95 protein-coding genes, 4 tRNA genes and 1 riboswitch (2 of these 100 only partly in view) are annotated in these 115,343 nt (G+C 39.7%); of the genes, 34 read left to right on the forward strand and 65 right to left on the reverse strand.

All coding sequences use genetic code 11. The features are described from left to right. The 4 genes from lysS to PYS60_RS03200 all read left to right on the forward strand — a co-directional run. Positions 1-1,645: the 3' portion of a lysine--tRNA ligase gene (gene lysS / locus PYS60_RS03185; protein WP_315570789.1), read on the forward strand. The gene continues 281 nt to the left of window position 1, outside the view; 1,645 of the gene's 1,926 nt are visible here — the last part of the coding sequence; its start codon lies off the left edge, out of view; its stop codon occupies positions 1,643-1,645. A 223-nt stretch (positions 1,646-1,868) separates the two neighbouring features. Then, positions 1,869-2,309 carry a hypothetical protein gene (locus PYS60_RS03190; RefSeq protein ID WP_315570790.1) on the forward strand — a complete coding sequence of 147 codons (441 nt, stop codon included), beginning with the start codon at positions 1,869-1,871 and terminating at the stop codon, positions 2,307-2,309. 283 nt (positions 2,310-2,592) lie between these two features. Further along, a complete protein-coding gene (locus tag PYS60_RS03195; RefSeq protein ID WP_315570791.1) occupies positions 2,593-4,152 on the forward strand; it encodes a hypothetical protein in 1,560 nt (519 codons plus the stop codon). Between the two features lie 144 nt (positions 4,153-4,296). After that, positions 4,297-4,647, forward strand: coding sequence for a hypothetical protein (locus tag PYS60_RS03200; protein WP_315570793.1), 351 nt, complete (start codon positions 4,297-4,299; stop codon positions 4,645-4,647). Between the two features lie 127 nt (positions 4,648-4,774). Here PYS60_RS03200 and PYS60_RS03205 read toward each other — a convergent pair whose 3' ends face one another. Together PYS60_RS03205 and PYS60_RS03210 are read right to left on the reverse strand one after the other, a co-directional pair. After that, positions 4,775-5,956: an alpha/beta fold hydrolase gene (locus PYS60_RS03205; RefSeq protein ID WP_060776567.1), complete on the reverse strand. Its 1,182-nt coding sequence runs from the start codon at positions 5,954-5,956 to the stop codon at positions 4,775-4,777. A 38-nt stretch (positions 5,957-5,994) separates the two neighbouring features. Next, on the reverse strand, positions 5,995-6,516 hold the full coding sequence (locus tag PYS60_RS03210) for an HXXEE domain-containing protein (protein ID WP_004111736.1): 522 nt from the start codon (positions 6,514-6,516) through the stop codon (positions 5,995-5,997). Positions 6,517-6,645: 129 nt separating this feature from the next. Here PYS60_RS03210 and PYS60_RS03215 point away from each other — a divergent pair, with 129 nt between their 5' ends. From PYS60_RS03215 to PYS60_RS03335, 25 genes are all read left to right on the forward strand, one after another. Then, positions 6,646-7,203 carry a TetR/AcrR family transcriptional regulator gene (locus PYS60_RS03215; RefSeq protein WP_004111734.1) on the forward strand — a complete coding sequence of 186 codons (558 nt, stop codon included), beginning with the start codon at positions 6,646-6,648 and terminating at the stop codon, positions 7,201-7,203. Between the two features lie 188 nt (positions 7,204-7,391). Continuing rightward, positions 7,392-8,297 carry an exonuclease domain-containing protein gene (locus PYS60_RS03220; protein ID WP_315570795.1) on the forward strand — a complete coding sequence of 302 codons (906 nt, stop codon included), beginning with the start codon at positions 7,392-7,394 and terminating at the stop codon, positions 8,295-8,297. A 268-nt stretch (positions 8,298-8,565) separates the two neighbouring features. Continuing rightward, positions 8,566-10,008, forward strand: coding sequence for a leucine-rich repeat domain-containing protein (locus PYS60_RS03225; RefSeq protein ID WP_315570796.1), 1,443 nt, complete (start codon positions 8,566-8,568; stop codon positions 10,006-10,008). Between the two features lie 298 nt (positions 10,009-10,306). Next, complete coding sequence (rpsB, locus tag PYS60_RS03230) at positions 10,307-11,131, forward strand: 30S ribosomal protein S2 (protein WP_315570798.1); 825 nt, start codon at positions 10,307-10,309, stop codon at positions 11,129-11,131. 15 nt (positions 11,132-11,146) lie between these two features. Then, a complete protein-coding gene (gene tsf, locus PYS60_RS03235) occupies positions 11,147-11,797 on the forward strand; it encodes a translation elongation factor Ts (RefSeq protein WP_315570801.1) in 651 nt (216 codons plus the stop codon). Positions 11,798-11,862: 65 nt separating this feature from the next. Next, positions 11,863-12,570, forward strand: a complete 708-nt coding sequence (pyrH, locus tag PYS60_RS03240; protein ID WP_315570803.1) for a UMP kinase — start codon at positions 11,863-11,865, stop codon at positions 12,568-12,570. Positions 12,571-12,630: 60 nt separating this feature from the next. Beyond that, entirely contained in the window at positions 12,631-13,200 is a 570-nt protein-coding gene (gene frr, locus PYS60_RS03245; protein ID WP_315570805.1) for a ribosome recycling factor, read from the forward strand. Between the two features lies 1 nt (position 13,201). Beyond that, positions 13,202-13,960: a polyprenyl diphosphate synthase gene (gene uppS, locus PYS60_RS03250; RefSeq protein ID WP_315570808.1), complete on the forward strand. Its 759-nt coding sequence runs from the start codon at positions 13,202-13,204 to the stop codon at positions 13,958-13,960. 39 nt (positions 13,961-13,999) lie between these two features. Beyond that, positions 14,000-14,953: a phosphatidate cytidylyltransferase gene (locus PYS60_RS03255; protein WP_315570809.1), complete on the forward strand. Its 954-nt coding sequence runs from the start codon at positions 14,000-14,002 to the stop codon at positions 14,951-14,953. 7 nt (positions 14,954-14,960) lie between these two features. Continuing rightward, a complete protein-coding gene (dxr, locus tag PYS60_RS03260; protein ID WP_315570811.1) occupies positions 14,961-16,163 on the forward strand; it encodes a 1-deoxy-D-xylulose-5-phosphate reductoisomerase in 1,203 nt (400 codons plus the stop codon). Next, positions 16,156-17,544, forward strand: coding sequence for a M50 family metallopeptidase (locus PYS60_RS03265; protein WP_315567647.1), 1,389 nt, complete (start codon positions 16,156-16,158; stop codon positions 17,542-17,544). Before dxr ends, PYS60_RS03265 begins: the two co-directional genes overlap by 8 nt. Before the next feature lie 47 nt (positions 17,545-17,591). Then, positions 17,592-18,662 carry a flavodoxin-dependent (E)-4-hydroxy-3-methylbut-2-enyl-diphosphate synthase gene (gene ispG / locus PYS60_RS03270; RefSeq protein WP_315570829.1) on the forward strand — a complete coding sequence of 357 codons (1,071 nt, stop codon included), beginning with the start codon at positions 17,592-17,594 and terminating at the stop codon, positions 18,660-18,662. A gap of 9 nt (positions 18,663-18,671) precedes the next feature. Beyond that, positions 18,672-23,243: a PolC-type DNA polymerase III gene (locus tag PYS60_RS03275; protein ID WP_315567649.1), complete on the forward strand. Its 4,572-nt coding sequence runs from the start codon at positions 18,672-18,674 to the stop codon at positions 23,241-23,243. A 12-nt stretch (positions 23,244-23,255) separates the two neighbouring features. Beyond that, on the forward strand, positions 23,256-25,358 hold the full coding sequence (gene priA, locus PYS60_RS03280; RefSeq protein ID WP_315567650.1) for a replication restart helicase PriA: 2,103 nt from the start codon (positions 23,256-23,258) through the stop codon (positions 25,356-25,358). 65 nt (positions 25,359-25,423) lie between these two features. Further along, complete coding sequence (gene def, locus PYS60_RS03285; RefSeq protein WP_315567651.1) at positions 25,424-25,894, forward strand: peptide deformylase; 471 nt, start codon at positions 25,424-25,426, stop codon at positions 25,892-25,894. Between the two features lie 10 nt (positions 25,895-25,904). After that, on the forward strand, positions 25,905-26,900 hold the full coding sequence (fmt, locus tag PYS60_RS03290) for a methionyl-tRNA formyltransferase (RefSeq protein ID WP_315567653.1): 996 nt from the start codon (positions 25,905-25,907) through the stop codon (positions 26,898-26,900). Positions 26,901-26,914: 14 nt separating this feature from the next. Then, the gene (rlmN, locus tag PYS60_RS03295) at positions 26,915-28,042 is read left to right on the forward strand and encodes a 23S rRNA (adenine(2503)-C(2))-methyltransferase RlmN (RefSeq protein WP_315567654.1); all 1,128 of its coding nucleotides are present in this window, start codon (positions 26,915-26,917) and stop codon (positions 28,040-28,042) included. Continuing rightward, entirely contained in the window at positions 28,039-28,782 is a 744-nt protein-coding gene (locus PYS60_RS03300; protein WP_315567656.1) for a PP2C family protein-serine/threonine phosphatase, read from the forward strand. Before rlmN ends, PYS60_RS03300 begins: the two co-directional genes overlap by 4 nt. 43 nt (positions 28,783-28,825) lie before the next feature. After that, the gene (pknB, locus tag PYS60_RS03305; protein WP_315567658.1) at positions 28,826-30,622 is read left to right on the forward strand and encodes a Stk1 family PASTA domain-containing Ser/Thr kinase; all 1,797 of its coding nucleotides are present in this window, start codon (positions 28,826-28,828) and stop codon (positions 30,620-30,622) included. Further along, complete coding sequence (gene rsgA / locus PYS60_RS03310) at positions 30,612-31,523, forward strand: ribosome small subunit-dependent GTPase A (RefSeq protein WP_315567659.1); 912 nt, start codon at positions 30,612-30,614, stop codon at positions 31,521-31,523. The genes pknB and rsgA overlap by 11 nt, the downstream gene beginning before the upstream one ends. Beyond that, entirely contained in the window at positions 31,513-32,697 is a 1,185-nt protein-coding gene (locus PYS60_RS03315) for a cysteine desulfurase family protein (RefSeq protein WP_315567661.1), read from the forward strand. Before rsgA ends, PYS60_RS03315 begins: the two co-directional genes overlap by 11 nt. A 7-nt stretch (positions 32,698-32,704) precedes the next feature. Continuing rightward, on the forward strand, positions 32,705-33,961 hold the full coding sequence (gene thiI, locus PYS60_RS03320) for a tRNA uracil 4-sulfurtransferase ThiI (RefSeq protein WP_315567663.1): 1,257 nt from the start codon (positions 32,705-32,707) through the stop codon (positions 33,959-33,961). A gap of 16 nt (positions 33,962-33,977) precedes the next feature. Further along, on the forward strand, positions 33,978-35,339 hold the full coding sequence (locus tag PYS60_RS03325; protein ID WP_315567664.1) for a replication-associated recombination protein A: 1,362 nt from the start codon (positions 33,978-33,980) through the stop codon (positions 35,337-35,339). A 23-nt stretch (positions 35,340-35,362) separates the two neighbouring features. Continuing rightward, positions 35,363-36,775: an aminopeptidase gene (locus PYS60_RS03330; RefSeq protein ID WP_315567667.1), complete on the forward strand. Its 1,413-nt coding sequence runs from the start codon at positions 35,363-35,365 to the stop codon at positions 36,773-36,775. A 657-nt stretch (positions 36,776-37,432) separates the two neighbouring features. Continuing rightward, complete coding sequence (locus tag PYS60_RS03335; RefSeq protein WP_315567669.1) at positions 37,433-38,509, forward strand: tyrosine recombinase XerC; 1,077 nt, start codon at positions 37,433-37,435, stop codon at positions 38,507-38,509. 66 nt (positions 38,510-38,575) lie between these two features. Here the strand turns inward: PYS60_RS03335 and PYS60_RS03340 are convergent, their stop codons facing one another. The 15 genes from PYS60_RS03340 to PYS60_RS03410 all read right to left on the reverse strand — a co-directional run bounded on the left by PYS60_RS03340 (position 38,576) and on the right by PYS60_RS03410 (position 54,430). Continuing rightward, on the reverse strand, positions 38,576-38,800 hold the full coding sequence (locus PYS60_RS03340; RefSeq protein WP_315567671.1) for a hypothetical protein: 225 nt from the start codon (positions 38,798-38,800) through the stop codon (positions 38,576-38,578). A gap of 56 nt (positions 38,801-38,856) precedes the next feature. After that, positions 38,857-39,264 carry an RNA chaperone Hfq gene (locus PYS60_RS03345; RefSeq protein ID WP_315567674.1) on the reverse strand — a complete coding sequence of 136 codons (408 nt, stop codon included), beginning with the start codon at positions 39,262-39,264 and terminating at the stop codon, positions 38,857-38,859. Between the two features lie 113 nt (positions 39,265-39,377). Beyond that, complete coding sequence (gene miaA, locus PYS60_RS03350) at positions 39,378-40,319, reverse strand: tRNA (adenosine(37)-N6)-dimethylallyltransferase MiaA (RefSeq protein WP_315567676.1); 942 nt, start codon at positions 40,317-40,319, stop codon at positions 39,378-39,380. Positions 40,320-40,340: 21 nt separating this feature from the next. Next, a complete protein-coding gene (gene mutL / locus PYS60_RS03355) occupies positions 40,341-42,317 on the reverse strand; it encodes a DNA mismatch repair endonuclease MutL (protein ID WP_315567684.1) in 1,977 nt (658 codons plus the stop codon). Between the two features lie 14 nt (positions 42,318-42,331). Further along, entirely contained in the window at positions 42,332-44,977 is a 2,646-nt protein-coding gene (gene mutS / locus PYS60_RS03360; RefSeq protein WP_315567686.1) for a DNA mismatch repair protein MutS, read from the reverse strand. 25 nt (positions 44,978-45,002) lie between these two features. Continuing rightward, a complete protein-coding gene (gene miaB, locus PYS60_RS03365) occupies positions 45,003-46,487 on the reverse strand; it encodes a tRNA (N6-isopentenyl adenosine(37)-C2)-methylthiotransferase MiaB (RefSeq protein ID WP_315567688.1) in 1,485 nt (494 codons plus the stop codon). 33 nt (positions 46,488-46,520) lie between these two features. Further along, positions 46,521-47,291, reverse strand: coding sequence for an SDR family NAD(P)-dependent oxidoreductase (locus PYS60_RS03370; RefSeq protein ID WP_315567692.1), 771 nt, complete (start codon positions 47,289-47,291; stop codon positions 46,521-46,523). 65 nt (positions 47,292-47,356) lie between these two features. Next, positions 47,357-47,429: transfer RNA gene (locus PYS60_RS03375), tRNA-Thr, on the reverse strand. A 61-nt stretch (positions 47,430-47,490) separates the two neighbouring features. Next, positions 47,491-47,865: a DUF1858 domain-containing protein gene (locus tag PYS60_RS03380; protein WP_315567694.1), complete on the reverse strand. Its 375-nt coding sequence runs from the start codon at positions 47,863-47,865 to the stop codon at positions 47,491-47,493. Between the two features lie 93 nt (positions 47,866-47,958). Continuing rightward, positions 47,959-48,234, reverse strand: coding sequence for an HU family DNA-binding protein (locus PYS60_RS03385; RefSeq protein WP_315567697.1), 276 nt, complete (start codon positions 48,232-48,234; stop codon positions 47,959-47,961). A 111-nt stretch (positions 48,235-48,345) separates the two neighbouring features. After that, on the reverse strand, positions 48,346-49,056 hold the full coding sequence (locus PYS60_RS03390) for a hypothetical protein (RefSeq protein ID WP_315567699.1): 711 nt from the start codon (positions 49,054-49,056) through the stop codon (positions 48,346-48,348). Positions 49,057-49,145: 89 nt separating this feature from the next. Further along, positions 49,146-49,982, reverse strand: a complete 837-nt coding sequence (locus PYS60_RS03395; RefSeq protein WP_315567701.1) for an HAD-IIB family hydrolase — start codon at positions 49,980-49,982, stop codon at positions 49,146-49,148. After that, the gene (locus tag PYS60_RS03400; RefSeq protein ID WP_315567703.1) at positions 49,982-51,748 is read right to left on the reverse strand and encodes a DUF5050 domain-containing protein; all 1,767 of its coding nucleotides are present in this window, start codon (positions 51,746-51,748) and stop codon (positions 49,982-49,984) included. Before PYS60_RS03400 ends, PYS60_RS03395 begins: the two co-directional genes overlap by 1 nt. Before the next feature lie 46 nt (positions 51,749-51,794). After that, positions 51,795-54,149: an NAD-dependent DNA ligase LigA gene (ligA, locus tag PYS60_RS03405; RefSeq protein ID WP_315567704.1), complete on the reverse strand. Its 2,355-nt coding sequence runs from the start codon at positions 54,147-54,149 to the stop codon at positions 51,795-51,797. 2 nt (positions 54,150-54,151) lie between these two features. Further along, positions 54,152-54,430 (reverse strand): YdbC family protein, encoded by a 279-nt coding sequence (locus PYS60_RS03410; RefSeq protein WP_315567706.1) that lies wholly within the window; start codon positions 54,428-54,430, stop codon positions 54,152-54,154. A gap of 135 nt (positions 54,431-54,565) precedes the next feature. Between PYS60_RS03410 and nagA the strand changes: the two genes are divergently transcribed. Then, complete coding sequence (nagA, locus tag PYS60_RS03415; RefSeq protein WP_315567708.1) at positions 54,566-55,696, forward strand: N-acetylglucosamine-6-phosphate deacetylase; 1,131 nt, start codon at positions 54,566-54,568, stop codon at positions 55,694-55,696. 38 nt (positions 55,697-55,734) lie between these two features. Here nagA and PYS60_RS03420 read toward each other — a convergent pair whose 3' ends face one another. The 23 genes from PYS60_RS03420 to PYS60_RS03530 all read right to left on the reverse strand — a co-directional run bounded on the left by PYS60_RS03420 (position 55,735) and on the right by PYS60_RS03530 (position 80,924). Continuing rightward, entirely contained in the window at positions 55,735-56,316 is a 582-nt protein-coding gene (locus tag PYS60_RS03420) for a DNA-3-methyladenine glycosylase I (protein WP_315567712.1), read from the reverse strand. Positions 56,317-56,394: 78 nt separating this feature from the next. Then, positions 56,395-59,097: a valine--tRNA ligase gene (locus PYS60_RS03425; RefSeq protein ID WP_315567717.1), complete on the reverse strand. Its 2,703-nt coding sequence runs from the start codon at positions 59,095-59,097 to the stop codon at positions 56,395-56,397. 1 nt (position 59,098) lies between these two features. After that, complete coding sequence (locus tag PYS60_RS03430) at positions 59,099-59,386, reverse strand: hypothetical protein (protein WP_315567720.1); 288 nt, start codon at positions 59,384-59,386, stop codon at positions 59,099-59,101. A gap of 58 nt (positions 59,387-59,444) precedes the next feature. Continuing rightward, positions 59,445-59,515 (reverse strand) — tRNA-Gln (locus tag PYS60_RS03435). 103 nt (positions 59,516-59,618) lie between these two features. Beyond that, positions 59,619-60,056 (reverse strand): flavodoxin, encoded by a 438-nt coding sequence (locus PYS60_RS03440; RefSeq protein WP_315567722.1) that lies wholly within the window; start codon positions 60,054-60,056, stop codon positions 59,619-59,621. An 86-nt stretch (positions 60,057-60,142) separates the two neighbouring features. Then, a tRNA-Pro gene (locus PYS60_RS03445) sits at positions 60,143-60,216 on the reverse strand. Positions 60,217-60,271: 55 nt separating this feature from the next. Then, positions 60,272-60,982, reverse strand: coding sequence for a 6-phosphogluconolactonase (locus PYS60_RS03450; RefSeq protein ID WP_315567724.1), 711 nt, complete (start codon positions 60,980-60,982; stop codon positions 60,272-60,274). Between the two features lie 8 nt (positions 60,983-60,990). Further along, positions 60,991-63,564 (reverse strand): endonuclease MutS2, encoded by a 2,574-nt coding sequence (locus tag PYS60_RS03455; protein ID WP_315567730.1) that lies wholly within the window; start codon positions 63,562-63,564, stop codon positions 60,991-60,993. Between the two features lie 14 nt (positions 63,565-63,578). Further along, positions 63,579-64,709 carry a 6-phosphofructokinase gene (gene pfkA, locus PYS60_RS03460; RefSeq protein WP_315567731.1) on the reverse strand — a complete coding sequence of 377 codons (1,131 nt, stop codon included), beginning with the start codon at positions 64,707-64,709 and terminating at the stop codon, positions 63,579-63,581. 43 nt (positions 64,710-64,752) lie between these two features. Next, on the reverse strand, positions 64,753-66,252 hold the full coding sequence (locus PYS60_RS03465; protein WP_315567733.1) for an SLC13 family permease: 1,500 nt from the start codon (positions 66,250-66,252) through the stop codon (positions 64,753-64,755). Between the two features lies 1 nt (position 66,253). Continuing rightward, positions 66,254-69,772: a DNA polymerase III subunit alpha gene (locus tag PYS60_RS03470; protein ID WP_315567735.1), complete on the reverse strand. Its 3,519-nt coding sequence runs from the start codon at positions 69,770-69,772 to the stop codon at positions 66,254-66,256. Between the two features lie 12 nt (positions 69,773-69,784). After that, positions 69,785-71,545, reverse strand: a complete 1,761-nt coding sequence (locus PYS60_RS03475; RefSeq protein ID WP_315567740.1) for a phospho-sugar mutase — start codon at positions 71,543-71,545, stop codon at positions 69,785-69,787. A 57-nt stretch (positions 71,546-71,602) separates the two neighbouring features. Beyond that, positions 71,603-73,708 (reverse strand): excinuclease ABC subunit UvrB, encoded by a 2,106-nt coding sequence (uvrB, locus tag PYS60_RS03480; RefSeq protein WP_390866553.1) that lies wholly within the window; start codon positions 73,706-73,708, stop codon positions 71,603-71,605. Between the two features lie 112 nt (positions 73,709-73,820). Next, positions 73,821-73,892 (reverse strand) — tRNA-Trp (locus tag PYS60_RS03485). A 225-nt stretch (positions 73,893-74,117) separates the two neighbouring features. Continuing rightward, positions 74,118-74,429 (reverse strand): helix-turn-helix transcriptional regulator, encoded by a 312-nt coding sequence (locus PYS60_RS03490; RefSeq protein ID WP_315567744.1) that lies wholly within the window; start codon positions 74,427-74,429, stop codon positions 74,118-74,120. Between the two features lie 178 nt (positions 74,430-74,607). Further along, complete coding sequence (gene rpe / locus PYS60_RS03495) at positions 74,608-75,291, reverse strand: ribulose-phosphate 3-epimerase (protein WP_315567746.1); 684 nt, start codon at positions 75,289-75,291, stop codon at positions 74,608-74,610. 20 nt (positions 75,292-75,311) lie between these two features. Then, positions 75,312-75,767 (reverse strand): YraN family protein, encoded by a 456-nt coding sequence (locus tag PYS60_RS03500; RefSeq protein ID WP_315567747.1) that lies wholly within the window; start codon positions 75,765-75,767, stop codon positions 75,312-75,314. A 79-nt stretch (positions 75,768-75,846) separates the two neighbouring features. Next, positions 75,847-76,614: a ribonuclease HII gene (locus tag PYS60_RS03505; RefSeq protein WP_315567748.1), complete on the reverse strand. Its 768-nt coding sequence runs from the start codon at positions 76,612-76,614 to the stop codon at positions 75,847-75,849. Positions 76,615-76,616: 2 nt separating this feature from the next. Continuing rightward, positions 76,617-77,474, reverse strand: a complete 858-nt coding sequence (gene ylqF, locus PYS60_RS03510; protein WP_315567753.1) for a ribosome biogenesis GTPase YlqF — start codon at positions 77,472-77,474, stop codon at positions 76,617-76,619. A gap of 67 nt (positions 77,475-77,541) precedes the next feature. Further along, on the reverse strand, positions 77,542-77,898 hold the full coding sequence (gene rplS / locus PYS60_RS03515; protein WP_315567754.1) for a 50S ribosomal protein L19: 357 nt from the start codon (positions 77,896-77,898) through the stop codon (positions 77,542-77,544). Between the two features lie 156 nt (positions 77,899-78,054). Continuing rightward, positions 78,055-78,738: an ECF transporter S component gene (locus tag PYS60_RS03520; protein WP_315567755.1), complete on the reverse strand. Its 684-nt coding sequence runs from the start codon at positions 78,736-78,738 to the stop codon at positions 78,055-78,057. Positions 78,739-78,793: 55 nt separating this feature from the next. After that, positions 78,794-78,911: riboswitch (FMN riboswitch) on the reverse strand. A 99-nt stretch (positions 78,912-79,010) separates the two neighbouring features. Beyond that, on the reverse strand, positions 79,011-80,384 hold the full coding sequence (locus PYS60_RS03525) for an N-acetylmuramoyl-L-alanine amidase family protein (RefSeq protein WP_315567756.1): 1,374 nt from the start codon (positions 80,382-80,384) through the stop codon (positions 79,011-79,013). Between the two features lie 96 nt (positions 80,385-80,480). Next, positions 80,481-80,924 carry a Dps family protein gene (locus tag PYS60_RS03530; protein ID WP_315567757.1) on the reverse strand — a complete coding sequence of 148 codons (444 nt, stop codon included), beginning with the start codon at positions 80,922-80,924 and terminating at the stop codon, positions 80,481-80,483. Between the two features lie 175 nt (positions 80,925-81,099). Between PYS60_RS03530 and PYS60_RS03535 the strand changes: the two genes are divergently transcribed. Both PYS60_RS03535 and PYS60_RS03540 read left to right on the forward strand, forming a co-directional pair. Further along, complete coding sequence (locus PYS60_RS03535) at positions 81,100-82,929, forward strand: ABC transporter transmembrane domain-containing protein (protein WP_315567758.1); 1,830 nt, start codon at positions 81,100-81,102, stop codon at positions 82,927-82,929. Next, positions 82,922-84,721: an ABC transporter ATP-binding protein gene (locus PYS60_RS03540; RefSeq protein ID WP_315567759.1), complete on the forward strand. Its 1,800-nt coding sequence runs from the start codon at positions 82,922-82,924 to the stop codon at positions 84,719-84,721. Before PYS60_RS03535 ends, PYS60_RS03540 begins: the two co-directional genes overlap by 8 nt. Before the next feature lie 34 nt (positions 84,722-84,755). Here PYS60_RS03540 and PYS60_RS03545 read toward each other — a convergent pair whose 3' ends face one another. From PYS60_RS03545 to PYS60_RS03635, 19 genes are all read right to left on the reverse strand, one after another. Next, entirely contained in the window at positions 84,756-86,951 is a 2,196-nt protein-coding gene (locus PYS60_RS03545) for a HelD family protein (RefSeq protein WP_315567761.1), read from the reverse strand. Positions 86,952-87,009: 58 nt separating this feature from the next. Next, positions 87,010-87,813, reverse strand: coding sequence for a tRNA (guanosine(37)-N1)-methyltransferase TrmD (gene trmD, locus PYS60_RS03550; RefSeq protein WP_315567763.1), 804 nt, complete (start codon positions 87,811-87,813; stop codon positions 87,010-87,012). A 7-nt stretch (positions 87,814-87,820) separates the two neighbouring features. Further along, a complete protein-coding gene (rimM, locus tag PYS60_RS03555; protein WP_315567765.1) occupies positions 87,821-88,369 on the reverse strand; it encodes a ribosome maturation factor RimM in 549 nt (182 codons plus the stop codon). Positions 88,370-88,427: 58 nt separating this feature from the next. Beyond that, positions 88,428-88,733, reverse strand: coding sequence for a KH domain-containing protein (locus PYS60_RS03560; RefSeq protein WP_315567767.1), 306 nt, complete (start codon positions 88,731-88,733; stop codon positions 88,428-88,430). A gap of 11 nt (positions 88,734-88,744) precedes the next feature. Continuing rightward, positions 88,745-88,990: a 30S ribosomal protein S16 gene (gene rpsP, locus PYS60_RS03565; protein ID WP_315567768.1), complete on the reverse strand. Its 246-nt coding sequence runs from the start codon at positions 88,988-88,990 to the stop codon at positions 88,745-88,747. Positions 88,991-89,045: 55 nt separating this feature from the next. Further along, entirely contained in the window at positions 89,046-90,521 is a 1,476-nt protein-coding gene (gene ffh, locus PYS60_RS03570) for a signal recognition particle protein (RefSeq protein ID WP_315567770.1), read from the reverse strand. Between the two features lie 17 nt (positions 90,522-90,538). Beyond that, complete coding sequence (locus PYS60_RS03575; RefSeq protein ID WP_315567773.1) at positions 90,539-90,871, reverse strand: sigma factor-like helix-turn-helix DNA-binding protein; 333 nt, start codon at positions 90,869-90,871, stop codon at positions 90,539-90,541. A gap of 74 nt (positions 90,872-90,945) precedes the next feature. After that, a complete protein-coding gene (gene ftsY / locus PYS60_RS03580) occupies positions 90,946-91,863 on the reverse strand; it encodes a signal recognition particle-docking protein FtsY (RefSeq protein ID WP_315567775.1) in 918 nt (305 codons plus the stop codon). Between the two features lie 26 nt (positions 91,864-91,889). Further along, the gene (smc, locus tag PYS60_RS03585; RefSeq protein WP_315567777.1) at positions 91,890-95,492 is read right to left on the reverse strand and encodes a chromosome segregation protein SMC; all 3,603 of its coding nucleotides are present in this window, start codon (positions 95,490-95,492) and stop codon (positions 91,890-91,892) included. Then, positions 95,489-96,292 (reverse strand): ribonuclease III, encoded by an 804-nt coding sequence (gene rnc, locus PYS60_RS03590; protein WP_315567779.1) that lies wholly within the window; start codon positions 96,290-96,292, stop codon positions 95,489-95,491. The genes smc and rnc overlap by 4 nt, the downstream gene beginning before the upstream one ends. A gap of 12 nt (positions 96,293-96,304) precedes the next feature. Continuing rightward, complete coding sequence (locus PYS60_RS03595) at positions 96,305-97,819, reverse strand: hypothetical protein (RefSeq protein ID WP_315567780.1); 1,515 nt, start codon at positions 97,817-97,819, stop codon at positions 96,305-96,307. A 45-nt stretch (positions 97,820-97,864) separates the two neighbouring features. Next, positions 97,865-98,104: an acyl carrier protein gene (gene acpP, locus PYS60_RS03600; protein WP_315567782.1), complete on the reverse strand. Its 240-nt coding sequence runs from the start codon at positions 98,102-98,104 to the stop codon at positions 97,865-97,867. Positions 98,105-98,183: 79 nt separating this feature from the next. Beyond that, the gene (pgsA, locus tag PYS60_RS03605; protein WP_315567783.1) at positions 98,184-98,846 is read right to left on the reverse strand and encodes a CDP-diacylglycerol--glycerol-3-phosphate 3-phosphatidyltransferase; all 663 of its coding nucleotides are present in this window, start codon (positions 98,844-98,846) and stop codon (positions 98,184-98,186) included. Between the two features lie 50 nt (positions 98,847-98,896). Beyond that, entirely contained in the window at positions 98,897-99,367 is a 471-nt protein-coding gene (locus PYS60_RS03610; RefSeq protein ID WP_315567784.1) for a regulatory protein RecX, read from the reverse strand. A 29-nt stretch (positions 99,368-99,396) separates the two neighbouring features. Continuing rightward, positions 99,397-100,575 carry a recombinase RecA gene (gene recA / locus PYS60_RS03615; protein ID WP_315567785.1) on the reverse strand — a complete coding sequence of 393 codons (1,179 nt, stop codon included), beginning with the start codon at positions 100,573-100,575 and terminating at the stop codon, positions 99,397-99,399. 234 nt (positions 100,576-100,809) lie between these two features. Continuing rightward, positions 100,810-101,832 carry a hypothetical protein gene (locus PYS60_RS03620; RefSeq protein WP_315567787.1) on the reverse strand — a complete coding sequence of 341 codons (1,023 nt, stop codon included), beginning with the start codon at positions 101,830-101,832 and terminating at the stop codon, positions 100,810-100,812. Positions 101,833-101,978: 146 nt separating this feature from the next. Then, positions 101,979-103,295: a class I SAM-dependent rRNA methyltransferase gene (locus PYS60_RS03625; RefSeq protein ID WP_315567788.1), complete on the reverse strand. Its 1,317-nt coding sequence runs from the start codon at positions 103,293-103,295 to the stop codon at positions 101,979-101,981. A gap of 309 nt (positions 103,296-103,604) precedes the next feature. Continuing rightward, positions 103,605-104,591, reverse strand: a complete 987-nt coding sequence (locus tag PYS60_RS03630) for a 2-oxo acid dehydrogenase subunit E2 (RefSeq protein ID WP_315567789.1) — start codon at positions 104,589-104,591, stop codon at positions 103,605-103,607. Position 104,592: 1 nt separating this feature from the next. Continuing rightward, entirely contained in the window at positions 104,593-105,945 is a 1,353-nt protein-coding gene (locus PYS60_RS03635; RefSeq protein ID WP_315567790.1) for a hexokinase family protein, read from the reverse strand. Positions 105,946-106,091: 146 nt separating this feature from the next. Between PYS60_RS03635 and PYS60_RS03640 the strand changes: the two genes are divergently transcribed. Further along, entirely contained in the window at positions 106,092-107,240 is a 1,149-nt protein-coding gene (locus PYS60_RS03640) for a Gfo/Idh/MocA family protein (protein ID WP_315567792.1), read from the forward strand. Between the two features lie 5 nt (positions 107,241-107,245). Beyond that, positions 107,246-107,716 (forward strand): prepilin peptidase, encoded by a 471-nt coding sequence (locus PYS60_RS06605; RefSeq protein WP_390866509.1) that lies wholly within the window; start codon positions 107,246-107,248, stop codon positions 107,714-107,716. Here the strand turns inward: PYS60_RS06605 and lepA are convergent. The 6 genes from lepA to PYS60_RS03670 all read right to left on the reverse strand — a co-directional run. After that, a complete protein-coding gene (gene lepA, locus PYS60_RS03645; protein WP_315567794.1) occupies positions 107,696-109,510 on the reverse strand; it encodes a translation elongation factor 4 in 1,815 nt (604 codons plus the stop codon). The two genes, PYS60_RS06605 and lepA, sit on opposite strands and share 21 nt — an antisense overlap. A gap of 15 nt (positions 109,511-109,525) precedes the next feature. Beyond that, positions 109,526-110,650 carry a signal peptidase I gene (gene lepB / locus PYS60_RS03650; protein WP_315567796.1) on the reverse strand — a complete coding sequence of 375 codons (1,125 nt, stop codon included), beginning with the start codon at positions 110,648-110,650 and terminating at the stop codon, positions 109,526-109,528. Next, positions 110,637-112,439: an aspartate--tRNA ligase gene (aspS, locus tag PYS60_RS03655; protein ID WP_315567798.1), complete on the reverse strand. Its 1,803-nt coding sequence runs from the start codon at positions 112,437-112,439 to the stop codon at positions 110,637-110,639. Before aspS ends, lepB begins: the two co-directional genes overlap by 14 nt. A 1-nt stretch (position 112,440) precedes the next feature. After that, positions 112,441-113,742 carry a histidine--tRNA ligase gene (gene hisS / locus PYS60_RS03660; RefSeq protein WP_315567800.1) on the reverse strand — a complete coding sequence of 434 codons (1,302 nt, stop codon included), beginning with the start codon at positions 113,740-113,742 and terminating at the stop codon, positions 112,441-112,443. A gap of 100 nt (positions 113,743-113,842) precedes the next feature. After that, positions 113,843-114,838 (reverse strand): tRNA dihydrouridine synthase, encoded by a 996-nt coding sequence (locus PYS60_RS03665; RefSeq protein WP_315567801.1) that lies wholly within the window; start codon positions 114,836-114,838, stop codon positions 113,843-113,845. 11 nt (positions 114,839-114,849) lie between these two features. After that, positions 114,850-115,343 carry the final stretch of a beta-galactosidase small subunit-related protein gene (locus PYS60_RS03670; protein ID WP_315567802.1) on the reverse strand. Its footprint extends 2,518 nt past the window's final position, so only the last 494 of its 3,012 coding nucleotides appear in the window; its start codon lies off the right edge, out of view — the gene reads right to left on this strand; the stop codon is at positions 114,850-114,852.

The raw sequence follows: 115,343 nt of genomic DNA on the forward strand, positions 1-115,343 counted from the left end.
CGATGACGCTTACGAAGATTGGAAGAAATTGGATATCGGCGATATTGTCGGAGTCAGCGGTGAAGTTATGTTGACTGAGGCGGGAGAAATTACTTTACGTAATATGGAGTATGTGCTCTTAGCCAAAGCTTTACGTCCGTTGCCTGATAAATTTCACGGCCTGCAGGATGTGGAATTGCGTTGCCGTCAACGTTACGTTGATTTGATTGCCAATCAGGATGTTAAAGATACTTTTGTCAAACGTTCGCTTCTCATTCGGGAAATTCGTCGTTTTATGGACGGCAGAAATTTCCTGGAAGTTGAAACTCCGATTTTGAATGTTATCGCCGGCGGAGCAAGCGCACGTCCTTTCGTTACCCATCATAATGCGTTGGATATTGATATGTATTTGCGAATTGCGCCGGAATTGTATTTGAAGCGTTTGATTATCGGCGGCTTTGATCGTGTCTATGAAATCGGACGTAATTTTCGCAATGAAGGTATTGATAATCGACATAATCCTGAATTTACAATGATGGAATTATATCAATCTTATACCGATTTGTTCGGCATGATGGAATTGGCGGAATCCTTGATCTCTCATCTGGCGTTGAAATTGTATAATTCAACTAAAGTTATGTGGGAAAATAAGGAAGTTGATTTAACTCCGCCTTTCAGACGCTTAACCATGCTCGATGCTATTAAGCAATTCTCAGGTGAAGATTTTCATGATGTTAAGGATTTTGCCGTGGCGAAAGAGATTGCGGCCAAGCATCAGATTGAAGTTTTGCCTTCACACGGTTTAGGCGATATTATCAATTCTTTCTTCGAGAAATATGTGGAAGAAAATTTGGAACAGCCGACGTTCATTTATGATTATCCTTTGGAAATTTCTCCGTTAACCAAGAAAAAGCCGGGACAACCTAATTTGACTGAACGTTTCGAATTGTTTATTCACGGTAAAGAATTCGGTAATGCTTATTCGGAATTGAACGATCCGGAAGATCAGAGAGAACGTTTTGCTTTACAAGCTAAAAAAAGAGAAGCCGGTGACGATGAAGCTAATATTATTGACGAGGATTTCTGCGAGGCGCTGGAATATGGTATGCCTCCTACAGGTGGTCTGGGTATCGGCATTGATCGTTTGTGCATGCTTTTAACGAATAAAGATTCGATCAGAGAAGTGTTGCTCTTCCCGACAATGAAGATTTTGAATAACACATCTAAGGCGGAAACGGCTGAGCAGACGACTGCAGTTGCACAAACGCCGGTTAAATTACCTGAAACTATTGATTTTTCCAAAGTGAAAATCGAGCCTTTATTTGCCGATTTCGTTGATTTTGATACTTTCAGTAAATCGGATTTGCGTGCTGTTAAAGTTAAAGCCTGTGTTGCCGTACCGAAATCGAAAAAATTATTGCAATTTACACTTGATGACGGCACGGAAACGGATCGGACCATATTAAGCGGTATCCACGCTTTCTATGAACCGGAAGAGCTGGTAGGTAAAACTTTGTTGGCGATTGTCAATTTGCCTGCTCGGGCGATGATGGGTATCGAGTCATGCGGTATGTTGCTTTCGGCTATTCATACGGAAGACGAAAAAGAGAAGCTGCAGTTGATTATGCTTGATGACCATATTCCGGCCGGAGCGAAGTTGTATTAAAGAACACTCTAATTATTAAACTGGGGTTTGTAATGAATCCCGGTTTAATTTTTATAATTTGTAAGTAAGAACACGATGTAAAAAGAATTAGCACGGTATATCGATTATTCAGTGGCTATGACCGAAGAGAATCTGGCAGTGTAATCACAAGTTTGAAGAACACTGCACCACTCCACACTTAAAAGAAGATGAGATTCAAACGCTGTTTATTAAAGGCGTAAACATGCTGGTTAAAGATAAACAGGAAATCATCGCAACGCATAAAGAGATGGTAAAAACTGTTTTTGATACCTCAAGTCTTGAAAACGAGCAAGTGAAACTTGAAGAAGAACTCAACATCGTAGCTGACAAGGTCAATAACTGCATCAATGAGAATGCGCGGAAATTGCAGGACCAGGATGAGTATGAGAAAAAATATGCGAGTTTAGTGAACAGGTTTAATACTGTAGAGTCGAGGCTTAAGGAAGTTAAAGCTCGTATTGTTGAAAAGCAAGCGAGGCGTGATGAGGTTGAATATTTTATTGATGGCTTGAAAAAGCAGGACTTGTTAACAGCGTTCGATGAAAACGTCTGGCTTAGCATGGTTGACTATCTATGCGTGCATAAAGATGGAAAGGTTGAGTTTACTTTCCTTGATGGGAGTGTAATAAAAATAGACGGGTAAACAACGAATATAGAATAAATAAAGGCTAGTCAACACTGAATTTATCTTGTATAATCAGCGTATTAAAAGTTACGTATAAAAGGTTGACAAGGCTATGGGAAATCTGACAAAATCCTTGACAGACAGACAGACAGACAGACAGACAGACAGACAGACAGCATAACTCTGTCTCTTTTCACATAGAATTTTTTAATAGGCAGAAGCATATACCTAATGGATAGGTACGTGTTTCTGCCTATTTTTATGCATTTTTTCAAAACGATAATATAAATAACTTGAATATGTGAAAGATATAAAAATAAAAAATAAAGGTGAAATGAGAATGAAAAGGATAAAGGATAGCACTATGAGAATAAAAAGAAAGATTTTAAGTTTGATTTTGACAAGCTTCCTTGTGGTAGGCATGATGCCGACGGTTGCGCTCGCAGCAAACGGTGCGGCATTTCCTTATGTTGATGCCAAAGGTGTTGCGCAGACACCGGTTAATGCAACTGTATTATCCGGCACCATTAGTGAAAATATTGGTGTGAGCGGTCAAGAAACATGGTATATCGTAACGAAATCCGCAACCATTGCACCATACAAAAAATTTGTTGGAACGGTTAATCTGATTCTCGCAGACGGCGCAACTTTGACATCCAAAATGACAGGCACATCGGGTGCTGAGGATACATTGATCATATGGGGTCAGGAACAGGGCACGGGAACCTTTAACGCCACGGCCGGAGATTTTGAGGCAGGAATTCAACTGTCCGGTGGTAGTCTGGTTATCAACGGCGGTACTGTCAACGCCATCGGTTGTACAGGTCCTGACTGGGCAGAAAACGGTGCGATTGGTGAAAATTTTAAAAGCATTACAATCAACGGCGGTACAGTAAATGCGACTGCAACAAAAGGACCGGCAATCGGTAGTGACAGTGATTCTCCTATCACCATTACCGGCGGTAACATTACTTTGAACAGTCCTATTAGCGGTATTCAGACGGGAAACAGTGGCAGTGTTACTGTTTCCGGCGGTAAGATAGCTAACCGAAACGGTGGGAAAGTAGTAATTAAGAGTGGTCTTGTCTCTGTAGATGAACATTGTTTTACAGATGGCATAGATATAGTCAAGGATACACCAACTGTTGACACAAAGCCCACAGCATCCGAAATCATTATCGGCGATGCACTTTCCGCTTCGACCTTAACAGGTGGTGTTGTAAAGGATGCTGACGGTGCAGAGCTCAAAGGCACATTTACTTGGAAAGATGGCACAGAAGTTATGAACACAGTCGGAACCGTTGCCAAAAAGGTTGTTTTTACTCCCGATAATACTCATTACAATACAGTAGAAATTGATGTGAACGTCACCGTAAAGTATGCGACCTATGTTATTAAAACAGGGGCAAAGCAGGAAGTAACTATGGGTAACGCCGCAACATTTGTATCGGATGCAGATTTTGCCAAGTTTATTAAGGTTCAGGTTGATGGCAAGGATGTTGACAGTAAATACTACACCGCAGAGGCCGGTTCAACGAAGATTACCTTGAAGAAAGAGTTTATTGATACACTTTCTGTTGGTGAGCATATATTGAGCATTGCTTCCACAGACGGTACAGCAACAACAACATTTACTGTTAAAGTAAAATCTGTAGTGTCTGAGACATCAGCGCCTACGCCGAATCCAACTTCAAATCCGCCTACACTGGATTCTAAGCCGCAGCCTGAAAAGCGTATTGGTATGATTGCTAAGACAGGCGAATCAGCATCGTTTGCAGGCTTGCTCGCAGCGTTAGGTTTCTCGATTGTCGGACTTGAAATTCTTCGTAAGAAGAAAATGTTGGAAGAAAACAATAAGTAGGCACTGTCTGTTTTAAGTAACGAGCATTGCTTATTGGAAGGTGGCTCTAGCTATATGTTAGAGCCATTTTTTGTATGTTAGATTTTAAGTGCGATTTGAGATGAGCTTTCTTATTTTGATACCTTAAGTCTTGAAAATGAGCAAGTGAAGCTGGAAGAAGAACTCAATATCGTGGCTGATAAGGTTAACAACTGTATCAATGAAAATGCACGGAAATTGCAGGATCAGGATGAGTATGAGAAAAAATATGCGAGTTTAGTGAACAGGTTTAATACGGTAGAGTCAAGGCTTAAGAAAGTCAAAGCCGGTATTGTTGAAAAGCAAGCGAGGCGCGATGAGGTTGAATATTTTATCGAGGACTTGAAAAAGCAGGACTTGTTAACAGCGTTCGATGAAAACGTCTGGCTGAGCATGGTTGACTATCTAACCGTGCATCAAGATGGAAAGGTTGAGTTTATCTTCCTTGATGGGAGCAAAACAGAATTAAAGCGTTAAGCTTATAGGAAATGTTAGAAGGCAAAATAAAAGCATATCAGCAAGCTGCTGACGTGCTTTTTTGCTGTTAAAAGAGTTACACGTTGAGTATAATAGGATAGATGTACATGAGATTCTTGAAATGAATTCAATTCTTCCTAACTTCTAAATCACGCTGTTTTAAAAATGTCAACCATTGCAGTATCACATCTAAAGCCAGTTTGGCGTTTCCTAAATTGCAATGATTTCCCGCATTTTCTTTTTCAGTAAAAAGGCGAAATGTGAGAGAGTTCGCATTGGTAAGTGCGTTGATTTCTTTGCCGATCATTCGGTAATCAACGAGGTGGTCTTGGTTGGCACCAAGAATCAATACATCTTGTTCAATCATGGAGGCCACATCCATAATCTGATATTTACTCACTTTCTTCAGATAATCATAAATGCTGTCAGCTCCATAGGCGTACATTCCATGATTGACACCCCATTGAAATAATGGGTCATTCTTCCGTATCAATTTCATCATGCAAAGAATAGGGCTGAGAACGATGCGAAGATTATGTTTCAACATAAACCGAACGATACCGGCTACCTTTTTTGGTATTTGGTCGAGAACCACGTCAAGAAAGTCCGGAAAAACAGACCAAGATACAGCCCTTGTAATTCTCTTGTCAAGTGCAGCAGCACGCAGGGCCAGCATAGCTCCCAAAGAAACACCAATAATAATGACGTCATTCAAGTGAAAGAAATCTAATATTGCTTTGACCGGACGTTCCCAAGCATATGTAAAGTGTTTACCTTGAACACGAAGAACGTTGCCTTGTCCAGGACCTTCAAATAGATATACATCATACCCGTGTTCAGAAAGATATAACATCGGCAAAAACATTTCCTCAAAGCATGAATCGTTACCACCGTGTAAAAGAATGGTGCCCTTACATTGTTTTTGAGTTTTTGCAACCATGATTGGCAGCATAACATCTTCATATGGAACTTGAATTTTCTGGACACGTCTCTCATCGAAATAAGAATGGTAATACTCATAAAACAGTCCTGTGGCTTTTATATAGTATTCCTTGTTGCCAGGATTTCCATCAAAAAATTCGCTCATCTGGTAATATGCAATTGCCTGAGGGATTCTGTTTTGAGAGAGTGCATGATCCCCAAGGTAAATCATTTCCTGTTTCCAGCTTGTGCTGTCTGTAATCCTTTTGGCAGCCTGCATCACATCGTTTAAATTCCCTCCATCCCAAAGAATGACACGGTTAAGCTGAAAGTTAAAATTAGGATCAGGATTTAGGTGATACATACCTTGTTTAAATTCCAACTCCATGCAAAAGATCTCCTTAAAAATTTGCTATTTGTGGGTAATTAAACTTCCCACTTCTTGATAAAAGTTTCAAACGATTTCATACATCTATGCAAAACAGCCACCATTAAGAGCATCAAAATAGCGCCTACTACACAACTGATCCATAATTGAGCTGTGGTAAAAGAAAGGAATTCATTTGAGACCCAAAGGATATAAAAGCAAAACGGAAGTAACGGGACTGCGGTGACCACTCCGGGTACATAGCCTTTAAATTGCGACGCCAACATACAATGCACAATCAGGTGAATGGTAAATCCAAAAAATAATCCCAGCCACAAAAAGTACCAATCAAAGATACAAGCAGAGAGCGATAAAGCTGAAATAATGAAAAATTCAATCAATACACCAATGGAAAATGACGGGGTGCTTCCCAAATCGGCAAATGGAATCTTCTTCATTTTTGTTGTTTGTATTTTTCTTTTATATTTCCGTTTCCATGCCTCCACAAAAATAATCTCCTCGAAGTCATGCAGCATAAAAATAACCGGGAACAGCCAAACAATCGTATTTATTGTATTCATAAAATTGAGCCTCCTTTATCTGTCTCACTTGTGTCACTTTCTAATTTATATTATATTCAAAAAGACATGATTGTTAATGGAAGAAGTTCAAGTGCTACAATCCCGAAAAAGTGTGACAGGAGGACCAAAATGAGTTTGGTAGAAAAGGAAAAGAATCCCATCGCTGAGCAATCCCGTCAATGGTTGATGCAGTCCTTGTTGGATCTTATGAGCCAAAAAGACTACGCTCGTATTACCGTAACAGAAATCGCCGAACATGCGCTTTTATCAAGGAGAACTTTTTATCGGATCTTTGATTCGAAGGAGCAGGTATTACAGCAATGCTTCTTAGAAAGATGTGAGGACTACATTACTTATTTTCAAAAAGACAGGCACTATACACTGGAGCAGATTGTGGAAGTGTTTTTTACCTTTTGGGAGAAACAGATCAACTTTTTGCGTCTTTTGCAGCGGAATCATCTGTTCTATTATCTGCTGGAAGAATTCAATCGGGCCTTACCTGTGATTTATGACACCGTTCGTGGAAATCAAAATTTGTACGATAGCATCTTTGAAAAGAAAGCTGCACTGCTTGTCAGTGCCGGTGCACTTTGGAATCTTCTTTCCGAATGGATGCAAATGGAAAATCGCCCGTCTCCAAAAGAAATATCTAAAATGATGCTACAAATAATTGCATCTAATTCTTGAGTTTTTTAATAGTTAATCTGATACACTAACGGTAGTAATTGCGCGAAAAAGGCTGACAAAATCTTTATAAAAAATAGTTAAAACAGCCGGTCAATTATTACAATCGACCTGTTTTTATGCTTAAGGCACTTAGCTTTCAAGATATAATGAGTACGAGCTGATTTCAATAGATGAAGGAGATGCTTTTTATGTCCAATTCAAACTCAAATTACACTAAGCAACTCATTGATGATTACTGTGTGCTGGATACCGAAACGACCGGCTTATCTGCGTATTACGATGAAATTATTGAAATTGGTATTTTAAGGGTCAGGAACAATGAAATTGTAGATCGTTATGACCAGTTGATTAAACCAAACTTTGACATAGGCGATTTTATTACAGCATTAACAGGAATAACTAATGACATGCTGGAAGGTATGCCATCTATAGACAGTGTTAAAACGGATGTACTCTCGTTCATAGGTGATGACATTATCCTTGGTCATAACACCTCTTTTGATATGCGCTTTTTGAATGAAGGCTTTAAGGAACAACTTACTAACCGGTATATGGATACGATGCAATTTGCACGAAAACTGTATCCTGAGCTGAAACATCACAGACTCTCCGATTTAACTGACTACTTAGGCTTACACAATAATGAACACCGTGCTTTATCGGACTGCGTATCAACAAAAGAATTATACGATGCCGTAAAAGCTAGTATGGCGGAGAAGAATCTCGCTATTGAAGATTTATGGATCAGCAGCGAAAGCCACGGCGGCAAAAGAATAGATATCAAAGCCATTAAGCCTACTGAAGCGGTCATTGATGAAGATGGATTTTTCTATAATCGACATGTGGTTTTCACCGGTAAGCTTGAGAAAATGCTTCGAAAAGATGCGATGCAGCTTGTAGTGAATCTTGGCGGTATCTTAGATAATAGCGTGAATAAGCAGACTAACTATCTGATACTTGGTGACAATGACTACAATGCAATTCTTAAAGGTGAGAAGTCTTCAAAGCATAAGAAAGCAGAAAAGTTAAAACTTGAGGGGCAAGATATAGAAATTATTGATGAGCGGACTTTCTATGATTTGCTGGAAGTATAGTCTCAGATATAAGCTGTAAATAGTAAAAGGAATATTAAGCATTAGATTTAAAAGTGTTAGGTTAAAACTCAGAATGGAAAGTTAAAGTTTCAGGATTCCTATAAATAGTTTCAGAGTTCAAAGGCAAGGTTTCATTGTATCCAACACGTGATGAAACTAGAGATAACTTTTGAGACAGAGTGGATTGTCAACACCTATTTTAACACTTAAATGTGGATAACATTTAAGTGTTTTTTGTTGTATAATATTTTGCCGTTGGAGGCGTAAAATGAAATCGTTAAAACAAATTAAAAGAAAAATATTTTCTTTGACCCTGACTGTATTGCTTCTTTGCAGTAGTGCGGCCTGTATTAAGGTTAAGGCGGCTGAAGGCATCGAAATTAACCGGAAAAATTTCGCATCTGAGGGCTTCGCCGATTATTTAAGGCGAGCTTATGATGAAAATAAAGATGGTTATTTAAGTAAGGAAGAGTGTGAAAAGGTTGAATTAATTAATATCGGCAAAAGCGGCATGCATGAAGTTGATGTTAATTCCGACACGATGACAGCAGTTAAAGGCTTGGAGAATTTTCCTAATTTAAGAGAATTTAATTGCAGTTATACGCCGATAAGCACTTTGGATCTCAGCAAAAATCCGCAATTACAGGTTTTAAATTGCCGTAAAAGTAAGATTAAATCTTTGGACTTGAGACAGAATCACAAGTTGGAAGAATTGAATTGTACATTTAACGATATTGAAAAGTTGGATCTTTCGCAAAATCCTAATTTGGAAACATTAACCTGCTATCGGACAAAATTAACTCAATTGGATTTGAAAAATAATAGCAAACTTTCAACTTTAAGTTGCGGCAATACACCGTTGAAAGCTCTGGATATCAGTCACAATAAAGAGTTGGTGGTGTTGTTTTGCTACAATACGGAAATCAGTAAATTGGATACGAGCAATAACCCGAAACTGGCGAAATTGATTATGCACGATTGCAAAGTTGCCGATCTGTCTTTGAACAAAAATCCTAAATTAAGATTTTTTAATTGCTTTAATACCGGAATAAGCAAGCTGGATTTGAGCAATAATAAAGACTTGGAAGAGATGGTTTGCAGTGAAATGCCTCTTAAAAATCTTGATTTGAGCCAAAATGAAAAACTGTCGGCATTGGATTGCTCCGGTACGAATATTAAGCAATTGGATTTATCTGCCAATAAAAAATTACAGCAATTAACTTGTTCCGCTTCACTTGTGGGAAATATTAAATTCGACCATAAAATTCCCCGCTTTGCTGTTGCTGTTTATGCTAAAAAACAAGGTAATAATTATTTGTTCAATTTAGCTGATACGGGAATTGCCGCAGATAAAATCAAGGACGTAAAAGATATAAGCAACACTAAAATCGGCGAAACAGCCAATTTGCCTGCAGGAGTAAAATTTTCTGCTGCTAAGGCCCAATTGCAGGTACCCGGTGAGAAAATGGAAAGCTTTGATCTTGTAAGTCTGCAACAACCTGAAATCCAAGAAAATCGTCCTAATTCGGCAAAATTGGTTTATCAAGTTGCACAGCATAAAACTGCGGCTGCTGCCGAGCGGGGAAATAGTGGAAAAGCACCGGCCGGCGGTAAAAAACTGCTGATCTATATAATCGCTTTCCTGCTTGTTGTCGTCATTGTCGGGGCTTACTTTATTTCCTCGTCAGTGATAAAGAGAAACAGAAAATAACTGTTTAATCAAATTACATCTGTCGATTATTCGCAGATAATAAGCCTTGCCCGGAAAGATGCCGGCGCAGGGCTTTTTATATGGGGTAAAACAGCCGCAGACGAGAAAATGTAAACAAATTGCAAAAACAGAGCCGGAAATACTCTTTTTTCTCTCTACTTTTCCTGTAATTCAATCGGGCGGCTTGACACGGGAATCAGTATTTTATACACTTTCTATGGCTAAAAATCACACAAACTATCGCCTGTTGATTTTTATAATATTGCTTAGTTTGTGGAAGTTAAAACAGGAGGAAATTATGGCCGTTATTTCAATGAAACAGCTTTTAGAAGCAGGTGTCCATTTTGGTCACCAGACACGCAGATGGAACCCTAAAATGGCTCCTTACATTTTTACCGAGCGCAACGGTATTTACATTATCGATTTGCAAAAGACGGTGAAGTTAATCGAAGCAGCTTATGATTTTGTCAGAGAGACTGCTGCCAATGACGGAACTATTCTGTTTGTCGGCACTAAGAAGCAGGCACAGGATTCAATCAAAGAAGAAGCTTTACGTTGCGGTATGTACTATATCAACAACCGTTGGTTGGGCGGAACTTTAACGAACTTCACAACAATTAAGAAACGTGTGCAACGCTTGGAACAATTAGGCAAGATGGAAGAGAACGGCCAGTTCGACGTTTTGACCAAGAAGGAAGTTGCCAAGTTAAGACTGGAAAAAGAAAAGTTGGAAAAGAACTTGGGCGGTATTCGCGAAATGAAGCAATTGCCTTCAGCTTTGTTCGTTGTCGATCCGAGAAAGGAACACATCGCTGTTTCTGAAGCTAAGCGTTTGGGTATTCCGGTTGTAGCAATTGTTGATACAAACTGTGATCCTGATGATGCCGATTACGTTATTCCGGGCAATGATGATGCTATTCGTGCCGTCAAACTGATTGCCGAAACTTTGTCGAACGCCGTTATTGAAGGCCGTCAGGGCGAAGATGCTTTGGCTATTTTAACGCAAAAGACTGAAGAGCCGGCTGAGAGCGAAGAACAAGCTGAAGTTAAAGAAGAAAGCACAGCTGCAGTCGAGGAGCAGGAAACAACTGAAACAGCTCCGGAAACTGTTACTGAAGCTTAATAAGAGAGGTTTAGCATGGAAATTACTGCTGCATTAGTTAAACAATTACGTGATATGAGCGGTTCAGGCATGATGGACTGCAAGAAAGCTTTACAAGCTAACGACGGTGACATCAAAAAAGCGATGGATTGGTTGCGTGAGCAGGGAATGGGCAAGGCTGACAAAAAAGCTGCCCGTGTAGCTGCAGAAGGTGTCGTGGCATCTTATATTCACGGCAATGGTCGTATCGGTGTTTTAATCGAGGTTAACATTGAAACGGACTTTGCTGCCAAAAACGAAGATTTCCAAGCCTTTGCGCGGGAGATGGCGATGCAAGTTGCCGCTATGAATCCGAAATACGTTCAACCTTCCGAAATTCCGGCTGAAGTTCTGGAACATGAGAAAGAAGTTGTGCGTAATCAGGCTTTGAACGAAGGCAAACCGGCCAAAGTGGTTGATGAGCGCATTGTTCCCGGCCGTTTGGAGAAGTTCTATAATGAAGTTTGCCTGATGAATCAAAACTTTATTCGTGATGACAGCAAGACCTGTGATCAGGTGAGACGCGAGTTGATCGCCAAGATCGGTGAAAATGTCGTCGTCCGGCGCTTTGTTCGTTACGAGTTGGGCGAAGGTATTGAGAAAAAAGAAGAGAACTTCGCTGAAGAAGTTATGAAACAAATTAAGTAATCTATTTTATAAGCGGCAACGGCGTTGCCGCTTTTTTTTTAGCCATTTAACAATAAGAGGGTGGAATGATGCTTTATAAACGTGTTTTGTTAAAATTATCAGGTGAGTGTCTGGCGGGTAATAAAGTCGGTGGCGGTATTGATGAAAATACTTTGGCCAATACAGCTAAAGTACTGAAAGAGGCGCATGATCTGGGCGTACAGTTGGCAATTGTCGTCGGCGGCGGTAATTTTTGGCGCGGACGTTCAAGTAAAAATATGGATCGGGTAACAGCGGACCAAATAGGGATGTTGGCTACCTGTATGAATGCTTTGGCTTTATCTGATGCTTTGGAACAAGCGGGCTTGGATGTTCGGGTTATGAGTTCGATTGAAATGCGTCAGATTGCAGAGCTGTATATTAGAAAGCGTGCTTTAAGACATTTGGAAAAAGGGCGTGTTATTGTTTTTGCCTGCGGTCTGGGTAATCCTTATTTATCAACAGATACAACTGCAGCATTGCGCGCAGCTGAAATTAAAGCTGAATTATTTCTTAAAGCGACTAATATTGACGGCGTATATGATAAAGACCCGAAAACGGATAAGAATGCTCAAAGATTCAGTATTATTACCCATGATGAAGTACTGAGAAGAAATTTGAAAGTTATGGATGCGACCGCCGCAGCTTTGTGCCGGGATAATAAAACTGATATTTTTGTTTTTGATGTACGTGACCCGAGAAATATTTTGCGGGCTTTGGAGACGACTGATTGCGGTACGTTGGTTCACAGTTAATTACTTTAGTCCTAAAGTATGCTAAAATTAAGGTAAATCAGGTTCAAAGGAGAACTGTCTATGGCGATTGAAATTACAAAGAGTACTTATGCACCCTACGAAGATAAAATGGGAAAATATTTAAGTAATTTAACTGAAAACTTGACTTACATTCGAGCCGGTCGTGCCAATCCGCGGCTTTTGGATCGTATTATGGTCGATTACTATTCTTCTATGACACCTATTAACCAGTTGGCTAATATCCAAGTACCGGAAGCCAGACAGCTTTTAATTACCCCTTGGGATGCCGGAGTACTTAAAAATATTGAAAAAGCAATATATGATTCTGATTTAGGCCTAACTCCGAGCAGTGACGGTAAGAGCATTCGCCTGACTTTCCCGGCATTAACGGAAGACCGCCGCAAAGATTTGGCAAAAGAAGTTGATAAATACGGGGAAGAGGCTAAGATTAACGTTCGTGCCGTCCGCCGCGATTTCTTGGAATTGATGCGTAAAAATATGAAAAACGGCGAAATCAGTGAAGATGTTTATAAAGGTTGTGAAGAGGATATTCAGAAACTGCTAAATAAATATATTGACAAAATTGATGCCGCTGTTAAAGCAAAATCTGCTGAATTGATGGAAATTTAATTTGTATATTTTAAGTAAAACTACCGAACTTGCTTTGGAAAATATTAAATTGCCTCGACATTTGGCCATAATAATGGACGGTAACGGACGTTTTGCCCAAAAAAGGATGTTGCCCCGTTCTTATGGCCATCGTCAGGGTACAATCAATTTAACTAATGTTTGTCGGATAGTTGACGCTATCGGGATAAATTATTTAACTGTTTATGCTTTTTCTTCTGAAAACTGGCGTCGTCCGGCAGCTGAAGTTAATGAACTTTTTTCTTTAGTTGCCACCTATTTCAATAAATATATTGATGAATTGATGCAGATGCAGGTAAAACTTAATTTTATCGGTAATTTGACGCAGTTACCGGAAGATTTGCAGAAAATAATCCATTCGGCCGTTACCAGGACAGCAGAAAATAAGCGATTACAATTAACAATTGCGCTTAATTACGGCAGCCGCTTGGAAATAGCTGAGGCAGCTGCAGCTACCGCTTTGTTATTGCAAAAAAGAAATGATCTTTCCCATTTGTCATTGACCGAAGTTGAGAAGATATTTGAGGCAAATTTGCAAACTGCCAAATTGAATTTGCCCGATCCGGATTTAATAATCAGAACTGCAGGTGAGATGCGGCTTTCCAACTTTTTATTGTGGCAGGCAGCTTATGCGGAATTTTATGCCTGTGATTGCTTGTGGCCGGAATTCGGTGAGAAGGAGTTATTGGCCGCTTTATTGGCGTATAATCAAAGAACACGTAAATTCGGAGCGCTGAAATAATTTTAAGTACGTCAATGCACGCGAATGAAGGAGATAATTATGAACGAAAGAACTAAAACGGGCATTACTTTATGTGTGTTGGTCCTGTTGTTTTTAATACCGGCGGCATATTTTAGTGAATTACTGTTGGCAGCCTGCATTATTTTGACAATATTGACCTCATTGGAGATGTATTACGCCTTGAGAAGGCGTTTGAGACCTGTAAGCCTGTTCAGTTTAATGCTTGGTGCTTTCAGCGGTCTGGCACCTTTAATTGCTTGGATTAATTTCAGCGATTATGCCAACTGGTTCAATTTGCCCTTCAGAAGCAGCGGCTTATCAGCGGAATTGGTACAGAATAACCTTTGGCGTTCCTATTATTTTTGGATGTTGACAGCCGGTTTTGCTGCTTACGGATTTATATTTCTGGTATATGCTTTCTTATCGACATTTTGGCAATTTAAGACCTATGACGACAAAATTTTGCCCCAGGCGACAATTACCGTTTTCGGCGCTTTATATTTATCCGCACCGTTGGCAGCTGTTACTTTATTGTGCTTTGCCGTTCCCAATGGCTATAAATGGCTCTGGTTCGGCATAGTAGTAGTTACAGTTACGGATGTCAGTGCTTACTATGGCGGTAAAAATTACGGTAAAACAAAAATCATACCTAATCTTAGCCCCAATAAAACCGTTGAAGGCTCTTTGTGCGCTGTTTTAGCTTCTTTTGTGGCCGGTGCATTATTCGGACTTATTTTTTTAACGGGAAGTACACCGCAATTAACCGGTTATTTCGCTAATTTACTTTTCGGGGCTTTGGCCGGTGTATTTTTAAGTATCGTCGGACAAATCGGTGATTGGTTCGCTTCCGCCATTAAACGTTGGGCCAAATTGAAAGATTTCAGTAAGATTTTACCGGGACATGGCGGAATCTTGGATCGCTTGGATTCTTATATGTTTGTTTTGCCGACTTTATTATTAGTAAGTCTAATTTATTATCTGGTTAAATTTTAGAGGTAATATGTATAATAAAATAACAGTTTTAGGGTCAACCGGTTCCGTAGGGAAGCAAACGTTAGCCATTTGTCAAAACTATAACTTGAGTGTTGTGTCGTTAGCCTGTAAAAGCAATTGGCGTTTGTTATTACAGCAGATTAGGCAGTTTCAGCCTGCAGCGGCGGCCTTATGTACAAATGATAAAAATCTTATTGCTGAATTTAAAGAAGCTTTGGCTGCGACTGTTTTTTCGTCTTCAACTAATGCTACTTATTGCGGTCCGCAAGTATTCTGCGGTGAGGATGCAGCCGAAAAATTGGTAGAATTTCCTTGTGATTTGGCAGTCGGAGCTATTTCCGGTCTGGCAGGTTTGGCATCTAATTCAGCTTTTTTGCAACATGGGGTTGATCTGGCTTTGGCCAACAAAGAAAGTATTGTTTGCGGTGCAGCTATTTTGGATCGAGCAAAAAAGCAGGGTAATAGTAAAATTATCTCCATTGACAGTGAACATGCTGCAATTAATGAATGCCTGAAGGCCGGACGAAAAGAAGATTTCAAAAAAATCTGGTTAACTGCCTCAGGCGGTCCGTTCCGTAATTGGCCGGCGGAAAAGATTGCTCAAGCCGAATTAAAAGACGCTTTACGCCATCCGACCTGGAATATGGGCGCTAAAATAACTGTCGACTCTGCAAGTATGATGAATAAAGGTTTGGAAATTATTGAAGCCTGTTATCTTTTTCAAGTTAATTTCAAGCAGGTTGAAGTAGTTGTTCATCCGCAATCTATTATTCATTCTGCAGTAGAGTGGCAGGACGGTCAGGTTACAGCTCAGATGAGTTTTCCGGATATGCAGGCGCCTATTAAGGCGGCAATTTTTACGCCGGCCAAAATCGCCGGTGTAACGCAGGCTTTCAATTTCTTTGATGCACGTGCCTGCAGTTTAACATTTTATCCACCTGATTTTAATAAATTTCCTTGCTTAAGTTTGGCGCAATCTGCTATCATGAAAGGCGGTATTTATCCGTTGGTATTGAATGCTGCTAATGAAGCGGCGGTCAATGCCTTCTTAGAGGAGAAGATTCGTTTTGGCAGGATTGCACAAGCTGTTGCTTATGCGCTGGATTTATGTGCCGGACGCCCGGAACTTCCTGCAGCTGATGATTTGGCAACGGTTTTAGCTTTAGATAAGCAATACAGAACGTATGTGAGGGAATATTTGCATGTTTAATACGGTAGTTGGAATTATTATCGGTTTAATTTCATTAAGTTTGATGATGCTTTTGCATGAATTGGGGCATTATGTCGCCGGCCGACTTTTAGGTTTTAAGGTAATTGAATTTTCTTTGTTTATGGGACCGAGAATTTTCAGCAAAGTTTATAAAGGAATTCGATACAGTATCAAATCTTTGCCGATAGGTGCATCTGTTGAATTTGCCGGCGAGTATCCGACTATGGATAATAAACTTAATCCGAATCAGATTGCCTCCGAAAAATTGCACGCGGAAGAAGAAGCGACAAATGACGATTTGACACCGGCTGAAATTTTGGCCAGAGACAAAGCGGCGGGCATTTTTTACGCCCAGGCGAAATGGAAACGTTTTATTGTTATGGCTGCCGGTCCGGCGATGAATTTAATTAGCGGCTTTATAGCTTTTACCTTATTCTTTGCCTGGACTACCGCCAAAAGTACGGAGCTGCTTCCGCCGCCGCCTACGAGTACGGCTGCTGCCGCTCATTTAATTGCCGGTGATAAAATTATCAGCTATAACGGCTTTAATATTAAGACGGATATGGATTTGCTGGTTGCACAAAAATTTCCGGCTCAGCCTGAAGGCAGACTTTTACGCTATGAAAGAAGTGAAAATGGGCGTAAGGTTGTTAAAGAAGTTTATTTAGCCGATAAAAAATATAAATTTTTACAATTGAATGTTACCGGTCAAATTGTCGCAGATAAATTTGTGGTTGAAGGTAGCAGTAATCCGGCGATTTTACCTAAAGATGAAATAATTGCCGTTGACGGTGAAAAATTGACCTCAATTCCGCGCTTATATAAGGGTGATGCTGCTCCTAAAAGTATAATAGCGGCAAAAGTCAAGTTATTGCGTAACGGCAAGGAAGTAACAGTTAATGCCGATCAGACTGTACGGGAAATTCCTGCCGACCCGGGAATTTATTTGAAACCTGTCAAAGGATTTGCAGCGGTTTTATCATATAGTGCCGATTTCTTCGTTTCAGTCTTTACCAGTACCTATAACATGTTAGGTTTGCTGTTTACCGGGCAATTACCGGCTAAAGATGCTCTGGCCGGACCTGTAGGTATTGTCAGTATATACTCACAAATCAATCAGGCAGGCGTGGTCCTGTGGGAGAAATTCCTCCATTTTACGCAAATATTCGCTCTGATTTCCTTAAGCTTGGGTATGTGCAACTTTTTACCCATTCCGCCTTTGGACGGATCGCAAATTTTCTTATTATTTATTGAAGCGGTAAGGGGTAAGCGCTTATCGGAAAAGTGGGAAAATATTTACGGATATTTAGGTTTAGTAATTGTTTTAGGCTTGGCACTGTTTACTTTATTCCTGGATGTCCTCAGATTATTCCGGCATTAAGAGCTAAAATTTTTGGACAGATGGTGTATTATTAAGCCATGTATGAAATTAAACGTCGCAAAACCAGGATGATTAAAGCGGGGCCCTTAACTTTCGGTTCGGAAGCTCCGATTATAATTCAATCGATGAATAGTACCGATACGAGAGATGTCGCTGCCAGCTTGCAACAAATTCAGCAACTGCAACAGGCCGGTTGCCAATTGACCCGTTTAGCTGTACCGGATTTTACAGCAGCCAAGGCGTTGGCTGAGATTGTGCGCTATTCGCCCTTACCGATTGTAGCGGATATTCATTTTGATTATAAGTTGGCTTTGGCGGCTATAGATGCCAAAGTTTGCAAAATCAGAATTAATCCCGGCAATATGAAACTCAACGGCGGTTTGAAAGAAGTTGTACAAGCGGCAAAAGCTAATCATATAGCAATCAGAGTCGGTGTTAATGCCGGTTCTCTGAAACCTGCTATACTGCAAAAGTACGGCGGTCCGACAGCTGAAGCTTTGGTTGAAAGCGCTCAGGAAGCGATAGCCATGATGGAAGAAGAAAACTTCACGGATATAGTATTATCTTTGAAATCATCTTTTCCGCTGTTGACAATTCAGGCCTATCGTTTAATGGCCAAGGTCTGTGATTATCCTTTCCATATCGGTGTAACTGAAGCGGGAACTTTACGTGAAGGTACGATTCGTTCCGCTGTCGGGATAGGAACTTTATTAGCTGAAGGTATCGGTGATACATTAAGAGTTTCTTTAACTGCCGATCCGGTTGAAGAAGTCAAAGCAGCTGAAAGTATCCTGAAAGCTCTGGGCTTAAGTGAAGGTTTGACTTTTATTTCCTGTCCGACTTGCGGCCGCACGGAAGTTGATTTGATTAATGTAGCTAATGAAGTGGAAAAACGCTTGGAAAGTATTAAAGTCAATGCCAAAGTTGCCGTTATGGGTTGTAAAGTCAACGGGCCGGGTGAGGCTCGCGGAGCTGATTACGGAATTGCCGGAGGGAAAGGCAACTATCTGCTTTTTAAGAAAGGGGTTACAATTAAAAAAATTCCTGAAGCAGGTGCGATTGATGCCCTTATAGATTTGATATTGAAAGATAAAGCTTCGGAAGAGGCAGACAAGTGAGGAATGACGATGTCTGTAAAAAAAGCAAAGAACTTAGCTGAATTTTTACAAGATTTGGATAAACTGTACGGTTGCGGCTTTTACAGTCGCCTTAATGATGAGGCGACCAAGCGTTTAGCGGCTTTTCCTGCAGTTTTGGCGAGCATTAAATGTCAAGTTGGAAATGCTGCCGTTCGCAATTCCGACGTTCTGCAAGTTTCTGCCGCTCGGCCGAAAAATTTCAAATTGAATTTATTTTTTACCTTACAAAGTACTTTTTCCGATTATAAGATACTTTATTTTATCGAGCGTATCTTGCCGCAGCTTCTGCCGCAGGCCGGAGAAGTTGAATTGTTTTTTGATCTGTCTGCACTTGCTTTGAGTATGCAGGATATAGCCGAATTTTTCCGCGATATCTATCCTTATCTGTTGAAAAAAATTCAAAATCAAGTCAGCGCTCAGGCTGTTTGCATTTTGCAGACGGCAGAGCTCAACATTGCTCATGACGGTGTTCATTTTTGTATTGCACCCGAATTTTATAGTACTTTTAGCAGTGAACTGTTGCAGATTACAGCGAAACAGTTTAAGCGGGAATTTTCTTTGGATGTAAATTTGCATGTAGATTGTCTTGCTGCAAATGCGAAAGAGACGGATACTGTTGTATTGCAGGAACGCAATAAAGTTTTACAGAATCTTTTACAGCAAAGCCAAACTGCCGATGCGTCTCTCGCGCTTGAGCAAGCCGCTACAGATGTCGATAATAACGCTTCCCGCAGTAAAAGTAAGGCCGGAAAATGGCTGAAAGTTTCCGACCCTGAATACATATACGGTAACGTACCGGCGGAAATGAATATTTTACCTTTAGCGGATTTTAATCTACAGAGTCAAAAAGTTATGCTCAAGGGTAAAATTCACGGATTTGAGGCTAACGTTGTGCGTGACGGCGTTAATATGATTGTCAAATTCGCCCTCTTTTCAGATGACGGTGCTGTCCAATGTTTCGTCTACGGAAAAGCGGAAAAATTGCAGGTTCTGACGGAAAAATTGCATGATGATTTGTTGGTGGAAGCTTATGTTGAAGCTTCTACCAATCGTTATACCTCCGAACCGGAAGCCAAAATTATCGGTCTGAAGCAAACACACGAAACTGCCGGCCGAAAAGATGAGGCGGTGAAAAAAAGAGTCGAGCTACATTGTCACAGTCAGATGAGTGCCAAAGACGGCTTTGCCGAACCGAAATCTATTTTACGTCTGGCTGCCGAATTCGGTCATCCGGCTTGTGCCATCACCGATCACGGTGTAGTGCAGGCTTATCCTCTCATGTATGAAGAAAAGAAAGCTTTAGCCAAAAAGGGGAAAAATATTAAGTTAATTTACGGTATGGAAGGCTATCTTGTTGATGACGGTAATACGGTAGTCTTCGGTCTGGATGTTCCGAAAACTAAGCTGACATCTTTCGTAGCTTTCGATTTGGAAACAACAGGCTTAAAAGCCGGAGAAGATAAAATTATTGAAATTGCAGCTATTCGTTATAAACTGAATGAAAGCGGTAATTTTGTCGAAAGTGACGTTTTTGCAACTTTGGTCAATCCCGGCGGTATTCTCAGTCCTAAGACTACCCAACTTACAGGTATTGAGTCCTTGGATTTAGTCGGTAAACCTGATATTGAAACGGTAATTAAGGATTTTCATAGTTGGTTGGGCGATGATCCTCTGGTGGCGCATAACGGCCTGTTTGATTTGGGATTTTTACGCTACGCGGCTTTCGGAATTGTCAAAGGTACGGAACCGAGACTTAAATTTAACAATTTACTTATTGATACGGTAGAGATGGCTCGCACTTTTTATACCGGTTTAAGCAATTATAAACTTGATACTGTTGCCAATGCCCTGCATATAACTTTGGAAAACCATCATCGTGCTTTGGACGATACTCGTTGTTGCGGTGAAATTTTCATTAAATTACTGCAGGAATTGCAAGTCAGTGACTTATTTACGCTGAACGAAAAGGCCGGAAAAGAAAGCACAGCTCAAATTAAGCAGAGAAATAAAACAGTTTTGCATTTTATCGCTTTATGTAAAGATTACTTGGGCTTATATAACCTTTATCGTCTGGTATCGGAAAGCCATGTGCATTATTTCAGCACGCGGCCGCGAATTCCCCGCTCTTTATTACGTTATTTCAAAAGCGGTTTGCTGATCGGTTCTTCCTGCGAAGCGGGCGAAGTTTATCGCAGTATGCATAAATTGTATCGCGATGCGAATAAAAACATGGTTTTAGCTAAAGAAAGATTAAGTGAATATCACTTTAAGCAGATGGCTCGTTTCTACGATTATTTAGAAATCCAGCCGTTGGCCAATAACAGTTTCTTTTTGCGGGATGAAAGCAGCGGTTTAAGAGATGAAAGCGATTTGCAAAATGTTAATCGTTTGATTATTGCTTTGGCGGAGAAAAATAAGAAACCTTACGTGGCTACCTGTGACAGTCATTTCCTCCATCCTTCGCAACAAATATATCGCAACATGCTGCTCAGCGTTAACGGTTTTGCTGATGCCGATTTTTCGCCTTGCCTGTATTTCCGGACAACAGAAGAGATGCTGCAATGTTTCGATTATTTAACAGAAGAAGAAAAGGAAAATGCTGTAATTAACAATCCCAATCTTTTGGCCGCCGAAGTTCAGGACAATATTCCGCCTTTCCCCGAAGGCACGTTCCCGCCGGAGATTAAAGATGCGGCACGTGATATCAATGATTTGGTTTGGCAGGAAGTCAAAGAACGTTATGAATATGAGGGTAAAATTCCCGATTTAGTTTATAATCGGGTGAAAAAAGAATTGGATTCAATTATTTCCAACGGTTTTGCCATCATGTATTACATTTCGTCAAAATTGGTAAAAAAATCCAATGCCGACGGTTATTTTGTCGGTTCAAGAGGTTCCGTCGGTTCATCTTTTGTCGCTACCTTGTGCGGTATTACGGAAGTTAATCCTTTGCCGGCCCACTATGTTTGCTTAAAATGTCATTACAGCGATTTTTCTTTGTCTGACAAGTATGACAGCGGTTTCGATCTGCCGGTAAAAAATTGTCCTAACTGTCAAGTACCGATGTGGCAGGACGGGCAAAATATACCTTTTGAAACTTTTTTAGGCTTTAACGGTGATAAGGAACCTGATATTGATTTGAATTTTTCCGGAGAATATCAGAGCCGAGCACATAACTTTATAAAAGAAATGTTCGGGGCCGATTATACTTTCAGAGCCGGAACTATTTCCGCTTATCAGGAAAAAAATGCTATCGGTGTGGTGAAAAAATATGCCGAAATGCATGAACAGGTTTATTCGACGGCGAATATATTGCGATTAGCCTCCGGTATTTGCGGAGTTAAACGGACAACAGGACAACATCCGGGAGGTATCGTTGTTATTCCCAAAGAACGGGATATTTATGACTTTACGCCTATTCAATATCCGGCTGATAATACCGACAGCTCGATGTATACTACGCATTTTGATTTCAATTCTTTGCATGATACAATTTTGAAATTCGACTGTTTGGGCCATGATGCGCCGACGCAATTGAAACGCTTAAAAGATTTTACCGATGTCGATTTTCTGACGTTACCGATGAACGATCCGCAGGTGATGTCACTGTATAAGGATACATCCGCCTTAAAATTAAGTGAGCCGGATGTGCAGAAAGTCGGTTGCTTGGGTTTGCCGGAACAGGGAACTATTATGGCGCGCGGGATGATTGTTGAAACAAAACCGAGTTCTTTTTATGATTTGGTCCAGTTGGCCGGTTTGTCTCACGGTACGAATGTTTGGAACGGTAATGCCCGGGATTTGATTAATGACGGTATATGTAATATCGATCAGGTTATCGGTTGTCGTGATTCAATTATGACAACTCTTATCAATTATAATCTGCCGTCCAAAATGGCCTTCGATATCATGGAAAAAGTACGTAAAGGCAAGGGCTTGAGTGAGGAACAGATAGCCAAAATGCGGGAATGTCAGGTCCCTGAATGGTACATAGATTCCTGCTTAAAAATTCAATACCTTTTCCCGAAAGCGCACGCCGTTGCTTATGTCATGTCGGCTTTGCGTATTGCCTGGTATAAAGTTTATCGGAAAGAAGCCTTTTATGCGGTTTGGTTGGGAAATAATATTGACGAATTCAATGCCGAGTTGATTATCGGCAAAAGTTTGGCTGAAATTCGCAAAAGTAAAGAGTATTATTTTACGGACTTAAACAAACGTAATCCGCGCGAAAAGAAGCTCTTCTATATTTTAGAAATTGTAGAAGAAATGATGTTGCGCGGCGTGCAATTACTTCCGATTGATTTATATAAGTCGGATGCCAAACTCTTTTTGCCTGAAGGTAACAATGTCCGGCCGCCTTTTGCCGTCATACCGAAATTTCCGCAAACGACAGCGGAAAATATTGTTAAAGCTCGGAAAAACGGCGAATTTTTAGCCAGAGAAGATTTGGCTGTTAAAGCGGATGTCAAACAGGCGGCAATGGAAGCTTTAGCTAATTTTCATGTTCTGGATAATTTGCCGGAACAGAATCAAATGGATTTAACAGATTTACTGGGTTAATATGAGGCTGAAATGAACGACTGGATGATTGAAGTTTGTATATTGCAGGCTAAATTTAAACAAAATCTCTATTATCTTCTGCCTCAATCTATGCAGGAGGAAATAAGCACCTGTTATCAGACACAACTTTTCAGCCCGGAATTCTGCCGCAATCGTTTGGTACAGGTTCCTCTGGGGAAAAATAATAAATTGCAGGCAGCTTTAATTTTACGAACTTGCCCGTTGCCGCAAACTTTTGCCAAAGAAAAGCTGAAATTTGCAGCCGCTTGGTATAATGAACGGGCTTATCTCAGCGATAAACAAGTGGAACTGGCTCATTTATTGGCTCAACGTTATCAGTGTACATTTGCTCATGCCTTATCTTTGTCTTTGCCGCCTTACAATCTCAAGCAGCCGGAAAAATCAGGTAATAAATATCGTAATTATATTGCGCTTATTCAACAAAGCCTTACAGAAGCAGAGCGAAGTAAGTTGGCCGCAGTCCCGCAGTTAACGACAGAACAAAAAGCGGTGCTGCAGAAGCTTCAACTTTCTCTGGCAGCGAATAAACGTGAGTTTTTATTGCATGGCGTTACCGGCAGCGGCAAAACTGAAATTTATTTAACTTTGGCAAAAGAAGTTCTGGCAGCCGGACATTGTTGTCTGATTCTGGTCCCGGAAATAAATCTCAGTTACCCGATGATTCAAGCTTTCAGTTTACGTTTCCCGGAAATTTGCGGTATTTGGCATAGTCAAATGAGCGAAGGAGAAAAATTATCGACTGCAATGGCAATTGCCGACGGTAAACTGAAAATTCTTATCGGGACACGCAGTGCGCTGTTCAGCAATTTGGATAATATAGGTCTTATTGTAATTGATGAGGAACATGACAGCTCTTATTTATCGGAAACAATTCCGCATTATCATGCAATTACAGTTGCAAGATTAATGTTGCGCCAACATCCGAAGGCGTTTTTGTTACTTGCCAGCGCAACACCGTCTGTTAACAGCTATTATCGTACGACAGAGGGCAGGAGCGTACTGCTGACATTAACGCAAAGAGTAACACACACTTTACCGCCTGCTATTGATATTGTTGATTTGAGGAATGAAACGGTTAAAACGGACAAATTGATATTAGCTAAACGAACTGTCAAAACGATCAGTAATTGTTTGAATTTGCAGCAACAAGTTTTGCTGGTACTTAATCGCCGCGGTTATAATACCAGTACTTTGTGCCGAAAATGCGGGCGGGCAATACTTTGCCCGCATTGTGATTTTCGTTTGGTTTATCATCTGGATTGTCGGAAATTATTATGTCATTATTGCGGTTATCGCCGAAACTTACCGGAAAAATGTGCTTTTTGCGGGGAAAAAGCTTTAATTAACTATGGCTTCGGGACTGAGATGGTGGAGCAATATGTGCGTAATTTGTTCCCTCAAGTCAATGTCGCCCGGCTGGATCAGGATGTCAGCAGTAAAAAACAGGCGGCGACTAAAGTGTTGCAGGATTTTCGCCAAGGCAGATGTCAAATCCTTGTCGGCACACAGATGATAGCTAAAGGCCATGATTTCAGCAATGTCGGTCTTGTTTGTCTTTTGTGTATTGACAGTTTATTAAGTATGCCGGGATATAAAGCGGAAGAACGTTGCTTTCAATTAATTTGTCAGGCAGCGGGTCGGGCAGGCAGACAAGGGCAAAATTGTCAAGTTTTGCTGCAAACTTTTGCCCCGCAGGAAAGATGTCTGCAGGCGGCGATCCGGAATGATTATCAGCAATTTTATCAGGATCAACTTGTCTGGCGCCGACGTTTAGGTTATCCGCCGTTTTTGTATTTCGGGCAATTCAAAATAAGCATCAACTGCAGATACGACTTATCGGCAATCAGGACGTTGTTGCAACAGATTAATGCCGAACTGACGGCTTTAATTGCCGGTATCAAACAGCACAGGCCGGAACTGCAATTAATTTTATGGCCTTTTGCTGATGATTTATTGCGCAAAGTGGATAATGAGTATCGGATTTTCCTTAATATTACAGCCAATGATGAAGCTGCTATAAGTTATCTGTTTAAGTTGCTTTTACAAATCTCTTTACCGTTTACTTGTAATTTCAGCTTGTTTTTAGAAGCATAATTAATTCTCCTCTGTATGCCTATGCTATAATTATGGGAGTTTATTTTATTGCATTCGAGGTTTTTATGGCACTTAGAGAAATAATTCATGAGGGTGATGAGCGTTTACGCAAAGTCTGTCGACCGGTTAACGATTTCGGTCCTAAAACTCAAGCTTTAATTGATGATATGATTGATACGTTGAAAGCAACTTCCAACGGTGTAGGTTTGGCTGCCAATCAGGTAGGTATGCTGAAACGCATATTTATTATTGATTTTCAGGATGAACGGGGGTTAAAAGTTTATATTAACCCTGAAATTACTAAAACTGAAGGCGAACAGATTAACACTGAAGGATGTTTAAGTGTCCCGAAATGGTGGGGAGAGGTTAAAAGGCCGCGCTATGTTACCTGTCGGGCACAGGATAGAGAAGGTAATTATTTTGAGGTAACGGAAACCGGGATGTACGGTGTCTGTCTGATGCATGAAACGGGGCATCTTAACGGCGAGCTGTACAAAGATCATGTTATTCCCGGTACCATGTATCGCGATAAGTAAGGTTATGTTTATGGGTGATTATAAAAGAATTTGTTTCATGGGTACAGCTGATTTTGCTGTCCCTATTTTGAAAGAGCTGATTGCCTGTGACTATTATCGTCCCTTAGCTTTAGTTACGCAGCCGGATACGGTAATCGGTCGCAAGCGGGACTTGCATATGCCGCCTGCTAAAGTCACGGCTTTGGAGCATTCTATACCCTGTTTACAATTTACGACATTCAAAGACTTGGCCAATGTTCAGGCATTGCGGGATTTGGATTTGGATTTAATTGTTACGGCGGCTTACGGTAAAATTTTGCCTTCTTCCGTATTGGATTTACCCAAATTCGGTGCGATCAATATTCACGGAAGTTTATTGCCGGAACTGCGCGGCGCCAGCCCGATTCAGACCGCTATTCTGCAAGGAAAGCAGGAAACGGGAGTATCTATAATTAAGATGGTTAAGGCTATGGATGCCGGTTGCATTTATGCTCAATATCGGCAAGCAATAGGCCCGGATATGACATATAAAGATTTGGAAGCTTCACTGGCAAACTTAGCGGCACGGAATATTGTAAAATTTTTAGATGCTTATTTTGCCAATCAGGTGCAAGGCGTGGAACAGGATGAAAATTCAGTTACTTATTGCCATCTTTTACAAAGAGAAGACGGACAGCTTAATTGGCATGAGCCGGCGCTTAATCTGTACAACAAAATAAGAGCTTTTTATCCCTGGCCTGATACTTTTACCGATTACGGCGGTAAAACGATGAAAATATACAGTGCTGCGTTACCGCAAATTTCCAATTTGACACCGCATCAACAACAAATATTAAATGATAGTTTGCAAAAAATTAAGAGCGCTAATACTCAACCTGACGGTAAAGTTGTACTGAATAAAGGCTGTCTGCTGGTAGCTTGTGCCGACGGTTTCCTGGAATTACAGGAAATTCAGTTTGCCGGCGGTAAAAGATTGGCTGCCGGGGAAATTGCTCATAATTTTCCTCTCTTGTCACAATTTAATTAGAAAGAGAAATGTTTATGCCCGATAATTACAGCATGCAGGCGGCCTTGGATAAAGTTCAGGCGCAACATAGACTTTTATATGATCTGAATTATGCCGAATTACAGGACTGCGTTTGTAAATGCGGTGCCGGTAAATTTCGGGCGCAACAAATTCAATCCTGGTTAAATAAGGGTGTTGTCAGTTTTGCCGAGATGTTGAATATCCCGAAGCAGTTAACAGAGGCTTTGGCAAAAGATTATACTTTAGATTATCCGAAGCAATTACTGGTTAAAGTTTCGCAAATTGACGGCAGTCGGAAATATCTTTTCCAAATGTCCGACGGCAATATTATTGAAGCTGTGTATATGCCCTACAAAAAATCAAATTCAGTTTGCATAAGTTCACAGGCCGGCTGTCGTATGGGCTGTGCTTTTTGTGCCTCAACTTTGATTAAGTACGGACGTAATCTCAGCGCCGGCGAAATGATGGGGCAAATATACCGTATCCAGCGCGATTTGGGAGAAATAAGGATTGACCATGTTGTTGTTATGGGAATTGGTGAGCCTTTAGAAAATTTGCAGGAGTTATTGCGTTTTTTACGCATGTTGAATGCAAAAGAGGGCTTAAATATAAGCTTAAGGCATGTAACTGTTTCAACCTGCGGTTTGGTACCGGCAATATACAAGTTGGCTGAGGCCAAACTGCCGATAACATTAGCTATTTCACTGCATTCAGCTTTACAGGCCAAACGTGAAAGTATTATGCCGATTGCTAAAACCTTTGATTTGCGTACCTTGAAACAAGCTTGTATAACGTATCAGAAATTAAGCGGTAGACGCCTTAGTTTCGAATATGCTTTATTTAAAGGCTTCAATGATAGTATTGAGGATGCTAATTATCTGGCGGATTATATTAAAGGCATAGTTAGTCATGTTAACTTAATTCCAGTAAATCCTGTTCCGGGGACCGATTTTGTTCCGCCGTCTGCCGAAACTGTTGAAAAATTCAAGCAGGTTTTGCTTAAGCGGAAAATCGAAGTAACTGTAAGGCAGAAAAAAGGACAGGACATATTTGCCGCTTGCGGTCAATTAAGGCGCCAAAAATTACAATCCGATGTTCGGAAAGAGAATTGCGCCGCCTCGTCTGAAAGGATAAAAATATGAATTTTTGGTTATTTGCTGACAGCATATGCGGTAAATATCGACCTGATAATGAGGATTTTTATCGTTGCTTTTACCTGGAGGAACGTAAAACTTATGTTTTGTGTTTGGCTGACGGCATGGGCGGCGAGCAGGGAGGAGAAATTGCCGGTAATCTGGCGGTTAACAGCGTTCAGGATTATTTGACGAAAAATTTGCCGAAGAATCCGGATTTTCGTGCGGACAGAGCTTGTCTGATAAATGCTTTCAATCAGGCTAATATGCAAGTTTTCCAAAAAGCTTTGACAGAAGAATCTTTACATAATATGGGTTCAACTTTATTGACAGCTTTAGTCGGTGATGACGGTGAAACTTTAATTGCCAATATCGGAGACAGTCGAGCTTATTGCTGGCATAAAAATCAGCTGCAGCAATTGACCGTTGACCATAATTATGCCCAAAAATTACTTGATAGCGGCAAAATTACTTATACGGAGTACTTGACGCATCCGGGGAGAAATATGTTGACAAAAGCTGTCGGGACGGCCAACTATATTAATCCCGATATTTTCTCGTTATACTTACAAAGTAACGATAAGCTTTTACTTTGCAGCGACGGTATCCACGGATATCTGAGTAAAGACCAAATGGAAATGTGCTTTTTGCAAGGTAAAACGGCAGAGATATGTACTAAAAGATTATTAACCGAGGCGGAAGAACTTAGTCGGGATAATGCAACGGCTATTTGCCTGTCTGTCGGCTGAAGATTTATAATAACTAGACAAGAAATGAAAATGAGGAGACAACATGCCTATTTTGAACGGTACCGTTTTGAATGATCGTTATAGCATCTGTAAGCTTTTAGGTTCAGGTGGTATGGCTCAGGTGTATTTGGCCCAGGATTTGAAAAACGGTCAATTCGTAGCTGTTAAAATGCTGAAACCGGAATTTAACGATGATCGGGAATTTTTGCGGCGTTTCGACACCGAGGCACGGGCCGCTTCCAGTTTATCCCATGATAATATTGTTAAAGTCCTGGGTGTGGGTGAAGACCACGGTATGCGCTATATGGTCCAGGAATATGTTGACGGGGTGACGTTGAAAGAGATGATTCTGCATTATCATCGGCTTGATTGGCGTGTCGCTGTGCCGATTTTTGTTCAGATCGCCCTGGCTTTGGAAAGTGCTCATGCCGGCGGCGTTATTCATCGTGATATTAAACCTCAGAATATTATTATTAATAAGCAATTGAAAGCTTACGTTACCGACTTCGGTATTGCCCGAGCCAACAATCAGAATACGGTAGCCGGGGGATCGGGAACTTTAGGTTCGGTTCACTATTTTTCGCCGGAACAGGCTCAGGGAGGGATTGTTTCGGAAAGAAGCGATATTTATTCTCTCGGTGTCTTGATGTATGAAACTTTAACAGGTTCTTTGCCTTTTGATGCCGATACGTCCGTGACGGTGGCCTTGAAGCATATTAATGAGCAACCGGCACCGCCTATTTCTATAGAACCTCTGGTGCCGCAACCTTTGTCCGATATCGTAATGAAGTGTCTGAATAAATCACCTAATACCCGCTACAACAGTGCGCGTGATTTAATCAGTGAGCTTGATGCTTTTATGATTAATCCTCAGGGTGTTTTCGGTATTGCAAAAGATGCTCGCAAACATAATAGTTTTACCGAGCTTAATACAGGTAGGACAAAGCTTAATTCCGGCAATACCGCCGGTGATAAGTTGGCCAAATTACGCTATTTGGAAGAGACTATGAATAAGAGACGTTCTTCCAGGCGGCGGGAAACAGGTTTTATAATTATATTGTTAATAGCGGCAATAGCGGCCATCGGTGTGTTGGGTTATCGTTTTATTGATGATTTCCGTACCGAATTGAGCTCCAACCAGGTACCGCCGGTTAAATTGGCCGATTTTATCGGTCATACGCTGACTGAATCTGAGAAAGCGCTGCGGGAAGCGGGAATTACGCCGGAGATTGAATATGTTTATTCCGATAAATATGACAAAGATATTGTTATTAAGCAGAATATCAGTCCCAACAGCCGCTTTTTCCCCAACGGTTTACAAAAGCTGGTATTAACTGTAAGTAAAGGTAATGATTTAACCAAAATCGGCAATTATGTCGGTTTAATGGGAGATGAAGTAAAACGGGAGCTGCAACAAAAAGGTCTGGCGGTGGAGATTAAAGAAGTTAAAAATGAAAACTACCAGAAGGGCTATGTTGTTAAACAAAGTCCGGCTGCCGACAGCGTTTTAAAGAAAAATGAAACAATTGTTCTTTATATTTCTACCGGTTCCGATAAGGTGACATTTCAACCTCAACGAGGCAAAAGTGCCAAAGAAACAAGCGAATGGTTGAAATCACAGGGCTTGGAAATTAATGAAGTAATATTGGAAAGTGCCGATAATAATTTGACAGTAGATAACGCCGTTGTCAGTTATGTCGCTCCTGCCGGTAATAATAAAGCATATATCGGCGGCGATAAAATAGATGTCGGAACAAAAGTTGATATCCATGCCTGTTCCCAAGCGGATTTGGCTAATACAATAAAAAATCAACAAGAACAAAGTGATAATGACGACTGAAAAGAGACAAACAGCTTTTATAGCTAAAGTGTTGAACGGGCTATTTACCGTTATAACAGTTGAAGGCCGGGAACTGTCGGCAACTGCCAAGGGTAATTTGCGTTATCATAAATCGCCCTTATGCGTCGGTGATGAGATAGACTATATCTTAACACCGCAGGCGGAAACTGCTGCCCAAATTGTGGCCTGCCGGCAGCGAAGAAACATGTTATTACGCCCGCCTTTGGCCAACATAGATGAGTTGTGGTTGGTAATAAGTTTGTTCGAACCGGAAATTAACTTTTTACAATTGGACGCGGTTATTTGTCAGGCACTGCAGCAGCAGATTAAGATTCGCTTGTTATTGTCTAAAGTTGATTTGGATAATGCCGAACAGGCAAGAAGCACATATATTTCGTCTTATTTTAATCAAGCATTCAAAACGGCAATTATCTCCGCTAAAATGCAGCAATTGGATACAATTACTGCCTGGTGTCGGGAAAAAGAACTCAAAGTTGCTTTAAGCGGACTTAGCGGAGTGGGTAAATCAACTCTGCTCAATACTTTATTAGGCTCGGAATATATGCTTACGCAATCTTTAAGCAGCAAATTAAAAAGAGGTAAGCAGACTACAAGACATAGCCAATTTTTCTCTTGTGGTAAAATTTGGTTAGCTGATACACCCGGTTTTTCTGCCCTGGACATCGCTAAGTTTCGCTTGCGGCCGGCGGAAGCTATTTTGGCTTATCCGGATTTGGCCGAATTTACGGCAGGATGTTATTTTAATAATTGCAGTCATACGCATGAACCGAAATGTGCAGTAATAGCCGCCTGTCAAAGTTCTTTTATCCGGGAGCGTTGGCAAAATTATTGCAATTTTTACAATTATATAGTGAGTGAAGAAAAAAAGTATGTCTATTAATAAAATTAATTTGTATTTTGATGCAACAGCAAGTCATCCGATTCCGCCTGACATTTGGCAAACTTATTGTGCTAACTTGCAAAAATACTATGCTAATCCGGCAGCTGTATATGAGAGCGGAATTGTCGCGCAAAAATTGATTACCGACTCATTACGCGATATTGCCTCTACTTTTAATGTCGCGCCCGGACAATTGTTAATTACAAGCGGCGCTACAGAATCTATCAATACTGTTTTTTACAACTTTGCCAAGAGACGACGCAAGCAGCAGGACATACTGTTAATTGCTCAAGGTGAGCATGCAGCGACAGTTGCCGCAGCTAAACGTTTAGCCGACGATTTGCAGTTGGAATTGATATATGTTCCTTTGACGAGCTCTTATCTTTTGGATACAGATTGTCTGGAGAACCTGTTGCAGCAGTACGGAGAGCGAATTTTAGCCCTTTCCAACGTCAGTCTTTCCAATGAAACGGGGACGATTAACGACTTAATGCTAATTTCTCGGCTATTAAAAAAATATGCGCCTAAAGCTTTGTGGCATGTAGATAATGTTCAGGGTTGGGGCAAAATTGCCTGGGATTTCGTGCAAACTGCCGTTGATTATGTCAGTATGGGCGGCCATAAAATCGGTGCGCCTAAAGGTTGCGGTCTACTGTATATTAAAGAACCAAAATATTTCAAACCTTTTATTGTCGGCGGCGGTCAACAGAATAATATGCGTTCGGGTACAGAAAATCCGCCTTTAGTCAGAGCTATGGCCGATGCGGCTCTGAAAAGCGGCAATATAAGTCGCTTGAACGCCAAGAGAGAATATATCCAAAAATTACGTGATTTACTTTTGCAAAATATTTCGACTTTGTCATACAGTATTCAAGGTGCTGCCGCCTTACGCCAATATCCAGGTATTGTAGCTATCAGTTTCCCGAATATCAGAGGTGAGGTATTACTTCATTCTCTGGAACGGGAAGGAATCAGTGTTTCAACAGCTTCAAGCTGCCATAATTTAGCTGCCGGTAAAGTTGCGGCGCAAAAAGCGGCCTGTTTTACCGAAGCTGTTGCGCAAGGGCATTTACGTATTACCATAAACGAAGAGCATCAGCCTGATGATATTCTTATTTTGGCAAAAGCTATCAATAAGTGCGTTTCTTTTTTAGCAGAAATAAATAGAAAGTGATTTTAAAATGACAAGAACAGTTGAATTTAATAAACAAAAATTAATAATGGCCCGTTTCGGTGAAATTGCTCTCAAAGGTTTAAATCGCCATAAATTCGAAGAACGTTTATTGCATAATTTAGCTTTAAAGTTGAAACAATACGGCTCCTATCAAGTGACTCTCAGCCAAAGCAGAATTTGGATTATACCAAATGTTACGCCGACTGTTACGGAAACTGAAATAGATTTACTGCTGCAGAAAGCGATTGAAGTTGCGACTGAAACTTTCGGTATTGTTTCCGTCAGCCCGGTATATTTGTTTGCCGGCGATTATAGCAATATTCTGCAAATTTCCCGGCAATTGGTTGAAGAACATCTGGAACGGGGCGATAAAACGTTTAAAGTTGATTGCCGGCGCGCCGAAAAGTCATTTCCTCTGACTTCTATGGAAATTATGAACCAATTGGGCGGCGACCTTCTGGAAGCTTATCCGGAATTAAAAGTGGACATTCACCAACCTGATTTTATAATTAAAGTCGAGATACGGCAAAATTTGGCCGTATACAGTCAAGTAATCCAAGGCGTGCGCGGCTTACCTACAGGTATGTCGGCTAAAGGTCTGGTTTTACTGTCCGGAGGTATCGACTCTCCGGTAGCTGCTTATATGATGGCATCGCGTGGGATGGAATTGGAAGCGATTTATTTTCATACTTTCCCGTATACTTCTGATTTAGCTAAACAAAAAGTTATAGATTTAGCTCAGATAGTCAGCCGTTATTGCGGCAGAGTCGTGTTACATGTTGTTGATTTTACCGATATTAATCTTGAACTTAACGCCAAAACACCTAAAGATATGATAACTATCACCATGCGCCGAATGATGATGCGGATTGCGCAGGCCTTAGCGGAAAAACGTGATTGTAAAGCTATAATTACCGGTGAATCTTTAGGTCAGGTAGCAAGTCAAACAACCGAAGCTATCAATGCCACCGATGCTGTTGCGACCTTGCCGATTTTTCGCCCGTTAATAGGTTCTGATAAGGAAGATACTATCAAAATTGCACGTAAAATCGGAACTTTTGAAACCTCAATCAAGCCTTATGATGACTGCTGTACAATTTTTGTGGCCAAACATCCGAAAACCAGACCGAATACGGCTGCTTGGCAAAGTTGTGACAGCGAACTTGATTGTGCGGCATTGACGCAACAAGCTTTAAGTAAAATTACTTCTTATGATATCCGATATGATCGGATCAAAGAATTTCAACGTGATTATAACGAATAAACAGGAGAAAAGCTGAATGGCCAATTTAACGGAACCGCTGGCCGTACGATTACGTCCGCAAAATATTAACGAAATTGTCGGCCAGGAGCATATTTTAGGTGAGGGAACCTGGTTAAGACGTCTATTAAGTAAACAAACTTTAAGTTCTTTAATTCTTTTCGGTCCTCCGGGATCCGGCAAAACAACACTGGCTTACGTTTTGGCGAAAACATGTTCCTATCCCTTTCGCCAATTGAATGCTGTGACAGCAGGTGTTAAGGAGATTAAAGAAGTAATCAGTGACAGTCAAAATGTTTTTACCTGTCCCAAGGGACAAATTTTATTGTTTATTGATGAAATCCATCGCTTTAATAAAGCTCAACAGGATGCGCTTTTGCCCGCGGTAGAGAACGGTAATATTATTCTGATCGGCGCTACAACTGAGAATCCTTTTTTTGAAGTTAATAAAGCTTTACTGTCACGCAGCAGTGTTTTGGAATTGAAAGCGTTGAGCAACGAAGCGGTCATTAAAGTTTTGCAAAGAGCATTAAATTCCGCCTGCGGGTTCGGCAATTTACCGGTTAACATTGCTGCCGCCGAGTTAAACAAAATTGCCGTATATGCCAACGGGGATGTCAGAAGAGCTTTAAATTTGCTGGAATTATTAGTGACAACAACGCCTTATTCTGCTGACGGACAGATAATTATCAGCGCTGAAATGCTGGATAAGCTTGCTTTGCCTGTGCAATATAATTATGATCGAACAGGAGAAGAACATTATAACAATACTTCGGCATATATAAAGTCTTTGCGCGGCAGCGATCCGGATGCAGCCATATTTTATTTAGCAAGAGCTTTGAACGCCGGAGAAGATCCTGAATTTCTGGCTCGTCGATTGGTTATTTGTGCAAGTGAAGATGTCGGCTTGGCAAATAATCAGGCTTTACCTTTGGCCGTGGCGGCATTACAGGCCGTTCAACAAATAGGTATGCCGGAAGCCAGGATTATTTTAGCGCATGCCAGTATCTATATCGCTGTCAGTCCTAAATCAAATACGGCTTATAAAGCTGTAAATGCGGCTCTGGCGGATGTTAAAAGTAAAAATACGGGAGAAATTCCCAGACACCTTTTGAATGCTCCGATTAGCGGTATGCAGGAAATTTTGGGCTATGGTAAAGGTTATAAATATGCGCATAATTACCCCGGAGGCTTAGTAGCACAACAGTTTTTACCGCAGGAGATGGCGGGGACGATCTATTATGAACCCGGTACTAACGGTCAGGAAGAAAAAATAAAAAAATGGCTGACTGCTTGGCGGGATTATTGTAAGAATCAAGTAGCGGATGATTTGGCAACAACAGGAAATAACAGTAAAATAGTGGACAATAACAAGATCTGAATTAGAAAAGAGGTTGTAAATTGATGGAACAAAGTTACAAACGACAAAAGTTTGATGTATGGGCAGATTTGACGCCGGAAAAGCAAAAGGCGATAAATACATATGCCGAACATTTCAAAAGCTTCCTTAATCAAGCCAAAACTGAAAGAGAATTTGTCAGCACGGCAATTAAAGAATTACAAGCTGCAGGTTTTAAGCCTATTGCTCATTGCGATAAATTAAAGCCCGGTGACAAAGTTTATATGTCGATTAGAAATAAAGGCCTGGCTATGGCTGTAATCGGCAGCTTAGATTTGACTGAAGGCATGAATTTGTTGGGTTCACATATTGATTCTCCCAGATTTGATACCAAAGCCAACAGCGTTCAGGAACACAATAATTTAAGTTATTTGGCAACGCAATATTACGGTGGGGTAAAAAAATATCAATGGACTACTATTCCTTTGGCTATTCACGGCGTGATAACTAAAGCTGACGGCACGGTGTTGCCGATTACAATTGGAGAAGCGGAGAATGAACCGGTGTTTTTCTTTACCGATCTTTTGCCGCACCTGAGTAGGGAACAGATGAGTAAATCAGCTGCAAGTTTCATCAGCGCCGAACAATTGAAATTATTGGTAGGTTCGCAACCTTTAGCAGATAGCGACAGCAAAACTCCTTATCGTGACAAAATTCTCCGTATTTTCCATGAAAAATACGGAGTTAATGAGTGCGATTTGATTGGGGCCGAGTTGGAAATTGTTCCGGCTGCTAAAGCCAGAGATGTCGGCCTGGATGCGTCCATGATTGCTTGTTACGGTCAGGACGATAAGCTTTGTTCTTTTGCGTCCTTTACCGCTTTAGCTGCAATTGATTCATGTAAGCGTACCGTAGTATCTTTCCTTTATGATAAAGAGGAGATCGGCTCGGAAGGTAATACGGGTGCACAATCACGTTTGTACGAGTTGTTTTTAATGGAACTGATACAGAGATCGCTGCAACGTTTTGACGACCTTTTGTATAATAAGATTATCAGCCGCAGCTATATGATCTCTTCAGATGTCAGCGATGCTTTTGATCCGATGTATCCGGAAGTCTTCGATCAGGCTAACAACGCTTATTTAGCGCAAGGTTTATGCTTAATAAAGCACACGGGAGCCGGCGGTAAAAGCGGTTCCAATGATGCTAACAGCGAATTTTTACGGTCGGTTATCAATATTTTTGAAGAAGCTCGTTTGCCTTGGCAAATCGGTACTTTGAGTAAAATTGATATGGGCGGCGGCGGTACTATTGCCAAGTTTGCTGCTAAAACAGGCATGCAGGTAGTTGATGCCGGTATTCCGGTTTTGTGTATGCATGCGCCGATGGAGATTTGTCATAAACTTGATTTGTACTATTCCTATTTAGCTTATAAAGCTTTTTTGTTGGAAATGAATCTATTAGCTGATGACAAATAAAAGCGTCCGACTGGATGCACTTAATAACTCATTCAGGCTGCAATAGCTTGGATGAGTATTTTTTTGCTTTTTTATGTTCAGGAACCATTAGGGAAGAAAGGGCAGCTTGTTTCCTTTGAGAAAATTTATTCTTTTTAATGTATAAATTTCATAAGTAAACGTGCTTATTTTCTCAACATGAAATTAAGTTCATGTAGTCAAAATGAACATCAATCTTTTCTGAGACCTTAATTCTGCTTATTTGGTTAAATGATTGCATAGCTATTCAATCTGCTGTATATTCTTTTAGGCTTTCAGCTGCATTTGTGTTTAAATTTTCGTTCTTTCGTTTGAAAACTGCAACTAAGTCTCTAATTAGACACTTGTTAGCTGCTTTGAACTTGCATCGGCTTTTGCCGACCGTTTAAGCTCGGTTTTATACGACTAATTTTAATCTCTCTATTTAATTCTACAAAACTATTATTTTGTAGAACTCAGAATAAGTAAACGCGGGCCCCTTTCCCATAACTTGAAAGACGATTTTAACAGAAATTCAGGCTTATATAACAAAATAATCTCAATTAATATTTGTTACTTGCTTGTCCTTTTTATGTCAAACTAATCACACTTACATGAGTTATTGTATGAGAACAGGAATATGAAGCTTGGGGTTAAGCTATGACTAGACACAAAAAAACTGATAAAAATGCCGCGGATGCTGTGGCTGATTCTTTTACGATTTTAGATGATTATTTGGCTTATTTACAAGCTATTAAAGGTCGTTCACCTTTGACTATTAAAGAGTATCATTACGATTTGCGCCTGTTTTTCCGTTGGTATTTGCAAAGCACGCATAAGGTGGCGGCCGATCTGCCATTGGAGCAAATAGATTTAAGTACAGTTGATGTCGAATTATTACAGGAAATCAAACTGACGACAATATATCAATATATCGCCTGGCTGGCTAATTCCCGTCAATCTTCCGCGTGTAATCGGGCACGAAAATGTTCCAGTTTGAAGAGCTTTTTCAAATATTTGGCTCATAAAGTTAACCTTTTAGCTAATGACCCGACGGCCGAGTTGGAATCGCCCAAGCAGATGAAACGTTTACCTAAATATTTGAATTTAGAGCAAAGTAAGAGCTTATTAAACAGCAGCTTGAAGATTAACAATAAGCATAAGTACAAAGAGGAAACGGAAAAAGAATTAAGTATTCGTAATTACTGCATCCTTATTCTCTTCCTCAATTGCGGGATGCGTTTGTCCGAATTGCAGGCCTTGAATATTGATGATATTAACGGTGATACATTACGGGTTATCGGTAAAGGTAATAAAGAACGGACTATTTATCTGAACGCCGCCTGTTTAGATTCGCTGCAAAAATATCTCAACGTCAGAATGCCGGCCAAGAAAGCTGCTAAAACAGCCCTATTCATCTCACGCGAAGGCAACAGATTATCACGCAGTATGATTCAAGTTATGATTAAAGAAGCTTTGGCGGCAGCAGGATTAGACACTTTCAAATTCAGTGTACATAAACTCAGACATACTGCAGCTACTTTAATGTATCAATTCGGGCACGTCGATATTAGGGCTTTACAGGAAATTTTAGGACACGAAAGCGTAGCAACTACCGAGATTTATACTCATACAAATCAAAGTATTTTACATCAGGCAGTCGAAAGCAATCCTCTGGCTTCAACCAAGTTGGATCTCAGTAAATTACCGGAAAACGAAACTGAAAAAGAAAAGTAATAAGTTCAATACCTATTGATCGGATGCGCAATTATCATAACAATAATTGCGCACTCAAATCAGGAATTACAAGATACCGAATACAGTTAAGATGTCACGTATCTTATCCCAAGGTTTCAAAACGATGCAGGCTACGACCACAGCGATTACAAGGACAATCAAAAATATATACTGATATAATAACTGCCGCTGGCGCTCAAACATTCTGGTGCGAGCAGCCTGTTTTATCGTTTTATAACCTTTAAAGCGATAACGCTTATTAGGACCTGTGCGCTTTAATTTTAATTTCATAGCAATAACCTCGTCTCCAAAATTATACTAAATTAATGCGCAGCAGTCGATACGTATCATTTTACAGTTCGTTTCTTTAACGTTTCCCAAGGATATTTTTCTGTTGTCGGCGCCTCTTTCGCCGGTGAAAATTCTTTCATGCAAAAATGCATATCCAAAAAATCCAACGGCGAAATTAAGCAGATAGAACTTTTAAATATCAGGTAGTATCGTTTTTGATCCCAAAACAAAATTGATAAATTATCAAATGCCAAGATATATCCGCGCCTGCTGCTTTCATTATTCAGGCACAAATCAATTGTCAATTCTTCTCTTATGCAAATTGATAAGAAACAATCCTGTAGACTGCCGTTACGCAAATTGTTATCCGCTGTTTTAGCAGTACCGTTTTTTTCTCGGGTGGAAAAATCAACTTTACCTAATTTGTTAAACATCAAATCGCTCATATAAATTATCCTAAACATTAAATTTTTTCCTTTCGGATGAGATTATTATCGCTCCCGATTGTTAAAAATAAAGGATAATTTGTATAAACAATACAGTATAAAAATATATTAACTTTATTATATTTTAATTTTCAGTACAGTGAACATTTATTTTTAATATTGGTGATAATAGTAGAATTTTCTGCATTTACAGGCAAATAATTGATCGGTAATTTTCGCATAATTGATAATTGCCGTTTAGCATAATGGCGTGAATTAAGCTGTAAGCTTGCAATTGCGTCGTCAAGTCCCATTTTTCCCTCAAAATAAGGGAAAAATTCTTTGTACGCAATTGCCTGTAAGCAGGATTGGCTATATTCATTGCGATGTTCATAAACTTTGCGTGCTTCCTGCAGTAATCCCTCTTTTACCATCATTAATACTCTTTCGTTAATCCGGCTATATAACTCTTCTCGCGGGCGGTCATAGGCAAACAAAGTATAAAGATGTGATTGATTACTTTTATGTTCAAAGCGATAAGCGGAAGCCGGATTGGCAGTTGCAGCAATAATTTCCAAGGCTCTGACAATGCGTTTGCAATCATTAGGATGCAGGACAGCTGCTCTTTCAGGATCGAGAGCACATAATTGTAAATATACAGGATTTTGCTTATTGTCCGGATGATTAGCAGCATATTGCAAATATTCTTTTTGTAATTTTTCCCGATAATCAGGATTAACCCCGCTAATTTCAGTGTAGCTGTCATTGTACCAAATTGCCGACAAATATTGTAAAGATCCGCCGACTAAGAGATATTTCCGTTTTGATTTCTGCAGTTGAGCGATTAATTTATTATAAGCACTAAGAAAATCGGCAATCGAATAATTTTCTGTCGGGGGAATTATATCTATTAAATGATGCTTTACCGCTTTTCTCTCCGCCGGAGTAACTTTAGCAGTTCCGATATCCAATCCCTGATAAATTTGCATTGAATCAAGGGAAATAATATCACTATCTGTACACATCGCTAAAGCCAGAGCTAAATTACTTTTACCGCTGGCTGTCGGTCCGATAATCACCGGAATAGTTGCCACTTTAAGTTCTCCTTCACTATTTTATACTTTACGTTTACACGCTTTTTCCAATTCATTCCGTTCCAATTTCAAGCAAACCGGTCTGCCGTGAGGACATTGAAAAGGATTAAGACATTTAAGCCAGGCGTCCAGTAAAGCCGGGACGCGCGTCCGTTCGACAAAATCATGCGCCATGATAGCACTTCTGCAGGCTTTGGTCGCTAAAAGGCGTTGAGTTTTGGAAAGCTCAGCGGCAAAACCGCCTTGCTTGACGTCTAAAGCCTGTAAAAGGTCTTCCACCAATTGTTTAAGGTTATTGCCGATCTGATCTGCAGGAATTGCCGCTAGAACAAAAGAGCCGTCGGCTGTCTGTTGCAATTTATATCCCTGTTCAGATAATTCCGCTAAATTTTCCGATATAATCAAGCTGTCTGCCGGATATAATGTAAAAGAATAAGGAACCAACAAATCCTGTGTTTTGCTTATTATTTTCTCCTGTCGCTTAGCAGCATTACATAAATTTTCATAAATAGTGCGTTCGTGCATAGCATGCTGATCAACAAAATACAAAGCATTGTCGCAGGCAAAAAGCAGATAAGTTAAGAACAATTGGCCAAGATACTCAGCTGACGGTAATTTATGTAATTCATCCGCTTTCCCGTCGACTCTTTCTAAGCTGGCATTAAACAGACGTTCTATTGTCCTCTTTTCTGCGCTAACTGTCGTCGGACCTGTTTCGCCCGCATCTATATTTGAAGCAACAGCGGAAATATCGTTGTAGATAGTGACATTTTCCTTTAATTCCGGGGTCCGAATTAGGTTATTTACAGCAGGTATCATAAATTCAGACTGAGTAAGTGTAGTATCAGCTGTTGCCGGATTAGAGGAATTATCCTGTTCGTTCGGAATTGACGCAGTAAACGGCTCGATTGCTTTAAATGCAGGCAGTTCACTTTTCTCTGACTTTAGCTCTTCGGTGTTTATAACCGGTGAATTATTTGGCGGGTAATTAGTTGCCTGCGCTTGCAAATAAGCGGAAAAACTGTTTTTTACCTGGTGATATACGGCACGATAAACTTCATTATCATTCCAGAAACGGACTTCCAATTTACGCGGATGTACGTTAACATCAACGAGGTTTGCCGGCAAATCCAAAAACAAAAAAGCTACCGGAAAAGTTCGGGTCATTAAATAATCCTGAACGGCAGCTTCCACGGCTTTCAAAATTATATTTGAGGCAAAGGAACGATTATTGACGAAAAAATATTCCATTCTTCTGCTTTTTCGTGTTAAGTCGGCACGTCCGATGTAGCCGCTGCAGGTTAAAGTAAAATTCGGATCACTCTCTATAGGAAGTAATTTATCGGCTACTTCAGTGCCGAATAAAGATTGAATAACACTTAAGCGGTCATTGTTGCCGGGAGTTTGAAGAATTATCTTATCATTATTACTTAAAGTAAAAGCGATATTCGCAGCAGCTAGAGCTTCTTCGGTTATAATGCGCGTAATAGCCTGAATTTCGCTGTTATCTTTTTTTAGAAACTTGTATCTTGCCGGCACATTATAAAATAAATTACGAACAATAAACTGTGTACCGTTATTAGCCGCACAAACTTGTTGCTTCAAAACTTCAGACCCCTGTAGTTCCACCATGTAAGCATTTTCCTGCGTAGACGGTTTACTAATTAAAGTTACATGACTGACGGCAGCTATAGATGCTAAAGCTTCACCGCGGAAACCCATGCTGAGCAAATTATTAAGGTCATCAATTCTGCTTAATTTACTGGTAGCATGATTTTGAAAAGCCAATAAGCACTCATTTTGCGGTATACCTGAACCGTTATCCTGCACTCTGATTTCAGCAATTCCCCCCTGTTTGACGGCAACATCTATTCTGCTTGCACCGGCGTCAATAGCGTTTTCTACCAATTCTTTCACAACTGAAGCCGGTCTTTCAATCACTTCACCGGCAGCAATCTGTTTAATCGTCTGTTCATCTAACTGTTTAATATGTGCCATAATAACCTCAATCATCAAGCCTTAAGCTCTTTGGCTTTTTCAATTAATTCATTCAAAGTGTGCAAAGCGTCCAGAGGGCTCAAAGTATTAATATCCGTATCTCTTAAGGTTTGCAGCAAGGCATCTTTGGCTTCACTTTGAGGCGAGAACATTTGTAATTGCTTCTCTAAAGGCGCACGGTATTTCGGTATACTTAATTTACCGGCATGATAATTTTGTTTGATTAATTCCAACATAATGTCGTTAGCCCGTTCAATAATTCGATCCGGCAAGCCCGCCAATTTTGCCACTTCAATACCGTAAGACTGGTCCGTGCCGCCTGCTTTTAATTTGTGCAAAAATTCTATGCTGTCGGCATTTTCAGCTACAGTTACGTGATAATTCCTGATAGTACTGAAATGTTTGGCCAAATTTATCAATTCATGATAATGGGTTGCAAATAAGGTTCGCGGTTGTGCTCCTTCCGTGTCGTTCAAGGCTTCACAAATGGACCAGGCTAAAGCTAAGCCGTCGGCTGTACCTGTTCCGCGTCCGATTTCATCTAATATCAATAAAGATGCGCTTGTCAAATTAAGCATTATTCGGGCCGTTTCCTGCATTTCTACCATGAAAGTGGATTTACCCAATCCCAAGTCGTCCGACGCTCCTATACGCGTAAATATGCGGTCTACGGGGCTGAGCGTACAAGCTGCGGCAGGTACATAAGAACCTATTTGCGCAAGTAGACAAATTAGAGCTACCTGTCGCATATAAGTTGATTTACCGGCCATATTCGGACCGGTTATCAGGCAGAAAGTATTATTACAATCCATTTGACAATCGTTGGCGACAAAATTTCCCTGTCCGGCCAACTTCTCCAAAACCGGATGCCTGGAATCTTTGAGTTCCAGCGTCTTACCTTTTTGAAAATGAGGTTGACAATAATTGGCCAGTTGTGCCTGCTCAGCCAGGCTTTGAAGGACATCCAAGGTACTGATAATATCGGCATCCACCTGATAAGCAGCCAATTCTGCCCGGACTTGTGATCTTATATCTTGAAACAAAGCACTTTCCAGTGTGTATAACTTGGCTTGTGCACCTAATATTTCGTTCTCCTTCTCTTTCAGTTCGGGCGTGATAAAGCGTTCATAATTAACTAATGTCTGCTTACGGATGTAATAATCCGGTACAGCTGCCGAATTTAATTTGGAAACTTCCAGATAATAACCGTATAAGCGATTAAATCCTATTTTCAGGTTTTTAATACCGTTTTTCTGCTTTTCCGTTATTACATAGTCATCGAACCATTTTTGACTGTTGCTCTGCAAATCACGCAAATAATCAATCTCCTGATTATAACCGGCAGCAATAATATTTCCTTCTTTCAGGTTGTTGGAACAGTCAGGATTAATCGCCCGCTCCAACAAAGAAGTGATTTGCGGTAAAATTCTTAAATTGCCGACCAACTTCTGCAGTAATTCACATTTACAGTTTTGCAGCAAATCTTTAATCGGTTGTAAAAGTAACAAGCTGTCCTTGATTGCCAATAAATCTTTCGCTTGTAAATTACCGTTTCCCAGTTTACCGGCCAATCTTTCTATATCGTATATCTGTCCGATTAATTCTCTTAATTTTTGTCGACGACGATAATCGGCCAATAATTCCGTGACAGCCTCCTGTCTTCGGACAATACTTTCAACATCGATTAAAGGTCTTTGCAACCATAATTTCAGCAATCTCAAGCCCATACTGCTTTTGGTTTGATTAATAGCCCAAATTAAACTGCCTCTTTGCTTTTGTTCTCGCAGCGTTCGGAATAATTCCAGATTATTTTGCGAATCGGCATCGATTTGCAAGTAATTTTGCGGCTGATAATATTCTATTTTCTGCAAATGCGGCGGCAAAGTATGTCTGGTTTGCAAAATGTAGTTAAGCAGAGCGATAACGGCTTTATAAGCCAAAGGTGCCGAACTTATCAAGTTGTCACTTAGAGCTGTCAAATTGAAATTTGCCGGTAAATAATCTTTTTTTAAGGCATTATAATCACCGTCGACACAATAATTGACGGTAGCACCGTTTTGCAGCAACAGTTGCGCAATTGTTGAATTTTGCATTTTTTCGGGCAAAAGATACTCACCGGCATGATAATTTATCAACTCGTTGATAATACCGGTTTCTGTACAGCCGAAATTGATTTGGCACGCCATAAAGCGACCGGAAACTAATTCCAAAACGGCAAGGCCGTAATATTTTTGTTGTTGATAACAAGCTAAAAGCCAGTTGTTCTTATCCGCAGCCATAGTTTCGCTGTCAGTTTGCGTACCGGGTGTAACCAGACGGGTAATCTCCCTTTTCACTAAACCTTTAGCTAAAGCCGGATCTTCCATCTGATCACATACAGCCAATTTATAGCCTTTAGCTAACAAGCGATTAATATAATTGTCCACAGCGTGATAAGGCATACCACACATAGGTACCCGTTCTTTCAGCCCGGCATCTCTGCCGGTCAAAACCAGTTCCAATTCTCGAGCGACAATTTCCGCATCATCGAAAAAAAGTTCGTAAAAATCACCTAAACGATAAAGCAAAAGATAATCATCATACGCCGCATGGGTTTCACAATATTGGCGCATCATAGGACTTAAATTAGCTTCAGCCATGGCTGCTTGATACTTTTTCATTTACACTCACCATTATTAGCAGTTTTTATTCGGTAAAATTATCCGGCAAACCGTCGACGTATTCTCCTGTTAACGAAAATGTTTTAGCTTCAGTAATCATCACCCGACAAAATTTGCCTTCAAGATAGTCTCCTTTCGCCTGCGGGGTTTGTTCCCTGAGGCGTCCGGGAAAAGCCGTTTTCGGAACAGAAAAATTAATTAAGAAATTATCCGAACTTCTACCTGTATAGCGATCATCAACATGGTCGGACAAACCTTCAATCAACACTTCACAAACTCTACCGATTTGCGCTTGCGCAATTTCCAGACTGTGGCTGTTTTGTAATTCTACCAAACGCTGGAAACGGGCATCGACAACATCCTGCGGCACCTGAGCTGCTAAAGCCGCCGGTGTTCCGGGACGAGGCGAATATTGAAAAGTATAACTTGAAGCATATCTTACCTTATCCATAATTAACAAAGTTTGCTCAAAATCGGCCTCAGTTTCCCCGGGAAAGCCTACAATAATATCGGTACTGAATTGCAAATCCGGCATTCTTTTTTTAGCTTCTGCGACAATATTCAAATATCTTTCAATAGTATAATGGCGGTTCATATCATGTAATACCTGATTGCTGCCTGATTGCAAAGGTAAATGCAAATGCCGTTCAATATTAGGATATTCCGCCATTACATCCAATAATTCCAGTGATATATCTTTAGGATGAGAAGTCATGAAACGCAGGCGTTTAATACCGGTTTGAGCACAACGTCTCAAAAGTTCCGCAAATACGTTATTATAAGCTTTACGATATTCTCTAATTTCTTTACCGTAAGAATCTACATTCTGCCCCAGTAACATAACTTCACTGTATCCGTCGGCAGCCAAAGTCTTTACTTCCTTTACAATGTCATCCATATTACGGGAACGTTCACGTCCTCTTGTATAAGGAACAACACAAAAAGTACAGAAATTATTGCAGCCGAACATAATACTGACAAGTGCCCGATATTTTCTTTCTCTTAAAACCGGCTGGTCTTCCGCAATCAATTCTTCATTGCTGATATCATAAACTCTTCTGCTACCTCTTAAGCGGCGATTAAGAATTTCAGGTAGACGCCAAATATCGGCCGGTCCGAACATAATATCGACAAAGCTGTAACTGTGCTTGACCTTTTCCACATAAACATCCTGTTTCATCATGCAGCCGCAAACGCCGACAATCAAATTGGGATTAGCGCGTTTTAAAGCTTTAAGTTCTCCTAAATTACCATAAAAACGACCGGAGGCATTTTCTCTGACACTACATGTATTTATTAGAATTATATCGGCAGTTTCTTTATTTTCAGCTCGACTCAATCCCATTTCCCGTAACAAACCCGCTACTTTTTCAGAATCGTTATCATTCAGTTGACAACCGAATGTCATAATAAAATACTTTTTTTCATTCCCCCAGAGAGCCTTGTTTTCTACACACAAATCTCTTTGTCTTTGTAACTCTTCTTCACTGACCTGTTTGAATTTAAGCAAATCTTCTACCTCGTTCCAGCTATTAGTTTAATTCTAAATGTACGCACCGCTTACTTCAAGTATTTGACCGTTAATATACGTCGCCCGGTCACTTAAAAGAAACAGTGCCGTTTGGGCAATTTCCCGGGCATCTGCAGCTCTTTGTAATAAACTGTGTTCTTTAACAAAAGCGGTAATTTCAGCGTTGGTAAAACGATCATTCATTTTACTTGTAAACAAACCGGGGGCGATTGCATTTACTCTGATAGGAAAATCGTATAATTCTTTGGCCAAAGATTTCGTCAAGGCGTTAATTGCACCTTTGCTGGCGGAATAAGCAGTTTCCATCGCAGCGCCATATATCCCCCAAATGGAACTGATATTAATTATTTGAGCAGCGGAAACAGCAGCAGCGGCTTTCAATTGCGGCAGACATCCCTTAGTTAATAAGATCGGAGCGGCGATATTTACCTGTAAGAGTTTTTGCAAATTCTGCCATTCAATATCATTAACCATTTCGTAGCTGTCTACAGCAGCATTGTTTATTAAAACATTGAGATAAGGAATTTTTTTTAATACGGCGGCAAGCGCAGGCTCCAACTGAGCCGGATCGCTGAAATCTGCTTGCCACAATAAATAATTATCGGCACTTTTACCGCTTATTGACTGACAATCTTCAACTAATTTACGACAAGCGGAGATGTTGCTTTGATAATGGAGAATAAGGCTGTAATTTTCTTGTGCCAATAACAATGCCAATTCCCTGCCTAAACTGCCTGAAGCACCTGTGATTAACGCCCATTTAGATTTTGTTTTTTCTATCATGCCTTGACCTGCCGTTTTTCTTGTTTTCAGGGTAATAAAAAAGCCGTAACCAATCGTTACGGCTAAGCTGGTGAACGGATTCGAACCCCTGACCTGCTGATTACAAATCAGCTGCTCTACCTGCTGAGCTACACCAGCGTCAACAGCGAGAATTATCTCACACTTACCTATAGCTGTCAATTAAATAATTGTGAATAATTCACTGCGCAGTTTTGCTTGCCGACGTAGCATCTTTATCTTTATCGTCATCTTCAGTCTTATTCTGTTCCGTCTTGTCCTGTTTTTCTATATCTCTTTCAGCTGCCGTTTTAGGTTTAGCTTCAGGATCATATTCTTCACTGTGAGCTTCATTACCGTTCATGTCGTAATCTCCCGTGTCAAACCCGAAATACTGGTTAAGAGAAAGAATTAAATGGTCCAAATCAACCATATCAACCTGTGCAGCTTCTTCCAAAGATTCATCTCCGGACATGAAGCAACCCATACAGTAAAGTCCATGCTCCATAAAAATAGGAATAACTCCCGGATCCATATTCATGATATCACTGACAATCATATCAGGTGTTATTTTCATTTTGTGCCTTCTTTAATACTCAACTAATAAAAAAACACTTTCCGGAAGTTGAATATTCCTGCCGGAAAAGTGTTCTTAGGGAACAACAGTAAATTACTTATTTACGCGATCTTTCAAATTCTTGGATACTTTAAAAGTAACAGCCTTGCTTGCAGGAATTTGAATTTCTTCACGAGTTACAGGATTATGACCTACACGTGCTTTACGCTCTTTAACTTCGAAAGTACCGAAGCCGACAATCGAAACCTTCTCACCTTGCTCTAAAGCACTGCTGAAAGCAGCCAAAACGGCCTTTAAAGCAACTTCAGAATCTTTCTTTGTAAAACCGCTGTTCTCAGCAATCATTTCAATTAAACTGTTCTTAGACATATGATTCCTCCTTAAACTTACAGTAGGTATTATTAAGACTTTTCGCATGTTTGTCAAGCACTTCAGCCATAAAATCGCCCTAAATATGTGAAAAAACTCTTATTGACATTTTTATGCCGATTTATGCGGCAGCTGTAAGCGGGCTAAAGCTTGAAAAGTTTGTAATTTGTCATCTAAGGTTCGCTTAATAGCAGCTGTTTCCGTCGGTGAAAAATCCGGTTCATGTTTGGCTAAATATTCAACTAAATCGGGCAACTGCGCCAAAGCTGTAAGATAACGACGCAAGGTTGCCAGTAAATCGGAAAGATTACCGTTAAATTCAGCCTTTCGCAAAGTATAATTTACGGCTCGATTAATCTGCTTGACGGAGCAACCGAAGTAACAGGCGGCTTGAGGATAAATTTTACGATTATAAGGTTTTAATTCACAAGCATCACAATCGGAATGTTCAGCAATAAATTTCAGAACACTGTAACCTATAAGTTGCGCATCAAAATGCCAAACACGAAATAAAAGTCGGATCAAAGTATTACGAGCCAGACAGAAATGCGGATAATCGGCTGTTTTCTGCGGATAATTGAAATTCGTTGTTTGTAAAATATGCAATATCCTGCTGCTGAGAGAAAGAGAGCCTGAATTTCGATTGGAAACACGGGCATCAATGTAATACTCAACACGATTGGAACTGTCGGTAATGGCGAGATAACCCTGTTGCTTCAGCTGGCGGCTGAGCAGATCCAGTAATTCTTTGTCATTGGCAACAACGACAAAATAAGGCGAACAATAATGATTGTTGCGCTCGGAATTGAAATAAACGGACATAAAAAACTCCTTGTGAAATTGAATTTGCTACAAACACACAAAAAGCTCTAATTAATAATAATACAAATTGCCTATTTTTCAAAATGGGATTACAAAATATATTGTCTTACTGCCCGCGCAAATCCAGCACAATTATGATTTTCCGCCAAATGATAAGATTGCAGTCTATTTCGCAGAGTTTTAACGGCATTCTTCATAAGAAAAGGATAACCGACTGTCTGCAACATTTTCAGATCATTTTCTTCGTCTCCGAATGCCGCAATTTCGTCAATACCGACATGGAACAAGTCTGCAACCTTTAATAAACCTTTAGACTTATCGGAGCCTTTAACCATAATATCAACCGCTTCTTTGGCACACTTTAAAGCTGTAAGTTCCGGATAGGAATCCACCAAAGCACCCAGCTTACTAACTTGCTCACGATCTTTAGCGTGACAATATAACTTGACAGTTCCCGGCGGACACAAGTTACTTTTATTTTTTTGCCAGTCTGTATAATTTATCATCTCAATTTGCGGTAAATCATTGGACGCAGCCAATAAATTATAATAGCGGAAACGTTCTACCGCCAGGCTGTAATCAGGATAATAAATCGAAGTCGGCGTATAGACGAAAAAATCTCTCTTTTCTGATTGAAAAAGCCGTAAAATCGCATCAACCGGCGCATCAGGCAAATATGCTTCATAAACAGGCTCTCCGGTAAACGGATAACGTATCAAAGCGCCGTTACAGGAAATAATCGGTAACTGCAAATTCAATTGCTTGGCAAAATGCCAAGTATTCAAATCTATTCTGCCCGTTGCAAAAGTAAATAAGATTCCTTCTTCGTTCAAAGACTTAACCGCTCGGACAGTATTGCTGTCCAAGCGACTTGTACGATTCAACAAGGTTCCATCCAAATCTGAAACTACCAGTTTTATTGCCATTATTTATTGCCAACCACTTTCATACGCTTACCGCCATTAATTTCCTGACGATACATTTCCCAAGCGGAATTCGGATCTTCAAGATAATAGTAAATATATTTATCCACGAAATTTATATGAGTAATCAAATCGGAAGTTAAATCCAAATAGTCATTACCGTCACCGCGCATGCGAGCAAGATTCAGTTTTTCAAAAAGCAACATATCCTTGCTCTGAGAAGAACCGGGAATAACATTCAATTGACTGCACTGACTCTTGTTGAAAACCGTCTTAGTCTTGTTATCTGCCAAACTGTAGCACTCAATATGAGAACTCTTGTCCATATTGATGTAATAGATACGATCTTGCGCCATATTAACATAGCTTACACGATTATTAACCAGTATTTTATCCTGTTTCTGCGAAATATCATATAAATGCAACTTATGGTCTTTATCATGGGCATAGACGACTTTATCGTGATTCAAAGCATATTCCGTCACAGCATCATTGACCACAGTTTCAACTTCCACCTCACCCATATCTATGGATGAAACTGCAATACGTTTCAACTTTTTGCCGTCTTTATGATCAATGAAGTATAAATATCCTTTTTCCAAAAGTAAATGACTCGCTTCCGTATCATAAATCATTTGGAGATTTTGACCTTCAAGATCAACGCGTTTAATAGGACCGACTTCCTGCCATTTATCCTGTTTACCGCTGGCATTGGCTTTCGGCAAACGATTAACGAAATAGATATTGTCGGCAGTTACATTCAAGTAATTCACAGCCGTCTGCAATAAAACTGTTTTATTCGCGAAATCATCGTCTGTCTTCGTTAAATAAAAATTACTGAAATCCGGGAAATACAAAGTGTTTTTATATTTGGCGATAATACCGCTGTTCAATATATTACCCTGAGTGTTACCGACAGAGTCATTGTCACTCGTTACAATATTCAGCTCCTTCGCCAATTCTTTCAGTTTTTCCAAAGAAGTTGTGTCATTTTGGCTCTTGAAGAACTTTTGCAGACGTAAGAAGTTGGATTTATTAAGCGTTTTCTTATCCAAATAGCTTTGATAGATTTCACCTAATAAAGTTGTCGCTTTTTGCGATAAAAGACTCTCTTCCAAATTCAGCATATATTGATTGTCTTTCAGATACAAATCTTTGTTTTTGTGGAACAATTCAGTTGCCAACTGAGCCTCTCCCGCTTTAGCAGCGGTTAACAAATAATATTTGTTAAGATTTTCATCAAATTCAAACATATTCTCCAACAACTTGAACATTTTCAAAGCTGCCGGATTATTATTATTTTCCGTATCATGTTTGATCAATTTTAATGCCAACTGCGGATCTAAAGGTACAACAGCCTGTTCCGCAAAAATACTGTCAGCCTGAGTATAGTCATCTTTGTTCAAAGCAACCGTTAAGTTAATTTGCGCCAACTCATTTGCATAGAGAGCTTTTTGTTTAGTCGTTAAATTAAGATTATGAAACTCGGCTAAAGTATCGGCTAAATGTTCATTTTTGGTAATTGCTTCAATTTTTGCCAGTAAAAGCAGATTTTCCGGTTTCTTCTTTTCAGCATCCGATAACTTGTCAAGGCAATCCAAGGCACCTTGATAGTCAGCCTGTTTATAAGCGGACTGAGCTTTGGCAATCAGAGACTGAGCTTTTTGCTGTTTGCTGTAAAAAAGTGCGCATATAACGGCTATTAATACAATGTTTGCGACAATCAGTCCCGATATCAGCACAATTAATTTTCGATTTTTGCGTTTCATATTCTATTGCTCTTTCCTAAATTTACTTGCAAGCTATAATTATAAATTATTTGCGGAATTTTTGCCAAAATTCTGCTTCAGTCAAGCAAGGTATTTGCATTTTTGCAGCTTTTTGCTGTTTGCTGCCGGCCTCTTCTCCTATTATTAGATAATTTGTTTGCTTCGTCAAAGAATTTTGTATAACAGATCCGAAATACTGTAAAAGCAATGCCAGTTCACTGCGCTTATTATGCCTGAATGTTCCGGTAAAAACAATTTTTTTCCCGTTCCAGAAATTTTCTTCCGGCTTAATTTGCAATCTGTCATTCTGATCCAGATAATCTCGATCCTTTAACCAAGGATACCAAAAATCGGCAGGTGAAACGGAATTACTTTGTTGATCACTCCAGGGACGCGTAAGAATATCCCACTCCAACGTAGAAAAGTCCTGTAAAAGTTTATGAAAATTATCGGATTGAAAAATAGTCAGCAAATTACCGGCTATCTTTTCCCCGATATCCGGAACTGCCAGCAAATCCGCAGAAGAAGCATTAAATAAAGCTTGCAGATTGGGAAAATAATGCTGTAATTTCGTTGACATTGTTACGCCTAATTCCGGCAAGCCCAAGGCTATCAAAAATTTTGTCGGTGAATTGCTTTTGCTACGGGAAATCGCCTGTAATATTTCATCGAATTTCGGAATAACAAGAGTTTTTTCACCTTTGGCATTGTAAACAGTATTTACGGCAAAGCCTCTAATATCAGCTACCTCGGCATAATAACGTTGCAAGCGATAAATATCGGGTAAAGTGTGTAAAAAACCGGCAGATATGAACTGTTCCAAAGTTTTCTCGCCTAAATTAGTTATATTCATAGCTTCTTTCCCGGTAAAATAGGCGAATCGTAACAAAATTTGTTTGGGACAGGAAACATTCAAACAATATGAGTCCTGATCCGCTACCAACAATTCACTCTGACATACAGGGCATCTATCAGGTCTGACATACGCTCTAGCTTCAGGCGGACGGGAACTTAGATCCGGTCCGGTAATTTCAGGGATAATATCACCGGCCTTATGCACGAACACTTCATCGCCGATCCGTAAATCCAGCTTTTGCGGATAAGAAAAGTTGTGCAAACTGGCCTTACGGACAGTTGAACCTTGAATATATACCGGCGCTAAAATCGCCAAAGGAGTCAATTTACCGCTGCGACCGACTTGAACGGCAATATCCAGCAACTTGGTTTTCACCTGCTCCGGCGGAAATTTATAAGCAAAAGCCCAACGCGGAGTTTTACTTGTCGACCCCAACAACAGTCGATAAGACAATTTATCCAGTTTAATAACTGCACCGTCAATACCATAAGGCAAACTGTCACGCTTCTGCATGATTGCCGAACAGGCGGCATAAATATCCTCATTCCGACTATATAATCTGCTCTCGTAAACAACAGGCAATCCTAAACTTTGCAAATAACTCAATGATTCTTGATGACTGTCAATACTTGCCGGTACAGGGCGTTGCAAATTAAAAGCAAAAATAGCTAAATTTCGTTGCCGGGTAACTTGCGGATCTTTTTGTTTTAATGAGCCGACACAGGCGTTTCTGGCATTGGCAAACAATTTACTTTCCGCAGTTTCACTGTCACCGCCGTTTTGCAGTACTTTCTCATAGAGAGAATTATTTAATTCCTGAAAAGATTTCTTAGGCATATAAACTTCGCCGCGAAATTCTAAAATAGGCCAATCCGACGGGACAACAGCAGGCAAATTTTTAATCATTAAAGCATTGGCGGTAACATTATCACCTATCAGACCGTTACCACGAGTTAAAGCACGCGTAAGTTGACCGTGTTCATACAAAACAGCCAATGATAATCCGTCAATTTTTTCTTCAACCGTAAACTTCAGTTCCGCCGCTTCTTCCTTTTTTACACCCAAATTAACCAATTCGTTACGCATGTTGTCCAAGGCGGCAAATAACTCTTCTTTACTGAAAAGGTCTTTCAGCGATTCCATTTTAACTTGATGAGCTTCTTTGGTAAAATTTGATTTTTTTACTTTAGTATGATTCGGCTGCTTTGATTTATCGGTTTGAGTAAAAAAACTCAGTTGATCACCCGAGCCGACAGTTTCCGTTAATTTACTGTATTGCTTCAATTCCGGATATATTTCACTTAAAGTTTCAAGTAAACGGTAAGCAAAATCATAATCCCAATCAGGTAAAGAAGAATTTCCTTCTTCATAGTAAGCAACAGCATACTTTTGCATAACAGCAGCTAAATCACGATAAAAATAAGTTGTAGCTGCTTTATCTGAAAATACGGTCTGAATTAAGTCACTGCTCGGTACCTGTTTTTGGCGATATAAATTCGCAATCAAAGGATAGGCTGCAAAATAAGAGTTGAGATTAGATTCCATATTTACTCGTCAATCTCATAAGGATCCAATTCATTCAGGACTTCTTTTAATACTGCCAGTTCTTCCGAATTTAAGGTAATACCTTTAGTCATTCTGGTATGGTCGGCATTCCAACTTCTTAAATCATATTTAGGTTTGGCGTCATTCCAGGAAATAACATTCAATTCCAAATGCCAATTACCGTTTTTACTATCCGAAATAACATCAATATTTTTCTTAATTTCAAATTTCAATTCTTTAGCCGGTGCTTTAGCAGCGGTGTTTTCCGATTTCTTAGGCATACTACAACCTCTTCTAAAATATATTCTCAAGCATTATAGCCCAAATTTGCTTAGTTGACAAAAGAATTATCAATTTAGCCAATTTTCAAGTTTAATACTATAATACAGATGTACATATTACACAAGGAGAACGTTATGCTCTTTAAGAATTTTACGATTTTGGATGAAAATTTCAATTTGGTGGCCAAAGATTTAATTGTGGAAAATGGCATAATTACCCAAATAGCTTTGCCGAATTTATTGAATAACAGCGAAAATAATGCTATCAACGATTTTGTCGACGGTACCGGTCTTTATCTTTTACCGGGACTGTTGGATGAGCATATTCACGGCGCTGTTAATTATGATACGATGGATGCCAGTAATGAAGGTTTGGATAAAATCAGTCGTTTCCTGGCCGGCCACGGTATTACTTCATTTTTAGCTACAACTATGTCCATGCCCGTTACTGCACTCAATAAAGTATTTGATTTGGAGACAAATTTGAGCGGTGCGAAATTATTAGGTTATCATATGGAAGGTCCATTCATTAACATGAACAAAAAGGGAGCTCAAAATCCTGCCTATATCAGGAATGCCACTTATGAGGAATATAAAAATTATCATCATCGTGAAAAAATAAAATTAATCTCTTTAGCACCGGAAACTGAAGGTGCACTTAAATTTATCCGTCAGGCCGGCGAAGAAGTTGTCTGTCAGTTAGGACATACTTTAGCTGATGATACAACTGCTAATTTAGCTTTTAATTACGGAGCTAAAGGCTTGTGTCATTTGTTCAACGCTATGCCGGAGTTAATGCATAGAGCGCCCGGTACAGTCGGAGCCGGCTGCCTTAATCATACTTATGCAGAAATTATTGCCGACGGTGTTCATAATAGTCCGGCTACCGTTTATGCCGCTTATAAGATGTTCGGCGCTGATCATTTGATTTTGGTTTCAGACGCTATGAGAGCCGCCGGTTTACAGGACGGAGAATACGATTTAGGCGGTCAAACTGTCACAGTCAGTAAAGGTGTAGCCAGAATCGCCAACGGCGCGATCGCCGGCGGTATTTCCAATATTTGGGATAATGTCAAAAGAATCACTTCCTATGGTATACCGTTGCAGGATGCTGTCAGAATGGCGTCTTTGACTCCGGCAACATATTTAGGATTTGACAATCAAATCGGTAGCCTGAAAAAATCCAAGCGCGCGGATTTCTTTGCAGTAACCCACGATTTGGAAATTAAGCGAGTTTGGATTGACGGTAAAGAGTTCGATTTCTAAGTAATCCGATATAATTGGGTAAAAATTGCAAAAGGATGTCAATTATAATAATCGGCATCCTTTTTGTTGCCTACATATGCTAAAAAGCAATTTTCTTCATGGGCATAAATTATTCCTATAGCTTGCAAATAGGCATATATCATTTTGCTTCCAATAAATTTCATACCTCGTTTTTGCAAATCGCCGGCTATATCATCTGATAATTTGTTGCTTATTTTCCCTTGTTCATAAATAATTTTTCCCTGCGTAAAACAATTAAGATAAGCGGCAAAACTACCGTACTCTTTCTGAATTTCGGCAAAAACACCGGTATTATTAATTGCAGCTTTAATTTTGGCTTTATTTCTGATAATAGAACTATCGCCAAAAAGCTGTTCAATTTTGTTTTCGGTAAAATTGATAATAGAAAACTCGTTGTAGTCGGCAAAAGCACTTTTGAATGCCGCTCGTTTATTGAGAACACATTCAAAGGACAAACCGCCTTGAAATAATTCTAAAATCAACATTTCCAACAATTTCTTTTCTTCTTTTACTGCTCTTCCCCACTCATTGTCATGATAATAAATATATGCTTCGTTATTAGCATTAACCCAACTGCATCTTGGTTTATCAACTGCCAAATTTTTCTCCTCTTTTATTAAAATAAAGCCCTATTATTAAAATAGGGCCATAAATTTTGATCTCTTTTCTGAATCAATTTAACCTAATTCGACTATTCGGGCATTAACTGCTGTTAATTTTTGACAAACAACAGTCAATTTAGCGCGTTCGTTCTCTACTACCTTTGCCGGAGCTTTGTTAACAAACTCACTGTTGGCCAACTTATTTTCCAGACGCTGCTTTTCCTTTTCCAGCTGCTCCCGTTCGGTCGCCAAGCGTTGTTTCTCTTCCTCCAGATCAATTAATTCACTTAAAGGAATATAAATATGAGTTTGCGGTAAGACTATAGTAACTGCCAACTTCGGTGCCTGACTTTGTGAACTTAAGAATTCAATAGAACTGACGCCGCATAATCTTTCAAAATAAGGCACGGCTGCGTGCAATAATTGAGAAATATGTTCATTATCGGTATAAGCGGAAACCTTGAAACGTAAGGAAGGTTTCAACTTCTTCTCAGCTCTGAGATTACGAATTTCACGAATGCCCTGAATCAGCATATTCATATCGGCAACTGCCGTTTCAGCATTCAATGTTTCAATTGCTTGCGGCCAGGATTCCAACATAATGGTTTCGCCGTGGTTAGGTAAATATTGATAAATTTCCTCAGTCACGAAAGGCATAAACGGATGTAAAAGACGAACAACTGATTCTAAAACATAACGTAAACACTGCAAAGCTGTCTGATGACTGCTGTCGGCAGTATCAAACAAACGTGATTTCACAATTTCAACATACCAATCACAATACTCATTCCAGAAGAAAGAATAAATATTATCCAACGCCGTCCCGATTTCATAATTGCAGAAATTATTGTTGACATTATCTATTAAACTGTTAACACGTTGTAAGATCCAACGATCTTCTAACTTCAAAGCCGGAGAAGCAAGCAAATTTTGCAAATCCGCTTGTGTCGGATAAGTAGAAGCAGCATCCAGATGGCCTAAAATAAATCTGAGAGCATTCCACAGTTTGTTGATAAAAGCACGTGCCGTTTCCAATTTTTCTTTGGAATAACGCTGATCATTACCTGACGCTGTCCCGGAAACGATAGCATAACGTAAAGCGTCGGCTCCGTACTCATCAATTATCTTCAAAGGATCAACACCGTTATTCAAAGATTTACTCATCTTGATACCGTTGGCGTCACGCATCAATCCGTGTAACAGCACATGATGGAACGGTGCTTTACCCGTTAATTCCAAGCTTTGGAAAATCATTCTGGCAACCCAGAAGAAAATAATATCATAGCCGGTAACCAAAATATCCGTCGGATAGAAGTAAGAAAATTCTTCTTTACTGCCGGGTGCACTGAAGTTGGGCCAACCGAAAACACCGAAGGGCCACAAAGCGGAGCTGAACCAAGTATCCAGAGTATCATTATCGCGGAGCAAATTTTTACTTTGACACTTGGAACAAGTTGTCGGCACGGTCAAAGAAACATTAATTTCCCCGCAATCCTGACAATACCACGCAGGTATCCTGTGCCCCCACCATAATTGTCTGGAAATGCACCAATCCCGAATATTGTTCATCCAGTTATCATAAATTCCCTTAAAACGTGACGGTACAAAAGTGACATCTCCGTCTGCTGCCGCTTTTAAAGCTTTATCCGCCAAATCCTTCATTTTAACAAACCATTGTTCGGACAAGCGCGGTTCAATAGTTTTATGACAACGATAACAACTTCCTACATTATGTTTATAAGCTTCAATTTTGACTAAATTACCGCTTTTCTCCAAATCATCTACAATTCGGCGCCGAGCTTCGTCCCGATTCAAACCGGCGTAAATACCGCCGTTGCTATTTATGTTAGCTGAATCATCCATAATATTGATAACAGGCAAATTATGACGCAGACCCACTTCATAATCGTTCGGATCATGCGCCGGCGTGATTTTAACACAACCTGTACCGAATTCCTGTTCTACATAGTCGTCGGCAACTATCGGAATCCAACGATTGAGTAACGGTAAGCGACAACGCTTATTAACCAAATCGGAAAAACGGGCATCGGCAGGATTAACGGCAACAGCTGTATCACCTAATATAGTTTCCGGTCTGGTTGTCGCAACTGTAATATAACGCCCCGGCTCATTTTCGATTTCGTAGCGAATATACCATAAATTACCTTCCTGTTCGGAAAAATTAACTTCAGCATCGGAGATAGATGTACGACAATTAGGACACCAGTTAATAATCCGCTTGCCACGATAAATATAACCTTTTTCGTAATATTTAACGAAAACAGCTAAAACAGCTTGAGAAAAGCCCTCATCCATCGTAAAACGGCAACGATCCCAATCGCAGGAGCTGCCTAAATAGCGTAATTGCTCTATAATTCTGCCGGCATATTTTTCTTTCCAGGCATAAGCACGCTTCATATAAGCATCATAACCGATATCCTGTTTAGTCAAACCTTCACTGCGCAATTGCTCAACTATTTTAGCTTCCGTCGCAATTGCTGCATGGTCAACACCCGGAATCCACAGAGCCTCTTCTCCCAACATCCGATGATAACGAATAAAAGCATCCTGGAAGGTATTATCCAAAGCATGACCGATATGTAACTGTGAAGTTATATTAGGCGGCGGCATTACAATCGTAAACGATTTTTTCGCAGGATTAACATGTGCCTTAAAATAGCCGTTCTGTTCCCATCTTTGATAAATTTCACGTTCTCTTTCCTTCGGCTCGAAATGTTTCGGCATTTCCTCAAAGTTCGGCATTTTCAACTCTCCCATCTTAAATTTGATACACATAGTGCAAAATTAAAAAGAAAATCCAACTGACAGCACCGGTTGCAGCTGCAAAAAGTAACAAATTTCTCTTTAATTTCAAATCCAATATCAATTTCTCGTAATATTCTTTTTTTTCAGCATCCAAAGCGGCCAAGCGTTGGCTTTCCCGACTGTTCAACTTAAACTGCAAGTGAAAATGCTTACGTATATACCCTGCAAAATAAACACATAACATGGAAATCAAGCATATAGCTAATAAAATGTATGCCAAAACTTTTAAAATGATAACCATATTTACCTCTTTCTTATAATAAAAAAAGGTTCAACTTGCGGTTGAACCTCTTTGTACACTGCCGAAGAAGGATTCGAACCCTCACATACTGCTCCAGAGGCAGCTGTGCTACCTTTACACCATTCGGCAATCGACACAAAAGATATTATCTTTTATTCGACTGTTTGTCAAGTGTTTTAACTAAAATTGTCAAAAAATTTCAGTAAATCCTTGCCGCACAAAAATATGATGCTTACGCTACCGCTTGCGCGAAACGTTTTCCCAAATCACGGCATTTAGCCAAATCCTCTTCTTCAGGATCATCAAAAGCAATTAAACCGTGACCGTCAAAAAGATCAACGTTGTTATCCAGACATGTCTGAGACCATGTATCCATCCATTCCCCTTCCGCCCAGGAGTAGGAACCGAAAAGAGCAACTTTTTTACCTGCCAGGCTCGGCAACAGTTCTTCAAAGAAAGGAGCAAATTCGCTCTCTTCCAATTCTTCATTTCCCATTGCCGGGCAACCGAGAATAATATACGGCAAATCTTTGCATTCATCAGCTGTCGTATCAGCTACATTAACTACTTCAGCAACGGAACCTGCAGATTCAATACCTTCAGCTATAGCCTCAGCCATAGTTTCAGTATTACCGGTACCTGTCCAAAACACGATTTTTATATTAGCCATTTTAATAAACCTCCGATATTAAAGCGATATTCCAAAGTCTTATAAACTTAATGCAAAAATAGCGCCAACACAAAGCCGGCGCTAAATCGGAGTGACAAGACTTGAACTTGCGACCTCGTGCACCCCAAGCACGCACTCTAGCCACCTGAGCTACACCCCGTACTGCATAATTTTACTAAAAAAAACTGCTTTTGACAATCCTCATATTAAATAAATTAAATCAAGGCAGCAGCAGCTTCATCCAACAAAAGTATAACGCAGGAATGCAATTGTAAAAATGACGCCGGACAGGAAGGATCAATTTGTCCGCGTACCAAGTTGGCAACGGCCGGAGCTTTATCTTTGCCGTAAGCAGGCAAAATAATCATATGCGCACGCATCAAAGTTCCCATACCCATTGTCAGACCAGGTATTTGTTCTATAGCCGGATTAATTGTCGGTTGAATACTCGAATTGCGCAAAGCCTTAGTAAAATGACAATCGTTCAGTATATACGGTGCCGGCTGATTTAACAGTATGCTTCCATCATCAGCAACAGTAATAATTGCCAAATCAAGCGAACCTGATTCCTGTATTTTTTGTTCATAATCAGCTGCTGCACGAATAAAATCGTTTTCCCGGTAAGCAAAATTATAAAAATTTTCCTGCGGACAATCAGTTTGTCTTAAAAAGTCGGCCTGCAATAATTCTCCTTGCGATTTTTCCGGCTCTATTTGACAATACTCAACGGCATTGAAAAATTTCGTGTCATGCAAAGCCAACGAACCGGCTTTATATAAAGCTAATAATTTTTGATAAGTTGACTGTAAATCTTCAGCTTTTTCCAAGGCTATCAAGGCATCTGGTTTGGCTAAAACCTGTGCACAAACCATCATTGCAGCAGCCAAAGAAGCGGCATCTTCATTATTAAAAACATGAACTTTCATTATTTACCTCATTTTAACGTCAATATACTGACACCCGTATCTCCTTCACCGAATTCACCCAAGCGACAGGCTTTAATTCTTTTGTCATTACGAGCAAAATTTTCCACCATTTTTCTTAATATTCCGGAACCTTTACCGTGTACAATCCGGACACTGTCCACACCGCTCAAAACGGCCTGATCAATATACTGCGACAGTAATATTTCAGCATCGTTGTAACGCTGCCCGATGATATTCAGTTCCGACGGTAAACTTCGAGCTGTTTGAGATATTAATTTATGGTAACTCTTTTCTTTATTTTTTGCTTTAATTGCATATTTACTCTTTAAGTCTTTATCAGCAGAAGAATCTTCATCCGCATAATCCGAATTGCTTAATAATATCAAACCGACAACAGGTACTTTTATCTGTAAATTTTTATTTTTCAGAACAACTTCTTGTTTACTAAAATCAACACTGACAGCCTGTCCCTGCAGATGCAACTTAGGTGCTTTATAGTAAGCATTCAGAACAATATCGGCAGCGTTATTTATCACCTTATTCGTATCTGAAGCTGAAAACAGTTCATTAATTGTCTGCTGATGGATTTCACCTTGTAAATTATGTAATTCGGTTTTAACTTCTTTCCGCAACAATGTACCCAATTCCAAATTGTCGGGTAAAGAAGACACATTTTTATTTTGACTTTTATATTTAACGGCAAAATCTTTCAATTCTGCCAATAAACTGTCAACTTCAGCTAATTTCTGTTTGTATTCTCTTTGATTTTCCTGTAACAAAGTTGATTTCAACTTTTCCCGTTCTGTCTGAATCTTTTCCTTTTCTCTTTGTGCCTGCAACTTATATATTTCGGCATCACGTAGTTTATCATGCAATTCTGCTTGCAACTTTTTAACTTGACCGTTTTCTTTTTCAACATTGCTCAAAGCTTCAGCAAAATTCACATCCGCAGTAGAAAGATATTTTTTAGCTGAATTAATTATTTCAGGGGCCAAACCTAAATTGCGCGCAATCGTAAAAGCATTGGAAACACCTGCCGCTCCCAAAAGCAGACGATATGTCGGCTGCATGGTCTGTGAATCGAATTCACAAGCGGCATTCAGAACATGTTCAGTATTCAAAGCATAAATTTTTAATTCCCGATAATGAGTGGAAGCAAAAGTCATAGCTTGTTTTTGCAGAAAGCTCTCCAAAATTGCCCGTGCTAAAGCGGCGCCTTCCGAAGGATCAGTCCCGGAGCCCAATTCATCCAGCAAAACTAAGCTGTCGCTGTCCGCTTTATGTAAAATCGTAATAATATTGCGCATATGAGCTGAAAATGTCGATAAGTTCAATTTAACCGACTGCTCATCACCGATATCGACAAATATATGCTGATAAAAAGGAAAAGTAGAACCGCTGTTAACCGGAACTGCTAGACCGCTTTGGGCCATAACCTGCAACAAGGCTATAGTTTTCAAACATACGGTTTTACCTCCGGTATTAGGACCTGTAATTAACAATTGTCTGATATCTGCACTTAAAGTCAGATCCAAAGGTACAACCTTGGTTTTATCCAATAAAGGATGACGCGCTTTAAGCAAATGTAAATCAGCCTGCGGCAAAAAATTGATTGTTTCCGCCTGCATTGTTTTGGCCAGCTTCCCCTTAGCAAAGGAAAAATCAAGCAATTTTATCATGTTCAGAGATAACTTGAGTTCGGGAATTAAAGATTTAACTTGTAAACTCAAATTCAACAATATTCTTTGAACTTCTTTAGCTTCCGCCAATTGCAATTCCCTTATTGTATTGTTAAGTTCAACAACAGCCATAGGCTCAATAAATAAAGTCTGCTCACTGGCTGAACTGTCATGAACCAGACCGGGAACTTGCTGTTTATAAGAAGCTTTTACCGGTACAACGAAGCGATTGTTACGTTGCGTTATGACGTTATCCTGTAAAGCGATGTTGTTACTTTTGATTATTTTTTCTAAAGTTAATCTGACTTTATTTTGCTGTTCCTGAATTTTTTGCCTTAAATTCGCCAATTCTTTACTGGCATTATCCTGTAAATTATCTTCATCCAGAATACAACGATCCAATTCTTTCAGCAAAATCGGCATTTGCGGTAAAGTAGCCAACAACAAAGTTAAAGCGTTCAGCGTACTTGGCAAATTTAAAAATTCGGCACATTGCAAAACATTCTTCGCATCCCTGAAGTAATCGGCAAATTGCGGAATCAAAGGATTAAGGGACAAATCTTCAGCTAAAGCCGGTTGAATATAATCCTGTAATCGGTGTAATGCGCGCAAAAAAACCGCTACCTGTAATAATTCCGCACAACTGAGTGCGGCATCCAAAGAAACGCGCTTGAGATAAGGTTCCAGATTGGAAAGACCATATAAGGGTGCCTCGCCCCATTTATTAATCAGAGACAAGGCATCACCTGTTAAACGTTGAGCAAAATTCGCTTTTTCTCTTTCTCCCAGAGGACGAATTTGTAAGGCAAATCGCCTGTTATCAGGATAATGACAAAATTCAGCGAGATCGGCCAATATTTTGGGAAATTCCAATATTTCCAAAGCATGTTCACTAATAACCACGATTTACCTGCCGATTAAAACGCAATGATCTTAGCGCCCAAGATTTCATCACGGGCAATAGATTTTTTCATATTCAGAGCTTCATCAATATCCAGGTCGACGCACTTACCGCCACGCTCGGCAATAATACGATTTAAACGACCTTCATTGACACACTCGACAGCTTTCATACCCATGAAGCAGGCTGTCTGTCTGTCTCTTATAGACGGTGAACCGCCGCGTTGTAAGTGACCGAGAATTGTTGCTCTTGATTCAATACCGGTAATTTCTTCGATTCGTTTGGCAATTTGGACGGAATTTCCTACACCTTCGGCAACTACTACCACATAGTGATTTTTCCCCATATTGCGGCATTCCAAAATAACCTTAATGACATCACGATCAAAATCGGTTTCTATTTCAGGTAAAAGAATAACTTCCGCACCGCTGCTCATACCGACATTCAACGCCAAATATCCGGCTTCTCTGCCCATAACCTCAATAACCGAGCAACGCTCATGTGAAGATGCCGTATCACGAATTTTATCGATGCACTCCATAGCAGTATTCATAGCTGTATCATAACCGATAGTATATTCGGTTGAAGCAACATCGTTATCGATAGTTCCGGGAATACCTATTACAGGCAAACCGACATGAGCCAACTTTTGGGCACCTTTAAATGAACCGTCGCCGCCGATAACCACCAATACATCGATTCCGAAAACTTTGGCCATTCTGGCAGCAGATTTTATGCCTTCTTCTGTCGGGAAAGTTTTGGAACGCGCCGTCATCAGGAATGTACCGCCGCGCGACAGAATACCGGAAACTTTACTTGCTGTCAGTTCGTTAATTTCTCCTCTTAACAATCCGTGATAACCGCGGTTGACACCGACCATACGATAGCCGTAATATCTACCAGCACGGACAACTGCACGAATACATGCGTTCATACCCGGCGCATCGCCGCCGCTTGTCAAAACACCGATTGTCCGGACTTGTTTATTAGGAGTATCACCATCTTTATGATGATGACGATGTAAATCGGTCAACCAACCTGATAACGGTGGGACTTTCAATTCTTCCGCCGAATCGTTGTTTGTTTTTGTGTTTGTTGTTGCCGGTGTTACTGCAGCCGGCGTAGATAAATTTGAGGTATTATTCATATGCTCCCCACTCCAATCGTTAAGCATCTAGCAATTGAGATAATTATACCACAGATGCCAGCAAAGGATAAAGTCCGAAACTGATAAGCAGTACAATTAAAATAATTAACAACAAACCATATTTTAGCAGATATTTACTGCTGCTGTAAGGGCTGCTTGCCGCTACAGCTACGCAAGGCATGGCCGACGGTGCGGCAAAGGCATAAGCTGACAGCATCCCGATAAATATAACCAACAACGGTAAATTGACATTTTGCATTAAAGGTGCAAGTGAAAGGACCGTCCCGGTAACTAAAGTCGCTGTTACCATATTACTGCTGAAATTAGTTTGAATACCGGCCCACAAACAAAAAATAAAGACCGGTAAAATAGAGCTGTGCAAAGGCAAATTGTTTTTTAACATAGCAGCTAATGTCGTATTAAATTCCAATTCCGGAAGTGTTAAAATTGTACCCAAAGCTAAAGTAGATGCACACATAAGTAAACTTGCCCAGTTAACGCCTTTAGTAAAAGCTTCTGTAATACTCAGAATCGGTTTATCCTCTATTTTAATACAAGATAAAAGCATAACTCCTGCTAACGGTGGCAAACTCAAGCCGGAATTTCGGAAATAATGAATGATCATCTTCAATAAATTTTGCTGGCAATCAGGTGCTATAAACTTAATTAACAGATCAGGCAAAATCCAGGCGGCAATCACAGAAACAGTTACTATTAGTATAATTTTTTCCTTTTTTGCTAACTGTCGCTTCATATTCAGTCGGCTCAGTTCGATTTTATATTTATTCAAATTATCGGAGCTTATAAGAGTTAAATCCGGTCGCATTACAAATCTGAAAATCAATATTACCAATAAGGCGCTCAGGCAACCTGTGGGAACTGCCAACATGGAATAAGTCAGATGACTTATGGATAAATTAAGCATATCCTGTGCCAAACCCAGTGCAATAACAGGAAAAACGTGGGAGACAGTTGTCATACCGCTACTGATACCGCACATAAAAACTGTGCCCATCATCAACATATTAGCTAATTTATGTTTCGGCGGTATATGTAAAATTACGAATAATTCTTCCAAAATAGCCAAGTAAACGAAAAATAAAACAGTGGGCGAAACGACCGAACCGATGAATAATATCGAAGCAAAATAAGTACAGACAAAATACCATTTACCGGCGGAAGCTAATTTACTGTTAATAAATGTATAAGCGATTCGACGCAATAATCCAGCTTGGGCCGCCGCATAAGTTAAACTGAATGTAAACAACAAAAAAGCAAATATCTGATTGCCGAAAGCAGCCTGCAAAATTCGATTGAATGATACCTCAGGTAACAGACTGAAAGCAAACAATAATAACAATGAAGGCCAGTCTATTGCGACAAACAGCCACAAAAGCAAAACAGCCGCAAATTGATAAATAACTTGTGAAGCAGATCGGTTAAAGGCAGCAATCAAGGGTAAATAACGGCTCGTCAATACTAAAACAAAACATAAAACTGTTAAAATCACCCGAAAAATTTTATTTGTCGGTAAGTCGGTCATTTTAATTCTTTATCTCCTTCTTTTTTATCAAACTGCGCAACGACAAATTTTTCAGGCCGACAATATCAATAATGTTTTCTAAAAGTTCTCCAACTAAATTAATTCCCTGACCGTCTTTACTGCTGATTATATGTTTAACCGACTCATCATACAAATATACCGGGATCTTTCCGGGATAACGCTTGCATAATCTTGCTATTTTGACTAATTCACCCGCTTTATCAACAGGTAAATTTATAAATAAGGCAACTTGGTCAGAATCCGTTAGTGAAACATCATTATTTGCTGTAGAATGATACATTTGCATAAGCGCTGCCGGTGTATACGCTTCACAATTCTGCAAAATAAGGGAAGGCTTAAAATCATTTTTGCCGCTTATTTTTCCGCTGAAAAGATATACTTCATTTTCTTTAATCAAATTATGTAATTTTTGCCAAGTCTTGGCAAAACACAGAACATCATAATCGCCGTAATAATCTTCTACCTGCAAAATAGCCCAATCTGCCTGCTGTTTACCGGAACGACGTTTAATTTTATTTATCCAACCGTACATGAGTAATTGTTTACCGGCTATCGTATCATTTTCCGTCGTTAAAACATAACTTGAGGTACATAAGGGGGACTTTATTAATTCCGGATACTTGTCTAAAGGATGACCTTGAAAATAGACATAAGCATATTCTTTTTCATAATTCAATTCTTCCGTAAATGTAAATGCTTTATCAGTCGGGAATTTAATTGCATTCTCCTGCTGATAATCCGAATTATCAGACAAATTAAATAAAGATACCTGTTGCTCGGCGAATTTATCTTTGCTCGTGTTGAGTGTTGGCAAAAATTCAGCTACATACATAATTTTTTGCAAACGATTACCCGGAAGGAAATCCAATGCTCCGGCATAAATCAATGACTCAATCTTATTGCGATTGATATTTTCAGCCTGTAAATTACGCAAAGTATCGGGCAAATTAACGAATTTACAGCGTTTTCTCAGCTTTACTATATCTTCAGCCGCCGACATACCGACATTTTTAATTGCCGCCAACGCAAAACGAATTGTCCGTTTTTCGGAATCAGCTTGGAACTTCGCAGCCGAAAGTTGTAAATCCGGTGCCGATACTTTTATTCCTTCTGTCCGGCATACAGCTATATAACGGGCTAATTGTCCCGGAGTATTAATATAACTGTTAAGCAACGCCGTCATAAATTCACAAGGATAATAATGCTTCAGCCAGGCCGTTTGATATGCTAATACAGCGTAACCTGCAGCATGAGCCTTATTAAAAGCATATCCGGCAAAAGATAAAATATAAGTATAAATTTTTCTGGCTATTTCTTCCGGTACCCCGTTATTAATGGCGCCCGGAACAGCGGCAGCATCACTGTCTTCCAATTTACCGCCGTAAATAAATAACTTTTCATAACGTTGTAAAAGTTCCGGTTTTTTCTTAGCCATTGCCCGCCGAATAATATCGGACTGTCCCAAAGAAAAGCCTGCTAAATCACGCACTATTTGCATTACCTGTTCTTGGTAAACTATAGCTCCGTAAGTTAAACTCAAGCTCTTTTTCAACAAAGGATGTAAATATTTAATTTGGCTCGAATCATGTCTGGCCTTAACATAGTCAGGTATTTGCTGCATCGGACCCGGACGGTACAGAGAAATACCGGCGATAATATCCTCCAGCTTCTCCGGTTTAAGCGTTTGCATAAAAGCAGTCATACCGGAACTTTCCAATTGAAAAACACCGGCCGTTTTGCCTGAACTTAAATCTTCATATATTGCCGGATCAGCGTATCCCAACTTAGAAAAATTAATTTCCGTGCCTGTCTTTTCCTCAGCCTTCCTACAAGCTTCGGCAATTACAGTTAAAGTTCTTAATCCTAAAAAATCAAACTTCAGCAAACCGACATCTTCAATTAAATCCTTGTTGTATTGAACTACCGCTGTTCCGTCGTTTTGCGTTAAAGGTGCAATATCGGCAATTCTTTTTCCGCAAATTATAACGCCTGCAGCATGAGTGCTGGTATGTCTAGGCAATCCTTCCAATTTTAGGGCAATATCATAAGCTCGTTTGAAATCGGCTTTCTGCTCGTATAACATTTTTAATTCTCTACTTGCGCTCAAAGCTTCTTTAAGAGTTATATTCAAACGATTGGGTATCAATTTTAAGTACGTATCAGCTTCTTTCGGAGTTTTCCCGAAAACACGTAAAATATCTTTCAGACAAGCTTTAGCGGCTAAAGTTCCGAAAGCTATAACTTGACAAACGTGATCCTTGCCGTATTTATTTGTTACGTAATCAATTACTTCCTGTCTTCTTTCATAGCAGAAATCAATATCAAAATCCGGCATACTGACACGCTCGGGATTTAGGAAACGTTCAAACAGCAAGTTGTATTCCAAAGGATCAATATCAGTAATGTTCAGAGCATAGGCTACCAAAGACGCTGCGCCCGATCCTCTACCGGGGCCTACAGGAATTCCTCGACTTTTAGCATAATTAACAAAGTCCTGCACGATGAGATAATAATCGGTATAACCCATAGAATTAATCACACCAAGTTCCATATTTAATCTTTCCAGATAATCAGACTTGGAATGTGCCGGTGAAGAATAGTGCTGCAATCTTCTATTTAAACCTTTGATCGCCAATTCCTGTAAATATGTAGTTGAAGTAAAAGCTGCAGGCGGTTGAAATTCAGGTAAATATAATTTGCCGAAAGTTAATTTAAGAGCCTGACAGCGCTTGGCTATAAGCAAAGTATTTTCAATTGCTTCAGGACAGTCACGATAAAGTTCGATCATTTTTTCCGGCGAGCGCAAATAAAAATCATTCGCCGGTAAACGAAAGCGGGCCGGATCATCTGCCAAACTGTTTGTTTGTAAACAAAGCAGAATATCTTCCGCTTCCCGATCCTCCGGTAATAGATAATGAGCGTCACAAGTCGCTACCAACCCCAAGTTTAATTCTTGCGCCAATTTAATTAACTGTTGCCGACAAAGATTAAATCCCGGCACGTTATTGGCCGGCAATTCAATAAAAAAGTTATTTTCTCCGAACAAATTTTTATATTTAACGGCGATTTCCTGTGCAACTTTATAGTCATTGCGTAAGATTGCCTGCGGTATTTCGCCTTGGCAGCAGGCGGACAAGGCTATCAGCCCTTTGTGATACTGTTGCAACAGTTCATGGTTAACTTGCGGCTTGGAGGCAAAATCCAGACAGGCATGCGAAACTAAAAGATTTAAATTATGCAATCCCTCGTTATTTTCGGCCAACAGAACTAAATGATAAAGTTCATCGACAGTTAATTCTACGCCGATAATAGCCTGTAAACCGGCAGCTTGCATTTTCTGATAAAATTCAACAGCTCCGAACATATTGTTATGATCGGTCACGGCGCAGGCGGACATACCCGCTTTTTTCAAATAATCAGGCAGTTGGGTCAACCTGATTGTTCCGTCTAAAAGCGAGTATTCACTGTGAACATGTAAATGTACAAATTTCTCCGCCAAACTGTTTTCCTCTTACATTATGCCGTCTAAGGTTTTATGCATAACTTCAGCCATTAATTCAGCTTTGGCACGTGAATCGCTTTCAGACTCGGCATAAGCTGCACAATAAACTTTTAATTTAGGTTCGGTACCTGAAGGACGGATAGCGACAAAATCGGTATTATTAGCGAACTTAAAACGCAACACATCCGATTTAACCGGCATATCCAGCGCTTTAACTTCTCCGGTAAGACAATTTTTAACTGTACCGCTAAGATAATCTTCCACCGCTACAATCTGCAAATCAGGGAATTTCAACTTTGTTTCATCGGCACGTAAAGCTGCCATCGCCCCGGCAATTTGTTTTTGCCCTTGAATACCTTCACGTACCAATGAAAATACTTTCTCGGTTCCATAGCCGTATTTTCGGAATAAATCCTGCAGAAGGTCATTGACGGTTTTATGGGAATCTGCAGCTTTAGCAGCCATTTCGCTGATTAACATGCAGGCGACAACGGCATCTTTATCTCTTACTTCCGTTTCAGCTAAGAAACCGAAACTTTCCTCAAAACCGAAAACAAAATGAGCCAATCCGGTCTCATGATATTGCTTAATTTTTTCTCCTATATACTTAAAACCTGTAAGAGTCAAAAAGCATTTCACGCCATATGAAGCTGCTATTTTTTCAGCTAAAGCGGTAGAAACAATAGTGGTTACGACAAAAGAATCCGGTGCCAGACTTTTAGTTGCAACTTTAGCCGACAAGATATATTCCATCAACAGCAAACCGATCTGATTACCGCTTAAAATCTGATAAGTGCCGTCAGTTTTCTTCACTAAAAGACCGGTGCGATCGCTGTCGGGATCTGTAGCTATAACCAAATCGGCATCAACTTTATTGGCCAACTTAATGGCTCTTACCCAAGCACACGCTTCTTCGGGATTGGGATAAGGAATAGAAGCAAAATCACCATCCGGTTTTTCTTCTTCGGGTACGGTAATGACATTTTCAAAACCGATAGCTTTAAGAATGCGATTAACAGGTTTATTACCGCAACCGCATAAAGGCGTATAAACTATTTTCAAATCTTTGTGCCGTTTGACAACATCCTTATCAATTTGTACCTGCAGGAGCATGTTTTGGAAAGCTGTATCAAGGTCCCGGCCCACATAAGTCAATAAGCCCTGTGCAACAGCCGTTGTTTCATCCAACCACTGCAAAGTTCTGACATCTTCAATCCCCGCCATTTCACGCATAATAACGTCGGCCGCTTCCGGAGGCATCTGTCCCCCGTCTTCCCCATAAGCTTTATAGCCATTGTATTTAGCCGGGTTATGGCTGGCGGTAATCATAACACCGCCGATACAATTGTAATATCGTACTGCAAAAGAAAGCATCGGTGTCGGCCGCAATTCATCAACCAGACGTACCGGTATACCGTGCTTGGCAAAAACCAAAGCTGACTTTTTGGCAAAATCCAAAGAATTATGTCTGGAATCATAAGAAATTACCAAGCCTCTTTGTTTCTGTTCGGCTGACAAACTGTCAATATAACGGGCAAAAGCCTCACTTGCCAAACTGACTGTATAAATATTCATACGATTGGTTCCGGCGCCCATGATTCCGCGTAAACCTGCAGTACCGAATTCCAAATATTTATAGAAACGCTCTTCTATTTCCGCAGCATCCCCGGCAATTTTTTTCAATTCATTGCGGGTATCGCAGTCAAAAAAGTCATCAGTCGACCATAATTTATACAGTTCCTGACTGTCAGGTTTACATTTCTCTCCCATAATTGCGCCTCCATTACACGCTGTAAGTAAATAAACAAGTTACATTATAACATTAATCTAGAAAGCAACATCAAGCAAAGTATTCAAATCACGCAATTTTGCCGCCGTTTCAAAATCCAACTCCTTCACGGCAGCTTGCATACTTGATTGTAATTGCGCTTTAATATCGCTTTTTTCGGCATCAGTTGCGGATTGATAAACTTTAATAAGCTCAGCATAATGTTCTTTAATTTCAGCTTTAGACATAAAATTATTCGCATTTTCTGCAGCAATTTCTGTAAACGACTCTGCAGACTCGGATTTTTTCTTGGATTTTTTTCGTTTATCCGCCTGATATTTCCGTTCTTCCTCCCGCATAGCCAACTTGGTACTTAATAATTCCCGAATATCCTTTTTCACGGTCTGCGGAACTATATGATGTTTTTCATTGTACTCCGTTTGTATTTTACGGCGTCTATTAGTCTCACTTATAGCTTCCAACATCGCCGGTGAAACAGTATCGGCAAACATTATCACGTGACCGTTACTGTTACGGGAAGCTCTACCGATAATTTGAATTAATGAAGTTGTAGAACGCGCCAACCCCTGCTTATCGGCATCAAAAATACAAATCAGCGAAACTTCAGGCAAATCAATCCCTTCGCGCAAAAGATTAATACCGACAAGTACATCATATTTCCCCAAACGCAAATCCCGTAATATTTCACTTCTCGTCTGATTCGGTACATCGGCGTGAATATAAGCCGATTTTATACCGTTTTTTTGCAAATGTTCACTGATTTCTTCCGCTAATTTTTTGGTAGTTGTCAAAAGAAGCGAACGTTCATCCCGGCGGATACGCAAATTAACCTGTTCCAAAGCGTACGCTATCTGGTCTTCCTGTTTGTGTATTTCTATTTCCGGATCAAGTAAACCGGTAGGACGTATAATTTGTTCCGCCTGACAAAGAGAAACTTGACGTTCATACGGCCCCAATGTCGCCGAAACAAATAAAGCCTGCGGTATTTTGGCGATAAATTCCTCAAATTTCAAAGGTCGGTTATCGAAACAGGAAGGTAATCTGAAACCGTAATCAACCAAAGATTGTTTGCGTGAGCGATCACCTAAATACATTGCACCGATTTGCGGGATTGTCATATGGGACTCATCTACCATCAACAGAAAATCATCAGGGAAAAAGTCAATTATTGTATACGGTGCTGAAGCGGGGGCACGATGACTCAAATGCCGCGAATAATTTTCAATTCCCTTGCAAAAACCGGTTTCCTGCATCATTGCCAAATCATAATTTGTTCTTTGTTCCAAACGATACGCTTCTACAACTTTTCCGGCTGCCTGCAATTCCTGCAACCGTTCCCGTAATTCGCTTCTGATATTATCCAGAGCAGAATTAATAGCTTCTTTGCGTACTAAATATCTGCTGGCAGGATTGATACTGACAAAAGAACGCTTGGCCATAGGTGTATTATTCAGCGCCTGCATTTCGTAAATGCTTTCAATTTCCGTATCAAAAAAATTAACTCTAATATAAATGTTTTCTGATTCTATCGGAAAAATATCCAAAACGTCGCCATGCAGACGAAATTTGCCCCTTTGAAAGTCGAAATCATTTCTTTCGTACTGTATACTGACCAATTTAGCAATAACATCTTTAATACTTTTTTGCTGCCCGACCCGTAATGATAATGTCAGATTAATATAATCAAGAGGCGAAATTAAACCGTATATACAGGAAACGGTAGCTACAATAATAACATCCCGCCGTTCCAGAACACTGCTGATTGCCAAGTGACTTAAACGATCAATTTCTTCATTTATGGATGCATCTTTTTCAATGTAAGTGTCAGTTTGGGCCACATAAGATTCAGGCTGGTAATAGTCATAATACGAAACGTAATATTCCACTGCATTGGTAGGAAACATCGCTTTAAATTCGGCGCATAATTGGGCAGCCAAAGTTTTAGTATGAGCAATAACTAAAGTCGGGCGTTGCACATTGGCTATAACATTAGCCATGGTAAAAGTTTTACCGGATCCTGTAACACCTAACAGACTTTGAAAACGATTACCGGCTTTAATCGAAGCCGTTAAAGCGGCGATAGCTTCAGGTTGATCTCCTGTCGGGGCAAACTTACTCTGTAAACGAAAAGGCTGAGAATTCATGCGATTTCGCGCGTGTAAATCACTCAAACTTCGTTGCGTCAATTGATCTTCCAATTCAGCCCTCTTCCGGTTTCTATTATAAAAAAAGCTTACTGAAAAGTAAGCAATGAAACAGGGGAGACAGGATTTGAACCCGCAACCGACGGTTTTGGAGACCGTTGCTCTACCGTTGAGCCACTCCCCTATAGCTATGTTAATATAGTGAAAATAATTTAATTTGTCAAGTGGTCAACGGCAATTTGTGCTTGACATCAGTTCTGTACAATTGCAGTTGGGTAAACGGGCAACACTTAACCGACGTATTCATTTATAAAGCTTCAAGCAGATAGAACCCCCTTCATTTAAGATGAAGGGGGAAATTATTGTCAGCAATTAGTCAATTCACAATAAAGATAATTCTTCAGCAGCTTTACCCTTGCGGATTCTGTTGCGGTTCTCCAAGTAGACATTTGTAGACCGGAATTTCTCCTCTTTTCACTCTTTCCCAAGATAATTGTATTAATATTTTGCTGAAATTCAGTTCGAATACAGCTCCCAAAAGAATTATATAACCGATACTGGGAATATTACGCGCATTCTCCCAATTACTTATTTCTACTTGCGTTGTGCCGATAATCAAAGCTAACTGTTTCTGCGTTAACCCCCTTCTGACTCTTAAAGCTCTCAATTCCGAAGCAAATAATTTTACTTCACTTTCTGACAACATTGCATAATTCTTCATACAATTACACCTCCTTGAGAATATAACGTTAAATATCATTTATTCTATGATATATATTTAATACTAAAGCATTTATTTTATACAATTTTATTTTATTTATCTCTTATTTGTAATTTATAGCCTTTTATATGTTAAATTTTATTTAACGTTTTATTATTCTCGTCGAGATAGCTTTAATTTACAAATTCAAGCGCCGAAACTCGCGCAAACAGGCAGCCGGATCTTTATGATGGAAAACTTCAGTCCCTGCAACCAGCACATCCGCCCCGGCAGCCACAAGCTCTCTGCAATTATGCAACTTTACTCCACCGTCAACTTCAATCAGACAATCTGCATTACGCTCGTCTATCATTTGGCGTAATTCTTTTATCTTTCCTAAAGTGTAATCAATAAACTTTTGTCCGCCGTATCCGGGATTAACTGACATTAACAAAACCATATCACATAAAGGTAATAAGTCTTTGATTAAGCATACAGGGGTTCCGGGATTAAGCGCTACAGCAGCACCTAAACCTAAATCTCTTAAAGAACGCAGAGCCTGATCAGGATGTTTACTCGCTTCCAGATGAAATGTAATACTCGAAGCTCCGGCATCCTTGAAACGTTGAAAATACCTTTCCGGTTCAATAATCATAAGATGTAAATCGAGCGGTTTTCGACTCACTTGTCTGACAGCTGCCAATAAAGGAAAACCGAAAGAAATATTCGGAACGAAAACTCCGTCCATCACATCAAAATGATACATATCGGCTTCCATCTCCACCTTAGCCAAATCTGCTTGTAAATCGGCAAAATTACAAGCTAAAAGAGAAGGACTTAAATACAACTTCTTGGATTCACCCGCTATATCTGCAATTTTCATATAAATCTCCTCTGTTATTGTCAGTCAAGTATAGCACGAAAGCTGAAAAAACTTAGCTGATAATCTGTATAAAAGAACTTTATTCCGCTAACACCGCAACGTACAGTCCGAGAATTTGCAGCGTCAGCCTGCGAATATTTATTTCTCTGCTCAACTAAAACTAAATATAAGTTTCGAATAATCTTTTTCGTGTACAATTGATTCCAGCAATATGCCGCCTTGTACAAACGATGTAATTGTTTGCTGCTTAAAGGGAAATTATCTTCCACTGAATTTCGGCGAAATTTAACTTCAAAAAGATACACAGCCGCCTGCGATTCGGCAGGATTTTCAGCCAATATATCAACTTGACCGGCACCTTGTAATTGCGGCCGCCAATTATGCCGCACAATTTTCCAACCGCGCATTTTTAAGAAATTACAGACAACTTGTTCCGCTCTTAAACCTTTAACTGTTGTTACTTCCTGTTTTTTCATATTTTCTTACTGACCTCCCTCTTAAAAGTACTGCAGGAAGAAAGCGTGAAAACAAGAAAATTAAGACAAAAATTCAAAATTATTCCGGCTGCTTTTTTTCTTTCCATTTACGCAAAAAAAGCTCCCGATGCCAAATTGTCGGGCCGTATTGATCCAGGGCTTCGTAATGTTCTTTCGTACCATAGCCTTTATTTTTCTGCCACAAATATTCCGGATATTGTTGCGCCAATTCCGTCATCAGCTGATCCCGGTAAACTTTGGCTAAAATAGAAGCTGCTGCAACAGAATAAGATAAACTGTCACCTTTGGCCGGATGTTCCGATTTATACTTCGTTTTATAAGATAAATCAACATAATCCGCTATTACTGCATCAGGCTGAGGTGATAAAGCTTTTAAAGCACGTATCATCGCTCTTTTATCGGCTTCTAAAATATTATAAGTTGCAATTTCCTCTACCGAAGCTGTTTCAATATGATAAGCCACTGCAGCTTTCTTAATTTGAGCAGCCAAATTTTCTCTTTTTTTCGCCGTTAACTTCTTGGAATCATCCAAATTAGCCGGACAAGTAAAATCTAAAGGTAAAATTACAGCGGCAACTACCAGAGGGCCGGCCAAACATCCTCGCCCAACTTCATCCACACCGGCAATTAATCTCGCTCCGGCTTGATATAATTTTTGTTCGTATAAAGACTTTGTAGGATAAAAAAGCTGCCAGAATTTCTCAGCCGAAACTGCAGAAAGATTAATCCCGACCTCTGCGGCGCCTGCAACTTTTCCCGGCTTTAAATTATTTATATAGCTTGCCAAATCATATGGTTCCGTCTCTGCAATTTTAGCCTTGGTCATAGTTATATTTCCGGTCTTTCCAAACTTATTTTTCCTAAAGTACCGCTCCGAAAATCGTTCAGAAAAGACTTGGCAAAACGTTCATAATCCAATTTTCCGCCGGCGCGTAAGCAACCGTGATTTTTAACGGCTTGATCAAATAATGCTGGGCTGAATTCCGTTTTTTCTTCAAGTTTATAACGTTGGGCAAGATATTTCCCGTAATTTTCCCACAAATAAGCGAAGCTCCGATATGACAAATTTTCTTTATCCAATATAGTTTCAGGAATTGAACCGATCAGCGCCAACAATAACTGCGCTTTCTTTTGCTCAATTTTAGGCCAAAGTAAACCGGGAGTATCCAACCAGGCCAATTTTTGTTCACTGTTAATAATCCACTTTGTTTGTCTGGTAACACCTGGTCTATCGGCAGTCAAAGCACTTTTTCTCCCGACCAAACCGTTTATAAATGTCGATTTACCGACATTCGGTACACCTATCACCATTACTTTTAATGCCCGTTTTTCTAAACCGCGTTTAGTAAATTTATCAGTTAATTCTTTCGCATGCGCAAAAATAAAATTCTCCAACAGCTTCATTTGGCCTTTTCCCTTACTGCTATAGAGAAAAGCCGGCGTATTAAGACGTTCAAAATAAGAAATCCAGGCACGATTAATCGCCGGATCGGCCAAATCGGATTTATTCAATAAAAGCAAATGCAACTTTTGCCGGCAATATTTAGATAATTCCGGGTTACGACTGCTTAAAGGCAAACGAGCATCAGTCATTTCCAAAACAATATCAACTAATTTAATTTCCTCATTCAAGCGCTTAAAAGTTTTAGCCATATGACCGGGAAACCACTGAGCTTGTACATCCATAAATAACTCCTAATTACAAAAAAGCAGAGCACACAGCCCTGCCTGAACGTTTAACTGCAAATAAGACTTACTTCTTAATTGCCAAGCGCTCCTTAACACGAGCAGCCTTACCGGAACGCTCACGTAAGTAATACAATTTAGCACGACGAACTACACCTTTACGTACAACTTCAATCTTGGAAATTGTCGGGCTGTTAACCGGAATAACACGTTCAATACCGACACCGAACGACATACGACGAACTGTGACAGTTTCGCTCAAGCCCTTACCGGACAAGGCAATGATAATACCGTCAAAAACCTGAATACGTTCGCGTTGACCTTCAGTAATACGAAGATGTAATTTGACGAAATCACCGATATCCAACTTGGGTAAATCGGTGCGTAGTTGACTTTGTTCAACTGCTTTAACTAAATCTCTCATGCGTACCTCCTCTAAATTAACACCGGATGTTCTTGCACGCATCGCAGCGGACCACCCTGAAATAACCACGATATTATAGCAGAAATAGGGATATAAATGCAAATAATCGCTTCCAGCAAAGCAAATTTATCACTACTTCGAAGCTAAAATTAACAATCAGATAATCCCGAGAATCAATAAACTGTATAATATACCTGTTAACACCGCGAAAACAAGCAATACGATAATACCTACACGTCTGGAACTCTTATTACTGTCTACGCAATTAAAATGATGCGCTTGCGAAACTTTTTGCAAAACCGGCCATAAACTCAAGTATAGAGCTAAGGAAAGAATAAAGTTAAATGAACTTTTCAGAAGATTGAACGGCAAAATAGCATTAAGCAAAAAAGGAAGTAAAGTACTTCTGCTCATCGTCGGAATGAATATAGGCGTAAAAATATAATTCCATAAAATCATTGTAATGTTTAAAGTAACTATTCCTAAAAGCAGACCGCAGATCAATCTTTTTAAGTTACGTTTGCGGTGGATCGTATACGCTACCGGTAACACAAAGCTTATACAAGCTAAAAAATTCATAATAAATCCTATTATTCCACTTTTTGAAGTCGTCAGCATTTGTAAAAACGGCACGGCAAAACACATGGCCAATGAATAAACCGGATTAAGAATGCATGCCGCCAGGACAAAGAAAACATCCTTAATATCATATTTCAGAAATGGAACTGACGGTAACAAGGGTATTTCAATAAAAAGCACACTTGTATACGCAATTGCTATAAACAAAGCCGCCAATACCAATCTGCTGACGGCAAGAGAACGTTCTTCTCGAATACTCATAAAAAACTCCTTTAAAGACAAGTGCCTCAAAGAAGTCTAACAACTGAAAGCAATTAAACGTTTTCTCCCATCCGGACTTTAACTGTCGGTTTCGGAATTACACCGAATCTATGGCGAACCATTCGTGGACTATTACCACCGGTAAGGAATTTCACCTATCCCTGAAAACACAATGTCTGCTACTTAATTTGTCTGTATTATAACAATCCGTTTCCTGCGCGACAATATCAAGCCGACTGAAATTATGTGAAATATTGTGCGGAAGCATAATTCTATTTTTTAGGTTCAGCGGACTTCTTATTTTTTGCCTTAACCTTGTCCGCCTTAGCCGCAGCCTTCTCTCTGTAAGCATCACTGGCCAATTTCCAATTACCGTCATTACTTCGGCTTAAGCCCTCAATTTGAGGCCAGGATGACATACAATAATAATTGTATACACCGAGACCTATAGCCTGAACTAAAGTATTTTGGTTATCTTCATCGGCAATCCAACGCAAATCATCTTCATTGGAAATAAAACCGCATTGTAAAGCGGCGGAAACATAACCGGTTTCCCTTAAGGAAGTATAATTAGCTTGGCCTACGTGGGCGGAGGCATCGGCTGTTCTGGCAAAATAAGTAATCTTACTCGCTACAGCATCATATATATTGGCTGCCAAACTTTGTCTTTCCTTATCATTTTTATAATAGTAAGACGGATTGGCTCTTTCTTTGGCGGCGAAAGCAAAATTACCGTTACTTTCCGGTTTGCCGCCCATATCCTTCAACTCTTTTTCAAAAATAAAATCACTTGTTAAATAATAAGTTTCGAATCCCTGATTTGACTTTTCCAACTGACTCGAAGCACTCATATTCAATGAAAGTAAAATAACCTGGCGGAATTGAGACTCTAAATCCAGTAATTGCCTCATTTTAGGACTTACACCGTAACCCCAGGCCATCCCCATCCCGGATTTTTCTTTCGGTAAATCCTGTCTGTCATTATTTCTTTCCTTCATCTCTTCCGTTCCGCTTGCCAACTCTTCCAACCATTTAGCGTCAGCCTGTATTTTGTCCAGGTGCGGTTTTATCGCTTCTATTGCGTAATCTCCCGCTGCAGCTATTCTGGTATGTAAAGAACGCCAATCGTTGTTTTCTCGCAGCAATATGACTTTTGCACCCATATTTTCCAGAACAACTTTTAATTTATTAGCTAAAGAAATGGTTATGTTTGCTTCTATAAACGATTTACCGTCCGCTTCACCGCTTGCACCTAAATCAAGCGTACTGCCGTGTGTCGGGTCAAGGAAAACGACAGCATCGGTCAACGGCTTATTTTTCAAATTGCGCTGATTAAACGCCGCCATATCAACATCTATATGGACAGGAACACTTGCAGCTGCCGGCCACATCTCCCAGGCGCCTTTAGTCTCCGTTTGACTATTTTTCTTACTGACTTCTTGCGGGCTGTAACGAATTTCTACCGGTATTTTCTCCTGTACTTCTTCTTTTACTTCTACCGGCTTTTGCTGAGCTTTACGCATCTTATTGTCACCTAAAGTAGGTACGTCAACCCGATAGCACGCAGTTAAAGTAAAGACTAAACTTAAACTCAATATAAAAGCTGCCGCCCGCTTCAGCAACCGGCTTCTTAATCTTCGCTGCATAATCCGAACTCCCGACTATTAATCTGTATGAGTTATATTAACACAAAAAAAGCTGACAGTTATGTCAGCTTCAAGAGCAATGTGCCGAAATTCCTATCAATCGCTGATAGTCATATGTAACATCCACAAAGCTTTATTAAAGTAAGCAATTTCATCATCCAACATGACAACCGTCGCATCAGCTCCGATTTCATCGGCATATTTTCTGATTTTTACCGCTAAATCCCTTTGTAATTTCATATCGTGATACCAAATATTGTAAGCATCGCTATATTCAACTTCAGCAGAATCCTTTTCTTCAATTGTAGCTAATTGCAGATACGATTTCAGTGTAGCCGGCGGGCAGACACCGTTAATTCTCAAATGTTCCGCCACTTCGTCCAATAACTCCGCCCATTTCATATATTGTGTTTCCAAATATTTGTGTGCTGTAATAAAAGCCTTGCCTTTAACATTCCAATGCAAGTTGCAAACTTTGATATAGCCCAAGCCGTAATTTGCACAATAAACATTGAGCATTTCCTGTAACTTCTTATCCATTCCACTTACCTCTTTCTATAGTTTATTTATGTTTAAATGATAATTTAATTCTCAATTATTAGCTATGACTAACGGCATAAACTTACAAAAAGTTTATATTTCACCTTTCCCGGCGGAAAATAAATTTTTTCAAGTGACAAAATGCTATACTTAGTACGTAAGAAACGAGGCTCATATGAATGCTAATCTGAAACACCGACTTTGTCTGCTCAAACGTTATAATTCCGCTGTTTTCGGTCCGTTATGTAAATTAGGCGAAACTGTACTGGAACTGTTAATTCCTTATTTGATGATTAATTTGATTAACTTGATGTCGCAGCCGATAAACACGGCCGATTTATCCGGCGTAAAAAGATACAGACAAATTATTTTAACTTTGCTTGCTAATCCCCAATTCCTGCAAATAATAGCTTTATCGGTGATAACCGGCATTTTAGCTATTTCAGCCCAATATTTCGCCTGTAAAGCTGCTACAACAATTACCGCCGACATCCGCGAAAAAATTTGGCGCCATTATTTACGTCTTGATACTTTAAGTCAAATAAAATTACAACAATCGGATATGAACACCCGTCTGATTAACGATTGTTTAGCTGTTCAAAGCGGCACCAACCTCGGTTTGCGCTTACTTATCCGTTCTCCTTTTATTATCATCGGTTCCATCATTATGTGCTTTATTATAAATCCCCTGGCCGGAGGAACTTTAAGTATCAGCATCATTCTTATCGCTGTCCTCATTAACTATTTTCTCAGAAAAAGCTTGCAGGCCTACTACAAGATGCAACAGGAAGTTAAATCTTTATATCGCCAAATTAATGAAGCAAAATCCGGCCAAAGCTGTATTCGAGCTTTCATTGCCGAAGCAAAAATTATTGCTAAATTTCAAAAAAACAATAATTCTCAGGCTGCCTTCAATCGGATTTTCAGTCTGCTCAATGCCTATATAGCACCTTTAAGTCAGGCTCTGATTAATATCGCTTTGTTAATTTGTTTAATCTGTTTATCTTTAGAATTGAAAAGCGGTTTGGTAGAAGCTGCTACAATCATTGCAATTTACAGCTACTTCAGCAAGAGTTTAATTGAAAGTATTAAATTCGCCAATTTATTGGTTTCTTTGAGTAAAGCTATCGGCAGTTATCGCCTGATTAAAAGATTTCTACAGTTGCCGATAAATAAGGAGGAAAATTTTTCCTTATCTGTACCGGAACATAAAGAAATAGGTCTGGAAATAAAAAACCTGAATTTCCAATATTATCAACCGCCGGCAATTTTGGAAAAATTAAATTTACCTCGCCTGCATAGCGGTAATATTTACGGAATTTTCGGCCTGCAGGCCAGCGGCAAAAGTACTTTGGCTAAAATTATCGCCGGCATATTCCCGGATAATAATTCTCTGCACATATTTTACGATCGGCAATTACTGAATTTTCCGAACGCTGCTGCCAAAACTGCTTTTCTTGCTCAAAATGTAGCCTATGTAGAACAGGCACCTAAATTATTAAGCGGTACACTTCGAGGCAATTTTCGTTTTAACAGCCAATCTGATGCTTTGTTGGCAACTGCAGATACGGAAAAAGCAATATGGGAAGCTTTAAGCCAAGCCGAAGCGGCAACTTTTGTCCGGGAGAAAGGCGGTCTTGATTGTTCTGTAAGTGATAAATCCGGCAATTTTTCAGGCGGTCAATTAGCACGTCTGGCTCTGGCTATTGCTCTATACCGCAAACCTGAAATTTTAATTCTGGATGATATTTTGCAAGCTTTGGACTTAAGTACCGCTTTGTCCGTCGTCAAAACGCTCAAACGTATCAGTCAAAATTGTCTGATAATTTGTCTCTCTCAACGTTTAGCACCTCTCATCAACAGTGATTGCATATTTATTCTGCAGGACCAGCAGATAAAAACATACGGCTCACATCATCAGCTTTTGGCAAATTCTAATTATTATCGCGAACTTTACAATTTGGAATTTCCCACGCTCAATCAAGGAGAACAAACTAATGCGTAAATTTCTTAATTTTTCTATTTTTAATTTATTTGACCTGGAATCAACCGTTCAAGAAAAATTATCCGACATATGTCATAATTCTGCGGAAGTGCAGCAAAATAAGAAATTTCTGCATTATTCGGCCCTCTTTTTATGTCTGCTGAACGGTTTGAGTCTCTCTTTAATGCCTTTGACAATCGGCAGGTTGATTAAAGAAATTGCGCTTTTACAAGTATCCGGTCCGGCTTTTAAGTATTGGAGCTTTGCTTTTCTGGCGCTGATAGTTATCTACAGTTTGAGCACAATAAGTCTGGAATTATTACTTTACAACTTCACAATTGATTCCATTTGCAATTTGCGCCAAAATATTTTTAAGTTGATAAATTATAGTAAGTATGCTCAAATTCAAAGCCTACCTACCGGTAATTTGTCAAATTATCTGCTGGTAGAATTGGACTACATCGCTCACGGTATCGAAATGTTCTACAAACAATTTTGTACCGCCGCCTGCAGTTTAATTTTCAGCTTTATTATCATGTGGAATTTAAATCTCTATTTGATGTTAATCATCGTCATATTGAGTCCTCTTACCTTTTTAGTGACCAATTACATCAGTCATAAAACTTTTCATTATTTTACGGTCGCCCAAAATGAACAGGCTCAACAATCGGCTATGATAACTGAAACTGTAAACAATATTATGCGCATCAAACAACAGAATAATCGCAATTATGCTGAATCTACTTTTTCCGACTTGAATGAAAAATTGCAATTCAGTTGGCAACAAGCTATTTTCTATTCTTCTTTATCCAATCCTCTGAATCGTATTCTCAATAATTTAATTTATATTCTTGTAGCATTTTTCGGCTTGGTTTTCTTACAGATCAACACTGTCGATCTTGGCAGTTTGACAGCTTTTTTGGCATATACCAATGAATTCAGTCAGCCGTTCAGTGACCTTAACGGTGTAATAACGGAGCTTTCACAAGCCGACGGTGCTTATCAGGATTTGAAGAAGTTTTTACTCGGTTTAAGCGGCGAAAATCGCTCACTTCAAGACTCTGAACCGGTACCGACCGGAGGATTGAATGTGCAAAACGTTAATTTTTCTTACATCGAACAGCATCCTATACTTAAAGCAATCAATTTCTCCTTGGCAAGCGGCAAAACTTTGGCAATAGTAGGTCCTTCCGGGTCAGGTAAAAGTACAATAATTAATTTACTTATGCAATTTTATCAGCCTGACAGCGGAAAAATCAGTTTGAACGGCCAAACAGCTGCAACTGTCGCTCTGACAGATTGGCGTAATAATTTTGCGATGGTTTTGCAGGACAGTTGGATTTTTCAGGGAAGTATTCGCGAAAATTTACTTTTTGCCAATTCCGCCGCTTCCGATGCTGAACTTTGGGCAGCTTGCGAACGAGCGGAAATTGCGGAATTTATCCGTCGTTTACCTAAACAATTTGATACTGTTATCGGGACGGAGTTGATGCTTTCATACAGTCAGCAACAACTTTTAGCTTTAGCCAGACTATTTCTTAAGCCGGCTAAAATTATTCTTTTAGATGAAGCAAGTTCAGCTGTCGATTGCTTCAGTGAGATAAAAATTCAAAAGGCTATAAAGGAATTAAGCAAAGATAAATCAATGCTGGTTGTCGCTCACCGTCTGGTCAGCATCATGCATGCCGATAGAATCATTTTGCTTGAAAACGGTAAAATTCAAGAAAGCGGTTCTCATAACGAATTAATTGCAGCCGGCGGTAAATATTATAAGCTTTGGCAATCACAATATCCTTTAGCTCATAATGCCTGATGAACAGCGCTTATTTTAAAAACGCTCCGAACATTTAGGAACATTTAGGCAGCAAAGAAGCGTCCGACAGATAATAAACTCTTAAATTATGTAGAGCACGGCTGCAGGCTACATATAATTCTTTTTGCGCCTGTTCCGGCGGGAAGAATTTACTGTCGGCCAAATAGACAAGAACCGTATCAAATTCTCTGCCCTTAGCTTGCAAAGGGGTCAGAATATATAATTTGAACTCATTTTCTTCCGGCGCAGCATCAGCACAAGAAAGCAATTTTTCCACAGCAAAACCGGTAACGTCAGTTTCAAGTTCGCTGTTGTTGACTAAAAAAGTCTTTAAATCAGTTTGCTGCAAAAAACTGCGGAATTCATCTACTAATTGTACATTCGGTAAAATTACGGCCACACTCATCAAACTTTGGCCGGCTTGACAAAAATCCTGATAAAGTTTTTCAATTTCAGATTTTATAAAATTCCGGCCGTAATTATCGGCAGCTGTACTTTCAATCTTCTTTATTACTACTTCCTGCCCATGGCGCGGAACAGCTTTGACTTCCGTCTGCGGAATAAAATGTCGGCAAAATTCAGTTATTTCTGCTGTAGAACGATATGCCACATTAATTTGGCGGAACAGCAGCTTCTTTTGCTTCTCATAAAATTCTTTTAACTCCTTCATGAAGTTCTGCGGTACATTCCAAGAAATAGCTTGATTAAAATCGGCACATATTGTTTTATCGACCTTATATAAATCTTGTAAAATTATATGTGCTGTCGCCGGCAAATCCTGCGCTTCATCCACCAACAGATGCTTTATCAGCGTTGTATCATAATCTTGGTAAAAATAAACAACCATATAAGCTAAAACCATTTTGTCAATTTCATCCAAGCGCCCGCTTACACTTGCGCACTTATTTATAATCAATTTCTGCTCTGTCGCTGATAATGAACTCAACCAGGAATTAAAGGCCCGACTTTGATAAAACTTTTGCAAAATTACCCTTAAATCACTCTCTCCCAGCATATTTTGCAACTCTTGTTTAATTTCATCCGCTTGATAAGTAAAAGCCTTACCCGGCAAAATATCTTGCAAATAATCGAAAATCAATTGCGGTCGTTTAAACATAGCTTCACAGGAAAATTCCCGGCTGTAAAGGTCCTGCAATAAAGATGTTTCGACATTCAAATCATCCAAATTTAAAGCATGCGGGCAAAAATTATGGTGCGCATAATCAACCACAAAGTCTTGCAGAGCTTCGGCAAAAGCGAACGTACTGCACAAAGATTTTACTTCTACCGCAACCGGTAAATAATTAAAATTTGCGAAAGGCAATTTCTTATGCAGAAAAAGGCTGCGATACAAATTATCCATTGTAATCGTGCTAATATTTTCATCATTCAAATTGGGCAATAATTCCGATATGTACTCGGCAAATTGCTCGTTCGGAGAAATAAAAAGAAAACTGTCTGAATTCCAATCACGATGCAAATACAGTAGATAAGAAACTCGATGTAAGGCAATGGAACTTTTACCTGATCCGGCAATTCCGGATATAAACAGATTTTGCTGTTCCGCCGCTCTAATCAATTCGTTCTGTTCTACTTGAATAGTAGCAACAATTTGTTGCAGATGTCTGGAAGCCGGTTGACTCAAAACCCACTCCAACAACTGATCATTCATTAAATCGCAACGATTATAAATTGCCAATAAACGGCCGCGGCGAATAAGTATTTGTTGTTTCTGCAACAAAGTACCGTGAACCTCATTATCAGCAGCTCTATATGTACACGGACCGATTTGTCCTTCGTAATATAAAGAAGCAATCGGGCTGCGCCAATCGATAATCCACTGTTGATAAGTATCCTCATCCATTAAAGAACAAATACCCAAATGGTAAGTTTCGATTTCTTCTTCATTTTCAAAGCGAAATTGCAAGGCGGCAAAATAAGGTTCAGAACTTAATCTGACTAAATTTCTACTTTCTTTCTCCAAATCTGTCAAATACAAATGCTGCTGCCATAGCTCATGTTGGACAACCGCATTATCCGCTGCATTGGCTCCGCTCTTATATTCCATATGTTCATCGTAAGCAGATTGCTTAAGATTTTTCATATCAATGTTCATATGGGAAATTCTTTGATTAAGACGCTCTCTTAATGTTTGAATATATTTCAGACAATCAGCCAAATAAGCTTGTTCTTCCGTAAAATTGCTAACATTACCTTCTTGAATTTGCATCTTAAACCTCTTTTCCGGTAATCATGTACATTGCAATAATTATAGCAAAATGAAAAAATCATTTTTTAGCCAATTCATCTGCAATAAAATCTGTTAAATCTTCTAATGATAATTCTAATTTATCAAATAAATCCGGCCGTTTAACTAAAGTTTCATGATAGGAACTGAATTTTCTGTAGCGGTTTTGCAAAGCATGATTACCTTGCAAAAGTACTTGAGGTACAGCATAATTGCGCCAAATTGCCGGTTGAGTAAATTGACAGCACTCCAAACTGCCGGTATACAGTGATTCTTCCGTATAAGCAGCAGATTCCGGCAAAACTCCGTTTACCATTCTTAAAGTTGCGTCAACCATACTTAATACTGCCAATTCTCCGCCTGTCAAAACAAAATTACCCAAAGATATTTCCTGAAAAGGTAAAAATTCCAAGACTCGGCTGTCTATACCCTCATAATGGCCGCATAAAAAGAGTAAATGTTCATAAGAATTAGACCAGGAAACAGCCGTATTTTGGGTAAAAACAGGCCCCTTAGGTGAAAGATAAAAAGCTTGAGCTTTCTTTTCCAGCCAAATATTGATAATATCCCGAATGCTTTCGTCTGAATCCGGCGGTATTTCGCTCTCCAGATGCCAAGAAATTGCAGCTAAAAAAGCTTGTAAAATCGGTTCCGCCTGTAAAAGCATACCTCGTGTCCCGGCAAACAACTTATCATCCACTTGCAAACGCTTACCTTTACCGAAATCACGCAAATTAAAAACTCGGTAACTGAAAATCCCTTTTGCTGCAGCTCGGCCGATAATAGAACTTGACAGATAAGAGTTTATTAATTCTGGAAACAATGTAATAATACTGATTTTCATAAATTGCTTAACTGTTCTCCGGACGATATAGCTCAAAGAGACCATGAGGCAAATTTGTATAAATTTTACCGGCAGCTAAGTCTATTTGTAAAATAAATTCGTCAACTTTGGGTAACAGTATATCCGGCTGACCTTTTTGCGAAATTACTAAAACATCCTGTGAGGTATTCTGCAAAACATCTTTAACTATGCCGATTTCTCCGTGTGTTTTATCCACAACACAGCAATTTATCAAATCGCAGACAAAATACTCACCCGGCGCTAAAAGTTTAGCATTTGCCCGCTCAACTTCCACATACCAGTTTTGATATGCCATAATAGCTTCCTTAGTCTCAATCCCCAAGGCCGAAAGTATCAAAGTTTCCGGTTTGCGACCTTGCAAAGACAGCTTAACTTCAATAAAATCCTGCGGATTGTGCGGATTAACCAAGCGCGCATTTTGCAGGTAGGCCAACCTCGCTACATCATCGGAAAATAGCTCTATTTTAAAGGCTCCATGAATTCCATGAGCCGTACGAATCTTCCCAACCTTCAGATATGGTTCTAACTCGTGCATTTTTACTTCCTTATAAAAAGGCCTGTTAAACCGAAAAACGGATTAACAGACCGAAATACTATTCTTCAATTTCATCAACAATATCAACAGCTATTCTTACACCTACTCGGCTAGCTTTAGCCTTGAGTAAAGTTCTGATTGCCTGTGCTCTTTTACCGGCACGACCGATTACTCGACCCATATCTTCATTGTTGACATGGAGTTTCAACACCAATTGGCGTTCCATCTCCACCGGTACAATCTCAATCTCATCCTGATGTTCAACTAGAGGTGACACCAGAATATGCAGCAAATCTTTCAATTCGACTACAGCTTGTTCATAACTGACATTGTCCAGAATTCTTTGACGTCTTTGTCTTTCCATTTTTCCTGTCCTTATTGTTGTTCTTTAGCTTTACGAATTAAAGAACGAACTGTTTCAGTTGGTTGAGCACCTTTTTTTACCCATTCCTCGACTTTAGCTAAATCCAATTGTAAAGCCGACGATTCAGCTTTCGGATTGTAATAACCGATTTCCTCAATGAAACGGCCATCACGCGGGAAACGGGAATCAGCTACAACGACACGATAATGCGGTTGTTTCTTCATACCAATTCTTTTTAATCTGATTTTAACTGCCATAGTTAACTCCTTTATATTTTCTGCAATTGATTTAAATCAATTGTTTTTAGCAAATTTATATTGGTTTATTATTGAAAGGATTTGTCGAACTGTCCAAACTTCCTTGGCGCAGCAATTCTTTCGCTTTAGCTTCCAACTCTTTATTATCAGCTACAAGAGCATTGGGGGCAAAAAACTTCTTGAAAGGATTCATGGAATATCCTGCCTTCTTAGCTTTCTTGTGTTTTGCCATCTTAGGTAAAGAAAATTGTTTCATCAATTTAGCTGTTTGCTCATATTGCTTAATAAGCAGATTAATCTCCGTCACACTCCTGCCTGATCCCGCAGCGATCCGTTTACGGCGTGAAGCATCGAGAATAGAAGGATTCAAGCGTTCTTTCAGCGTCATGGAACGAATAATGGCAATGTTGTAATCAATCATTCGATCATTCAGCTTACTGTCATCAATCTTAGCCATATTCACACCGGGCAGCATGCCGACAATATCTTTCAAAGATCCCATACTTTTAACTTGTTCCAGTTGCGCCAGCATCGTAACTAAGGTGAATTGATTTTTGGTCAAATCACTCATCGTTGTTTTAAGTTTTTCCTGATCGATGTTAGCCGTAACTTTATCAATCAAGCTTAAAACATCGCCCATGCCCAAGATTCTTTCAGCTAAACGTTCCGGGTGAAATTCCTGTAAAGCATCTACCTTCTCACCGACAGTAATGAACTTTATATCTTTTCCGCTTAACTTATGAATAGATAAAGCAGCACCGCCGCGAGCATCGCCATCCAACTTGGTCATTATAAAGCCGGATACTCCGACAGCTTCATCAAACGCCTGCCAAACTTTAACAGCTTCCTGTCCCAACATAGCATCAACTACCAGCAAACGCTCCGTCGGCTTGACAATTTTATCAATGTCCTGTAATTCAGCCATTAATTCCGTATCTACAACCTGACGTCCGGCAGTATCGACAATGAGAACATCACTCATCAAATACGCTGCCTTGGCCAACGCTGCCCGCGCTACAGCCTGAGCCGACTTTTCCTCCGGTTGAATAAAACACGGCACAGCTATACTTTTTGCAAGCACCTCCAATTGTAAAGCGGCCGCCGGTCTGTGCGTATCAACGGAGCAAAGCAAAGGATTTTTACCGTGCTTTTTCAAATATAAAGCCAATTTGGCTGCCGTGCTTGTCTTACCTGATCCTTGCAAACCGTAAAGCATAATTACAGTTAAAGTAGAGGAAGAATAATGTAGCTTATTATCGCTGCCGCCCAAAACCTGTACTAAATTGTCCCGCACAATTTTTACAACCTGTTGACCGGGACTCAAGCTTTCAGCGACATCCTGACCGTGCGCCTTAGTCTTAACTTCAGCAATAAAATCCTTTACCACCTGAATTGAAACATCGGCATCCAACAAAGCCAAGCGAATTTCACGCATCATACCGTCAATATCCTGTTCGGTTAAGCGCGTTTTGCCTCCGAATTTCCGCGTAATTGCTTGTAATTTATCGGCCAAATTTCCAAAAATTGCCATTGCTTCTCCTCTAGCAGTCATTCCGCCTGCAATTTGTCCAAATCAAATTGCAAAGTCTTATAATTCAAATCATCCGCACCGATATTTCGGTACTTATCGATAAATTCCTGTAAACGTCTATTGCGTTCCAGCAAGTGCAAACCGGCTTCCAAATTGTCCATATGTTTCAAAGCGTTACGAATATTAAAATGAATCGTCTGTTTGCTCGTTCCTTGCAAATTTGCCGCTTCCTGCATACTCATGTCTTCTTGATAAACCAACTTCAAAGCAACTTGTTGTTTCTCAGTCAATAATGGCATATATAGATCCAACAGCTCATTAATAGTCTCAGTTTTCTCTAAATCTGTCACTTTGCACCTCTCATAGACATAGTGAGTATATAGAAAACGTTTGCAGCTGTCAAGTATTACTATATGACGATGCCCTAATCATTCTCAGGCAATAAAGCTTTAACGAAGGCTTGAGGATCAAAAGTCAATAAATCATCAATACCTTCACCTACGCCGGCAAAAACAATAGGTGCAATATTAATTTTAGCCAAAGCTATAGCTACTCCGCCCTTACCTGAACCGTCCAACTTGGTTAAAATCAAGCCGTCAACGGGGCAAGTTTCACTGAAATTGACAGCTTGGGCTAAAGCATTCTGACCGTTCAAGGCATCAATAACCAACAAGGTATATACGCGTGCGCCGGCAGCCTCTTTTGCAATTACGCGCTTAATCTTGTCCAATTCCTGCATTAGATTTTTTTTGTTATGCAGACGACCGGCCGTATCAATAATCAACAAATCATAATTTCTGGCTTTGGCGGAACTTATAGCATCATAAACTACAGCAGCCGGATCGGAACCGATAGTCTGACTGATCAACTTGGCTCCCGCACGTTCGGACCAAACTTGCAACTGTTCTATTGCTGCAGCCCGAAAAGTATCAGCTGCACAAAGCATAACCTGCTTTCCTTTTTCCATATATTGATGCGCCAACTTGCCGCAACTTGTAGTCTTACCGGCGCCGTTAACGCCAATAAGTAAGAAAATATTTAAGTTGTTTTCCTGCAAGGATAACTCCTTTTTTTCTCCCAAAATCTTACTGAATTGCTCCTGTAAATTTTGGCAAATAAATTCCGCATCGTCACGACCGGCAGTTTTCATGCCGGCCTTCAGAGATGCCATAATTTCATCAACGTTGGCAGCACCCATATCGGAACGGATTAAACTGTACTCCAATTCTTCCAACTTCGCTTCATCGAACTTGCCTAATTGCAATTTAATACCTTGCAACTGTGCCGTAATTAAATTCCGTGTTTTAGTCAATCCTGCCTTAAATTTATCGAATATTCCCACTGCTGAACTCCTTATTTTCATCCATATTATTCAATTAATTTACTGAACTTATCCTTATCTTCCGCCAAAGCTAATGTCAGAACCTGCGATACTCCCCGTTCCTGCATAGTAACACCGTAAATTCTGGCACAGGCCGACATGGTACTCTTTCTATGAGTAACAACAATGAATTGAGTTTGTAATGCCTGTTTTTGCAAAAATTCAGTAAAGCGAAAAATATTGGCATCATCCAGGGCCGCTTCAACTTCGTCCAAAAGACAGAAGGCCGAAGGTTTTAATTCCTGAATAGCAAACAGCAATGCTATAGCTGTTAAGCAACGTTCTCCGCCGGAAAGCAAGAGCATATTTTGCATTCTTTTTCCCGGAGGACAAGCTTTAATTTCGATATTACTTGTAAGAACATCATTTTCAGTTTCCAAACAAATCTCGCCCTGACCGCCACCGAACAATTTTACGAATATATCTTGAAAATTGCGATTTATCAAGCGGAAACTTTCGCTGAATTTTTCTCTCATGGCCGTTGTAATTTGCGCAATTAATTGATCCAATTCCTTTTTCCCGGCGATAATATCATTATGCTGTTGCTCTATAAAATCATATCTTGTCTGCAATTCCTCATATTGCTTAATAGCATCAATATTAACCGTACCCAATTCCTTAATTTTCGTACGTAAATCGGCCAATTCCGCCGTCACTTTTTTCGGCTGATATGTCGGATCTTTACTTTCCGGCACATCATTAAGGCTCAGCTGATAGTTTTCCCATAATTCCTGCAATAATTGTTGCCTTTTTTGTTCTTCTCTTTCCTGTTGTCCCTGTAAGCGCACTGATTGTGCTTCCAATTTACTTAACAGAGCATGTATCTCATTCAGTTGTTTGAAAGCTCCGCTGTTAGACTGCTCAAAGTCGGCTAAATGCCGTTTCTTTTCGGCTAAAGCCGTTTCTGCCGCCTTTTTATCTTTCTCAACCTGCATATAAGCAACTTGTAAATTCTTCGCCTTATCTTCTTCTTCTGAAAGATCATGCTTAATTAATTGCAACAAAGTCTGATAATTATTTTTTTTGCTTTGTAAAGTTTCGGACCGTTCCTTGATATTACTGATTTTTTCCAAAACTACCTTCAACTCACCGCGTCGCTCGTTTAATTCCAACTCGGCTTGGTGTAATTTTTGCTGTATTTGCGTATCATTTTGTGCCGCATTATTAAGTTCTTCTCTTAAAGTCTGTAAAGCAAGATCCCGCTCTTTTAATTTTTCCTCATTCTCTTTATGTATTTTTAACTTTTCGGCCAGATTTTTATAAGTAGAATGAAAAACACTTTGTCCTTTTTCATAATCATTTTCTGCAATATCGTATTGTTTTTGCAACTCTTGTAATTGAAGTGTTTTTTGCTGCACTATTTGCTTAGATTCAGCTAACTGTAAATGCACTTTCTCCATCAACTGTTTTTGTTTGCTTAAATCCAGTTCAGCTTGAGACAATTTGTTTTCAGCTATTTGAAATTCCTGCTGTTTACCTTTTAAATCCTGTGCTTTTTTCTCTGCTTCCTGTGCGATCTTCCTAATTTCACGTTGTCTCTGTAACAACAACAAAGTCGGAGAATGTTTCTGCTTTTCGCCACCGGCCATAGCACCGCCGACATTAATCTGATCGCCTTCCAAAGTAACTATTTGATATCGCCGATCACAGATATCCGACAACTTTTCAGCTGTCGTCATATTGTCGGCAATTAAAATTCTACCGAGACGATAATTTACCGCAATTCTACATTCCGGCGGACATTCTACCAAATCGGCGGCTAAGCCGACAAAACCGCGGACACGTTTAATTTCATTCTCCTGTTGTAAATTAATGCAATGTGCCTTTAAATTTGCCAAAGGTAAAAAGTTGGCGCGACCGAAATGTTTCTCTTTCAACAAATAAATCAATTCCGCTGCAGTCTTAGCATTATCAGTAACTATATTTTGGAGTGATTGCCCTAAAGCCGTATCAATAGCATAAGTATACTCGGCCGGAACAGTAATCAAATCAGCTAAACTTCCCAAGACACAATCTTTAGCATACAGCTTCTGCTTCTGAATATAAGTCAACAATTGTCGTACCGACTGATTAAATCCCTCATAATTATCAGCAGCTTGTTGTAAGCTGTGCTGTCGATAAGTCAAATTATTAAGTTCAGCTTCCGCTGTTTCTACTACCTTGGAAATTTCCTGTAAATTATGCTTCGACTCGTTGTAACATTCTATTGCTGTTTGCAGAGATTTCTCCGTCTCCTGTTCAATCGTCTGCATTTTTACCAGATTTTTTTGTGCGGCCGTACAATCTTGCTGCAATTGTCTAATAGTAGAATTCTGTTTACTTAAATTATCTTTCTCGACCTGCAAACGGCTTTGATAAGCAGCTTCTTCAGCTTGGATAGTTGCATATTGATTTTGCTGCTCCCAATAAGCTTTTTTATCCTGCTCCAATAAGCGGAATTTTTCCTGCCACTCATTTTCACGTTGCAAAGCCGAAGTTAACTTATCACCGAACTCCGCCTGCAAATTGTTGAATGCAACAGTAGAAAGATCAATAGATTTTCGGATGTCACTCTCAACTTCCGCTTCCCGCGCTAAATCCAGCGTCAAATCTGCAATTTCTTTTTCTAAATCCCGTTGATCAGCCAACTTCTCCTGCTCATTTTGCTGCAACTTAGTTATATTTAACTGCGAAATTTCCAATTGCTGACCTGTACGCAACAACTTATCACTTGTCACCTGTAAACTGTCGCTGTCGCTGTCGATCTGATTCCTTAAGCAATTCAATTTTTCCTGTTGAGCTGTATTAGCAGAAATTAAAGCTTCCTTTTCCTTTTCTTTGTCAGCTATATTATCATTTAAAATTTTAAGATCGGCAGTTAATTCCTGATTTTTAGAACTATAATCCTGCAGTTCATAAAACAAACGTTGCCGATCCAATTTACCGAAACGCTCCTGTAAATCAAGATATTTTCCGGCCGCCTCCGCCTGTTGCTCTAAAGCATGCAATTGTAGCCCTATTTCTCTTTGAATATCCTGAACTCGCAACAAATTATCTTCAGTCTGCTGTAATTTCTGCTCCGCTTCCTCTTTGCGCTTACGATATTTGCTTATTCCGGCAGCTTCATCAAAAATTAAACGGCGGTCTTCGTAACGGGCACTTAAAATTTCATCAATTCGTCCCTGTCCGACTAAAGAATAACCGTTTTTACCTAAACCTGAATCCAAAAACAAATCAATAATATCTTTCAAACGGCAACGCTGCTGATTAATGGCATACTCGCTATCACCGTTTCGATATAAACGACGTTTAATTTCAACTGTAGCAAAATCAAGTTTCAACTCCTGATCGGAATTATCCAAAGTCAGAACAACTTCGGCATAAGCCAGAGGTTTTCTCTGAGATGTACCGGAAAAAATTAAATCCTGCATTTTACTGCCGCGCAAACTTTTAACGCTCTGCTCTCCCAACACCCAAAGCAAAGCATCGGCTATATTCGATTTGCCCGAACCGTTAGGCCCGACTATTGCCGTTATACCTTCATGAAATTGAATATGTGTAGCCTCTGGGAACGATTTAAAGCCATGGATATCAAGCGATATTAACTTCAAAGGTTTACCTCCAACGCCTCTTTCGCCGCATTCTGTTCCGCTTCTTTCTTACTCTTACCGCTTCCTTTGCCGATAACTTTATCCAACAATTTTATTTCTACAGTAAAATGAGGACAATGAGCCGGTCCGGCCTGTGAAGCTAATTCAAATTTCAGCGCCGATAAATCGTATTTTTCCTGAATTCGTTCCAACAATTTCGACTTATAGTCATAAACTAAATTTCCGCTGATTGCCTGTAATAAATATGGTTCCAATAAACTGATACAAATGTTATAAACCTTTTTAGGCAAAGCTATAATTTCATTAACTTTCTTATCCGGATTGCTATCTGTATAATCAAGATATATTGCTGCTAATAAAGCTTCAAAAGCGTTGGCTAAATTTGACGGTTTATCTCTCCCGCCGTTCAGTGCTTCTCCTCGCCCGAGAAGTAAATAATCGCCTAAATTAATATTAGTCGCCGCTAAAGCTAAAGTTTCTTCCCGCACGGTAATAGAACGCAAACTTGTCATTTTTCCTTCATTCAAACGCGGTTGATAATGGAACAGGTAAGTACTGACAATAAATTCCAATATAGCATCACCCAGAAATTCCATTCTTTCATTGTGAATTAAAGCTTTACCTATTTGTTCATAGGAAAAACTCGAATGCGTGAAACTTATGACTAAATTACTCGGGTCCTGAAATTCATAGGCGATTTTTTTATAAAAGTCAGCATAAGACGGGCGTAAAAACCTACGGTATTTTTCAAAAACCCCTTCATCTACCAATTTTTTAAAATTTTCCGCTTTTACTTCCATTTTGTTAGCCTTCTACTTATCTTGCTTATTTAAAACAATATTATCATCGGCAGAGTTAGTCACAGCTTCAGCTTCCTGCTCACTATTCGCATCAGCTGAAATTTCGTTATTAACGTCAACTGCAGCAGCGTCGAGAATAATATCTTCATTTTTTTCTTTTACAGACGAAAGTTTTTCCGTCTCTTCCGTTACAGCTTCATCTTTGGCAGCTTCTTCATTTTCGCACTCATCATGTTTGTTTTGTACTTCCGAAACAGACAGCAATTCATTATTACGTATCTCAGTCTCGCAAATGTCGGAAAAAGGAGCAGCTGAAAAATCATCACTCAAAAGAATATTAGTTATCTTCTCATGTTCAGCTAATATATTCAAAAGACTGTTCCAAGCATTAGTTAAACCGGCTTTTTCAATAGTATCAACAACATTTTCCCAAATAATAAGCTTAGGTCTTCTTTTAATTAAAGAATCCCCATATTTACTTCTCCATGTACTTCCAACCAATAACAAAGGATTGCTCAAACAGGAACTGACAGTAGACGTACTTAAATGAATAAATTCATTCAGTAAATTATACAAATGCTGAATTTCAGTTTGCTGGTTAACTTGACTTTCTCCTTCAGCCAAAGCGGTAAGTTCCTGCTGTAAATCGGAAATCGTAACTATATTATTAAAATGAAAATCACAAGGATTAACCTCAACAATTTCCGCTGCCAAACTTTGTCTCTCTTTCGGCGTTAAAAAATTCAGGCACAAGCCCTTATCACGATACTTCTCATGCATTTGAAAGCTTTGATCATTACTGTACAACTGTCTCAATTCATCTAAATGAATATCAATTTCCTGCACTGAACGATCACATTGAATAATCGCACTTTGGATTTGATCAACTTTTTGCTCCAATTGCTGAACTTTTTTGGTTTTAGCATTAGAATCCGTACCGAACTTATGTTCTTGCAACATTTGATCATTGACTTTTGACAGTTCATCATAAAGTTTGCGTCGTTTAAGACAAATATGATATTTTTTAATCATTACAGGCAAACAGTCATCAAAATGTTCCAACATCAAAAAGCCGCCGACAATACTGACTACTCGTCGATAAAGCAACCAGAATTCGTAAAATTTCTTCTCAGCTTCAGCCTTAAACTTGTCCCCGGCAAAAGTTTGTTCCTGCAACATAAGGACATAATCATCCATCAAAGGCTCCAAAGAACTTAATTCATTATCTATTTTGTCCCTCAATGTGTATAAATTACGCAGAACTTCCCATTCATATGCAGGTGCAAACTGATCCATATCAACGCCATAGTAAAAATACAGCAATGATGATTTACGTAAGTCAACAAAGGAAAAGTCGTCAGCTTCCCCTTCGGTTTCATCAATATGTAAACCTAAGCGCTGACCGCGTTCCAAACAAATGATGTTAACAGGAAATTTAACATCATTATTTTGCTTAACGAAATTTAACGCCTCTGTCTGACAATTAATAATTTTCAACAAACGTGAACCTTGATCCGGTGTCAACATAATAATCCTATCTTCTTTCTGTGAAATAATTTACACTCGCAGAAATTAAATATGTTCCTTGATATATTTAACCGCATCTCCGACCGTTTGAATTTTTTCAGCATCTTCATCCGGAATTTGGAAATTAAACTCTTCTTCCATTACCAAAATCAATTCCACAATATCCAACGAGTCGGCATTCAAATCTTCCAGGAAATTAGCATCCGGTACTACTTCTTCCGGCTTAACATCCAGTTGATCTACTAAAATTTTAGTAACCTTATCCAATATTTCTTTTTCACTCATCTTAATTTTCCTCTCTAAAATTAATTATATTTACGCCTCTCGCCCTTAAACTAAGAGCAATATCAGCCTCAGGTCAGTCCTAATCGGCTTTAAGAAGTTTACGATTAGCATACCAATACGTCAAACCTGATAATACAGTAATAATAACAGAAATCCACGCTAATGCGTTGTTAAAATAATAAAATTGCAGTAATGAACTGTAATCTGAAACAAAATATCTGTCGATCATCGCTCCTGCATGGTGCAAATACAACAAATCTGTCGGTTCGGCCGACCAATAAGCATAAGCACCGTAGATAAAACTGACAGTTACAGCTACCATCTGCACCAAAGTTTTCAGCTTTCCCCAAAAATTAGCTGCAATAACAGTACCGGTCTGTTCAAGTGCAATCAATCTTATAGCGGTTACAAGAAACTCTCGTGCCAAAGTGATAACCGGTATCCAGACACTTATGTAACCTAAATCAACCAGCATAATCATCGTCGCCAAAATCAAGACCTTATCAGCTATTGAATCGACTAGTTTACCGAAATTACTGACATGATTAAATTTACGGGCTAAATTACCGTCAAGATAATCGGTATAAGCTGCCAACCAAAAAAGAATTAAAGAAATAACAATCGTAATAACCGCAGTTATTTTCCTGTCGGAAAAAGCTGAACTGTCGGCAAGATAGGCAAACCCCATAACAAAAGGTATCAATACTACTCGTAAACACGATAATTTATTAGGCAAATTCATATAACAACCACCTGTCACCAAACTACACTAATTATACACTAAACAACTAACTAGCTCATATAATCGCGTAAATAATTCCTTAATGTAGCGACACTGAATCCATGCGCTGTCGCTCTTCTAAGTAAAATTCGTAAAATTTTCTGCTTAGCAGCATAATCACAAGTGTCACTTTTAATTGTCCGCAATAAGTCGCTTGAAGTAGATGATAAATAATCCTCCAGCAAAGAATGCTCATCCACAGTTTGAAAAAAATCCCGTAAAGCAACTTGAGCACAATTATATTCCACCCCTTTACGCAACAACAAAGCTTGCAAGCCGATTTTCCCATAAGCTCCGGAACGACGACACAAATGTAAAATTCTTTCTGCCGCCGCATAATCGTCAAGATATTTCAGCTCACACAATTCATTGATAAGCGTATTAATCTCGTTTGATTGATAATTTTTCCGTAACAGATATTGTCGCAGCTTACCGCTTGTCGGATGATATTTAGTTAAATAGGCAAATGCGACTTGCCGCATTTGCCCGGGGTTATTTTTCGACTCGCAACTCATAACTCATCTAATTCTAAAATATCATCCAATATATTACTCTCGGATTTTTCAGTTGCCTGTTCACTCTTTGCTGCATCGCCGGCAGCAGAAGCTGCAGTTTGGTTGCTACGACTCAATTTTTCGTTAAGTCTGGCATTATCTTCGGCAATTTTAGCTTTAACTTCAGCCATTATCTCTTCACAAACAGCGGGATTGTCAATTAAATATTTAACAGCTTTATCCCTGCCTTGACCCAAACGTTCTTCTTTATAGGAGAACCAGGCGCCTGATTTATTGATGATATTATGTTCGACTGCAACATCGACAACACAGCTTTCGTTGATGACACCTTTACCGTAAATAACGTCGAATGTAGCTTCCTTGAACGGAGGTGCAACCTTATTCTTAGTAATTTTACACCGGGTTCTGGCTCCTATCGGTGTATCGCCCTCTTTCAGAACTTCGCCTTTTCTAATATCCATTCTTACTGAGCTGTAAAATTTCAAAGCACGACCGCCGGTTGTAGTTTCAGGATTACCGAACATAACACCGATTTTTTCACGCAATTGATTGATAAAAATAACAATAGTTTTAGACTGCGAAATGCTGGCAGTTAATTTTCTCAAAGCCTGTGACATTAATCTGGCCTGCAAGCCGACAGAAGAATCGCCCATTTCACCTTCAATTTCAGCTCGAGGTACCAAGGCGGCAACAGAGTCGACAACAACTATATCAACTGAACCGGATCGAACCAGATGATCGACAATTTCCAAAGCTTCTTCACCATTATTAGGCTGAGATAAGACAAGATCAGCAATATTAACACCTAAAGCTTGGGCGTATTCAGGTGAAAGCGCATGCTCGGCGTCAATAATGGCAGCTATACCACCTGCCTTTTGTGCACTGGCAATACAATGTAAAGCTACTGTTGTTTTACCGGATGATTCAGGTCCGTAAATTTCGATAATTCTGCCTCGCGGTAATCCACCTACGCCTAAAGCCAAATCAATTGAAAATATTCCGGTCGGAATAACTGTAATATTCTGTTCCGGCGCTTTTCCTAAAAACATAATTGAACCTGCGCCGAATTTTTTGTCAATTGCAGCCAAAGCCGCTTTCAAAGCTTCATCACGTTCTTCGTTATCAACTCTTGTTACCGTTTGATTGGATTTAGCATTTTTACTTAATTTAGCCATATTACTCCTTTTAGCGTTCTTAATTAATTATTTCCCCGTTTTACTGGAACTTTAGTTCCGATATAAGCACATTATATCACATCTAAAATAACCACATAGGTTATTTTAATACAAAAATTCAAATTAATTCGTTACAAATACTGTCCGGTAAAATATCTTATTTTTGATTTCGCATTTTAACTATTAAAAAAGCCGCTGCAGCAGGCAGCGGCTGATAATTTCGCCAAAATGTCATTACTTAGTAGTAGCAGCCGGCTTTTCTTCCAAAACAGGTAAGCAAAGGAAGAAGTTAATCACAGGATCTGTGGTTGCATCGTTACAATATTGAATAACAACACCTTCATAATTAGTACCGAAATACAAAGCGTCGACGACACTGGTACCGTTATCGAAGCAGGCGCCGATATAGGCATTGTACTTACTATATTGTTCCTGTTTGGCATCAACAACCTTATACTTGTAAGCATTACCGTCTTTATCTGTAATTTCAAAGACATCGCCTTTGCCGAACTTATTAACCCACATATTGTAAGCCACTCTATGTCTGTGACCGTCAAGATAGGTCAATTTGCCGTCATAAGGACTGAATTCCGGACCTACCATTTTGTAAATCATATCGCTGGCCGGCTCTTTATAGAAAATATCATTAGAGTACAAGCTGAAATCGCTGACTTTTTCAAACGGGAACTTAAAGTTTTTCCAATAAACCATATTCGGTTCACGTTTACCTGTTGATTTGAAGTTATCCTTGTTGATAACCTGATCACAAGGTTGTTTAACTTTCATTTCGCCTTCCAAAACAGTTTTCGGATTTTTAGCCTTCAGGCCCTTAATCGGCTCCTGATCGGTAACATCAGTTTTCACATAGCCGGAATCTTTACCGTGATGAATAAAAGACCAACCGTTAGCCAAGTTTTGAATGAGATAAATCTTATCATCCTTTTTCACTTTTGCCAAAACTTTAGTATGCTCTTCCGGATATTGATACACATCGCTATCCTTAAGCATTTTTGTTTGCAGGAAGGGGAAATTATCTCCGTCCTGGTCTTTGACATAATTACGAATCAAGCTGTATTTTAACGGCTTAAAATCATAAGGTTTCGTCTCTTTCTGTTCTGTCGTTTTCGGATCTGTCGGCAAATTACTCAGTACAATTTTTTTATCCGTAGGCTTTGTCTTGCCCTTACCGCTACAAGCTGCTAACGGCAACAACATTGTTCCGGCAACAAGAAGTGATAACACTTTAATCTTTCGCATTGTAATAACTCCCTTTTCTCAATAAAATATACGCCATTACCATAAGCTGCGTATATTTTACAGTATTTTAATTGTCATAATAACTTCAAGTTTATTATATTTTTGTAACACGCCTAAGTTCTTTCATAATAGCAGTAATTTATAAATCAAATAATTTGCAAAAAATAAGTCTTAAGATAGGCTGTTTCCGGCATTGACAGCAATATAGGATGGTCCGGGGCCTGTTCTTTGCGAGCCAGCAATTTAAGTTTTACATCAGCCATCCGTGCCGCTTCAGCCAACATTTTGCTAAAATCTGCTTCCGGCATAAAATGGCTGCAGGACGTCGTCACAAGGTATCCTCCGCGCGGTAAAAGGCGCATTGCCTGATAATTAATATTCAGGTATCCCTTGTATGCGGAATTCTTAACTTCACGCGTTTTAGCAAAAGCCGGCGGATCCAAAAGTATCATATCAAACTTGCCCAATGCTGCCGCTTTATCCCAATCTTCACCCGTGCGATGTTCATTCAAAGCGGTAAGCAGGTTAAAAACATCCGCTTTCATCCAAGTTATTTTCCGACTGTCCAACGCCGGATTCAACGCAGCATTAATTTTAGCCTGATTCAGAGCAGTAGTGCTGATATCAACTGCTAAAACATGTTCAGCGCCGCCTTTCAGAGCATTTAAAGCAAATGAACCTGTATGTGTAAAGCATTCCAGCACATTTTTACCGGCGGCAATTCTTTGCAAAAACAGGCGATTTTCCCTTTGATCTAAAAAATAGCCGGTTTTTTGGCCGTTAACAAAATCAACGCTGAAATTAATACCATTTTCAACAATTCCGACCGGAAGTAACTCTTTTTCTTTATCGGCGGAAGCTGCAGCGCAATAACGCAAACCGGCAAAAGTTTCCAAACCTTCTTTGGCCCGTAAAGGTCCGAGGCTTTTTTCGTATACCAAACGTATACGGATAGAATATTCTTCTCGTAACAGTTGTAATAATTGAGCTTGTAATTCCGGCCAGATTTTAGCAATTCCTAAGGAAAAAATCTCAATAACTAAAACATCGTTGAAGCGATCACATGTTAATCCCGGAAATCCGTCAGCTTCACCGTAAATCAAGCGACAAGCTCCTTCTGCGTTCAGTAATTTTAATTGTTTGCGATACTCAACAGCATAACGCAAGCGCCTTAACCAAAAAGCACTGTCAAATGTTTCATTACGATTATTGCTCAATAGACGTACTGCAATTTGCCCGGCGGCATTATAAAAGCCGCTGCCGAGGTAGGTACCTTTTCTGCTGAAAACATCAACTATATCTCCGCTGCTCCAAGCTGATTGGAAATCGCCGTTCAATGAATCGGATAAGTCATTGCGATACAACCAGAGATGACCTCCGTTCAACCAGGCAACTCCTTTATCAGAGGCAATAATAGGCGGAAATTTCGCTTTTTGTAATCTATCGTTAAATTTATCCGTCATGTTCTATCTCTTTTCCCTTTTCTAATTACTGTAAAGTTAAATTTACAGTATCTTAATAAGAATGACAACCTTTATCTAACTTTGTCTCTTAACATATAAGCATACCATATAAACAGAAATGAATAACACCCCCCTTAAATGTTATTCATACCCTCTCTTAACCCCCTAAGAGTTGTGCTCGATTCGGTATGATCGAGCACTTTTTTATGTCACTTTTTCTGACGACATAAGCCGCCAACGTCTTTCTGCAAGGACAAAAAAAAGCTCCGGTTGCTACTCGCTGCTACTCCAAGAAAAAGATCAAGTTCATTACTTGTCTTCCTTTTCCTCGTTATTTCTACGAATTTTATGCTTCGTCAAATAACCGCGTAATCTTCTTAAAGCTTGCGACTTGGTAATCGGTAAAATGCTTAAGAATCGAGCTTTGGCATCCTCATCAAATTTTTCGTCTTTATTCTTCAACGGTGTTTCCAATAACTCCGGATTAAGAAGATATTTATTCAAGTGTTTCAAGCTTTTCACCAAATAATAACCGTCACATATACGTTCATCAATGGTAAAAGCCAATTCCAGTGATTTGCGCCAATCAAGTTCGCCGTTCTCATAGAAAGGATATTTTTTCAGTCTGCCCACGGTTAAAAAGATACTGCACGTTCCCATTTCATATAAATGATGGAAAACGGCATCGCCGCCTATTGTACCTAAATGAGAAATAAATACGGAAGAATAAAAAGGAAATTGCTGAATTGCCGCCTTAGGAGCCAATCCGTAATAGTCCAGGCACCTATAAATGGCAAAAACCGTACTGATAATACAGCGTGGCATTTTCAAAAGCCACAAAATCGCTTTATCGTCCAAATTCTCTTTGCCGCTGCGCAACAATTTATTTGTTGTATCCATTTTTTCGGCAATAGTAAATAAATCATCATGGTCATCGAATTTCAGTCGGGCAACCGACTCATTCCCCTCGTCAGTTAAACTGTCTTTTACCACATAGAGAATTTCAAAACTGTTACGTTGATAAAGGCGACGTCCGGCGACGAAGCGATTCATTTTAGGCCTTTCGGACATGGTGCGTTGAATCGCGGCAACTAAGACATTGAAAAAAGTTATTTTAATTCCCTGGCGTCTTTTACTTTTTATATAATCACCGATCGCTTCGTAAGGTATATGATACTTATAAAAAATTTGTGATTCTATTCTTGAGCGCATCATATACGGAATGATCAGATTCATCGGATCACCGTCGTTAACTAAATATCCGTCCGGGCGTTGCCTTCTAAAACCAAAAGCCATATTAATCCTTCTTATTTGTTAAAGCAGCAATAGCCGCTCCTACTAAATTACCGTTTTCTGTCTTGTTAAGTTTAACATATAAATGTAATTCATTATTGATGAAACTTCTAATATAATAAGCCATCTTACTTTGAATTAATAAAGACTTATAATATGTAGAACCGTCTATAGTAACTACTGTAGGTTTGAGCGGATTTTTGCCGGTATCAGCTTTAACTAAAGCTGCAGCCAACGCCACAACCGCATATTTGGAGGCTCTTTCGAAAACATTGTCAATCAGATAATATAAGATGCTTCGATCAATATCATTGGCACATGCCTGACTTAATTTGCCCTGGCCGAAAGGAGAACGCATATAATCATCCAAATCTTTCGTTGTAATTTGAGATATATGTTCAAAATTAGTTACAAAAAAAGTACTGAATAAATGTTCTTCAATTGCCCGGCGAATTATATACAGGCTTAATAAACCCAAATAGCGCCCGGAAATGCGTTTTTCAAATAAAGAATGTCCCGGATCGCTTGTTCCTTCATCCATCTCCTGCTCAATTGCGGAAGTTTGTAATGGACAATAATAACCGCTTTCAGTATTGATAATCATCCGACCGCTTAAGACTTCCGGGCTGACGGACTTTCTTATTTTTACTATATCATTTGAAGTTTCAACATAAGCCAAATTAATACCGGTTCCTAAAATATAACCGATGAATGAATCATAAACTTCTTCACTCAAGAAAGCTCTACCGCCTAACAGAGCCGCAACCGTATCGTTCAAAATACAAATATTTTTGTCAAAAGGTAAATTGTGCCGTTTAAGAGCCTCTTTCAAATCTACCCCGATCAAACTTCCGACTACCTCCGGCGCTCTGACTTCTTTAGTGAAGCTCAAAACTCTGCCGTCTCTATTTGCCGTAATTTCTGCCGGATAACTGAAACAAAAACCTATATTATCACTTAAATTTATGACCGGTCGCAAAAATTCAACAATCTTATCGTAAAATTCAAGTTTACTTAATTCACCGTCGGAACCGGGCATCGGATAAACTTCATAATTGGTAATTTCCGGTTCACGATCACTATGCATAGTTAATACCGCTACCCGAAAATTAGTACCTCCGGCATCTAAAACAATACATGGTTTTTCAAAAGGTACTTTATTTTCTATGTCGATAAACGTCGGTAACATTGCTAACGGCATCACACCTTGTTCCTGCGCCTTTTGATCGGCTTCTTGCTCCGGCAGCAATCCGAGTGACATAGACAAGAGAAAGTGTTCCAACTCGGCACTTAAATCTACTTTATCGGCATCTAAATCATATTTTTGCAAAAATGCTTGTACTTTTGATTTGGTCATTCTTCACCTCATAGTTTATACTTTATTTAAGGTTTATTAGCACTAATTATATAAGAGTAAAATCTAAATTTAAAGTATGTATCGAGATTTTATCTCCAAATTTATAATATAATTCACTTTAACACCGAAAGGATGGTAGCAGACAATTGACAAATAAAAAATATCACTTGATTTTAGTAGGATTAGGTAGAGTTGCCGATAAACATATCAAAGCTTTTTACCATTTGCAGCGTTATTTTTCCGGCGTCACCTTAATAGATTTGAACGAAGACAGTTGTGCCGCTTTTGCTGAACGCAACAAATCTTTTTTACCTGCCGCTTATAATTTTGCTGTTGATCTCGAATCTTATTTACAAACCGCTGCCATGCGCCAATTAACCGCGGAACGACGAGTCATCGTTGGTATTACTACACCCTCCAATCTGCATTTTACGCAAGCTGAAATCGCTTTGACCCATCACTGCCACTGTTTAATCGAAAAGCCGCTGACACTGAATATAAAGGAGGCGGAGGAATTAATAAATCTCAGTCACTCTTCCGGCTGTCAGGTAGCTGTCGGTCATATCTATCGTTATTTTCCGTTCGTGCGACAGCTGCATGAAAAATTGGAGCAGGGTTTAATCGGTGAAATAATAAGCGCTCAGCTTCGGCTTGATTGGGGTCATCCGCAAACTTATTACGATCAGGCTGCCTGGCGAGGACGTTACCGTAGTGACGGCGGTGTGCTGTTAAATCAGAGTATTCATGCCCTGGATTTATTATTTTATCTGCTTAATAGTGAGTTTGCGCACGGAACTTGTTATTTAGCCCAACTTAATCATCAGATGGAAGCGGAAGATTATGCCGCCTGTCTAATTGAAGATTCCCGTCTGCGTCAAATCAATTTAATTTGCAGCACAGCCACACTGCCGGAACAGCATAAAGCTATGTTCAGCCTGGTAGGTAAAAAAGGTGATTTGACAATCGGAATGCATAATCATCGTTTATATCTGAGTTATCATAATGCTACCGGGAAAAACTGCACCCTGAAATTGCTTCTGAGTTTACTGAAAAATCTTTGTAATTTCTCTATGCCCGCTTTTTGGCACAGCTGGTTCAATCCGCATCAGGCTATTTATTACGATATCATCAGTAAAATAGGTACTTCTTCCCCCTGTACAGCTGATGTCGTTTCCGCTACTGCGGCTCTGAAAGCTGTTTTAAGCTTATACAAAGCAGCCAAAGATAAAAAGTATGATAATAGTGAATCTCTGGCGGCTGCAGCTGAAATGCAGAATTATTTCCGGGAGAATTAGTTTATATGTTCCTGTTGGTGCAATATTTATGCTTGACCTCAGTCTTACTGCAACCGGCCATCTGCGATTATAAAAAGCGTCTATTACCGCTATATTCCTGGATACCTTTGTTTTTACTCGTCCTTTTTTACCAATTTTATATCAATAATTTTCAAACGGCATTAATCAACGTTTTACTGTGTCTTATCTTGCAAATTGCCTGCTTTCACAAGATTTTAGAAAATTTTTCTTTTGGGACGGCGGATATGCGCTTAATTATTTTCCTGTTTTTTTATTTGTCACCGTCCGAATTTGTATTACTGTTATTAATCACTTGCCTGCTGATTATATTTGTCAATTATGGCAGTTATCTTTTTCGCTCAAAAAAAAGTCGCCACCGTCAATTGGCGGCAACGACTTATCCTTTTGTCACTTATTGTTTTTCAGCTTGTATACTGCAATGTTTAATCAACGCTTTACTCATCATCCAACTTTAATACAGCCATAAAAGCATCCTGCGGAATCTCTATGCTGCCGATTTGCCGCATTTTCTTCTTACCTTCCTTTTGCTTTTCCAACAGCTTTTTCTTACGTGAAATATCGCCGCCGTAGCATTTAGCCAAGACATCTTTACGATAAGCGCGTACCGTTTCTCTTGCAATAACTTTGCCGCCGATAGCTGCCTGAATAGGAATTTCAAACATTTGTCTCGGTATAGTGTCCTTCAATTTTTCACACATTTTACGAGCACGGGCATAAGCCTTATCTTCATGGACAATAAATGAAAGAGCATCAACAACGTCACCGTTAATTAAAATATCAAGTTTAACTAATTTAGCCGGTTCATAATCTAAAAATTCATAGTCCAAAGAAGCGTATCCTCTGGTTCTCGATTTCAAAGCATCGAAAAAGTCATAGATAATTTCATTGAACGGTAAATGATAGCAAATATTAACACGGAAACGGTCAACATAACTCATATCAATGAAAGTTCCGCGCCGTTCCTGACATAACTCCATTATATTACCGACGTAATCTTTAGGGGCCATAATATCGGCCTTGACAATCGGCTCGCTCATTTGACTGACTTTAGATAAATCGGGCATATTGGTCGGATTATCCAGCATCATTGATTCACCGTTGGTTAAAGTCAGTTTATACATAACGGAAGGAATTGTAGAAATCAAATCCAAATTGAACTCGCGTTCCAAGCGCTCCAAACTGATTTCATAATGCAGCAATCCTAAAAAACCGCAACGGAAACCGAAGCCTAAAGCCAGTGAAGTTTCCGGCTCAAAGGAAATACCTCCGTCATTCATTACCAACTTGCCCAAAGCGTCTTTCAGGTCTTCATATCTGGCGCTGTCGGCAGGATAAATACCGCAATACACCATCTGATTAGCCGGCTTATACCCCGGTAATGCTTCTTTCGCCGGATTATCGGCCAAAGTAACTGTATCACCGACTTCAGATTCGCGAATATCTTTAATTGATGCGGTAAAATACCCGACATCACCTGTATTCAACATCTCACACGGTTGCAATTTACCGGCTTTGAAAAATCCTGTTTCAGTTATCTCGTATTCATTACCGCTATGCATAAAACGAATTTTGTCACCCTTTTTACAGGAACCGTTTTTGACCCGAACATGAACAATTACACCCTGATAAGCATCAAATTTACTGTCAAAGACCAAAGCTTGTAACGGGGCTTTCTCATCTCCTGTAGGTGGCGGCAGATATTTAACTATTGCTTCCAACAGTTCATCTATTCCTACATTGTTTTTAGCAGAAATAAGCGGAGCATAAGAAGCATCGATACCTATAGCTTCTTCAATCTCTTCTCGAACTTCTTCCGGTCTGGCTGAAGGCAAATCAATTTTATTAATAACAGGTAAAATTTCCAAGTTGGCATCAACCGCCAGATAACAATTGGCCAAAGTCTGTGCTTCCACTCCCTGAGCAGCATCAACAACAAGTACAGCACCTTCACAGGCAGCCAACGAACGGGAAACTTCATAATTGAAATCGACATGCCCCGGAGTATCAATTAAATTCAAAGTATAAGTATCACCTGATTTGGCTTTATACAACATTTTACTGGCTTGTGCTTTAATGGTAATACCGCGTTCCCGCTCAATATCCATATTATCAAGCACCTGTTCCTGCATTTCTCTGGCAGTTAAAACGCCGGTATCTTGAATCAAACGATCTGCAACTGTTGATTTACCATGGTCAATATGAGCAATAATACTAAAATTACGAATTAACTCCAATCGGCTTTTGGACATCAGTTATAACTCCTTTTATTTGGTTAAGCTGAAACGATTAAACGGATAAAAACGCAAGAGGCTACGACCGACAACAGTTTTGCTTTTAATCGGACCGAAAGTTCTACTGTCCAAACTGTGATTACGGTTATCACCCATAACATAAAGCTCATCATCAGCCAATTTAACCTTAGAAAATTTATCATTAAATGTTCCGGTCAACAGATTAGCCGGCAAATAATCTTCCGTCAATTTAACACCGTTGCGATAAACATGACCGTCTTTAATCTCTATTTCATCTCCCGGCAAACCGATAACTCTTTTAACTAAGTGGACATCCGGTAAATCGGGATTAGGAACTATAGCAACTTCAGCTTTACCGTCTTCACCTTCAATATAACGCACATCAACTTTAGGTTTAATAAAAGTGATAATTGTATCGTGCGGCGGTAAAGTAAAATATTTAGTCATCTTTTCAACAATTAAATTATCACCGTTATGTAAAGTCGGAAACATGGAATTACCGTCCACTATATTGCGCTGCGCAATAAAAGTAACGAAAACATAAGCAATTACAATAGCTAAAAAAACGACTTTAAGCCAGGAAAATATTTCCGTCAAAATATAATTGCTTCTTTTCTTCTCATGGATATCAACTCTACTGGGAACCGCTACGTGTTCCGGATCAAAATCCATCTTATCTTCTGCTAAGTTATATATCGGTGAATCAGGCATCTCTAACCTCTCAAGCGGTATGTCGGCAGCGTGTCTTTGACGCGCAAAATCGTAATTCAGAACACTGCTGCCATTTTTGGGCAACTTCTCCTGTCGCAGCGGGACTGCAGTCTGTAAAACAGTTTCATCCGCAACAGGTAAATCACTCATTTTTTCCTTATCTATAGGCTGTTGCATATCGTCAGTTGTAATCTCCCCCGATTTGATACGGTCTTTACGTTGGGCCTTGGCCATCAACATATTTCTCAGATAAGAAATGCGCACATTTTTATCCAATTGTCCCGCATCAAATTCAGCCTGTCGGACACCGCCGTTATCAGTAGCGGTAATAGACGGCTCTTTTTTCTGCTCTGCAATTTTATCAGCATTAGCAGGTCTTCCCTGACGATACTTCAATTTCGGCCTCGCTCTCTTATTTCGACTCATTCGCAGCAGTTTCTTTCTCCGCTGCCGTACAAATTCCCAATTCCTGTAACTGTCCCTTACTGACTTCAGACGGTGCCTGCGTCATCAAACAGGCAGATGTTTGAACTTTCGGGAAAGCAATAACATCTCTAATATTTTCAGTTCCGGTTAACAACATAACAAGACGATCCATACCGAAAGCTAAACCGCCGTGAGGAGGTACGCCGTACTTAAAGGCATCAAGCAAGAATCCGAACGATGCCTGAGCCTGCTCCGGACTGAATCCCAACAGCTGCAGAACCTGCTTCTGAATATCCTGTTCATGGATACGAATTGAACCGCCGCCTGCTTCATAGCCGTTAATAACCATATCATAAGCTTTGGAACGGACTTTGAGCGGATCAGTCTGCAACAACGGTAAATCTTCATCTTTCAACATGGTAAACGGATGATGTTCTGCAACATAACGTCCCGCCTGCTCATCATAGTCCAGCAACGGGAAGTCAACAACCCAATGAACAGAGACACATTCAGGATCGATTAAGCCTCTTTGAACTGCCAATTCACAACGCAAATGGCCCAAAGAATCGTTAACAACTTTTCTATTGTTCCCGGCGACAATAAATATCATATCATCATCCGCAACTTCTAAACGTCCGCGTATTGCTTCTAAAAATTCCGGTGTAATGAATTTGGTAAAAGAACTTCTCTCGCCGGAACCTAAAAGCCACAGCAATCCGTCCGCCCGATAAGTTTTGACCAACTCGGCCAACTTATCCAACTGCTTGCGTGTCAAATCTGCAGCATGCGGTAATTTGATCGCTTTAACAGCTCCCTGAGGTGCAGATAAAGCATTTTTGAAAACCGTGAAATCCAAAGTAGCAGCTAAATCTGAAATGTCCTGTAATTCCAAACCGAAGCGTAAATCCGGCTTATCGGAACCGTACTTTTCCATAGCCTCTTTATAATCCATCCGTCTTAACGGCAACTTAATATCTACATTCTTCAATTCTTTGAAAACTCTTTGAATAAAGCGTTCTGCCACCTGCATAACGTCATCTTCATCAACAAAGCTCATTTCCATATCAATCTGGGTAAATTCAGGTTGCCGATCGGCACGCAAATCTTCATCGCGGAAGCAGCGAGCTATTTGAATATATTTATCAAATCCTGCGACCATCAAAAGTTGCTTGAATAATTGCGGTGACTGCGGTAAAGCAAAAAACTCGCCCGGGAAAATACGACTCGGGACCAGGTAATCTCTGGCACCTTCAGGCGTCGACTTGCCCAAAATCGGTGTCTCCAAATTAATGAATCCCTCTTCTTCAAAGAAGCGATTGGTTAACTGCGTCAGCTTCGAACGCAACATAATAATTTTTTGTAAAGCCGGACGACGCAAATCCAAATAGCGATATTGTAATTTTAGAGAATCTTTCACTTGGACATCATCTTCAATATAAAAAGGCGTAGTTTCCGCTTCCGCCACAATTCTGATTTCCTGTAACAAAAGTTCCAACTTACCTGTCGGCATCTCGTTATTCGGATTGGAACGAAGGCGTAAAATGCCCTTGACCGCTAAAACGTCTTCACTCCGCACTTTTGCTGCTGTTTCTCTGACTTCAGGCGAACAAGTATCATCAGTCACTAATTGCAGAAGACCGCTGCGATCTCTCAAAGTAATAAAAATTAAGCCGCCTAAATTACGCTGTTTTTGGCACCAGCCCATAAGTGTATACGTATTACCTACAAGCAATTTATCCAATTCTGCTACATAACATGTACGTTGCATACCCTTAATATTACTACTCATTTTATTCCTCCTCTATTTTCCAGGTCGTATTCAACGAAATAGCCTTGTTTAAATCAGTTAAATCATCCAGATTAAATTGTTCATTGAGTTCAGCACCGCTATCAAGGTCTTTCAACTTAACAAATTTGCTGTTAAGCTCATTTTCACCCAAAACCAGACAATAGCGGAAATTATGTTTATTCATATATTTCATTTGTGCTTTGAAAGAACGACCTTCGACATCCTGCTCTGCCGTAATTCCGAGTCTACGCAAATGCCAAACAATTCCTGCCGCAACTTGCCGTTCAGTCTCACTTTGAGCCACAATAAACAAATCAGGTCTGCGTAAAGCATAAGCACGTTTTTGCTCCTGTAAAGCTGAATGCAGGCGTTCCAAGCCGATAGAAAATCCCATTCCCGGCAAATCCGGTCCGCCGAGCAAAGTTACCAGTCCGTCATAACGTCCGCCGCCACAAATAGTAGCAGCCTGACCTGCCTCTACATCGTTCAGCACAAACTCAAAAACCGTATGACAGTAATAATCCAATCCTCTTACAATTTTAGGATCTACCGTATACTTAATAGACAAATTATCCAGACCCCGCAAGACGGTTTGAAAACGTTGTTGATCTTCCGGTAACAAACAATCCGTTATTTTAGGTGCACCGAGTACAACAGCTTTACATTGAGGAACTTTACAATCCAAAACACGCAACGGATTTTTCGCCATTCTTTGTCGACAATCGCTGCATAATTCATCCGTATGCGGTGTTAAATATGCCAACAAAGCCTGATAATACGCCTTTCTCCCGGCAATTGAACCTAAGGAATTAAGTCTTATTTCATAATTTTTTAAGCCGACTTGTTGAAAAAACAATTGTACAAGAGAAATAATTTCTACATCCGTCATCGGCGATTGACTGCCTAAGCATTCTACTCCCAATTGATGGAACTCACGATAGCGACCTTTTTGGACATTTTCAGCTCTAAAAGCTGAAATCTCATAAAATAGTCTTTGCGGTAAAGTCTCATTGAACAAACCGTTTTCTACAAAAGCTCTGACTACTCCGGCTGTCCCCTCCGGTCTCAAGGTAATTGATCTTCCGCCGCGGTCTTCAAAAGTATACATTTCCTTTTGGACAATATCACTGGTTTCACCTACTCCGCGATTAAAAACTTCAGTATATTCAAACGTCGGAATTCTAATCTCTCCGTAAGCAAAAGAACGACAAACACGCGCAAAAATCTTTTCAATTTCTTCCCATTCGCAACAAGTCTGGGGCAGCAAATCCAATGTTCCTTTAACTTTTTTATATTGCGCCATAAATGACCTCCTGAAAGAACCGCTTTTAGTTAATAATTATATCACAGTCTTTCATTAGAGCTCAGTCTAAAGCAAGAACTTCATGATAATTACAATTATACTAAATAAACAGCTCAAGTAATGTCGGGAAAAAGTTCAACCATTCGCTTTTATAAGTAAGTTTACCGCATAATTGCCGATATGCGGTAGAATGAGCATACCCTTTAATCCAAGGCATAATCATACTGCGGAATTCCTTCCCGGCAGTAATTTCTCCCAGCATTTCCGTCATCTCCAGATAACACGTTTGCAAATCATCAATTTTACGTTCGGCTGTAACTTTAAATTCCGGATTTTTAATCTCGGCAAATATATAAGGATTGCCGCAAGCAGCTCGACCGATCATAAATCCCGAAACTTCCGCCATATCCTGAATTGTGCGACAATCTGCCGCCGATTTTATATCACCGTTGGCAATTAACGGCAAAGCGCCAAATCCGTGTGTCAGCAATTTGTTTTTGACAGTTGCAAATACTGCCCAATCAGCTTTACCGGCATACATTTGCTTGGCCGTTCTGGCATGAATACATATTCTGTCGACACCGGCTTCAGCTAAAGCTAAAGCGAATTCAGCCGCCGTATTTTCTTCCTGCAGATATCCTTTGCGAAACTTGCAAGTCAAATACTTACCGGCACCGGCACATAATGGCTGTAATTTCCGTACGATTTTCACCGCCTGCTCCGGCTTTTGCATCAAAGCGGATCCCGCTCCGGTTTGACAAACTTTTTTTACAGGACAACCCATGTTTATATCTATAGCACTGCAGCGACTCAATGTAGGATTATCCAATATTTTTTGCACAGCTATATAAAAATCGTCCGCATCATAGCCGAACAACTGAATAGCTGCCGGTCCTTCCGTGTCCTCGTCAATTAACAAATAGCGTAAAGAAGGTTCCAAACCGTTATATACAATACCGCGGGCGCTAACCAGTTCGGTCGTGTTGAAATCAACACCTCCTCTGTGACACAAACGTCGGAACGGTAAATTGCTGTAACCGGCCATCGGTGCTAAAAATAAACGTTGCTTCTTAAATTCTTCTGCAGATAAATGCATCCGGCACTTCCTTAATAATTCAAATTGTACGGTTTAGGTAAAATATTACACTTGAAAGTATAATTATCTTCTAAAAAATTGGAATATTGCGCATCACTGTTATAACATACAGCTTGCGTATTCAATTTATAAATTATTGTCAACGCCGTTCCGGCAGTTTCCTGTGAACAGATAAAAGAAAAAGCATTTTCTTCACTGTTTTTCCAAATAATAAATTGATTACCGTCGGCAGCATTGACTGCTAATGCCTGCGTACCGTAATGAATTTGCTTTTCGCTTAAAGTGTGGGTAAATAAGGACATATATGTATGTCGTAATTTATTGCAATAACTGTTTTGCGGCCCGTAAGCATAATAACGACACTCATTGAAACTTGCAGGCAAATAGAACTTTACCCCGATACAGGCTGTCGGCGGCGGCAGAGGGACGGAAAAATTTCTGCTTTCTTCAGTATGCTTCGTAGCGATAATTTTCCAACAGATTCGACCCGAGGCCAAAATTATCC

The sequence above is a fragment of the Amygdalobacter indicium genome (assembly GCF_029101545.1).
In the GTDB taxonomy this organism is placed as follows: Bacteria; Bacillota; Clostridia; order Saccharofermentanales; family Fastidiosipilaceae; genus Amygdalobacter; species Amygdalobacter indicium.

Coding starts and splice junctions, on each gene's coding strand:
- ligA (WP_315567704.1), bottom strand. CDS start 54,149: ATGGAATCTAATCTCAACTCTTATTTTGCAGCCTATCCTTTGATTGCG.
- PYS60_RS03425 (WP_315567717.1), bottom strand. CDS start 59,097: ATGGGAGAGTTGAAAATGCCGAACTTTGAGGAAATGCCGAAACATTTC.
- PYS60_RS03410 (WP_315567706.1), bottom strand. CDS start 54,430: ATGCCTAAGAAATCGGAAAACACCGCTGCTAAAGCACCGGCTAAAGAA.
- PYS60_RS03345 (WP_315567674.1), bottom strand. CDS start 39,264: ATGTTTAGGATAATTTATATGAGCGATTTGATGTTTAACAAATTAGGT.
- PYS60_RS03430 (WP_315567720.1), bottom strand. CDS start 59,386: ATGGTTATCATTTTAAAAGTTTTGGCATACATTTTATTAGCTATATGC.
- ffh (WP_315567770.1), bottom strand. CDS start 90,521: ATGGCAATTTTTGGAAATTTGGCCGATAAATTACAAGCAATTACGCGG.
- rsgA (WP_315567659.1), top strand. CDS start 30,612: ATGACGACTGAAAAGAGACAAACAGCTTTTATAGCTAAAGTGTTGAAC.
- PYS60_RS03335 (WP_315567669.1), top strand. CDS start 37,433: ATGACTAGACACAAAAAAACTGATAAAAATGCCGCGGATGCTGTGGCT.
- pfkA (WP_315567731.1), bottom strand. CDS start 64,709: ATGAATAATACCTCAAATTTATCTACGCCGGCTGCAGTAACACCGGCA.
- PYS60_RS03325 (WP_315567664.1), top strand. CDS start 33,978: ATGGCCAATTTAACGGAACCGCTGGCCGTACGATTACGTCCGCAAAAT.
- pyrH (WP_315570803.1), top strand. CDS start 11,863: ATGATGCTTTATAAACGTGTTTTGTTAAAATTATCAGGTGAGTGTCTG.
- PYS60_RS03390 (WP_315567699.1), bottom strand. CDS start 49,056: ATGTCCGTTTATTTCAATTCCGAGCGCAACAATCATTATTGTTCGCCT.
- PYS60_RS03635 (WP_315567790.1), bottom strand. CDS start 105,945: ATGACCAAATCAAAAGTACAAGCATTTTTGCAAAAATATGATTTAGAT.
- def (WP_315567651.1), top strand. CDS start 25,424: ATGGCACTTAGAGAAATAATTCATGAGGGTGATGAGCGTTTACGCAAA.
- PYS60_RS03560 (WP_315567767.1), bottom strand. CDS start 88,733: ATGGAAAGACAAAGACGTCAAAGAATTCTGGACAATGTCAGTTATGAA.
- pgsA (WP_315567783.1), bottom strand. CDS start 98,846: ATGAATTTGCCTAATAAATTATCGTGTTTACGAGTAGTATTGATACCT.
- PYS60_RS03540 (WP_315567759.1), top strand. CDS start 82,922: ATGCGTAAATTTCTTAATTTTTCTATTTTTAATTTATTTGACCTGGAA.
- nagA (WP_315567708.1), top strand. CDS start 54,566: ATGCTCTTTAAGAATTTTACGATTTTGGATGAAAATTTCAATTTGGTG.
- mutL (WP_315567684.1), bottom strand. CDS start 42,317: ATGGCACATATTAAACAGTTAGATGAACAGACGATTAAACAGATTGCT.
- PYS60_RS03530 (WP_315567757.1), bottom strand. CDS start 80,924: ATGGATAAGAAGTTACAGGAAATGCTCAATGTTTATTGTGCAAATTAC.
- mutS (WP_315567686.1), bottom strand. CDS start 44,977: ATGAAAAAGTATCAAGCAGCCATGGCTGAAGCTAATTTAAGTCCTATG.
- thiI (WP_315567663.1), top strand. CDS start 32,705: ATGACAAGAACAGTTGAATTTAATAAACAAAAATTAATAATGGCCCGT.
- PYS60_RS03545 (WP_315567761.1), bottom strand. CDS start 86,951: ATGCAAATTCAAGAAGGTAATGTTAGCAATTTTACGGAAGAACAAGCT.
- trmD (WP_315567763.1), bottom strand. CDS start 87,813: ATGAAAATCAGTATTATTACATTGTTTCCAGAATTAATAAACTCTTAT.
- ylqF (WP_315567753.1), bottom strand. CDS start 77,474: ATGGATGTACAAGCTCAGTGGTTTCCCGGTCATATGGCTAAAACTTTT.
- PYS60_RS03340 (WP_315567671.1), bottom strand. CDS start 38,800: ATGAAATTAAAATTAAAGCGCACAGGTCCTAATAAGCGTTATCGCTTT.
- uvrB (WP_390866553.1), bottom strand. CDS start 73,708: ATGAATTCTCAGCCTTTTCGTTTACAGAGTAAGTTTGCCCCGACAGGA.
- PYS60_RS03220 (WP_315570795.1), top strand. CDS start 7,392: ATGTCCAATTCAAACTCAAATTACACTAAGCAACTCATTGATGATTAC.
- PYS60_RS03475 (WP_315567740.1), bottom strand. CDS start 71,545: ATGGGAGAGAAATGTAAACCTGACAGTCAGGAACTGTATAAATTATGG.
- lepA (WP_315567794.1), bottom strand. CDS start 109,510: ATGTCCAAAAGCCGATTGGAGTTAATTCGTAATTTTAGTATTATTGCT.
- PYS60_RS03630 (WP_315567789.1), bottom strand. CDS start 104,591: ATGGCTTTTGGTTTTAGAAGGCAACGCCCGGACGGATATTTAGTTAAC.
- PYS60_RS03330 (WP_315567667.1), top strand. CDS start 35,363: ATGGAACAAAGTTACAAACGACAAAAGTTTGATGTATGGGCAGATTTG.
- tsf (WP_315570801.1), top strand. CDS start 11,147: ATGGAAATTACTGCTGCATTAGTTAAACAATTACGTGATATGAGCGGT.
- rpsP (WP_315567768.1), bottom strand. CDS start 88,990: ATGGCAGTTAAAATCAGATTAAAAAGAATTGGTATGAAGAAACAACCG.
- PYS60_RS03380 (WP_315567694.1), bottom strand. CDS start 47,865: ATGAAAATAACACCTGATATGATTGTCAGTGATATCATGAATATGGAT.
- PYS60_RS03535 (WP_315567758.1), top strand. CDS start 81,100: ATGAATGCTAATCTGAAACACCGACTTTGTCTGCTCAAACGTTATAAT.
- rpe (WP_315567746.1), bottom strand. CDS start 75,291: ATGAAAATTGCAGATATAGCGGGTGAATCCAAGAAGTTGTATTTAAGT.
- PYS60_RS03440 (WP_315567722.1), bottom strand. CDS start 60,056: ATGGCTAATATAAAAATCGTGTTTTGGACAGGTACCGGTAATACTGAA.
- PYS60_RS03315 (WP_315567661.1), top strand. CDS start 31,513: ATGTCTATTAATAAAATTAATTTGTATTTTGATGCAACAGCAAGTCAT.
- PYS60_RS03275 (WP_315567649.1), top strand. CDS start 18,672: ATGTCTGTAAAAAAAGCAAAGAACTTAGCTGAATTTTTACAAGATTTG.
- hisS (WP_315567800.1), bottom strand. CDS start 113,742: ATGGCGCAATATAAAAAAGTTAAAGGAACATTGGATTTGCTGCCCCAG.
- PYS60_RS03265 (WP_315567647.1), top strand. CDS start 16,156: ATGTTTAATACGGTAGTTGGAATTATTATCGGTTTAATTTCATTAAGT.
- rpsB (WP_315570798.1), top strand. CDS start 10,307: ATGGCCGTTATTTCAATGAAACAGCTTTTAGAAGCAGGTGTCCATTTT.
- PYS60_RS03385 (WP_315567697.1), bottom strand. CDS start 48,234: ATGTCTAAGAACAGTTTAATTGAAATGATTGCTGAGAACAGCGGTTTT.
- fmt (WP_315567653.1), top strand. CDS start 25,905: ATGGGTGATTATAAAAGAATTTGTTTCATGGGTACAGCTGATTTTGCT.
- frr (WP_315570805.1), top strand. CDS start 12,631: ATGGCGATTGAAATTACAAAGAGTACTTATGCACCCTACGAAGATAAA.
- PYS60_RS03450 (WP_315567724.1), bottom strand. CDS start 60,982: ATGAAAGTTCATGTTTTTAATAATGAAGATGCCGCTTCTTTGGCTGCT.
- acpP (WP_315567782.1), bottom strand. CDS start 98,104: ATGAGTGAAAAAGAAATATTGGATAAGGTTACTAAAATTTTAGTAGAT.
- rimM (WP_315567765.1), bottom strand. CDS start 88,369: ATGCACGAGTTAGAACCATATCTGAAGGTTGGGAAGATTCGTACGGCT.
- rplS (WP_315567754.1), bottom strand. CDS start 77,898: ATGAGAGATTTAGTTAAAGCAGTTGAACAAAGTCAACTACGCACCGAT.
- PYS60_RS03505 (WP_315567748.1), bottom strand. CDS start 76,614: ATGACCAAGGCTAAAATTGCAGAGACGGAACCATATGATTTGGCAAGC.
- PYS60_RS03205 (WP_060776567.1), bottom strand. CDS start 5,956: ATGGAGTTGGAATTTAAACAAGGTATGTATCACCTAAATCCTGATCCT.
- PYS60_RS03490 (WP_315567744.1), bottom strand. CDS start 74,429: ATGAAGAATTATGCAATGTTGTCAGAAAGTGAAGTAAAATTATTTGCT.
- PYS60_RS03610 (WP_315567784.1), bottom strand. CDS start 99,367: ATGCGGCAAGTCGCATTTGCCTATTTAACTAAATATCATCCGACAAGC.
- dxr (WP_315570811.1), top strand. CDS start 14,961: ATGTATAATAAAATAACAGTTTTAGGGTCAACCGGTTCCGTAGGGAAG.
- PYS60_RS03395 (WP_315567701.1), bottom strand. CDS start 49,982: ATGGCAATAAAACTGGTAGTTTCAGATTTGGATGGAACCTTGTTGAAT.
- PYS60_RS03620 (WP_315567787.1), bottom strand. CDS start 101,832: ATGCGAAAGATTAAAGTGTTATCACTTCTTGTTGCCGGAACAATGTTG.
- rnc (WP_315567779.1), bottom strand. CDS start 96,292: ATGGAAGTAAAAGCGGAAAATTTTAAAAAATTGGTAGATGAAGGGGTT.
- PYS60_RS03255 (WP_315570809.1), top strand. CDS start 14,000: ATGAACGAAAGAACTAAAACGGGCATTACTTTATGTGTGTTGGTCCTG.
- recA (WP_315567785.1), bottom strand. CDS start 100,575: ATGGCTAAATTAAGTAAAAATGCTAAATCCAATCAAACGGTAACAAGA.
- PYS60_RS03225 (WP_315570796.1), top strand. CDS start 8,566: ATGAAATCGTTAAAACAAATTAAAAGAAAAATATTTTCTTTGACCCTG.
- PYS60_RS03625 (WP_315567788.1), bottom strand. CDS start 103,295: ATGACGGATAAATTTAACGATAGATTACAAAAAGCGAAATTTCCGCCT.
- PYS60_RS03190 (WP_315570790.1), top strand. CDS start 1,869: ATGCTGGTTAAAGATAAACAGGAAATCATCGCAACGCATAAAGAGATG.
- PYS60_RS03595 (WP_315567780.1), bottom strand. CDS start 97,819: ATGTTGACACCGGATCAAGGTTCACGTTTGTTGAAAATTATTAATTGT.
- aspS (WP_315567798.1), bottom strand. CDS start 112,439: ATGAGTAGTAATATTAAGGGTATGCAACGTACATGTTATGTAGCAGAA.
- PYS60_RS03400 (WP_315567703.1), bottom strand. CDS start 51,748: ATGAAACGCAAAAATCGAAAATTAATTGTGCTGATATCGGGACTGATT.
- PYS60_RS03300 (WP_315567656.1), top strand. CDS start 28,039: ATGAATTTTTGGTTATTTGCTGACAGCATATGCGGTAAATATCGACCT.
- PYS60_RS03665 (WP_315567801.1), bottom strand. CDS start 114,838: ATGCATTTATCTGCAGAAGAATTTAAGAAGCAACGTTTATTTTTAGCA.
- PYS60_RS03520 (WP_315567755.1), bottom strand. CDS start 78,738: ATGAGTATTCGAGAAGAACGTTCTCTTGCCGTCAGCAGATTGGTATTG.
- PYS60_RS03215 (WP_004111734.1), top strand. CDS start 6,646: ATGAGTTTGGTAGAAAAGGAAAAGAATCCCATCGCTGAGCAATCCCGT.
- lepB (WP_315567796.1), bottom strand. CDS start 110,650: ATGAGTCGAAATAAGAGAGCGAGGCCGAAATTGAAGTATCGTCAGGGA.
- PYS60_RS03500 (WP_315567747.1), bottom strand. CDS start 75,767: ATGAAAAAACAGGAAGTAACAACAGTTAAAGGTTTAAGAGCGGAACAA.
- PYS60_RS03525 (WP_315567756.1), bottom strand. CDS start 80,384: ATGCAGCGAAGATTAAGAAGCCGGTTGCTGAAGCGGGCGGCAGCTTTT.
- pknB (WP_315567658.1), top strand. CDS start 28,826: ATGCCTATTTTGAACGGTACCGTTTTGAATGATCGTTATAGCATCTGT.
- priA (WP_315567650.1), top strand. CDS start 23,256: ATGAACGACTGGATGATTGAAGTTTGTATATTGCAGGCTAAATTTAAA.
- PYS60_RS06605 (WP_390866509.1), top strand. CDS start 107,246: ATGTTCCTGTTGGTGCAATATTTATGCTTGACCTCAGTCTTACTGCAA.
- PYS60_RS03210 (WP_004111736.1), bottom strand. CDS start 6,516: ATGAATACAATAAATACGATTGTTTGGCTGTTCCCGGTTATTTTTATG.
- PYS60_RS03370 (WP_315567692.1), bottom strand. CDS start 47,291: ATGATAGAAAAAACAAAATCTAAATGGGCGTTAATCACAGGTGCTTCA.
- rlmN (WP_315567654.1), top strand. CDS start 26,915: ATGCCCGATAATTACAGCATGCAGGCGGCCTTGGATAAAGTTCAGGCG.
- PYS60_RS03465 (WP_315567733.1), bottom strand. CDS start 66,252: ATGACCGACTTACCGACAAATAAAATTTTTCGGGTGATTTTAACAGTT.